108 protein-coding genes, 1 tRNA gene, 5 pseudogenes and 1 riboswitch (2 of these 115 only partly in view) are annotated in these 115,343 nt (G+C 37.0%); of the genes and pseudogenes, 36 read left to right on the top strand and 78 right to left on the bottom strand.

Annotation, left to right across the window (positions count from 1 at the left end; all coding sequences use genetic code 11):
- The 11 genes from eno to B5P40_RS04235 all read right to left on the bottom strand — a co-directional run.
- Nucleotides 1-937, bottom strand: partial view of a phosphopyruvate hydratase gene (gene eno, locus B5P40_RS04285; RefSeq protein WP_002034740.1) — the 5' portion only. The gene continues 359 nt to the left of window position 1, outside the view; the window shows 937 of its 1,296 coding nt (coding positions 1-937); the start codon lies at nt 935-937; the stop codon falls past the left edge of the window.
- A gap of 30 nt (nt 938-967) precedes the next feature.
- On the bottom strand, nt 968-2,497 hold the full coding sequence (gene gpmI, locus B5P40_RS04280; RefSeq protein ID WP_002129880.1) for a 2,3-bisphosphoglycerate-independent phosphoglycerate mutase: 1,530 nt from the start codon (nt 2,495-2,497) through the stop codon (nt 968-970).
- Nucleotides 2,494-3,249 (bottom strand): triose-phosphate isomerase, encoded by a 756-nt coding sequence (gene tpiA, locus B5P40_RS04275; RefSeq protein WP_002016069.1) that lies wholly within the window; start codon nt 3,247-3,249, stop codon nt 2,494-2,496. Before tpiA ends, gpmI begins: the two co-directional genes overlap by 4 nt.
- A 32-nt stretch (nt 3,250-3,281) precedes the next feature.
- Nucleotides 3,282-4,466, bottom strand: a complete 1,185-nt coding sequence (locus B5P40_RS04270; RefSeq protein WP_002016070.1) for a phosphoglycerate kinase — start codon at nt 4,464-4,466, stop codon at nt 3,282-3,284.
- A gap of 139 nt (nt 4,467-4,605) precedes the next feature.
- Nucleotides 4,606-5,610, bottom strand: a complete 1,005-nt coding sequence (gap, locus tag B5P40_RS04265) for a type I glyceraldehyde-3-phosphate dehydrogenase (protein ID WP_002016071.1) — start codon at nt 5,608-5,610, stop codon at nt 4,606-4,608.
- Nucleotides 5,611-5,636: 26 nt separating this feature from the next.
- Nucleotides 5,637-6,665, bottom strand: coding sequence for a gapA transcriptional regulator CggR (gene cggR, locus B5P40_RS04260; RefSeq protein ID WP_002089545.1), 1,029 nt, complete (start codon nt 6,663-6,665; stop codon nt 5,637-5,639).
- 135 nt (nt 6,666-6,800) lie between these two features.
- The gene (locus B5P40_RS04255; protein WP_113708896.1) at nt 6,801-7,046 is read right to left on the bottom strand and encodes a glutaredoxin family protein; all 246 of its coding nucleotides are present in this window, start codon (nt 7,044-7,046) and stop codon (nt 6,801-6,803) included.
- 9 nt (nt 7,047-7,055) lie between these two features.
- Nucleotides 7,056-8,363: an RNA polymerase factor sigma-54 gene (gene rpoN, locus B5P40_RS04250; protein ID WP_002129881.1), complete on the bottom strand. Its 1,308-nt coding sequence runs from the start codon at nt 8,361-8,363 to the stop codon at nt 7,056-7,058.
- Nucleotides 8,364-8,873: 510 nt separating this feature from the next.
- Nucleotides 8,874-9,140, bottom strand: a complete 267-nt coding sequence (locus B5P40_RS04245; protein WP_002191144.1) for a hypothetical protein — start codon at nt 9,138-9,140, stop codon at nt 8,874-8,876.
- Nucleotides 9,141-9,540: 400 nt separating this feature from the next.
- Nucleotides 9,541-9,616 (bottom strand) — tRNA-Arg (locus B5P40_RS04240).
- Between the two features lie 285 nt (nt 9,617-9,901).
- Nucleotides 9,902-10,102: a hypothetical protein gene (locus tag B5P40_RS04235; RefSeq protein ID WP_002129884.1), complete on the bottom strand. Its 201-nt coding sequence runs from the start codon at nt 10,100-10,102 to the stop codon at nt 9,902-9,904.
- Between the two features lie 911 nt (nt 10,103-11,013).
- On the opposite strand from B5P40_RS04235, the gene B5P40_RS04230 reads away from it, so the two are divergent.
- The 8 genes from B5P40_RS04230 to clpP all read left to right on the top strand — a co-directional run bounded on the left by B5P40_RS04230 (nt 11,014) and on the right by clpP (nt 15,614).
- Entirely contained in the window at nt 11,014-11,220 is a 207-nt protein-coding gene (locus B5P40_RS04230; protein WP_000216167.1) for a DUF1657 domain-containing protein, read from the top strand.
- A 106-nt stretch (nt 11,221-11,326) separates the two neighbouring features.
- The gene (locus B5P40_RS04225) at nt 11,327-11,815 is read left to right on the top strand and encodes a YhcN/YlaJ family sporulation lipoprotein (RefSeq protein WP_002143725.1); all 489 of its coding nucleotides are present in this window, start codon (nt 11,327-11,329) and stop codon (nt 11,813-11,815) included.
- Nucleotides 11,816-11,843: 28 nt separating this feature from the next.
- The gene (spoVAC, locus tag B5P40_RS04220; protein WP_002034730.1) at nt 11,844-12,320 is read left to right on the top strand and encodes a stage V sporulation protein AC; all 477 of its coding nucleotides are present in this window, start codon (nt 11,844-11,846) and stop codon (nt 12,318-12,320) included.
- Nucleotides 12,321-13,337 carry a stage V sporulation protein AD gene (spoVAD, locus tag B5P40_RS04215; RefSeq protein ID WP_113708895.1) on the top strand — a complete coding sequence of 339 codons (1,017 nt, stop codon included), beginning with the start codon at nt 12,321-12,323 and terminating at the stop codon, nt 13,335-13,337.
- Nucleotides 13,334-13,684 (top strand): stage V sporulation protein AE, encoded by a 351-nt coding sequence (gene spoVAE, locus B5P40_RS04210; RefSeq protein ID WP_000575919.1) that lies wholly within the window; start codon nt 13,334-13,336, stop codon nt 13,682-13,684. The genes spoVAD and spoVAE overlap by 4 nt, the downstream gene beginning before the upstream one ends.
- Before the next feature lie 11 nt (nt 13,685-13,695).
- Entirely contained in the window at nt 13,696-13,902 is a 207-nt protein-coding gene (locus B5P40_RS04205) for a DUF1657 domain-containing protein (RefSeq protein ID WP_000215909.1), read from the top strand.
- A 20-nt stretch (nt 13,903-13,922) separates the two neighbouring features.
- Nucleotides 13,923-14,792, top strand: coding sequence for a DUF421 domain-containing protein (locus tag B5P40_RS04200; RefSeq protein ID WP_105589896.1), 870 nt, complete (start codon nt 13,923-13,925; stop codon nt 14,790-14,792).
- A 240-nt stretch (nt 14,793-15,032) separates the two neighbouring features.
- On the top strand, nt 15,033-15,614 hold the full coding sequence (gene clpP, locus B5P40_RS04195; RefSeq protein ID WP_001049163.1) for an ATP-dependent Clp endopeptidase proteolytic subunit ClpP: 582 nt from the start codon (nt 15,033-15,035) through the stop codon (nt 15,612-15,614).
- A gap of 138 nt (nt 15,615-15,752) precedes the next feature.
- On the opposite strand, the gene B5P40_RS04190 is transcribed toward clpP, so the two are convergent.
- From B5P40_RS04190 to B5P40_RS04070, 25 genes and pseudogenes are all read right to left on the bottom strand, one after another.
- On the bottom strand, nt 15,753-16,001 hold the full coding sequence (locus tag B5P40_RS04190; protein WP_002068337.1) for an HPr family phosphocarrier protein: 249 nt from the start codon (nt 15,999-16,001) through the stop codon (nt 15,753-15,755).
- Nucleotides 16,002-16,024: 23 nt separating this feature from the next.
- The gene (gene whiA, locus B5P40_RS04185; protein ID WP_002016082.1) at nt 16,025-16,975 is read right to left on the bottom strand and encodes a DNA-binding protein WhiA; all 951 of its coding nucleotides are present in this window, start codon (nt 16,973-16,975) and stop codon (nt 16,025-16,027) included.
- A gap of 88 nt (nt 16,976-17,063) precedes the next feature.
- Nucleotides 17,064-18,017: a gluconeogenesis factor YvcK family protein gene (locus B5P40_RS04180; RefSeq protein WP_113708894.1), complete on the bottom strand. Its 954-nt coding sequence runs from the start codon at nt 18,015-18,017 to the stop codon at nt 17,064-17,066.
- 3 nt (nt 18,018-18,020) lie between these two features.
- Nucleotides 18,021-18,902 (bottom strand): RNase adapter RapZ, encoded by an 882-nt coding sequence (rapZ, locus tag B5P40_RS04175; protein WP_002016084.1) that lies wholly within the window; start codon nt 18,900-18,902, stop codon nt 18,021-18,023.
- A gap of 20 nt (nt 18,903-18,922) precedes the next feature.
- The gene (locus tag B5P40_RS04170; RefSeq protein ID WP_001190080.1) at nt 18,923-19,381 is read right to left on the bottom strand and encodes an NUDIX hydrolase; all 459 of its coding nucleotides are present in this window, start codon (nt 19,379-19,381) and stop codon (nt 18,923-18,925) included.
- A 215-nt stretch (nt 19,382-19,596) separates the two neighbouring features.
- Nucleotides 19,597-20,403, bottom strand: coding sequence for a DUF368 domain-containing protein (locus tag B5P40_RS04165; RefSeq protein WP_113708893.1), 807 nt, complete (start codon nt 20,401-20,403; stop codon nt 19,597-19,599).
- A 160-nt stretch (nt 20,404-20,563) separates the two neighbouring features.
- A complete protein-coding gene (gene trxB / locus B5P40_RS04160) occupies nt 20,564-21,520 on the bottom strand; it encodes a thioredoxin-disulfide reductase (RefSeq protein WP_002089563.1) in 957 nt (318 codons plus the stop codon).
- 84 nt (nt 21,521-21,604) lie between these two features.
- Nucleotides 21,605-23,116, bottom strand: a complete 1,512-nt coding sequence (locus B5P40_RS04155; RefSeq protein ID WP_002143728.1) for a tetratricopeptide repeat protein — start codon at nt 23,114-23,116, stop codon at nt 21,605-21,607.
- Between the two features lie 145 nt (nt 23,117-23,261).
- Complete coding sequence (locus tag B5P40_RS04150) at nt 23,262-23,768, bottom strand: acyltransferase (RefSeq protein ID WP_002139159.1); 507 nt, start codon at nt 23,766-23,768, stop codon at nt 23,262-23,264.
- Between the two features lie 53 nt (nt 23,769-23,821).
- Nucleotides 23,822-24,469 carry a pyrophosphatase PpaX gene (gene ppaX, locus B5P40_RS04145; protein ID WP_002089567.1) on the bottom strand — a complete coding sequence of 216 codons (648 nt, stop codon included), beginning with the start codon at nt 24,467-24,469 and terminating at the stop codon, nt 23,822-23,824.
- 66 nt (nt 24,470-24,535) lie between these two features.
- Entirely contained in the window at nt 24,536-25,348 is an 813-nt protein-coding gene (lgt, locus tag B5P40_RS04140) for a prolipoprotein diacylglyceryl transferase (protein ID WP_002034719.1), read from the bottom strand.
- 24 nt (nt 25,349-25,372) lie between these two features.
- Complete coding sequence (gene hprK, locus B5P40_RS04135) at nt 25,373-26,302, bottom strand: HPr(Ser) kinase/phosphatase (protein ID WP_002016091.1); 930 nt, start codon at nt 26,300-26,302, stop codon at nt 25,373-25,375.
- Nucleotides 26,303-26,458: 156 nt separating this feature from the next.
- A complete protein-coding gene (locus B5P40_RS04130; protein WP_002089574.1) occupies nt 26,459-26,839 on the bottom strand; it encodes a phage holin family protein in 381 nt (126 codons plus the stop codon).
- A gap of 114 nt (nt 26,840-26,953) precedes the next feature.
- Nucleotides 26,954-27,402: pseudogene (locus B5P40_RS04125) on the bottom strand (DUF4275 family protein).
- Between the two features lie 58 nt (nt 27,403-27,460).
- Nucleotides 27,461-30,331 (bottom strand): excinuclease ABC subunit UvrA, encoded by a 2,871-nt coding sequence (uvrA, locus tag B5P40_RS04120; protein WP_113708892.1) that lies wholly within the window; start codon nt 30,329-30,331, stop codon nt 27,461-27,463.
- Between the two features lie 5 nt (nt 30,332-30,336).
- The gene (uvrB, locus tag B5P40_RS04115) at nt 30,337-32,313 is read right to left on the bottom strand and encodes an excinuclease ABC subunit B (protein WP_002016097.1); all 1,977 of its coding nucleotides are present in this window, start codon (nt 32,311-32,313) and stop codon (nt 30,337-30,339) included.
- A gap of 151 nt (nt 32,314-32,464) precedes the next feature.
- Nucleotides 32,465-32,896 carry a DUF4362 domain-containing protein gene (locus B5P40_RS04110; protein WP_113708891.1) on the bottom strand — a complete coding sequence of 144 codons (432 nt, stop codon included), beginning with the start codon at nt 32,894-32,896 and terminating at the stop codon, nt 32,465-32,467.
- 47 nt (nt 32,897-32,943) lie between these two features.
- Nucleotides 32,944-33,564, bottom strand: a complete 621-nt coding sequence (locus B5P40_RS04105; RefSeq protein ID WP_113708890.1) for a hypothetical protein — start codon at nt 33,562-33,564, stop codon at nt 32,944-32,946.
- Entirely contained in the window at nt 33,561-34,322 is a 762-nt protein-coding gene (locus tag B5P40_RS04100; RefSeq protein WP_002034711.1) for a MerR family transcriptional regulator, read from the bottom strand. The genes B5P40_RS04105 and B5P40_RS04100 overlap by 4 nt, the downstream gene beginning before the upstream one ends.
- 100 nt (nt 34,323-34,422) lie before the next feature.
- The gene (locus B5P40_RS04095; protein ID WP_002034710.1) at nt 34,423-34,650 is read right to left on the bottom strand and encodes a hypothetical protein; all 228 of its coding nucleotides are present in this window, start codon (nt 34,648-34,650) and stop codon (nt 34,423-34,425) included.
- A gap of 16 nt (nt 34,651-34,666) precedes the next feature.
- Nucleotides 34,667-35,060: pseudogene (locus B5P40_RS04090) on the bottom strand (ATPase).
- Nucleotides 35,057-35,278 carry a hypothetical protein gene (locus B5P40_RS04085; RefSeq protein WP_002089582.1) on the bottom strand — a complete coding sequence of 74 codons (222 nt, stop codon included), beginning with the start codon at nt 35,276-35,278 and terminating at the stop codon, nt 35,057-35,059. The pseudogene B5P40_RS04090 and the gene B5P40_RS04085 overlap by 4 nt, the downstream one beginning before the upstream one ends.
- A 17-nt stretch (nt 35,279-35,295) precedes the next feature.
- Nucleotides 35,296-35,685 carry a hypothetical protein gene (locus tag B5P40_RS04080; protein WP_113708889.1) on the bottom strand — a complete coding sequence of 130 codons (390 nt, stop codon included), beginning with the start codon at nt 35,683-35,685 and terminating at the stop codon, nt 35,296-35,298.
- A gap of 11 nt (nt 35,686-35,696) precedes the next feature.
- Complete coding sequence (locus B5P40_RS04075; RefSeq protein WP_000538358.1) at nt 35,697-35,894, bottom strand: helix-turn-helix transcriptional regulator; 198 nt, start codon at nt 35,892-35,894, stop codon at nt 35,697-35,699.
- A gap of 123 nt (nt 35,895-36,017) precedes the next feature.
- Nucleotides 36,018-37,040 (bottom strand): YeiH family protein, encoded by a 1,023-nt coding sequence (locus tag B5P40_RS04070; RefSeq protein WP_113708888.1) that lies wholly within the window; start codon nt 37,038-37,040, stop codon nt 36,018-36,020.
- Between the two features lie 152 nt (nt 37,041-37,192).
- Between B5P40_RS04070 and B5P40_RS04065 the strand changes: the two genes are divergently transcribed.
- From B5P40_RS04065 to abc-f, 4 genes are all read left to right on the top strand, one after another.
- The gene (locus B5P40_RS04065; protein WP_113708887.1) at nt 37,193-38,086 is read left to right on the top strand and encodes a LysR family transcriptional regulator; all 894 of its coding nucleotides are present in this window, start codon (nt 37,193-37,195) and stop codon (nt 38,084-38,086) included.
- A gap of 51 nt (nt 38,087-38,137) precedes the next feature.
- Nucleotides 38,138-38,506, top strand: coding sequence for a MerR family transcriptional regulator (locus tag B5P40_RS04060; protein ID WP_002016114.1), 369 nt, complete (start codon nt 38,138-38,140; stop codon nt 38,504-38,506).
- A 4-nt stretch (nt 38,507-38,510) separates the two neighbouring features.
- Complete coding sequence (locus B5P40_RS04055; protein WP_113708886.1) at nt 38,511-39,056, top strand: flavodoxin family protein; 546 nt, start codon at nt 38,511-38,513, stop codon at nt 39,054-39,056.
- A gap of 264 nt (nt 39,057-39,320) precedes the next feature.
- On the top strand, nt 39,321-40,955 hold the full coding sequence (gene abc-f / locus B5P40_RS04050; protein ID WP_113708885.1) for a ribosomal protection-like ABC-F family protein: 1,635 nt from the start codon (nt 39,321-39,323) through the stop codon (nt 40,953-40,955).
- 133 nt (nt 40,956-41,088) lie between these two features.
- Here the strand turns inward: abc-f and B5P40_RS04045 are convergent, their stop codons facing one another.
- The 22 genes and pseudogenes from B5P40_RS04045 to B5P40_RS03930 form a co-directional block, all read right to left on the bottom strand.
- The gene (locus B5P40_RS04045; protein ID WP_002068307.1) at nt 41,089-41,400 is read right to left on the bottom strand and encodes a heavy metal-binding domain-containing protein; all 312 of its coding nucleotides are present in this window, start codon (nt 41,398-41,400) and stop codon (nt 41,089-41,091) included.
- A 65-nt stretch (nt 41,401-41,465) separates the two neighbouring features.
- A complete protein-coding gene (locus B5P40_RS04040; RefSeq protein WP_113708884.1) occupies nt 41,466-43,181 on the bottom strand; it encodes an ABC transporter ATP-binding protein in 1,716 nt (571 codons plus the stop codon).
- Between the two features lie 128 nt (nt 43,182-43,309).
- Entirely contained in the window at nt 43,310-44,494 is a 1,185-nt protein-coding gene (locus B5P40_RS04035) for a PDZ domain-containing protein (protein WP_016121049.1), read from the bottom strand.
- 95 nt (nt 44,495-44,589) lie between these two features.
- On the bottom strand, nt 44,590-46,026 hold the full coding sequence (locus B5P40_RS04030) for a S41 family peptidase (protein ID WP_445594735.1): 1,437 nt from the start codon (nt 46,024-46,026) through the stop codon (nt 44,590-44,592).
- 118 nt (nt 46,027-46,144) lie between these two features.
- The gene (ftsX, locus tag B5P40_RS04025; protein WP_002089596.1) at nt 46,145-47,038 is read right to left on the bottom strand and encodes a permease-like cell division protein FtsX; all 894 of its coding nucleotides are present in this window, start codon (nt 47,036-47,038) and stop codon (nt 46,145-46,147) included.
- Nucleotides 47,028-47,714: a cell division ATP-binding protein FtsE gene (gene ftsE / locus B5P40_RS04020; RefSeq protein WP_002016128.1), complete on the bottom strand. Its 687-nt coding sequence runs from the start codon at nt 47,712-47,714 to the stop codon at nt 47,028-47,030. Before ftsE ends, ftsX begins: the two co-directional genes overlap by 11 nt.
- 323 nt (nt 47,715-48,037) lie before the next feature.
- On the bottom strand, nt 48,038-48,361 hold the full coding sequence (cccB, locus tag B5P40_RS04015) for a cytochrome c551 (RefSeq protein ID WP_002016129.1): 324 nt from the start codon (nt 48,359-48,361) through the stop codon (nt 48,038-48,040).
- Between the two features lie 457 nt (nt 48,362-48,818).
- Nucleotides 48,819-49,917, bottom strand: a protein-coding gene (gene prfB, locus B5P40_RS04005) for a peptide chain release factor 2 (protein WP_100248371.1) whose coding sequence is annotated in 2 segments (ribosomal slippage) — nt 48,819-49,844 and nt 49,846-49,917 — 1,098 coding nt in all. Because the reading frame shifts where the segments join, the coding sequence is not laid out codon by codon here.
- A gap of 143 nt (nt 49,918-50,060) precedes the next feature.
- The gene (secA, locus tag B5P40_RS04000; RefSeq protein WP_002034761.1) at nt 50,061-52,568 is read right to left on the bottom strand and encodes a preprotein translocase subunit SecA; all 2,508 of its coding nucleotides are present in this window, start codon (nt 52,566-52,568) and stop codon (nt 50,061-50,063) included.
- A 765-nt stretch (nt 52,569-53,333) separates the two neighbouring features.
- Nucleotides 53,334-53,861, bottom strand: a complete 528-nt coding sequence (locus B5P40_RS03990) for a hypothetical protein (RefSeq protein WP_113708905.1) — start codon at nt 53,859-53,861, stop codon at nt 53,334-53,336.
- A gap of 41 nt (nt 53,862-53,902) precedes the next feature.
- A pseudogene (locus tag B5P40_RS03985) lies at nt 53,903-54,441 on the bottom strand (ATP-binding cassette domain-containing protein).
- Nucleotides 54,442-54,444: 3 nt separating this feature from the next.
- Entirely contained in the window at nt 54,445-55,209 is a 765-nt protein-coding gene (locus B5P40_RS03980; protein WP_113708904.1) for a hypothetical protein, read from the bottom strand.
- A 71-nt stretch (nt 55,210-55,280) separates the two neighbouring features.
- Nucleotides 55,281-55,975: pseudogene (locus tag B5P40_RS03975) on the bottom strand (hypothetical protein).
- A pseudogene (locus B5P40_RS03970) lies at nt 55,962-56,746 on the bottom strand (hypothetical protein). The pseudogenes B5P40_RS03975 and B5P40_RS03970 overlap by 14 nt, the downstream one beginning before the upstream one ends.
- A 31-nt stretch (nt 56,747-56,777) precedes the next feature.
- Nucleotides 56,778-57,350, bottom strand: coding sequence for a hypothetical protein (locus B5P40_RS03965; protein ID WP_113708881.1), 573 nt, complete (start codon nt 57,348-57,350; stop codon nt 56,778-56,780).
- Nucleotides 57,351-57,735: 385 nt separating this feature from the next.
- Nucleotides 57,736-58,278: a ribosome hibernation-promoting factor, HPF/YfiA family gene (hpf, locus tag B5P40_RS03960; protein ID WP_002016135.1), complete on the bottom strand. Its 543-nt coding sequence runs from the start codon at nt 58,276-58,278 to the stop codon at nt 57,736-57,738.
- A 321-nt stretch (nt 58,279-58,599) separates the two neighbouring features.
- Entirely contained in the window at nt 58,600-58,797 is a 198-nt protein-coding gene (gene cspC / locus B5P40_RS03955; RefSeq protein WP_001990088.1) for a cold shock protein CspC, read from the bottom strand.
- A gap of 126 nt (nt 58,798-58,923) precedes the next feature.
- Entirely contained in the window at nt 58,924-59,628 is a 705-nt protein-coding gene (locus B5P40_RS03950) for a ComFC family protein (protein WP_113708880.1), read from the bottom strand.
- Nucleotides 59,628-60,977 carry an ATP-dependent helicase ComFA gene (gene comFA, locus B5P40_RS03945; RefSeq protein ID WP_142936354.1) on the bottom strand — a complete coding sequence of 450 codons (1,350 nt, stop codon included), beginning with the start codon at nt 60,975-60,977 and terminating at the stop codon, nt 59,628-59,630. The genes B5P40_RS03950 and comFA overlap by 1 nt, the downstream gene beginning before the upstream one ends.
- 130 nt (nt 60,978-61,107) lie before the next feature.
- Complete coding sequence (locus B5P40_RS03940; protein ID WP_113708878.1) at nt 61,108-62,454, bottom strand: C40 family peptidase; 1,347 nt, start codon at nt 62,452-62,454, stop codon at nt 61,108-61,110.
- A gap of 233 nt (nt 62,455-62,687) precedes the next feature.
- On the bottom strand, nt 62,688-63,002 hold the full coding sequence (locus B5P40_RS03935) for a winged helix-turn-helix transcriptional regulator (protein WP_002089608.1): 315 nt from the start codon (nt 63,000-63,002) through the stop codon (nt 62,688-62,690).
- A 162-nt stretch (nt 63,003-63,164) separates the two neighbouring features.
- Nucleotides 63,165-64,007, bottom strand: coding sequence for a DegV family protein (locus tag B5P40_RS03930; RefSeq protein ID WP_002016143.1), 843 nt, complete (start codon nt 64,005-64,007; stop codon nt 63,165-63,167).
- A gap of 238 nt (nt 64,008-64,245) precedes the next feature.
- Here B5P40_RS03930 and B5P40_RS03925 point away from each other — a divergent pair, with 238 nt between their 5' ends.
- Together B5P40_RS03925 and B5P40_RS03920 are read left to right on the top strand one after the other, a co-directional pair.
- Nucleotides 64,246-64,881, top strand: a complete 636-nt coding sequence (locus B5P40_RS03925; RefSeq protein WP_061689030.1) for a YigZ family protein — start codon at nt 64,246-64,248, stop codon at nt 64,879-64,881.
- A gap of 74 nt (nt 64,882-64,955) precedes the next feature.
- Complete coding sequence (locus tag B5P40_RS03920) at nt 64,956-66,083, top strand: LCP family protein (protein WP_060749247.1); 1,128 nt, start codon at nt 64,956-64,958, stop codon at nt 66,081-66,083.
- 53 nt (nt 66,084-66,136) lie between these two features.
- On the opposite strand, the gene wecB is transcribed toward B5P40_RS03920, so the two are convergent.
- Nucleotides 66,137-67,252, bottom strand: a complete 1,116-nt coding sequence (gene wecB, locus B5P40_RS03915) for a non-hydrolyzing UDP-N-acetylglucosamine 2-epimerase (RefSeq protein WP_002034751.1) — start codon at nt 67,250-67,252, stop codon at nt 66,137-66,139.
- A gap of 75 nt (nt 67,253-67,327) precedes the next feature.
- Nucleotides 67,328-68,698 carry a UDP-glucose dehydrogenase family protein gene (locus B5P40_RS03910; protein WP_113708877.1) on the bottom strand — a complete coding sequence of 457 codons (1,371 nt, stop codon included), beginning with the start codon at nt 68,696-68,698 and terminating at the stop codon, nt 67,328-67,330.
- A 450-nt stretch (nt 68,699-69,148) separates the two neighbouring features.
- Here B5P40_RS03910 and B5P40_RS03905 point away from each other — a divergent pair, with 450 nt between their 5' ends.
- The 3 genes from B5P40_RS03905 to B5P40_RS03895 all read left to right on the top strand — a co-directional run bounded on the left by B5P40_RS03905 (nt 69,149) and on the right by B5P40_RS03895 (nt 74,105).
- Complete coding sequence (locus tag B5P40_RS03905) at nt 69,149-70,222, top strand: glycosyltransferase family 4 protein (RefSeq protein WP_113708876.1); 1,074 nt, start codon at nt 69,149-69,151, stop codon at nt 70,220-70,222.
- A 208-nt stretch (nt 70,223-70,430) separates the two neighbouring features.
- Nucleotides 70,431-71,168: a polysaccharide deacetylase family protein gene (locus B5P40_RS03900; RefSeq protein ID WP_002129943.1), complete on the top strand. Its 738-nt coding sequence runs from the start codon at nt 70,431-70,433 to the stop codon at nt 71,166-71,168.
- Between the two features lie 258 nt (nt 71,169-71,426).
- Nucleotides 71,427-74,105: a sigma-54-dependent transcriptional regulator gene (locus B5P40_RS03895; RefSeq protein WP_002034748.1), complete on the top strand. Its 2,679-nt coding sequence runs from the start codon at nt 71,427-71,429 to the stop codon at nt 74,103-74,105.
- A 73-nt stretch (nt 74,106-74,178) separates the two neighbouring features.
- On the opposite strand, the gene exsM is transcribed toward B5P40_RS03895, so the two are convergent.
- A complete protein-coding gene (exsM, locus tag B5P40_RS03890; RefSeq protein WP_002166452.1) occupies nt 74,179-74,592 on the bottom strand; it encodes an exosporium regulatory protein ExsM in 414 nt (137 codons plus the stop codon).
- Between the two features lie 189 nt (nt 74,593-74,781).
- Between exsM and B5P40_RS03885 the strand changes: the two genes are divergently transcribed.
- Nucleotides 74,782-75,963, top strand: a complete 1,182-nt coding sequence (locus B5P40_RS03885) for a chromate transporter (protein ID WP_113708875.1) — start codon at nt 74,782-74,784, stop codon at nt 75,961-75,963.
- A 40-nt stretch (nt 75,964-76,003) separates the two neighbouring features.
- On the opposite strand, the gene chbG is transcribed toward B5P40_RS03885, so the two are convergent.
- The 5 genes from chbG to B5P40_RS03860 all read right to left on the bottom strand — a co-directional run bounded on the left by chbG (nt 76,004) and on the right by B5P40_RS03860 (nt 80,222).
- Nucleotides 76,004-76,708, bottom strand: a complete 705-nt coding sequence (gene chbG, locus B5P40_RS03880) for a chitin disaccharide deacetylase (RefSeq protein WP_113708874.1) — start codon at nt 76,706-76,708, stop codon at nt 76,004-76,006.
- Nucleotides 76,709-76,759: 51 nt separating this feature from the next.
- The gene (gene celF / locus B5P40_RS03875) at nt 76,760-78,085 is read right to left on the bottom strand and encodes a 6-phospho-beta-glucosidase (RefSeq protein WP_002034744.1); all 1,326 of its coding nucleotides are present in this window, start codon (nt 78,083-78,085) and stop codon (nt 76,760-76,762) included.
- 3 nt (nt 78,086-78,088) lie between these two features.
- The gene (locus B5P40_RS03870) at nt 78,089-78,409 is read right to left on the bottom strand and encodes a PTS lactose/cellobiose transporter subunit IIA (protein WP_113708873.1); all 321 of its coding nucleotides are present in this window, start codon (nt 78,407-78,409) and stop codon (nt 78,089-78,091) included.
- Between the two features lie 186 nt (nt 78,410-78,595).
- Entirely contained in the window at nt 78,596-79,903 is a 1,308-nt protein-coding gene (gene celB / locus B5P40_RS03865; protein WP_078175846.1) for a PTS cellobiose transporter subunit IIC, read from the bottom strand.
- A 16-nt stretch (nt 79,904-79,919) separates the two neighbouring features.
- On the bottom strand, nt 79,920-80,222 hold the full coding sequence (locus tag B5P40_RS03860) for a PTS sugar transporter subunit IIB (protein WP_001023565.1): 303 nt from the start codon (nt 80,220-80,222) through the stop codon (nt 79,920-79,922).
- A gap of 425 nt (nt 80,223-80,647) precedes the next feature.
- Here B5P40_RS03860 and B5P40_RS03855 point away from each other — a divergent pair, with 425 nt between their 5' ends.
- Both B5P40_RS03855 and speD read left to right on the top strand, forming a co-directional pair.
- Entirely contained in the window at nt 80,648-81,775 is a 1,128-nt protein-coding gene (locus B5P40_RS03855) for a polyamine aminopropyltransferase (RefSeq protein WP_113708872.1), read from the top strand.
- Between the two features lie 27 nt (nt 81,776-81,802).
- Nucleotides 81,803-82,174, top strand: a complete 372-nt coding sequence (gene speD, locus B5P40_RS03850; RefSeq protein WP_113708871.1) for an adenosylmethionine decarboxylase — start codon at nt 81,803-81,805, stop codon at nt 82,172-82,174.
- Nucleotides 82,175-82,284: 110 nt separating this feature from the next.
- Here speD and B5P40_RS03845 read toward each other — a convergent pair whose 3' ends face one another.
- Genes B5P40_RS03845 through B5P40_RS03835 form a run of 3 tightly spaced genes read right to left on the bottom strand, consistent with a single transcriptional unit; the run spans nt 82,285 to nt 84,230 of the window.
- A complete protein-coding gene (locus tag B5P40_RS03845) occupies nt 82,285-82,602 on the bottom strand; it encodes a PTS sugar transporter subunit IIA (protein ID WP_078175844.1) in 318 nt (105 codons plus the stop codon).
- 9 nt (nt 82,603-82,611) lie between these two features.
- A complete protein-coding gene (gene celB / locus B5P40_RS03840; RefSeq protein WP_078175843.1) occupies nt 82,612-83,913 on the bottom strand; it encodes a PTS cellobiose transporter subunit IIC in 1,302 nt (433 codons plus the stop codon).
- Between the two features lie 14 nt (nt 83,914-83,927).
- A complete protein-coding gene (locus B5P40_RS03835) occupies nt 83,928-84,230 on the bottom strand; it encodes a PTS sugar transporter subunit IIB (protein WP_002089630.1) in 303 nt (100 codons plus the stop codon).
- Between the two features lie 224 nt (nt 84,231-84,454).
- On the opposite strand from B5P40_RS03835, the gene B5P40_RS03830 reads away from it, so the two are divergent.
- The 3 genes from B5P40_RS03830 (at nt 84,455) to B5P40_RS03815 (ending at nt 87,572) form a co-directional block, all read left to right on the top strand.
- Nucleotides 84,455-85,672 (top strand): dicarboxylate/amino acid:cation symporter, encoded by a 1,218-nt coding sequence (locus tag B5P40_RS03830; protein WP_113708870.1) that lies wholly within the window; start codon nt 84,455-84,457, stop codon nt 85,670-85,672.
- A gap of 167 nt (nt 85,673-85,839) precedes the next feature.
- Entirely contained in the window at nt 85,840-86,997 is a 1,158-nt protein-coding gene (locus B5P40_RS03820) for an acyltransferase (RefSeq protein WP_113708869.1), read from the top strand.
- Nucleotides 86,998-87,191: 194 nt separating this feature from the next.
- Nucleotides 87,192-87,572, top strand: a complete 381-nt coding sequence (locus tag B5P40_RS03815) for a VOC family protein (protein ID WP_000609851.1) — start codon at nt 87,192-87,194, stop codon at nt 87,570-87,572.
- A 53-nt stretch (nt 87,573-87,625) separates the two neighbouring features.
- Here B5P40_RS03815 and B5P40_RS03810 read toward each other — a convergent pair whose 3' ends face one another.
- On the bottom strand, nt 87,626-89,626 hold the full coding sequence (locus B5P40_RS03810) for a YhgE/Pip domain-containing protein (RefSeq protein WP_113708868.1): 2,001 nt from the start codon (nt 89,624-89,626) through the stop codon (nt 87,626-87,628).
- Nucleotides 89,627-89,761: 135 nt separating this feature from the next.
- On the opposite strand from B5P40_RS03810, the gene B5P40_RS03805 reads away from it, so the two are divergent.
- A complete protein-coding gene (locus B5P40_RS03805; RefSeq protein WP_002129960.1) occupies nt 89,762-90,646 on the top strand; it encodes a LysR family transcriptional regulator in 885 nt (294 codons plus the stop codon).
- Between the two features lie 67 nt (nt 90,647-90,713).
- Here the strand turns inward: B5P40_RS03805 and B5P40_RS03800 are convergent, their stop codons facing one another.
- Both B5P40_RS03800 and B5P40_RS32640 read right to left on the bottom strand, forming a co-directional pair.
- Complete coding sequence (locus B5P40_RS03800) at nt 90,714-91,799, bottom strand: hypothetical protein (protein ID WP_002191183.1); 1,086 nt, start codon at nt 91,797-91,799, stop codon at nt 90,714-90,716.
- 89 nt (nt 91,800-91,888) lie between these two features.
- The gene (locus B5P40_RS32640; protein ID WP_002016173.1) at nt 91,889-92,038 is read right to left on the bottom strand and encodes a hypothetical protein; all 150 of its coding nucleotides are present in this window, start codon (nt 92,036-92,038) and stop codon (nt 91,889-91,891) included.
- Between the two features lie 251 nt (nt 92,039-92,289).
- Here B5P40_RS32640 and cydA point away from each other — a divergent pair, with 251 nt between their 5' ends.
- The 3 genes from cydA (at nt 92,290) to B5P40_RS03785 (ending at nt 96,241) form a co-directional block, all read left to right on the top strand.
- Entirely contained in the window at nt 92,290-93,645 is a 1,356-nt protein-coding gene (gene cydA / locus B5P40_RS03795; protein ID WP_002034780.1) for a cytochrome ubiquinol oxidase subunit I, read from the top strand.
- Entirely contained in the window at nt 93,638-94,663 is a 1,026-nt protein-coding gene (locus B5P40_RS03790; protein WP_002089640.1) for a cytochrome d ubiquinol oxidase subunit II, read from the top strand. The genes cydA and B5P40_RS03790 overlap by 8 nt, the downstream gene beginning before the upstream one ends.
- A 219-nt stretch (nt 94,664-94,882) precedes the next feature.
- A complete protein-coding gene (locus tag B5P40_RS03785; RefSeq protein WP_113708867.1) occupies nt 94,883-96,241 on the top strand; it encodes an arsenic transporter in 1,359 nt (452 codons plus the stop codon).
- A 251-nt stretch (nt 96,242-96,492) separates the two neighbouring features.
- Here the strand turns inward: B5P40_RS03785 and thiC are convergent, their stop codons facing one another.
- Nucleotides 96,493-98,253, bottom strand: coding sequence for a phosphomethylpyrimidine synthase ThiC (gene thiC, locus B5P40_RS03780; RefSeq protein ID WP_002016178.1), 1,761 nt, complete (start codon nt 98,251-98,253; stop codon nt 96,493-96,495).
- 112 nt (nt 98,254-98,365) lie between these two features.
- Nucleotides 98,366-98,481: riboswitch (TPP riboswitch) on the bottom strand.
- A gap of 71 nt (nt 98,482-98,552) precedes the next feature.
- A complete protein-coding gene (gene lldP / locus B5P40_RS03775; protein WP_113708866.1) occupies nt 98,553-100,214 on the bottom strand; it encodes an L-lactate permease in 1,662 nt (553 codons plus the stop codon).
- 287 nt (nt 100,215-100,501) lie between these two features.
- Here lldP and B5P40_RS03770 point away from each other — a divergent pair, with 287 nt between their 5' ends.
- A complete protein-coding gene (locus B5P40_RS03770; protein WP_113708865.1) occupies nt 100,502-100,819 on the top strand; it encodes a magnetosome magnetite crystal formation protein family in 318 nt (105 codons plus the stop codon).
- A gap of 176 nt (nt 100,820-100,995) precedes the next feature.
- On the opposite strand, the gene B5P40_RS03765 is transcribed toward B5P40_RS03770, so the two are convergent.
- Nucleotides 100,996-101,487, bottom strand: coding sequence for a metal-binding protein (locus B5P40_RS03765; RefSeq protein WP_002089644.1), 492 nt, complete (start codon nt 101,485-101,487; stop codon nt 100,996-100,998).
- A gap of 50 nt (nt 101,488-101,537) precedes the next feature.
- The gene (locus tag B5P40_RS03760; protein WP_002016186.1) at nt 101,538-101,903 is read right to left on the bottom strand and encodes a YkvA family protein; all 366 of its coding nucleotides are present in this window, start codon (nt 101,901-101,903) and stop codon (nt 101,538-101,540) included.
- 553 nt (nt 101,904-102,456) lie between these two features.
- Here B5P40_RS03760 and B5P40_RS03750 point away from each other — a divergent pair.
- The 6 genes from B5P40_RS03750 (at nt 102,457) to B5P40_RS03725 (ending at nt 111,538) form a co-directional block, all read left to right on the top strand.
- Nucleotides 102,457-104,385 (top strand): LTA synthase family protein, encoded by a 1,929-nt coding sequence (locus tag B5P40_RS03750; protein WP_113708864.1) that lies wholly within the window; start codon nt 102,457-102,459, stop codon nt 104,383-104,385.
- A 464-nt stretch (nt 104,386-104,849) separates the two neighbouring features.
- Nucleotides 104,850-105,734, top strand: coding sequence for a D-amino-acid transaminase (locus B5P40_RS03745; RefSeq protein WP_003192435.1), 885 nt, complete (start codon nt 104,850-104,852; stop codon nt 105,732-105,734).
- A 210-nt stretch (nt 105,735-105,944) separates the two neighbouring features.
- Nucleotides 105,945-107,645, top strand: a complete 1,701-nt coding sequence (locus B5P40_RS03740; protein ID WP_113708863.1) for a C40 family peptidase — start codon at nt 105,945-105,947, stop codon at nt 107,643-107,645.
- A 365-nt stretch (nt 107,646-108,010) separates the two neighbouring features.
- The gene (locus B5P40_RS03735; RefSeq protein ID WP_002184643.1) at nt 108,011-109,222 is read left to right on the top strand and encodes a NupC/NupG family nucleoside CNT transporter; all 1,212 of its coding nucleotides are present in this window, start codon (nt 108,011-108,013) and stop codon (nt 109,220-109,222) included.
- Between the two features lie 262 nt (nt 109,223-109,484).
- The gene (locus B5P40_RS03730) at nt 109,485-110,240 is read left to right on the top strand and encodes a nucleotidyl cyclase domain-containing protein (RefSeq protein WP_113708862.1); all 756 of its coding nucleotides are present in this window, start codon (nt 109,485-109,487) and stop codon (nt 110,238-110,240) included.
- Nucleotides 110,237-111,538 carry a glycosyltransferase family 2 protein gene (locus B5P40_RS03725; protein WP_078203610.1) on the top strand — a complete coding sequence of 434 codons (1,302 nt, stop codon included), beginning with the start codon at nt 110,237-110,239 and terminating at the stop codon, nt 111,536-111,538. The genes B5P40_RS03730 and B5P40_RS03725 overlap by 4 nt, the downstream gene beginning before the upstream one ends.
- Before the next feature lie 153 nt (nt 111,539-111,691).
- Here the strand turns inward: B5P40_RS03725 and B5P40_RS33310 are convergent, their stop codons facing one another.
- A complete protein-coding gene (locus B5P40_RS33310; RefSeq protein WP_002068447.1) occupies nt 111,692-111,826 on the bottom strand; it encodes a hypothetical protein in 135 nt (44 codons plus the stop codon).
- Nucleotides 111,827-112,132: 306 nt separating this feature from the next.
- Nucleotides 112,133-113,647, bottom strand: a complete 1,515-nt coding sequence (gene opuD / locus B5P40_RS03720) for a glycine betaine transporter OpuD (protein WP_113708861.1) — start codon at nt 113,645-113,647, stop codon at nt 112,133-112,135.
- A gap of 677 nt (nt 113,648-114,324) precedes the next feature.
- Here opuD and B5P40_RS03710 point away from each other — a divergent pair.
- Both B5P40_RS03710 and B5P40_RS03705 read left to right on the top strand, forming a co-directional pair.
- Nucleotides 114,325-115,203: a cell wall-binding protein EntA gene (locus B5P40_RS03710; RefSeq protein WP_002167369.1), complete on the top strand. Its 879-nt coding sequence runs from the start codon at nt 114,325-114,327 to the stop codon at nt 115,201-115,203.
- Nucleotides 115,204-115,288: 85 nt separating this feature from the next.
- A protein-coding gene (locus B5P40_RS03705; protein WP_002184639.1) for a DUF3910 family protein crosses the window boundary here: on the top strand, nt 115,289-115,343 show its 5' portion. It continues 248 nt past the right edge of the window; 55 of the gene's 303 nt are visible here — the first part of the coding sequence; it begins with the start codon at nt 115,289-115,291; the stop codon falls past the right edge of the window.

The raw sequence follows: 115,343 nt of genomic DNA, 5'->3' as shown, positions 1-115,343 counted from the left end.
CTAATTGTACTTTATCACCGATACGCTCAGTTAATAATTTGTGACCATCCCAGTCGTTTTCGTCTAAACCATCTTCAATAGAGATGATTGGGAAGTCTTTGCAAAGCTCTTCGTAGAAATCAACCATTTCTGCAGAAGTTAAGCCAGTACGGCCTTCGCCTGCAAGGTCATATTTACCAGTTTCTTTGTTGTAGAACTCAGAAGAAGCAACGTCCATTCCTAAGAATACGTTCTCGCCAGCTTTGTAACCAGCTTTTTCGATAGCTTCGATGATTACTTCTAATGCTTCACGGTTAGAACCAAGGTTTGGAGCGAATCCACCTTCGTCACCTACTGCAGTGTTAAGACCTTTGTCATGTAATACAGCTTTAAGTGCATGGAATACTTCCGCACCCATACGGATTGATTCTTTGAATGTTGGAGCACCAACTGGTAAGATCATGAACTCTTGGAAGTCAACGTTGTTATCAGCGTGAGAACCACCGTTGATGATGTTCATCATTGGAGTTGGTAATTGTTTTGCATTGAATCCACCAAGGTAACGGTATAATGGAAGACCTACGAAGTCAGCTGCTGCGTGAGCTACTGCCATAGATACACCAAGGATAGCGTTAGCACCTAGTTTACCTTTGTTTGGAGTGCCATCTAATTCGATCATAGCACGGTCGATACCAGCTTGGTCAGTTACGTCGAAACCAACGATTTCTGGAGCGATTGCTTCGTTAACGTTGTTTACTGCGTTAAGAACACCTTTACCAAGGTAACGAGATTTGTCACCGTCACGTAATTCTACTGCTTCGTGCTCACCAGTAGATGCACCACTTGGTACGATAGCGCGTCCGAATGCGCCGCTTTCTGTGTAAACTTCTACTTCTACAGTTGGGTTACCACGAGAGTCAAGGACTTCGCGAGCATAAACATCAATAATTGTTGACATAATAAATTCTCTCCTTTTTATATAAGCAAATTATTTAATAATTGTTTTACCTGTCATTTCTTTCGGTTGTTCCACATTTAAAAGTGTAAGCATTGTTGGGGCGATATCTCCTAAAATACCACCTTCACGAAGCTCTACATCATTTTTTGTAACGATGAAAGGAACCGGGTTAGTTGTATGAGCTGTCATTGGTCCACCTTCAGCAGTTAACTCCTGATCGGCATTACCATGGTCAGCAGTAATAAGTGCTACACCATCTTTTGCAAGAATCGCTTCTACAACTTTTCCTAAACATTCGTCAGTTGCTTCTACTGCTTTAATTGTTGGTTCCATCATCCCAGAATGGCCAACCATATCACAGTTTGCAAAGTTAAGAATGATAACATCATGTTTATCATTTTCGATGTCATTTACTAAAGCGTCCGTTACTTCATAAATGCTCATTTCAGGTTTCAAGTCATATGTTGCAACCTTCGGTGAGTTAATTAAAATACGCTCTTCTCCTGGGAATTCAGCCTCACGACCACCGCTAAAGAAGAATGTAACGTGCGGATACTTTTCAGTTTCCGCGATGCGAAGTTGCTTTAATCCCGCTTGCGCAACAACTTCACCTAATGTGTTATCAAGGTTCATTGGCTTGAATGCCACGTAACCATCTACAGTTTCACTGAAATGTGTCATACAAACGAACTCAGGAATGTGAGGTACTTTTTCACCACGATCGAACTCACGGAAGTCTTCGTTTGTAAATACACGAGCAATTTGAATTGCACGGTCTGGACGGAAGTTATAGAAGATAACTGCATCATCATTATTGATTGTTGCAACTGGCGTGTCATCTTCGTTAACAATTACAGACGGCAATACGAATTCATCATGAATACCATTTGCATAAGAGTCTTCTACACACTCTTCTGCTGATTTATAAGTAGGGCCTTCACCATTCACCATAGCACGGTAACATTTTTCTACGCGATCCCAGCGCTTGTCACGGTCCATGGAGTAATAACGACCAGAGATAGTCGCGAATTGTCCTACTCCTGTTTCTTTAATTACTTCATTTGTTGCATCGATATAACCTTTTGCTGTTTGTGGTCCAACATCGCGGCCATCTAAGAATGCATGGATATATACTTTCTCCACGCCTTCTTTTGCTGCTAAGCGAAGAAGAGCAAACATATGGTTCATGTGACTGTGCACACCACCATCAGAAAGTAAACCGAATAAATGAAGAGCAGTACCTTTTTCTTTCACGCTTTTAATTGCATTTTGGAAAGTTTCGTTCTGATCGAACTCACCTTCACGAATTGCAACGTTTACGCGTGTTAAGCTTTGATATACGATGCGGCCAGCACCGATATTTAAGTGACCAACCTCTGAGTTACCCATTTGACCTGCTGGAAGACCTACTTCCTCACCAGAAGCTGTAAGCGTTGTGTGAGGGAATTTGTTCCAGTAACCATCAAAATTAGGTTTCTTAGCTTGTGCTACAGCATTCCCGTAAGTTTCTTCACGTAGTCCGAAACCATCAAGAATGATTAAAGCTGTTGGCTTTCTCATTTTACCGCCCCCAGAAGACCTAAGAACGAAGCAGGCTCTAAGCTAGCACCGCCAACTAAAGCGCCGTCGATGTCAGATTGTGCCATATACTCTTTAATGTTTTCTGGTTTTACGCTACCGCCGTATTGAATACGAACAGCTTCTGCAGCTTCTGGAGAAACAGCTTCTGCAACAACTTTACGGATGTGCGCACATACTTCATTTGCATCTGCAGAAGAAGAAGATTTACCTGTACCGATAGCCCAGATTGGCTCATAAGCGATAACAGTTACTTTAACTTGCTCTTCTGTTAAACCTGCAAGTGCTTTTGTTACTTGACCTGCTACTAGATCAAATGTTTTTCCGCTTTCGCGCTCTTCTAAAGTCTCACCACAACAAACGATTGGTGTTAAACCATGTTCAAATGCTGCAAGAGTCTTTTTATTTACTGACTCGTCTGTTTCAGCAAACATTTCACGACGCTCAGAGTGGCCAAGTACTACGTAGCCTACTTTTAAGTCGCTAAGTGCTACTGGGCTAATTTCGCCAGTGAATGCACCATTTTTTTCGAAGTGCATGTTTTGTGCACCTACTTGTAAGTCAGTTCCTTCAGCCTTTGCTACTAAGCGCTCTAAGAATAGAGCTGGCGAACAAACTACTGCATCAACAGCTGAAGCTGCTGGGATTTGACCTTTAACTTCCTCTACGAAGCTAACTGCTTCAGATAGAGTTTTATTCATTTTCCAGTTACCTGCGATAATTGGTTTACGCATGCTTTGCACCGTCCTTTTTCTTTGGCTGCTACTTATTTGTCGTTAAGACAAACTACACCTGGAAGTTCTTTACCTTCCATGAATTCTAATGACGCACCGCCGCCAGTAGAAATGTGGCTCATTTTATCAGCCATACCGAATTTTTCAACAGCTGCTGCAGAGTCACCACCGCCGATAACAGAGTATGTATCTTCTGCATCTGCTAATGCTTGCCCTACTGCTTTTGTACCTTCTGCGAATGGAGTCATTTCGAATACACCCATTGGTCCATTCCATACAACAAGCTTAGAGTTTTTAATTACATCTGCATAAATTTCACGTGTTTTAGGACCGATGTCCACGCCTTCCCATGTAGAAGGGATAGAGTCGATACCAACGATTTGAGTTGTTGCAGTTTCAGAGAATTCCTCTGTGATTACAACATCAACTGGCATATAGAAGTTTACGCCTTTTTCTTTTGCAAGTTGCATAAATTCTTTAGCTAGTTCAATTTTGTCGTTTTCACATAGAGATAGACCAATTTCATGACCTAATGCTTTAACGAATGTGTAAGCAAGTCCGCCACCGATGATTAAGTTATCTACTTTGTCTAATAGATGACGAATTACACCGATTTTATCTTTTACTTTCGCACCACCGATGATAGCTGTGAATGGACGTTCTGGGTTAGAAAGTGCTTTACCTAATACATCTAACTCTTTTTCCATTAATAAACCAGATACTGCTGGTAGGTAGTCTGCGATTCCTGCTGTAGAAGCGTGAGCACGGTGAGCTGCACCGAATGCATCGTTTACGAAGATATCAGCAAGAGCTGCAAATTCTTTCGCAAGTTCTGCATCGTTCTTTTCTTCGCCCGCATAGAAACGTACGTTTTCAAGAACTAATACGTCGCCTTCGTTCATTGCTGCAACCATTTCTTGTGCAACTGGTCCGAATGCTTCGTCCGCTTTTTTAACATCTTTACCAAGAAGCTCGCCTAAACGTGCTGCTACTGGAGTAAGACGTAATTCTTCTACTGCTTGACCTTTTGGACGGCCTAAATGACTTGCTAAAATTACTTTCGCACCTTGCTCTATTAAATATTGAATTGTAGGAAGAGCTGCACGGATACGAGTTTCATCTGTAATTTTGCCTTCTTTCATAGGTACGTTGAAATCAACGCGGCAAAATACACGCTTACCTTTTAAATCTACGTCACGAATTGATTTTTTGTTCATTGGATTTCCCTCCGACTACTAGTTAGGATTGACAAAACCCATTCAAAAGCTTAACACATTTGCTTCTAAAACGAAAGAAGAGAGAGAGGGAACAAACCCTCTCCCTCGTTTTGTCATTGATTGCTTATATACTTAAGAATTAAAGACCTTTAGAAGTCATGTATGCAGCTAGGTCTACTACGCGGTTAGAGTAACCAGTTTCGTTATCGTACCAAGAAAGTACTTTAACCATGTTACCTTCCATTACCATTGTAGATAATGCATCGATTGTAGAAGAAGCTGTACATCCGTTATAGTCGATAGATACTAATGGCTCTTCGCTGTATCCAAGGATACCTTTTAATTCGCCTTCAGAAGCTGCTTTGAATGCTGCGTTTACATCTTCAACTGTTACTTCTTTGTCAAGTTCAACAACTAAGTCAACAAGAGAAACGTTAGCAGTTGGAACACGTACAGCGCCGCCGTTTAATTTACCTTTAAGTTCTGGTAATACTAATGCTACAGCTTTAGCAGCACCAGTAGATGTTGGGATCATGTTTTCAGCTGCTGCACGAGCACGACGTAAATCTTTGTGTGGTAAGTCTAAGATTTGTTGGTCGTTAGTGTAAGAGTGAATTGTTGTCATCATTCCGCGTTTTACGCCGAATTTTTCGTTTAATACTTTAGCGAATGGAGCTAGACAGTTTGTAGTACAAGAAGCATTAGATACTACGTTGTGGTTAGCTGCATCGTATTGTTCATGGTTAACACCCATAACTACAGTGATATCTTCGTCAGAAGCTGGAGCTGAGATGATAACTTTCTTAACTGATCCACCTAAGTGTTTCTCAGCGTCTGATTTTTTAGTGAAACGGCCAGTAGATTCTACTACTACTTCTACTCCGTAGTCGCTCCATGGTAATTGAGCTGGGTCACGCTCAGCGATAACTTTAATTTCTTTACCGTTAACAACGATGCTGTTTTCGTTAGCAGATACTTCTGCATTTAAAGTTCCGTGAACTGTATCATATTTTAAAAGGTGAGCTAATGTTTTAGCATCTGTTAAGTCGTTGATTGCTACTACTTCTACCTCAGAGTTGTTAAGAGCTGCGCGGAATACGTTACGTCCGATACGTCCAAATCCATTAATACCAATTTTAGTCATTTAAATTTCCTCCTTGGGGGATTATATTAAAGGGTAATACCCTTTGTTAATTGTTTTGCTGCACCTTCATCTGTAATTAGAATTGAAGTGTGCCCTTGCTTTATTACAGCCTGTATTGCTTTTGCTTTTGAAGAACCTCCAGCGACTGCGACAACGTGAGATACATGTTGTAAATCTTCAAGTTGCATACCAACTGTTCTTACTTTATGAACAACATTTCCTTGTTCATTAAAGTAGTAACCGAAAGCTTCGCCAACTGCTTCGCTTGCCTGAATCTTTAACCAATCTGCTTCTGAAGTATTTCTGCGACGTGCCATTGTTAACGCATCACCAATTCCATGAATGACGATATTGGAAGATCGAATCAACTCAAGAACTTCTTTCACGGAGGGCTCGGTTACAATAGACGCATATGCTTCGCTACTAACGTGATCTGGAACATACAATAAGCGATAATTACTCATCGTATTTTGTGCCATTTTGGCGCAAATGGTATTGGCTTCTAACTCGACACCTTCTCCAATTCCACCACGTGCTGGGACAAATAGCATATGTAAATCTTTGCAATCAAGTTGCATCATGTCCGCAGCAGCAGCTAGCGTAGTTCCTCCAGCCACAGCAACGATATTATTCACTGTCAGACGGTCTTTTATACAAGTCACACAAGCACGGCCCATCTCCAGTTTGACCCAAGGTGATTCATCACTATCACCAGGGACAACGAAAACTTCATCCAAGTCTAATGTTTCCTTAAGTTGTTTTTCTAAAACCTTTAACCCGGAAATTTCTTTCATAAAGTCTTCCAAAGCAAGAACTAAAGCTGTTCCTTCTTCTGTCAAAGTCATTCCAGAAGAAGCGACGTGAACTAAGTTTTGTTCTTTCAAAACTTGAACTTCACTTCGCAATACTCGTTCTGTCATACCGAGACTTGCAGATAAGTTTCTTCTTCCAATCGGCTGCATAAGCCTAATGTACTGAAGCACTTGCATTCTCGTTTGCATAACAGGTAGCAGATCAGGTAATAATTTTTTTGTGTTCTGAATCCATGAGCGCATATCTTTTCTCCTCACTACATCGGTTCATTTCCCTTCGTGGTCACTTTATGTCCCGTAGTGACATTTTGCGTCCCACTTAGGTTAAAAAAATAATCCCTGCTACGTGTATTATTGTAACAGGAGACAGAAACTTATTCAACTCTTAACTGCATTGTTTATATAGTTTATTATGACACCTTTGTGAATGTTACCATATTCTACTTGTCTTCCGCCTATTTCTAAAACAGGAATCATTAGATGGTATTTCTCTAAAAGGTCATTATCTTCATATATATCTATTTCCTCAATTTGAAAAGAATATTCATATTGTACTTCTTTTAAAACTTGTTTCGCCTTCACGCAAAGACCACAATCTTTTTTTGTATATAGTACAACCTTCATCTTCTTCACCTATCCAATTGTTTTTCTTAGAGACGAAGCAGGAATATGCATTTGTTCTCTATACTTCGCAACCGTTCTTCGAGAAATAACGATTTCATGCTCTTCTTCTAATAATTTTGAAATCTTTTGATCCGAAAGTGGCTTTTTCTTATTTTCTGCTCCAACAAGCGTTTGAATGAATTGTTTCACACGCTTTGTAGAAACCGCCTCATCTTCCGTCGTAGAAATAGAATTACTAAAGAACGATTTCATCTCAAATAAACCGTACGGCGTTTGCACATATTTATTACGCGTTGCACGACTAATTGTAGACTCATGCACACCTAACTCTTCCGCCACCTCTTTTAAAGCAAGTGGTTTTAAATACTCTGGACCTCCCCAGAAGAAATCATGCTGTTTTTCCATAATAATATTCATCACTTGTAAGAGTGTTTGTTTTCTCTGTTTCAAACTGCGCATAATCCATTGCACATGCTGATACTTCTCCGATACGTAAGAAGCCACTTCACTTTCACTATTATTTAGTAACGCACTATACTCAGAGTGAATTTCAATTCTTGGCATATTTCTCTCATTCATCTGTAAAACGAGATGATCGCCATCTTTTTTTACCGCCATATCAGGCACAATATAAAGTGGTTTATCAGAAGAAAATGCAAGACCTGGTTTCGGCTGCAATGATGTAATACAGTTCACCGCATCCTGTAATTCCTCGTTGGTACACTTCAACACTTGAACGAGCTTTCGCCAATCTTTCTTAACGAAATAATTAAAATGATCATCTATAATTTCTTCCGCTAACCCATTTCTTCTTTGTAAGCGCTTCAATTGGATTGATAGACATTCCTGAATATTACGCGCACCTACCCCTGCTGGCTCTAACGATTGAACAAGCTCCACGGAACAGTCCACTACATCAATTGGCGCAGAAAGAAGCTCTGATAACTCTTCATTTGTTTCTTGTAAATAACCATTTCCATCCATGTTCATAATAATGAAAGAAGCTGCTTTTCGCTCTTCTTCATCTATTTTATAATACTGTAGTTGATTTAATAAATGTTGCTGAATCGTTGTAGAATCCACACTGTAGATTTCCATTTGATTCTCGACTTGTTTGCGGGTACTTTTACTTGTGTTAGAGCTCTTTTTCTTCTCCCTCTCAAAACCACCTAACTCAATAAGGGGATTCTCTAACGATTGCTCATACAAAAACTCCGATAATTCTTGTACATTATACTGGAGCATTGTAATCGCTTGCCTTAACTCTTGTGTCATTGCCAAACGTAAGCTTTGTTCTTGTAAAAGACTTGCCTTCAAACTAATCTCCCCCTTGTTTCTATTGTACAATAAGTTTGGTAAAAGGAGAATCCTATCGCAGACACCCATTCCAAAATATTATTAATTTATATGTATTAATGAGATTTACATCTTACAACCTAAATTTGAATAATATTGAAAGAAAATAATAACGCACAAAAATTATTACCACATACTAATAGTAAATCTTATTATCAGATATAACAAGTGATAATAAAAAAAGGTCTGAACTTATACTTGTAAGTTCAGACCTTTTTTACAATGGCGAGTACATATCGAATATTACACGTTTCTTTACCATTGTCGCATTTTCATTTGATAGATTAATTCCGTTCGTATCCTCTACGAGTACCACACGCACCAAATTCACAGCGTTGCGATTTGCTATAAAGATACTTTCTTGTTTATCTGCTTTGTGTAATTTTCGAATTGTGACTTGGATTACCTCTGAGTTATTTTTCCAGGGTCTATTCTTACAAGTGAACAACATTTATGACATGTACTTTTTACTTAACTGCAATAAATACCTAGCGATGCCGTTATCTTATAAACTTCATTGAAATTTTCATCTTCCATGAAGACCTCCATGATTTCAGGTATTCCTTTTGCATACGCAACTAACATTTCGAATGCATCATCTTTCGTTATCTTGTGACGAGTCACACTACTGTTGTGATGTTCCATCGCTACATAATAGACCTTTTCTCCGCACTCCTCTTCTTCAATACATGTAAGAAACGATTTTATTTCAAATAGCTTGCGAGAACCTTTTTTCATTCTTCTTCTCCTTCATAACGGTCAAGAAAGTCCGATAATGCCAACGAAAGATGATCACTTTTATTAAACTTCAGCTTACTGGCAAAGACGGCTAGCCTGTCCCTATTGCTTTGTGAATCACTACTATCTTACGTGTCATATCTTCGTTCAGCAACTTAACAATACGCTTGTGCAATATATCTCGTTACAATTTCTTTTAGTGCTAAAATCTGTTCTGATTTGAATTGCATTTCACTCTTTAATTCTTTTCATAACGAAAAACCCCCTATACACGATTATTTCTAATCACATACAAGGGGTTTCTTTAGATTTACTATTAATTTTCAACACGTTCTTCACGCTATTATGTGCTATTTACTCAATACTTTTAAATAGAACACATCACAACAACAATACATAACGCGCCCAGAGGGATTCGAACCCCCGGCAGACGTGGTACCGGAAACCACCGCTCTATCCGACTGAGCTATGGGCGCATGATTATTACGATAATATCAACGGTTTGCCTCCGTCTTCTTCCGACTTGTTCTTACCGAAAGTTAAACGTAGGATACGAACACCAACACGTAGACGTTCGCTTCTTTACATATGGATATTATATCCTGACGCTAACCTAATACGCAAGCATAAAAACCTCTTCTACACTAGCTTTAGCGCGCAGTTTTCCTTCTTTCGTTCCCCCTTAATCTACTTAAATCGAAATAGAACGCATATAGTCTATAAAAAAAAGACAGGCGAAGTGATGCCCGCCCATCTCCGCACTATTTTATATATTTTGATCGCAGGCTAAATATATCTTCCCCTTCACGAATGCCTGCCGATCCCTTCCTCACATTTTTTACGACAGTCCAATTCGGGTTAGTTTCATCACCGATGTTCTGTACTGTAAAGTTGCCGTCACCATATTCTCGGTGACCTTCTGCCAATTTCTCCGTTAAATCATTCTCTTTTGATCTCACCATCTTTGCGCCATCTCCCTTTTTATACAACCCTCTTAAACTGTCCAACCGATTACACGTCCAGTCAATTGGAGATCCTCGTTTTCCGCTTCGATTAATTTTAACACACTGTCGGGGGTAAGTTCCGATAACGGCTGCCCAATCGCATTAGAAACGTTATTTTCTTTGATAGTAGAAACTCGGCGAGGATTGGGTAAAAGACAATTCGCTGGGCTACGTCAGGACTTCGCGAGAGATCAACCCCCTGATTTAAAAATCACAAATACTATCTCTAAGGGACTCCTGCGACGGCTCAGCGGGGTGGCTTGGAGGGTTCGGAAAATTTTCGTTTGGGTTGGCTTGTGGTGAATAGCGTATTCATTTTGATGAATGACGAATACAACATAAATGACTTTTGTTACTTTCGACTTTCTCTTCTAAACGTTGATTTAAAAGAATTCGCAAGACTTTCGATGAACAAAACAATTCGTAAATGTTTTATGCATTAAAAGAAACGTTGATTTAATAACGTTCTTCTTTCGTGAATGACTTCGATTGAATGAATAAGATAATGAAGATATTATTTTTTTAAAACTGGACACATCCTTTTTTTACTATACAAGAAAATTTTATTTTAAATTGAAAATAACTACAAGAATAGAAATATATATATTTTATTGATGTGTTTTTTGTGAATAATTAGAAATTTAACCTCATGTAATTTTCAGTTACTTTTTAATCTTCAACAGGTAACATACCTACATCATGAATTACATATCATCCTCTTCCATCTTATAAAGCGCCACTATAACAAAGAATTCATTGACGCTTGAATCAAAGCTTCAACTTCAAAAACCTAAATTTTCCAATCATAAATTCACCCAAACCCACAAATTATAATCTTTGAATTGATATTCCAAAGGGGGCTTCATTCAATGACTGTAATTACAAAACTAAAGCAAACTGTTTCTGGATTAAAAAGTGCACAAGCTAGCTTAGAGGGATTCGCTCTTGATACGGATAACCAACAAGCAAAGCAACTTTTCCAAACAGCTGCGCAGCAAACACAAACAATTATTGATTCTTTAAACCCACGTGTTGAAGAAGTCCAGCAAGAAGAACCACAATACACACAGCAATAACCAAAGGTGCCATTGTATCTAATGGTACACAATTTGAGAAAAAGGGTGATATGCAATCATCCTTTTTTCTCAAATTACATAATGCAATAGAAATGGAATGATTATAATGCGAAAACTCGGAATCATAACCGCGTTATTTATGCTCCTATTCGGTTCACTTACCGGATGTGATAATAGCCCGTTAGATAAAAAAGTAAAGAAAGAAGAAGCTAAGCGAACAGATGAGAAAAAGGGCCCTAAATTAACAAAAATGAGTACAGAATCCTTTAATCAATCTATATCGCAAGAAGCTAAGAAAAAAGCTCTCACTATAGAGGGAATTACAGAAGCCACCGCAGTTAATACAAATTTAGATCTTTACATAGCCGTTAAACCTGAACATCACGAAAGATTTGGTTTAAAGCCTTTAAGAAGTAAATTAAAAAAGAAGCTAAGTGATGAAAACCCTACTTTCGATATTCGTGTAAGTACAGACAAAAAGATCTTTATGCTCATAGAAGAACTTGAAAACAAAATTAAGAAAAAGAAAGTGAGTAAGGATGGCATTAAAGAACAGTTAAAACTCATTCAATCAGAAATGGGATCTAATATTTAAGCTTTCTAAAAGAGAAGGAAGGATTCAAATGTCTAGTAAAGATAAAAATTTAACACCTGTACAACAAGAATATAAAAAATTCGAACAACAGCGCGAACCGAAGCGCCCCGTTTTAAAAAATTGTATAAAAGCTTTTTTCGTCGGGGGATTAATTTGTCTAATAGGCCAACTGATTTCCACCTTTTATATTACGTACTTTGATTTCACTGAAAGATCTGCCGGGAACCCTACCGTTGCAACTCTTATTTTTATCTCCATGCTACTGACGGGATTTGGCGTCTACGATCGCCTCGGACAATTTGCTGGTGCTGGTACCGCAGTTCCCGTTACTGGATTTGGTAACTCTGTTATTGCCGCGTGTATTGAACACCGTACAGAAGGGTTCGTTCTCGGCGTTGGTGGTAACATGTTTAAACTAGCAGGATCGGTCATCTTATTTGGCGTATTTTCAGCTTTTGTCATCGCTCTTATTAAAACGATTCTCTTTCAATGGGGAGGGCTGTAAATGTTACAAGGACACCGAACATGGGTATTCGAAAACAAACCAGTTATCATCTCAACAGGTGTAGTCGGTGGCCCATTTGAGGCAAATGGAAAAATTCCTGAAGACTTCGATACCCTGCATGAAGATTTATGGCTCGGACAAGATTCTTACGAAAAGGCGCATAAAATTTTATTTGAAGAAGCTTGTAGCCGCGCTACCGAAAAGGCAAAGCTCCGTAAAGACGATATTCAATTCGTACTCGCAGGGGATTTAATTAACCAAATAACTCCAACGAGCTTTGCATGCCGCACACTCGGAACACCTTATCTCGGTTTATTCGGCGCCTGTTCTACCTCTATGGAAGGCCTAGCACTCGGCGCAAGTATCGTAAATGCAAAAGGTGCAAAGTATTTATTAACTGGGGCATCAAGTCATAACGCTGCGGTAGAAAAACAATTCCGCTATCCAACTGAATATGGTGGTCAAAAACCTCCTACGGCTCAGTGGACAGTGACCGGTGCAGGCGCGGCTATTTTAAGCGACACTGGATATGGTCCACAAGTAACATCGGCTACCATTGGACGAGTTATTGATATGGGACTAACAGATCCTTTTAATATGGGTGGTGCGATGGCCCCAGCTGCTGTCGATACGATTGAAGCTCATTTACGCGAACGACAAATTGACGCCTCTTATTACGACTTAATCGTAACAGGTGACCTTGGACATGTCGGTCGCGAAATCGCTTACGACCTACTACATAAACATGGAACAAAGGTAAAGAGCGAGCAATTTCAAGATTGCGGAATCATCATTTATAGAGAAGGTCAACCTGTAATAGCCGGCGGAAGTGGCCCAGGCTGTTCAGCAACAGTCGTGTACGGACATTTATTAAATAGAATGAAAAAAGGAGAATTCAAAAAGATACTAGTTGTTGCGACAGGCGCTTTACTATCTCCCCTTACATTCCAACAAGAAGAAACAATTCCATGTATCGCTCATGCTGTATCGATCGAATTTGGAGGTGCAACACAATGATTTTTTTCTGGGCTTTCGTCATTGGCGGACTCATATGCGTAATCGGACAACTTATGTTTGATGTCGGTAAACTTACTCCTGCCCATACGATGGCAACACTCGTTGTTGCTGGAGCAATATTAGATGGATTCAATTTGTATGAACCACTAATTGATTTCGCCGGAGCTGGGGCAACAGTACCTATTACAAGTTTCGGTAATGCCCTCGTTCATGGCGCGATGGAGGAAGCAGCCAAACATGGCATCGTCGGCGTTATTACCGGCATGTTTAAAGTAACGAGTGCTGGTGTATCAGCTGCCATTATTTTCGGCTTCATTGGAGCATTGCTATTCAAACCGAAAGGATAAGAGGTGTTTTCATGACTGTTATCGCTAGCGTAAAAACTTGCCTTGCCAGTGTAAGAGGGGCTCAAGCAAGTTTAAGCTCCCTTTCATTAAATTCACAAGACGAAGAATCAAAACGCGTATTTCATGAATGTATGTTAGAAATGGACAGCGTCATCGCTGATTTAAAGGATAGAATTTCAGTATTAGAACGTGAAGAACCTCAATATAAAGGGTTTTAAGTAGACTGGAGGAAATGACTATGTCTCACCTGCCCGAATGGACACTCGTTATTCTTCGCTCTGTATTCATATTAATCATTTTATTCGCTATTACGAAATGGTTAGGGAAAAGACAAATCTCTCAGCTCTCCTTTTTTGAATACATAGCCGGAATGACCATCGGTGACATCGCTGCCCAAGTATCTACAGGGCTCGATTCAAAATTTTTCCACGGCGTCTTTGCGATACTCATTTTCGCTGTGGTACCTTTTTTCACAGGAATCATCTCCTTAAAGAACAAAACAGCTCGGGACTTCTTTGAAGGAAAATCTACCGTATTAATAAAAGACGGAAAAATACTCGAAGATAACTTAAAGAAAGAAAAGTATACAAGTGATGAATTGCTTGAGCTTCTCAGAGGAAAAAATGCGTTCAGCGTAGCTGATGTTGAATTTGCAGTACTAGAACCGAGCGGAGAATTAAATGTATTATTGAAGAAAGATCGTCAACCACTTACAGCAAAAGACATCAGCTTAAAAGTACCAAACGAAAAAGAACCGCAAACCGTTATTATGGATGGAAATATACTAGATGAACCTCTTTCTGCCAGCGGACATAATCGCGCTTGGTTACATTCTGAGCTAGAAAAACTCGGTGTTGTCATTGAAAATGTCTTTCTTGGTCAAGTTGATTCATACGGACAACTTACTATCGACATCTATAATGATAAACTCCAAATGCCTTCTCCTCAAAACAAGCCTTTATTATTAGCATCCTTAAAGAAATGCAATGCTGATCTTGAATTATTCTCTTTAGAAACGAAATCAAAATCAGCGAGTGATATGTATAGTAAAAACGCAAAACAAATCGAGAAAATCTTAAATAAAGTAACCTATCTGTTAAAAGAATAAAAAATGAAAGAACGCTTCTATACAAAAGGCGTTCTTTTGCCTTTTCCACACCATTAATCACGTTTAAATTTATGTAATTCGGTTATGATGTTGAAGATACATAAGCAGGGAATTTTAAAAACATAGCGAATAAATCATGATACAACTACATATTTTTTGATTTAAAGTGGTTTCGTTTGACCTTCATTGACCATAATTGTATTATAAGACTAAGAAAGCTTTTAAAGGAGGAAATAACAGATGAATTTAATTCCTACAGTAATTGAACAAACAAATCGTGGAGAACGCGCTTACGATATTTACTCTCGACTATTAAAGGATCGCATCATTATGCTTGGTAGCGCAATTGATGACAATGTAGCAAACTCAATCGTTTCCCAGCTTTTATTCTTGGAATCTCAAGATCCAGAAAAAGATATTCACATTTACATCAACAGCCCTGGTGGTTCTATCACAGCTGGTATGGCAATTTACGATACAATGCAGTTTATTAAACCACAAGTATCAACAATCTGTATCGGTATGGCTGCATCTATGGGTGCATTCTTACTTGCAGCAGGTGAAAAAGGAAAACGTTACGCACTTCCAAACAGTGAAGTTATGATTCACCAACCACTTGGCGGTGCACAAGGTCAAGCGACTGAAATCGAAATCGCTGCAAAACGTATCCTATTCTTACGTGAAAAATTAAACCAAATTCTTGCTGACCGCACAGGTCAACCACTTGAAGTTCTACAACGCGACACAGACCGCGACAACTTCATGACAGCAGAAAGAGCTCTAGAATACGGCTTAATCGATAAGATCTTTACAAATCGTTAATAACTAAAAGCGGAAGCGCCCGTCAACAGGGCGCTTTTTTTATTATGTACAAGGGTATCACATACCCCCACCACTCAAACTCAACTCACCCCACAAACAGAAAAATAAAAAAAGCTATCGCACATTCGCGATAACCCTTTATTGTACATATGCAGCTAATGCTTCCAAAGCCTCTTCTGCATCTGAACCTTCTGTTGTGATTGTAATCATGCTACCAGTTCCGATTGCTAAGCTCATAATCCCCATTATGCTCTTTGCATTCACTGTCTTTCCATCTTTCTCGATGAAGATATCCGCATGAAAGCGATTTGCCTCTTGTACAAACAACGCAGCCGGACGTGCTTGTAAGCCGTTTTTTAATGCCACTTTAACCAGTTTTTGAACCACAGCTCCATTTCCCCTTTAACCTTTTATTTTTTTGCTACTGTTTCCCCCGCGCGTAATTTCTCTGCAATTTCATCGATTTTACGCAAACGATGATTAATACCCGATTTACTAATTTTCCCCCCGGATACCATCTCACCTAACTCTTTCAATGTTACATCTTGATAATCTCTTCGTAACTGTGCAATTTCTCTTAATTTATCTGGCAAAATATCAAGCCCAACCGTCTCATCAATATAGCGGATGTTCTCAATTTGCCTTAGCGCTGCACCAATTGTTTTATTTAAATTAGCTGTTTCGCAGTTAACTAAACGATTTACTGAATTACGCATATCGCGAACAATTCGAATATCTTCAAATCTTAAAAGTGCATTATGAGCACCTATAATATTTAAAAACTCTGTAATTTTTTCAGCTTCTTTCAAATACGTAATGTACCCTTTTCTTCTTTCCAACGTCTTACTATTTAAATCAAATCCGTTCATCAGTTCACATATAGAATCATTATGTTCCTTATATAACGAAAAGATCTCTAAATGATAAGATGATGTTTCTGGGTTATTTACTGAACCACCTGCTAAAAATGCACCGCGTAAATACGATCGTTTACAACATTTCTTCTCGATTAATTCCTGCGATATATTTCGAATAAACGAAAAGTCATCTCGAACAATGTGAAGATCTGCTAATATTTCGCGAGACTTCTCAACAAGCCGCACGATATATACATTATTTTTCTTCAATCGCATTTTTTTACGAACAAGTAATTCTACCGTCACATCATATCCTTTTTTCAAAAGCGTATAAATCCTTCTTGCAATTGCTGCATTTTCCGTTTGAATATCGATAGATAGGCGACGGTTTGAAAAAGAAAGCGATCCGTTCATTCGAAGCAACGCCGATAATTCTGATTTCTCGCAGCATTCCTTCATTTCAAGGTTGGTCAACTCTTTCTTTGTTTCTGATGCAAATGACACAGTCAACACCTCCTTATACTATTACTTTGGAACAAAAATCTTGTCCTATATGAATGAGGAGCGTTACCTCAAATGAGGCAACGCACATTTATAACAATGAATATAAAATAGAAGCTAACTTTAATGTATCATGTCTTACAACACGATCATCATATTTCGCTAATCGATCTTGAATGATTTCGATATTATGTTCAGCAAAACGATCTGTATCCAGTGCAACTGGTTCCGACATTTCTTCCTCATATAACTTACGTAATTCACGAGGAATATCACGATTATTTACAATCGCAGTGTCGATAAATGGTTTACCTAAATGATCATGTAACGCCTGCACATGATCAAACGCCGTATAACCCTTCGTTTCGCCCACTTGCGTCATAACATTACATACATATACCTTCTTCGCCTTTGCAGCAAGAACAGCGTCTCCAATTTTGTTAACAACTAAATTCGGTAATATACTTGTGTACAGACTTCCTGGACCGAAAACAAGCAAATCAGCTCGTTTAATTTCCGTCAACGTTTCACATAACGGTTCTACATCTTCTGGAGTTAAAAAGACACGATTAATCTTCTTCCCGAAATAAGGAATCTTTGATTCACCTGTTACAATTTCTCCATCTTCTAATTCTGCATGAAGTACCGCACTTTGATTCGCTGCTGGTAATACACGTCCTCTGACATTTAATACTTTACTCGTTTCCGTAATCGCGTGGTAAAAGTCTCCTGTAATCGAAGTCATACCTGCCAATAGTAAATTTCCTAACGCATGCCCTTTCAGTCCGTCTCCAGTTGTAAAACGGTGCTGAAATAAAGCTTCCACTAATGGTTCTACATCCGATAACGCAACAAGTACGTTACGAATATCACCTGGAGGTGGAATTTCTAGCTCATCACGTAGTCTACCTGAACTGCCTCCATCGTCGGCTACTGTTACAACTGCTGTAATATCAACAGGATATTGTTTTAATCCTCTTAATAAAACAGAAAGTCCAGTTCCACCTCCCATGATAACAATTTTAGGTTTTCTCTCTTTTTTCATCCCTTAATGGCCCTTTCTCTTCTCCACATCACGATGAGATACATGAACGCTATACTCTGGTTTCAAATGTTTCCCAAGGTACTCTGTAAGCGTAACAGAACGATGTTGCCCACCTGTACATCCAATCGCAATTACAAGTTGACTCTTGCCTTCTCTTTTATAATGAGGCAGCATGAAAGTGATAAGATCCGTCAATTTCTCTAAAAACTTATGTGTTTCATTAAATTTCAACACATACGACGAAACTTCTTCATCCAGTCCTGTTAATGGCTTCATATGTGGAATATAATATGGATTTGGTAAAAAACGAACATCAAATACTAAATCAGCATCAATTGGAATTCCGTACTTAAATCCAAATGACATAACATTTACACGAAATGCTTGCTCAGTTTCTGTTGAGAATAAGTGAACAATTTTTTCTCGTAATTCTTTCGGTTTCAAATCAGATGTATCAAGCACAATATTCGCTCGTGCCTTCATATCAGTTAAGAGACCACGCTCAGCTTCAATTCCCTTTAACGGCAAGCCAGTTGGCGCAAGTGGATGCGAACGTCTCGTTTCTTTATAACGAGTTACAAGTGTGCTATCTTTCGCATCTAAAAATAAAATATGAGGAATAATCCATGTACGTTCTGATAAATCATCAAGCGCTCCCCATAAATATTCAAAAAACTCTCGGCCACGTAAATCAATACCGAGTGCCACTTTATTCATTTTACCTTTTGAATCTGCCATAAGTTCAATAAACTTCGGCAATAACATCGGTGGTAAATTATCTACACAAAAATATCCTAAATCTTCGAAACTTTGTAACGCTACCGTCTTTCCAGCTCCAGACATCCCTGTAATAATTACCATTTTTATATCATTATTCTCTGTCATCGTATCCTCTCCTTGCAGGTTTAACTCGGATCTAATCGATATGAAAGCAACTCAAAATCTGGGGTATATACAAATGTACCGTAGATTATACCATTCCCTTTAATTAAATAATCAATAATGTGATAATCTCCTGGTGCCATTGCTAAATCATCAATTTTATCAAATGTATGCCAACCAATGATGCCTTCTTCGCTCTCTAATTTGTTTTCTCCTGCAAAATCTGTTGCTAAAAAGGAGAACATCATCCATTCAGAAACAACTTTATCACCTTCTTGGATGACAAAAGTGAAGACCCCTTTTAATGCTGGATTCTTTAAATAAATACCTGTTTCTTCACGATACTCGCGAACAACGGAATCTCTTACTGTCTCACCACGCTCCATTTTCCCGCCCGGTGCAACCCACCAATTCCGGCGAGGTTTTTGGAGTAAGAGTACTTCATTATCTCTAATTAACACACAGTTTGTCACTCTTTGCATGTTTCTTCACCTCAGCTACTTGCAGCAAAATTTCTCACTGCATACTCATTTCATTATACTATCAAAAACAGTTTGCTACAACGAAGGTGCCAGTCCCCTTTCGCTAAGCAATTGTAAAAATTCTTTCTATAACAAGCAATCAAAATACCTTACTTCCCATGAATAGCACATAAAAATCCCCTTAACGATTTTTATCGTTAAGGGGATTAAAACACTTATTTCTTACCGAAATAAGTAACAACCGCAAATCCTAAAATAAAAGTAATAATTGAACTTACAATTGAAATTCCACCAGTCGGAATGCCAGGGAACACAATGACAATCGACCCGATAACGAGCCCAATAATTGCCGCAAATGTCATACTTTTATAACGATCTAACAAATAACTAATTCCTTTACTACTTACAACAAATCCAGCCATCACGCCGGCACCGATAACCACGATTAACGGTAAATTGAGTGTAGTTAAAGCGTTAATTGCTGTCGGATACACACCAATAATTAATAAAATAAACGATCCACTAATTCCAGGAAGAAGCATAGCCATACTAGCCATCCATCCTGCGAAAAATAAACCAATTGCATTTAAAATTGTTAACGTCGTAATCGGATCAACTGCCTTATCTGGTTTAAAGAATGCTGTTATTGCAACAAGAATTGCTGCAATTATTAATAAGACAATATGACTACCTTTAAACGTTGCCTTTGCATCAGCTTCTCTCATTAACATCGGTAATATACTAATAATTAAACCGAGAAAGAAAAATTGAGTCGGTTCATAATGATTTGCTAATAAATATTTAATAACGTGACTTAACGTTAGAAAAGCTGCCGCTACACCAGCTGCAAGTGGGATTAAAAACGCTAAATGTTTTTTCCATTCACGACTAAAAAATCCGCTAATTGCTGCGAGCAATTGTTCATAAATTCCCAACACAACAGCGATTGTTCCGCCGCTCACACCAGGAATTAAATCACTAACGCCCATACAAAATCCACGATATATATTACGCCATTCCATACTGAATAAATTCCTCATTTCTTATAATGATTTTTCCCGTAAATTCTAGTATAACAATAAGAATCATTATATTCTTAATTGTTTTTGACAATAGTTTGACATTTGGATAAAAAAAGAAAGCCACCTATCGGCAGCTTTCTTCTCAAAAGGAAAAATAACCTTATTTTTCTGTTACAGTCTTTAGTTCCTCTACTAACTCTTCTATATAATGCTGTGCACTCTGCGCTGCAATACTACCATCGCCTGTTGCCGTTACAATTTGACGAAGCATTTTTTCACGAACATCACCAGCTGCGAAAATACCAGGAACTTTCGTTTCCATACGCTCGTTCGTTTCAACATAACCATTTTCATTTGTAATACCTAGCTCAACAAACGGTTTTGATAATGGTAACATACCGATGTATATGAAAACGCCGTCAGTTTTAACTTCTTGTTCTTCTCCGCTGTTTACATCTACAAGTGTTACGCTTCCTACTTTACCATTTGCATCGTTAATTTCTTTTATAGTGTGATTCCAAATGAAATCTACTTTCTCATTTTGGAAAGCACGATCTTGTAAAATTTTCTGTGCACGAAGAGTGTCACGACGGTGAACGATCGTTACTTTTGATGCGAAGCGTGTTAAGAACACACCCTCTTCAACAGCAGAATCTCCGCCGCCAATAACAACAAGTTCTTTCCCTTTAAAGAATGCACCATCACATACTGCACAATATGATACACCGCGGCCGCCAAGTTCTGTTTCACCTGGCACACCAATTTTTTTATACTCTGCACCGCTTGCAACGATAATTGCACGTGCTTTATATTCTTTTTTACCAGCAATAATTGTTTTGTACTCTTTACCATCGATGATTGCTTTCACATCACCGTATGCATATTCAGCACCAAATTTCTTCGCATGCTCAAACATTTTATTTGATAAGTCTGGTCCTAAAATAGACTCATAACCTGGATAGTTCTCTACATCTTCTGTATTTGCCATTTGTCCACCTGGAATACCACGCTCAAGCATCAGTGTGCTTAAATTCGCACGAGATGTATATACCGCAGCTGTCATACCAGCTGGTCCTGCACCAATAATAATGACATCATAAATTTTTTCTTCTGACACACTATTCACTCCCATTCATTCATACACATTAAGTTACCCTCATTATACTGTTAGCATCATTTTTTTCCCAATGATTTGCCTACCCTACGTGTGCGTGCGCTTAACAGCCTGCACATACTTTCGTACAGTCGCTACAGATACATTATATACATCACCAAGCTCTGCCTGTGTCATCTTATTTCTTTGTTCGCCGCGCACAATGTATTCAATTGCCGCTGACCAACCGTACACATTTGTAAAAGTCGCTCCAGATGTATATAAACGTATGAACGTGCAAAACCAAAAATTCAAACACTCTTCGATTAATTCATCGTCTTTTTTCGTATAATTGTATAATGCATCCGCGATTCGTACGCACTTTTCAAATTGCTGTAAATCAGCTGGGATGCTTTTATGACTATTAAGTAAAAAGAAATATTTTGCAAGTTGCGATACGATTGGAACACCATTTTTCGCTTGCGTTACATCAAAGAAGAATCCAACCTTCTCTGGTGTTGACAATTCATTCATTAAATATAAAGCTAGCATTTTCTCTTCTAGCGTCGTACTTTGCTGAAATGATTTTCGTAACTCTTCAAATAAAAGATTTTGTCCTTCATCTGCTAAATTCAGTGCATTCCACGGTTCTTTTCCTTTTTTATCAGGATGCAATTCTACAACATGTTGCCACATTTTTTCAGCTACTTGCTGTTCCTTCACCATATACGCAGAGTATGCAAACCAGTAATAAAAACTGACGTCTCCTTCGTACCCTTGACGCTTTAATACTTTGAACCATTTATATGCAGGTTCAAAATGACCAATTGTTGCAAGCGTTGTTCCAAGTTTCAAACGATGCTCAAATGAAATTGGATATACCGAAACTAACTGCCCCGCTAATGACTCTACTTGCTTATGCTCTCCAATTGAATATAGAAAAATAAGCGTATTACAAAGCGCATGCATATTACCAGGATTTTTCTCTAAAATCATTTCTGTTAACTTAAGCGCTTGATCTACATTACCTGATTGAAAATGTGCAATCGCTAAATTATTATGTCCTGACCAAAATTCTGGATATTCTTTCGTAACAACTTCTAGTGTAGCAATCGCCTCTTCTAATTGTCCGTTACGAATGTAGCGGTTCGCTTCTTCTTGCATAACAATTAGCTCATCTTCATCCTCAATCTCTTCCGCACCCATTGCATCTTCTTCCATAATCTCAAGCAATTCTAATGTATCTTCTACAAATTCCTTCTCTTCCGCAACTTCTAAATATCGCTCTGCATACTTCTTCGCCTGTTGAAACAAGCCCATATATGCATAATTATTTGAAATAAAATAATAGCATTGCTCAAGTTCAGGATTGGATCTAACAAGCTTTAGAAATATCTGATTCGACTCTTGATATTCACCAGATTCAGATAATGCTATTGCTAGTTGGCATAAAATAAACGGCTCCTTCTCGCTTTGCGCTGCTCTTCGAAAATATTTAATTGCATCTTGCAATTTTTGCCCTTTATAAGCCCTCATCCCTTTTTTATAAAAGAAGTCCGCTAACTGATTAAAAGAGATAACTTGTCCGTTCTCCTTATATATTCTTTGATTTTTCCCCATATATCCTCCAGTTTTTTGTTTTCTTCGTTCACACATTCTTCTATCTATAAGTATAAACGATTCCGTAAAAAACAAAACAGTATATTATAATCAATTATTTCCTTTTTATTCATAAAAAGAGAAGGGAAATGTTACATTTTTAACATCAACCTTCTCTAGTGGCCATTTCCTCTTTCGTATAAATAATACGCATCGGGTTTCCGCCTACGAAAGCGCCGCCTGGTACATCTTTATGGACAAGTGTGCCTGCAGAAACGATAGCTCCATCTCCAATTGTCACACCTGGTAAAATTGTCGTATTCGCTCCAATCATAACTTCATTCCCTATGACGATTTCTCCGAGTCGATACTCACGAATTAAATATTCATGCGCTAAAAGCGTTGTATTATAGCCGATAATTGAATTGTCTCCCACAGTAATCTTTTCTGGAAACATAATATCTGGCATTACCATAAGTGCAAACGACGTTTTCTTTCCTACTTCCATCCGTAAAAACGTGCGATATAACCAATTCTTTACGGATAAAAATGGCGTGTAACGTGCGATTTGGATGATAATAAAATTTTTCATTACCTTCCAAAAAGAAACTGTTTTATACACATTCCACAATGAATTTTCTCCTGAAACAGGATAGCGCGTTGTCCGTCGCACTGAACTCTCTCCTCTACTTATATAAAGTGACACTTTAACCGGCAGGAATCTTACTACCCGTTAATGCGGGACAAAATCGGTAGTAAATCACTCATTTTATCTAGTACATAATCTGGTTTATACGCTTCTAAATACGCTCTACCTTTCAATGTCCATGAAACCGCTACTGTTTTCGTACCTGCATTTTGTCCACCGACGATATCATGATGATTATCACCAACCATCAATGTTTCTTCTGGCTTTGCATCTAATAATTTCAATGCTTTTTGAAGTGGTTCTGGATGTGGTTTCACATGTTCCACATCATCAATCGTCACGACAACATCAAAAAACTGATCAAGTTTCGAAAGCTTTAATCCCATTTCAACCGTCTGTCTCGCTTTCGTTGTAACGATGCCGATCTTATAACCTTGCTTCTTCAATTCTTGAACCGTTTCATATACAGTTTCATACTCTTCCACTAATTCATCATGATGCTCATGATTAAATTGACGATAACATGTAATCATCTCTTCAACCTTACTTGCATCAATCTTACTAAAAGTATCATGCAAAGATGGACCGATAAATGGCAATACATCTTCACGCTTATACTGATTAGAATAATAGTGATTTAACGTATGTAAAAAAGAAGAGATAATAAGTTCATTTGTATTAATTAACGTTCCATCTAAATCAAATAACACTGTATTTATTTTCATCGTCCTTAATCCTTTCATTACCTGAATATGAAAGAAGCAGCATCTTATATAAGATGCTACTTTTCTCTAATTTTCTAAATATCTTTTATCAGCTTGCCCCATTTTTCGTCTCACAATAATGAAAATGATAGAAATAACAACAATTCCAATAGACATTACTTGTGCAATACGAAGTGGTCCTAACATTAAACTATCTGTACGCAAACCTTCTACGAAGAAGCGTCCCACTGAATACCAAATTAAATATGTGAAGAATAATTCACCACGGCGTAAATTCACTTTTCGTAACGCGAGTAGTAAAATAACACCTGCAAAGTTCCATAATGATTCATATAAAAACGTTGGGTGATAATACACACCATCAATGTACATTTGATTAATAATGAAATCTGGTAAATGAAGACCTTCTAAAAACTGTCTCGTTACTTCATCACCATGCGCCTCTTGGTTCATAAAGTTTCCCCATCGGCCAATTGCTTGTCCTAGTAAAATACTCGGCGCAGCAATATCCGCTAATTTCCAGAATGAAAGCCCGCGTCGTTTCGCAAAAAGGATTCCTGTAATAACAGCCCCGATTAAACCACCATGAATCGCCAAACCACCTTGACGAATATTAATAATTTGACTCGGATTTTGCGAATAATATTCCCATTCAAAAATGACATAATACATTCTCGCAAAAAGAATGGCAATTGGTACTGCGATTAATACAAGGTCGATAAATGTATCTTTGTGAATACCAAGCCTTTCTCCCTCGCGAGTTGCTAGCCAAAGACCTAATAGCACACCTGTACCGATAATAACCCCATACCAATAAACAGGGAACGGCCCAAGTTGGACTGCTATACGGTCAAGCTGTGGTACAGAACCTAACAGCATATATATGACCTCCCTCTCCAGAGTCTACTCTTGATTTCCTAACTCAATCGCACTCATTAATCGTTCAGAGAACTGTTGTGCCGCATTGACTCCCATACGTTTTAATCTGAAGTTCATCGCTGCTACTTCAATAATAACAGCCAAGTTTCGACCAGGACGAACTGGAAGTGTAATCTTCGTAAGTTCTGTATCAATAATCTTCATCTTCTCTTCATCAAGACCTAAGCGATCATAATTTTTCTTTTGATCCCAAATTTCAAGATTAATAACAAGTGTAATACGTTTATAATTTCGTACTGCCCCTGCACCGAATAACGTCATTACGTTAATGATACCTAGACCACGAATTTCTAATAAGTGCTCAATTAAATCAGGTGAGCTCCCTACTAATGTATCTTCATCTTCTTGACGAATTTCTACGCTATCATCCGCAACAAGGCGGTGACCACGCTTTACAAGTTCAAGCGCTGTCTCACTTTTCCCGACACCACTTTGACCTGTAATTAAAACACCAACACCATAAATATCTACTAACACACCATGAACAGCTGTTGTTGGCGCTAACTTACCTTCTAAATAGTTTGTTAAACGACTTGATAATCTCGTTGTCGTTTGAGCAGAACGTAATAAAGGCACGCCTGATTCACGTGATGCTTGTAATAACTCATCCGGTACATCTTGATTACGAGTTACAATAATACAAGGCGTCTCCTCAGTACAAAGCGCTTTCATTCTCTCTTGCTTTTGCTCTGTCGTTAACGTATCAAAGAACGTAAGCTCCGTTTTTCCAAGAAGCTGCACGCGATCAGCTGGATAATATGTAAAAAACCCTGCCATTTCAATTCCAGGTCGCGATAAATCACTCGTATCAATCGGACGATGAATCCCTTCTTCACCACTTACTAACTCCAATTGAAATTGTTCAATTAAATCTTTTGTCCTTACTTTCGGCATATGTATAAACCTCCACTCCGCTGCGGGTTCAGTCTCATTTGATGTAAAATTCCATTCTATCGGATATTGTACCATTTTTTTCTGGAAACAAGAAACTCGGTTTCTAATAAATAGAAAAAAACATTTCATATGAATCATGAAATGTTTTTCTTTTTGTCATTTTCTCTTTTTTTCATGTAATGGTTCAACAATTACTTTTTCAATTATCATATTAAAAATAGAAATACAAATTGCCGCAACAATCGCTACACCAAATCCAGATATATTAAAGGCGTCCCCTAATAACGAATCCGTCATCTTTAACGTAATCGCATTAATAACAATTAAGAAGAAACCGAAAGTTACAAGAGTAATCGGTAGCGTAATTAAAATTAAAAGCGGCTTTACAAATACGTTTAAAATCGCCAATATAATACTCGCAATAATTGCAGTTTGTATATTTGCTATGTAAAATGCGTCTGGTGCAACCCCTTTTAAAAGTCCGGATACAGCGATTAACACAACGCTATTTACAAGAAGTGATACAATCCATCTCATTTCCTTACACATCCTTTTAACATATATATTTCATCATACGCTAATAGACAATAAACGCAAGTATGATACGAACACTTATATCAACTTATTCTATCCTTCATGCTTGTATACCTATTAACATTTCCTTGTAAAATAAGGTCCACACCATCTATGTTCATGAGTTTTCACAAAGGTCCAAGTGAAATTTTCATCTACAATATAGATATCGCCTTTATACGCATCGTCTGTCTCACGTAATATATCATCCATACGTAATAAACTCGCATCCTTTATTAGCAGTACTTCATCACAATGTTGAAAGAAGATGTAACACTCCTTTTTCATTTCATTATGAAACATATTCTCCGCTTCTTTACCTTCTAAACACTTTTTCTTTTCATAACTAAATATGTGCCACAAGTAACCACAGCTATATTTATCCCCATATAAATGAATCTCTTCTTTCTCTTCATAACTCAAATGATTCGCAAAGTTATCCTCCCAGCGTTTTCTAAAGTATACGCCCACTTTTGAAATTCTCTTACCTTCATATTTTTCTTTCTCAAAACATCTAAAAACTCCATTTTCTCCCCCTATAAAATAAAAACCAAGTGCAATTCTCACTCGGTTTTTATTAACAACTTATTGTGATAACTCTACTTCTTTTATTTTCTCTTTCATTCTTGCTTTATCACGATCTAAAATCTCTTTTAAATACTTACCTGTATAAGAGCGCTCTTCTTTCACTACTTGCTCTGGCGTTCCGGAAGCAACGATTTGTCCGCCTTTGTCTCCGCCTTCTGGTCCAAGGTCAATAATATAATCAGCTGTTTTAATAACATCTAAATTATGCTCAATTACAAGTACCGTCTCACCACTCTCAACAAGACGTTGCAACACTTCTAGAAGGCGTGCAATATCATGTGCATGTAAGCCAGTCGTTGGCTCATCTAAAATGTATAACGTACGCCCTGTAGAACGACGATGTAATTCAGAAGCTAATTTCACACGCTGCGCCTCACCACCTGATAACGTCGTAGCTGGTTGTCCTAATTTCATATAACCAAGCCCTACATCTACAAGAGTTTGAAGTTTACGCTTAATTTTCGGGATATTAGCAAAGAACTCTACCCCATCTTCAATTGTCATCCCTAACACTTCAGAAATATTCTTATCTTTATATTTCACTTCTAACGTTTCACGGTTGTAACGTTTACCGTGACAAACTTCACACGGAACATACACGTCTGGTAAGAAATGCATTTCGATTTTAATAATTCCATCACCACGGCACGCTTCACAACGGCCGCCTTTTACGTTAAAGCTGAAACGTCCTTTTTGATACCCACGTACTTTCGCTTCATTCGTGTGCGCAAATACATCACGAATATCATCAAATACGCCAGTGTATGTCGCCGGATTTGAACGTGGTGTACGCCCGATTGGTGATTGATCAATATCAATCACTTTATCTAACTGCTCAAGACCTTTAATTTCTTTATGAGCCCCTGGCTTCGCTTTCGCTTTATATAGCTTTTGAGCTAATGATTTGTATAGTACTTCATTAATTATCGTACTTTTTCCAGAGCCAGATACGCCTGTTACTGCTACAAATGTTCCTAGAGGGAATGACATTTTCGCATTCTTTAAGTTATTTTCTTTCGCACCGACAATCTCCACTTTACGTCCGTCACCTTTACGTCTTTCAAGTGGTACCGGAATAAACTCTTTACCGCTTAAATATTTCCCAGTTAATGAATTCTCGTCTTGCATAACTTCAGCTGGTGTACCTGCTGATACAACTTGACCACCATGAATACCTGCACCAGGTCCGATATCAAGTAAATAATCAGCAGCCATCATCGTATCTTCATCATGCTCAACAACAATTAACGTATTTCCTAAATCACGCATTTCCTGCAATGTACGAATAAGACGATCGTTATCACGCTGATGCAAACCAATAGAAGGCTCATCAAGAATGTAAAGTACGCCAGTAAGGCGAGAACCAATTTGTGTCGCTAAACGAATACGCTGCGCCTCACCACCTGATAAAGTTCCTGCGGCACGACTTAACGTTAAATAATCTAAACCGACGTTCACTAAGAACCCAACACGTTCCTGAATTTCTCTTAAAATTAAATGAGCAATTTTTTGTTGTTTCTCCGTTAACTCAACAGTTGAGAAGAACTCCTGTACTTCTTGAACAGAATATTTCGTTACATCGGCAATCGTTTTATCACCAACGAAAACAGCCAAACTCTCAGGCTTTAAGCGTCCACCTTTACACTTCGGACAAGCTTGCTCTGCCATATATTTCTCCATTTGCTCACGAATATAATCAGAACTCGTCTCACGATAACGACGCTCAATATTCGGAATAACACCTTCAAATAAAATCTCATTTTCCTTTACTTGACCAAATTCATTCACATAGCGGAAATAAAGCTTCTCTTCCCCGCTTCCGTACAGCACTTTATCAAATAAATCCTTCGGTATATCTTTCACCGGCATATCCATATCGATGCCGTAATGATTACACACAGATTTTAATAATTGCGGGTAATATTGTGAACTTGTCGGTTCCCAAGGAGCAATCGCATGTTCATTTAATGATACATCCCAGTTCGGAATAACAAGTTCTAAATCTACCTCTAACTTCGATCCAAGTCCATCACAAGAAGGACACGCGCCGAACGGACTATTAAACGAGAACATACGCGGCTCTAATTCTCCGATTGAAAAACCACAATGTGGACAAGCATGATGTTCACTAAATAGAAGTTCTTCCTCTCCCATTACATCGATTAAAACTCGGCCCCCGCCAAGCTTTAAAGCACTTTCTAGTGAATCTGCAAGTCGGCTTGCAATTCCTTCTTTCACAACAATACGGTCAATAACAACTTCAATTGAATGCTTCTTATTTTTTTCTAAAGTAATCTCTTCCGATACATCCAGCATCTCTCCATCAACGCGCACACGAACATAACCTTGCTTCTTAATATCTTCTAATACTTTCGCATGCGCACCTTTACGCCCTGACACGATAGGCGCTAGCACTTGCAACTTCGTACGTTCAGGATATTCAAGAACACGGTCTACCATCTGTTCCACTGTTTGTGATGTAATTTCAATTCCATGATTCGGACAAATCGGCTTACCAATTCGTGCAAATAATAAACGTAAATAATCATAAATCTCCGTTACCGTTCCAACCGTTGAACGAGGATTACGACTCGTCGTTTTTTGATCAATTGAAATCGCTGGAGATAAACCTTCAATCATATCAACATCCGGCTTATCCATTTGCCCTAAAAACTGGCGCGCATACGCAGATAAAGATTCCACGTATCTACGCTGCCCTTCTGCATAAATCGTATCGAATGCTAACGATGATTTCCCCGAACCAGACAATCCCGTCACAACAACAAGCTGATTTCTCGGAATGGTTACGTCAATATTTTTTAAATTATGCGCTCTAGCACCTTTTACAACAATAAAATCTTTACTCACTCTTTTCACCCTTCCGCTTTTAATTCTAATAGTAAATCTCTTAATTCAGCTGCACGCTCGAAATCTAATGCCTTTGCTGCTTCTTTCATCTCTGCTTCCATCTTCGCAATTGTATTTTCACGTTCTTTTTTCGTCATCTTCTTAGCTGGTGTTGCTTCATATATTTCCGTATCCTCAGCTGCTGTTGTCGCACGAATAACGTCACGTACTCCTTTTTGAATCGTTTTCGGCGTAATACCATGCTTTTCATTGTAAGCTTCTTGTATACTACGACGACGCTGTGTTTCTTCAATTGCAATTCCCATTGATCTCGTTATGCGATCTGCGTACATAATAACGCGGCCGTTTGCATTACGCGCCGCACGACCAATTGTTTGAATTAATGAACGCTCTGAACGTAAGAAACCTTCCTTATCAGCATCTAAAATAGCTACAAGTGATACTTCTGGAATATCTAATCCTTCTCGTAATAAGTTAATACCGACAAGTACATCAAACTTACCAAGGCGAAGATCACGGATAATTTCAATACGCTCTAATGTTTTAATTTCAGAGTGAAGATAATTCACTTTAATTCCTACATCTTTTAAATAGTCCGTTAAATCCTCTGACATTTTCTTCGTTAAAGTCGTAATTAATACACGTTCATTTTTCGCAATCCGGTCATGGATTTCTCCTAATAAATCATCTATTTGTCCTTCAATTGGTCGTATATCAATTGGTGGATCTAAAAGCCCTGTTGGACGAATAATTTGTTCTATTGCTTTCGGTGACTGCTCTAACTCGTACGGTCCTGGCGTTGCCGAAACGTAAATAACTTGATTCGTTTTCTCTTCAAACTCATCAAACGTGAGCGGTCTATTATCTAAAGCTGATGGCAGACGGAATCCATGATCAACAAGCACTTGCTTACGTGCTTGGTCCCCGTTATACATCGCTCTTACTTGCGGAACCGATACATGCGACTCATCCATAACGATTAAGAAATCCTCTGGAAAATAATCTAAAAGCGTATACGGCGTTGAACCTGCTGGACGAAGTGTTAAATGACGGGAATAGTTTTCAATCCCTGAACAAAAGCCCATCTCGCGCATCATTTCTAAATCATAACGCGTTCGCTGTTCTATGCGCTGCGCCTCTAACAACTTACCGTTATCATTTAATTCTTTTAAACGCTCTTCTAATTCTTTTTCGATATTTTCAATAGCGACCTTCAGCTTTTCTTCACGTGTAACGAAGTGAGATGCCGGGAAGATTGCTACATGATCACGTTCTGCTAATACTTCACCCGTTAATGCATTTACTTCTCGAATACGATCTATTTCATCCCCAAAAAATTCAATTCGAATACAATGCTCATCAAGTGATGCGGGGAAGATTTCAACTACATCTCCGCGCACACGGAATGTACCACGCTTAAAATCAATATCATTACGTCCATACTGTACATCAACAAGTTCACGAAGCAATTGATTGCGGTCCTTTTCCATACCAACTCGAAGCGAAACAACTAACTCGCGGTATTCTTCCGGAGAACCTAAACCGTATATGCACGAAACACTCGCAACGATAATAACATCATCTCGTTCAAATAAGGAAGACGTTGCCGAGTGGCGTAATTTATCAATTTCATCGTTAATTTGCGCATCTTTTTCAATAAACGTATCCGTATGTGGTACGTACGCTTCCGGCTGATAATAATCGTAATAACTAACAAAATACTCCACAGAATTGTTAGGAAAGAAATCTTTCAGCTCACTATATAACTGTCCTGCTAACGTTTTATTATGAGCCATTACAAGTGTTGGCTTCTGCACTTCTTTAATGACATTTGAAATCGTAAATGTCTTACCCGTTCCTGTCGCTCCAAGCAACACTTGCTTTTTCTTTCCACTATTAATTCCCTCTACAAGCTTCTCTATCGCTCCCGGCTGATCACCTTGCGGGGAATACTCTGAGATAATTTCAAATGGATGTTCCAACTAAAAACCGACCTCCTCATAAAAATCTGTATTATTATTTTACCACGAATGCCCATAAAAAACCTAAGAAAACGAACAGATATTCGGTAAAGTTTTCGACAAGTTATATATAGAAAAAGGAAGGAATAAATACTTCCTTCCTCTACTAACTCTATTTTTTAAGTACATATAATAAGTCATATCCATTGCGCCCATTTTCATTCGTACAATCTATTAACCTATATGCCGTTTCTGATTCACGTTGCTCTTTAACAATCCTTTTACAACTATCTTTATGTAACCCTTTATGGTCACCAGCAAATTGATCTTGTCTATTATCTAACACATAAAGTATATCTTTCTCACTATGCTCTAACGTTTGAAAAATCGGGTCACCTTCATGTGTATACTGTACAATTCTTATTTTATCAACTTCCCCTTGTTCCACATTCCAAACGAACTTCTCGAATTTATCTAGATTAGAAATTTCCGCCCCCTTTGCAACGACATCATTCTTCTTATCAATTGCACTGTTAGGTTGTGAACATGCTACTAAACTAAAGAGAAATAAGTATATAAAACCTGTTCTTTTTTCTATTGTTATCCTCTCCTATATAAACTATTGGTATACTAGAAAAAAGCTACTTTCCTCTATGAAAGTAGCTTTTTGTTTCCTTTCTCCTTCTTCGGAAAAATAACATATGAAAATGAAATCGCAGTATCCGCTAAAAGAATAATAGCCCATACTTGGCTTACACGGCTTGCTGCTTTATTTAAAACGATTCCTGACTCTAACCAATTTCCCCAGTGTTCTACTGGAATAAGCCCATACATGAAGAAAAAGAATATATGAACAGCAATAAACAAAATAAGATGTAAAACCCAATTTTTTATTTCCTGCTTCGCATGCGCCATCCCTGTTACTTCAAGTGGTTCTTCGATAATAGGCGCCGGTTCATTCCGCCACTTCGCAACTAATTTTTGTACATATATATCTAATTTCTTCAAATCCTTTTTCCCATAAAAAACTGCATATAATAAAATGATTACCGTAATGATTTGAAAATTAGAGAACTTCCCTGTTTGATAGTAGTCCACTACTCCTAAAGTTAAAATAAACACTTCATTTACAAGTAGCACAATCCCCATAATAAAACTTGCCTTTTTCAAGCGAAATCCATACCTTAGTAAAAAGAATCCGATAGCCGATAACCAAAATACAATCTCTGCCCCAATTAAAAAATACCAACGATATTCTGCAAGTATACTCATTTATCCCTCTCCCTTTCGTCATATATACGAAAAGCCTCATCCATATATAATAGAAGCTCTTCTTCAATTGGATACATACTCATTTTCTGTGAATCTTCTTTTGACTTTCTTACTTCCCACAATTTATCTAAAAATGCTTCATCACCATTTGCCATCTCTAAACACTTCTGCATTAATTTCTTTGTTGCGCCTTGTACCTCATCACATGATGCTTCCTTACCGTCTTTCATAAAGTTACGTAGTTGCTTTAATAAATTTACCCATTCTAAAACATTCGGGTCTTCTTCACTCATGTTCGGCAAATTATGAAGCAACTTTTGTTCTCCCTTAGAAAAAACTTCATTTTGAAACATCTCACGTATTCGCGGAGACTGTTTCGAAAGCTGAATGAGTTCAAACATAACTTTCCAATCCAGTTCTCCCTCCACATCTACTGAATAAACAACTGCCTGTAAAATACGTTCCATTCGATTAAATTTTTTCTGTTCTTCCTGTACAAATCTAAGTTGCTTTTCAAGCGATACTTTTAAATTGAGCTCATCCGTTATTAACATATTCGTAATCTCTTTTAATGAAAAACCCATTTCTTTTAAAAATAAAATTTGCTGCAAACGAACAACATCTCTCTCGCTATATAACCGATGCCCTCCATCAGTTTTCCCACTCGGCTTTAATAAATCAATTTGATCATAATAACGTAACGTCCTTACTGTAACCCCTGTTTCCCTCGTTAGTTCTTGAATTGAAATCAACTCCATCACCTCTTCTCCTTCATTATAAAAGGTGACGTAACGTAACTTTCAAGTAGTTTGTAAAAAAAATACAAAAAGCTGTTTATACCTTTTGTATAAACAGCTTTTATGGAAATAACCCCTTTTGTATAGCACGCCCACAAAATAAAATAATTGCCCCTACAACAACACTTGTTGCTGTTTTATGATAATGCGCTAAAATTAATAAATAGTATGATAAACCTACAGCACCAATCATAATACATACACTTGGCACTGGATTACGAGAGAAGTTTTGTATTCCCCAAAACAAAGCAAAAATAGCCGTAGCGACACATAATACCGGTAATCCCATCCCAGTTCCCCTTTTTCTATCTATTCCTTGTTGCTAACACACTCGTCGATGCCATACTTATTAATAAACCAAAAATAGCAATATATAATAACTCATTTACATGTACTACTTGCCTATCTAAATACTTATTTACACAAAGATACATAATGAACAAAAAAAACGCAGCTTGTAATACAAATCGTAAAATATGACTTCATATTGTTCACAACTCGCTCATCAATTGACGGTACTCTCTCTTCTTTCAAACGCTTCTGTTCTCTATATTCCGAAATACCATATAAAATGACTAGTGCTACATTCGATATGAAGATCGTTCCCCAAGAAATACTTAAAATCATTAAACTCACATTTAAAACAAGACCCGCTAAAAACAAACTTCCTATGAACCGTATAACCTCTTGCTTACTCATACATGATCAGCCTCTTTTTGATTTCTATATTTCCATTTCGGCCAATAGTTCACAAAGAAATAAACAAACTGTCCTAATACAAATAAAACAAACGGCATGCCCGCATTTCCATAAACAATTAAATTATACAAACTCCATACCGCTAAACTCATTGTTAAAAACAACCCTAAATATTTAAACGCTTTATCCGACTGAAATCTCTCAAACTCATCTTGCATTTTCATTCCTCCTATCGTTATGCTCGTTTTCCCGCCATTACTCCTATGACGAGACTACCAGCAAATAAGAAACTACATACAATGAATATTTCTGGAATCGGTATAGTAATTCGCCCTATCGCTTTGCTTGCAACAATATAAACAATAAGCAAAAGAAATGCGAATATAAATGAGACATTTACATACTTTTTTATATTTTCATTTACCCGCTCATCTATATCTGGAAGTTCTTCTTTTTTGTACTTCCGCTTTTTGTAATTCGTATACAATATCAGAAATACAATTGCTAAAATGTTACTAACTATAAGCGATAACATCGGTATGGATGGGTCCATAATACGAACTAAAACGTCCCCTCCACATAATCCTAAGACAGTAGCGATATACAACTTTTTAGTGTCGTTCATTTTCTCTCCCCTTACTCCAGCGTAAATATTTCCTCTACCTTCATCCCAAAATATTTGGCGATTTTTAGGGATAGCTCTAGACTCGGATTATAATGATGGTTCTCAATCGCCACAATCGTCTGCCGCGTCACCTGCATCGCCTTTGCCATTTCCACTTGCGTTATATGATGTTGTTTTCGTAATTCCTTAATTTTATTTTTCACACCCATAGGCTCCACCTTCGAAAGTAAAGATATCTTTACTTTAATTATAAATATTTTCCAAATCCAAGTAAAGATATCTTTACAAAAAAAGGTAAAAAAAAGAGACATCTATACGATGCCTCTTTGCTACTACATAAATCCTAAAGCATACACAAGAACATACCCAAGAACAGATAGGCAAACCGAGCCAATCAACCCTGCCACGAATGCCCTACTTCCTAATTTGCGGAACGTTTTAAACTCTACATTTAAACCTAGCCCTGCCATTGCCATTGCAATAAGCATGTACGCAATGACTACAATATATCCGGCAACAACTTCTGGGATAATCCCAATCGAATGCACTGCACTCATCGCTAAAAATCCGAAGATGAACCATGGAATTGGAAGGTCGCGCCACGATTTTTTTTCCTCACTACCTTCACTCTTACCAAACCATAATCCAATTAAAATCGCTACTGGCACAAGCATTGCAACGCGCGTTAATTTCACGATAACTGCGATGTCTACAGCCGTACTTCCTCCTGGTGCCGCAGCTGCGATGACATGGGCGATTTCATGCAGCGTCGCACCTGAGAATACACCGTAACCGTACGGTGAGAAGCCAAGCACTGGGTATAATAGCGTATAAATAAGTGTAAATATTGTACCTAAAATTGCAATAATCGCTGCCCCAACTGCCGTTTCTTCATCCTTCGCTTTCACTTGCGGTGCAATTGCCACGACCGCAGCCGCGCCGCAAATTGCTGTTCCGCACGCTGTTAAAATTCCGAGTTTCTTTTCTACCTTAAATACTTTCGTTAGCCCATATACAACGAAAATCGTAAATGTAATAACAACCGCTGCGATGACCAATACTTTCGGCCCCGCTTTCGCAATATCTACAAGATTTAACCTCATTCCGAGTAAGATGATCCCAAAGCGTAGCAACTTCTTACTCGCAAAGTTCGTTCCCGCTATCGCTTCTTGAGGAATCCCGATTGCCGCGCGCCAAACCATCCCGATTAGAATAGCGATTACTAATTGTCCCATAATATTTAAAAATGGAAGCTCTGCTAAATATTTCGCGGCGATTGCGATTAATAACGTAATCCCAATACCTTGCGAAAATCCAAAGCCCTTCTTCTTTTGTATAACAAGTGTTTGTTCCACTTTGTACCACCCCAATAATCGTATTGGAACATGCATGTTCTTTCTAGTTACATTATAAGAGAGTTTTAATAATAAGTTTAATATCAATATTGAATCCCTATCATCAGAAATACTTATGATAAAATAAAAGCAAAAATAAAGGGGCCTAACAAATGAACGTCGACATTTTAAAGATCTTTGTTACTGTCGTTGAACAAAAACATTTTTCGCGTGCTGCGGAACTATTAAACCTTTCACAACCTGGCGTTAGTATGCACATTCGCAACCTGGAAAATGAATTTGGGACTACACTTATTCAGCGCTCCCCAAAGCACGTCCAAGTTACGGAAGCTGGAAACATATTATACATACAAGCAAAGCAGATGCTCTCACTTTATGAAGATGCAAAACAGGAAATTAATGCGCTGCATAACGTCGTAACAGGGACACTTCGCATCGGCGCTAGCTTTACAATTGGCGAATACTTACTTCCAAAAATACTTGCGCGCTTTGCCAATGAAAATCCACACGTCGAAGTTCATACTTTTATCTCCAATACGGAAGAAGTTTTGCAAAGCCTCCGCTCTAATCAAATTGATATCGGCTTAGTGGAAGGCCAAGTCGTATACGCTGACGTAGATGTTGAAACTTTTATGCAAGATGAAATGAAACTCGTCGTCCCGCCAAACCACCCATTGCTCCATATCAAGGGGATTAACGAAAATGCATTGCAAGACCAAGTCTGGGTATTAAGGGAGAGCGGCTCTGGCACACGTGCCTATAGCGATCGATTTATACAACAACATCATTTGAAAATGAAACGCTTCTTTACATTTAGCAGTATTCAAAGCGTGAAGGAAGCCGTTGCAGCCGGTCTTGGCATCGCTATCCTTTCAGATTGGACTGTTCGAAAAGAACTATTAGCAAAAGAACTATTCCACATCCCTGTTCCGAACGAAGAGCTAATCCGTCCATTCTCCATCGTGCGCGGCAAATATTTTATCCCGTCTAAAGCTATTCAAGTCTTTTTAAAACACGTAGATTCTTTTGTGAAAAAACAGAGTTGACCTTCACATTAGTGTGAAGGTTTACAATACATGTAAAAGGAGTGAAACGCATTGCGAATTGGAGAGTTATCAAAAGAAACTGGGGTTAGCGAAAGGGCACTAAGACATTATGAAGAAAAGGGATTACTCCCTTCGAAACGCCTAGCAAATGGCTACCGTGATTTTGATGAAAGTGCAATCGAAAAAGTAGAGCTGATTCAAATGTACTTGCAAATCGGCTTAAATTTAGAAGAAACAGAACGAATGCTACGTTGCCTTGAAATCGAGCCACATCTCTACGAAAATCCGTGTAGTAGTATCCTTGCACTTTACGAAGACAAACTTGATGAGGTAACGAAGCAAATCACATTACTTTCCAACATTCAAACGAATTTACAAAAACACGTTTCACTCCTAAAACAAGCAAAAGAAAAGGGATGATTACATGTTTGTTATACATGGCAGTTCAAGACAAAACGGAAATACGGAAGCTTTAACACATATGGCGATTGATGGGATTGAAACAGAACAAATTTACTTGCGTGATCATATCGTCCACCCAATCATAGATCAGCGCCATGATGTAGAAGGATTTCAAGCTGTAAATGATGACTACGAGCAGTTAACCAAACGCATGCTAGAGCACGACACGATTATCTTCGCTACACCGCTATACTGGTACGGAATGAGCGGCCACATGAAGAACTTCGTTGATCGCTGGTCACAAAGCTTGCGTAATAAATCTCTTCATTTCAAAGAAAAAATGAAAGGCAAAAAAATGTACGTTGTCATCGTTGGCGGAGACAGTCCAAAACTGAAAGCATTGCCGCTTATCGCCCAGTTTCAATATATCTTTGATTTTGTTGGTTCATCATTTGAAGGATATATTATTGGGGATGCGAATGGACTAGATGAAATCAAGAACGATGCTGAGGCGCTGGCAAAAGCACAATTGTATAATAATAAATTCAAAAATAGCACACAGAAATAAGTTTGACAAATCCATTTGTATGCGCATACAATAAAAATAATATTATGAAAGGAAGGTACTTTGACCAATGAAGTTCTAATTCTCTTATTTATTTCATCCATCACAAATAGTGAACAAAAATGATGAAAACTAGCAGAGGATTAGTCTGTCCATTTGTCGATACTTTCTTTCGATACGATCATGTAAAAAATCGTTTATTTATGTACGATTTTTACATTGAAGGGCGACATTTATCCTCTCTAGTGAAACTAGGGAGGTTTTTTTATGACTATTTTAATCGCACGTAATATCGAAAAGAGCTTTGGTGATCGCACCATATTTACGTTACCATCACTAGAAATTCAAGCAAACGATCGTATAGGGATTGTCGGAGTCAACGGAGCTGGAAAATCTACGTTATTACAAATATTAAGTAAAGAAATAGAAGCTGACAAAGGCACAGTAACTCATCATAGTTCTATCGCCATCATTCCACAGCTTAGCGAGGGGATACCGGAAACCGCTTCTTCCCTCGCTAAGGGCAAATGGAATATTTCAAACGTCGCAAATTCAATGAGCGGCGGTGAACGAATGCGCCTAAAGATCGCCCATGCCCTCGAACAAGATGCAGGCATTCTATTTGCTGATGAGCCAACAAGTCACTTAGATATGTTCGGTACAGAGCAATTAGAAAAGGCACTTTTATCTTATAAAGGTGCACTTGTTTTAATATCGCATGATCGTGATCTTTTAGATGCCATATGTACAAAAATCATCGAAGTTGAAGACGGTACTATTCAAGAATATAAAGGTAATTATTCAAACTATCGAAAGCAAAAAGAACGTGAGCGAATACAAAAGCAGGCAGAATATGATCAATATATACAAGAAAAAAATAGGTTAGAACAGTCAATTTCACAAAGAAAGCAACGTGCTTCTAGCATGACAAAAATCCCAACACGGTTCAGTTCATCTGAATCTAAACTTTATAAGTGCAGCGGGGCTCATGGGCAAGAAAATGTTAGCAAAGTAGCGAAAGCACTAGAAACACGCCTTGAAAAGTTGGAACAGAAAGAAAAACCGAAGGACTTTTCTCAAGCTCAGTTTGACGTACAATACCACACACCAATTCATAGTAAAGCAGTTGTTCAGTTTAATAAAACAACGAAGAAAATAGGGAGTCGCACACTATTTAAAAATATGAATGGAACAATTGTCCCTGGGGCAAAGCTTGCTATTTTAGGGGAAAACGGAAGCGGAAAAACAACTTTGTTCAAAATGCTTCTCGCGAACGAGCGTGGCATTCAGCTTTCGAAAAGTTGTAAAATTGGATACTTTGAACAAACATTATCTATTTTAAAAACAGATAAAACAATTTTAGAAAACGTTCTAGAAGAAACAAACTATACAGAATCGTTCGTTCGAACAATACTTGCAAGGCTCCTATTCCGCCGTGAAGATGTTCATAAACCTGTGCACATCTTAAGTGGTGGAGAACGCATGAAGGTTGCACTCGCAAAAGTATTTTTAGGAAACTATAATATGCTTCTGCTCGACGAACCGACAAACTATTTAGACTTGGCAACGCAAGAAGAATTAGAAAGCATGTTACAGGAGTATCCTGGTACAATACTTTTCATTAGCCATGACCGTGCCTTTATTCGTTCTGTTGCAAACCATATTCTACAAGTAGATGAGGGCGAACCAAGAATATTCCACGGCAATTACGAGCAATACACAAAAAGAACCACCCAAGCTTCTGTAAACGTTACTGAACAAGAATTATTACGATTACAAACAAAATTAACAGAAATCATCAGCCGGATTTCTATCCCAAATCAGCATGATGACATCACATTTCTCGAACAAGAATACGAAAAATTATTAGTTCGAATTCGGCAGTGTAAAGAAGCACTCTAATGTCTTCCCCATATATCGACGGGACCTTCCACATTTCCCAAGAAATATCGAGGCTTCGACATAGAATATCACCCTACCTATCATGTTAGACACAATAACAACAAAAAGCCGTGCACCAGCACGGCTTTTCACTTTATATACGGACAGCAGTCCCACTCACCGCAACCATTAGCATTCCTTCGCGAACTACTTCGTAGTCCACGTCGATACCAACAATGGCGTTCGCATTTTTTTGTCTTGCGAGAGTTTTCATCTCTTCCATTGCAATGTCGCGCGCTTCTTTTAATTTACTTTCGTAGGCGCCTGCGCGACCACCGACAACGTCACGGACAGAAGCGAAAAGGTCACGCACGATATTCGCACCCATGATTGCTTCGCCATTAACGATATCGATATACTCAATAATTTCTTTCCCTTGAATTGTAGAAGTTGTTGTTACAATCATGCTTTATAGCCTCCCATATAAGATTTCCACTTACTTATGGTGCACTAATTCAGCAGAAATTATATTTACGAACTAAACTGCGCCTCATACAATCGGCTGTAACCCTCACCTCGTTTGATTAGTTCCTCATGTGAACCTTGTTCTGCAATACCATCTTTATTTACAACAACGATACGATCTGCATTTTTAATCGTTGCAAGCCTGTGAGCAATAACTAATGTTGTACGGCCGACAGATAGTTCTGCAAGTGATTTTTGGATAGCAAGTTCTGTCTCTGTATCTAGCGCAGAAGTTGCTTCATCTAAAATTAAAATTGGCGGGTTCTTCAAGAACATACGGGCAATTGCTAAGCGCTGCTTTTGTCCTCCTGAAAGTTTCACACCACGCTCACCGATAACTGTATCTAAACCGCCTGGTTGCGAGTAAATTAAGTCCTCTAGCTGAGCACGTTTTACCGCCTGCCAAATTTCAGATTCTGAAGCTTTTAAGTTTCCGTAAGCGATATTTTCACGAATTGTTCCTGAGAATAAGAAAACATCTTGCTGTACAATTCCGATTTGCTTACGAAGTGACGATAACGTCATCTCTTTGGTGTCAATGCCATCAATTTGAATTGATCCAGATGAGTGTTCATAAAAACGAGGTAGTAAACTACATAGTGTTGTTTTCCCTGCCCCTGATGGTCCAACGAAAGCAACTGTTTCACCTGCATGTATTTTCAAACTAATATCGTTTAAAATCGGCTCTTTATTTTCATATCCGAACGTGATGTTATTGTATTGAATATCGCCGTGTACATGTTTAACTTCTATTGCATCTTTAGAATCTACAATATCCGGCTCTGTTTCCAGAAGTTCTACATATCTTTTAAAACCAGCGATTCCTTTCGGATAACTTTCAATAACCGCATTAATTTTTTCAATTGGGCGGAAGAAAATATTCGTTAATAAAACGAATCCAATAAATCCACCGTACGTTAATTCACCTTGCAGAACAAACCATGTACCACATATTAATACAAAGAGTCTTACAAGACGCATCAGCATATAACTAATCGATGAATTTAACGCCATAATTTTATACGCCATTAATTTTGTTGTACGGAAACGAGCATTATTTACAGCAAATTGCTCTTTCTCAAACTTTTCATTTCCGAATGCTTGTACAACACGGATACCACCTACATTGTTCTCGATACATGCATTGAAATCAGCAACGTCTGAGAATAAACGTCTAAACGTACCTGTCATTTTTTTATTGAAGTAAAGTGCCAACCATAATAAGAACGGGATTACGAAGAATGTTAGAAGTGCTAACTTCCAGTTAATCATCATCATAAATGAAAATGCTCCAACTAAAGTCATAATGGCAATGAATAAATCTTCTGGTCCATGGTGAGCAATTTCCCCAATTTCCATTAAATCGTTTGTAAGACGTGAAATTAAATGACCTGTTTTATTATTATCAAAAAATCTGAATGATAGCTTTTGAATGTGATCAAACAATTTCTGCCTCATATCTGTTTCAATGTTAACCCCAAGCATATGTCCCCAATATGTAACGACATATTGCAAACCTGCATTTAACACATAAACTACGAACAAACCGAAACAAGCCCATAAAATAAGCGTCCAGTTTTGTCCTGGTAATAACTTATCAATAAATTGATTTACGATAAGCGGGAAACCAAGTTCGAGTAAACCTGCGATAACTGCACAGGAAAAATCGAGTACGAATAAACCTTTGTACGGTTTATAGTAAGAAAAAAATTTACGTAGCATATCTTTCCTCCCTTTTCTAAATTAACAGACTCTCTAAATGATAACCATTATCAAATAATTATTCAAGTTATCCGTCTATGAAACTAAAAAAACCTTCATCTATATTTGATGAAGGTTTCCATTTTATTTTATATAGCTTCCGAATCCCACTCGTGCTCTTGCTGAACAAATACAACACCTAATTCATGATGTCCCCCGGCGTATAATGCCGTTTGAGCAAGACGAAGCTCACCATTTGTATCTACTACTTCTAATTTACAAAACGCTCCTGTCGTCTTCGTTTGAAGCGCGTCATAAAACTCTTCGGTACTTCTTGGAATGATTCCATTTACTTTCGTAATAACTTCTCCAGGTTTTAAATTCATCTCTGCCCCAATTGTATTAGGAATTGTATCTAACACAACAAGTCCATCATTACGTGCGGCAAAGTATGCTGGTCTTTTCTCGTCTGCAATTTTCTCTTGCATCGAGATTGTAAAGCGTCCAAGCATTGCGACTCCCATCGCGATAATTGCGAATACGTGCCACCAGTAACTTGCGATACCTAAAACGAGTACGAGCCCCGCTAAACCATAGACACGTCTTCCTGTAAATAATAAAGCTTCCGTCGGCTCATAACTTCTAACCTTTCTCATAAATCCAATTAAAAATGGAACGAGGAATAAAGAGTATGTAGTCGAACCTATTGAAACGACAGGCCACCAAGAAATAAATCCTGTCACCGCGTCTCCTGGTATAAGAATAAATACTGGTACAAGCCATAAACGATTGGATTCATGTAGTCCAATTCGTAGCCCACGCTTACCTTTGTTAATTTTCGGCGTAGAATAACGAACTGCATTTTTAGAGATTAATAAACCCTCTACAACGAGCATAACGCCTAGTAAAATAGCAAGGGATACAATCGTACCCTCTTCACCTTCTCCAAGCTGTAAGAAGGAAACTGGCATCTTAGACGATAACAACACGAGTGCAATCGCGATTCCGAAAGTATAAGCTACAGATAAATATCGATACATAGCAGTTAATCCGAATAATAACGTCCAAAGTAAAATTGCCCATAAACTCGCTTTTGAAACAACAAGCCCAAGCCCAATCGTAATAATAGATACGATTAATCCGTACCCAATACCTGCAAATAGAGTTGTTCGTAGTTCAAACCAAATATCATATACTTTAAAAGAAAAATCTTTTCGTTCTCGTAATATACGTAAGTATCCAACGAAGATACTACTAATTAAAAATACATAGACAGCAGGGTGTAAGAAAAAACGTCCAACTGCTCGTAGTATTTCAAAAAGCCATGCCTCCACGAATTCATTCACCACCATTTATATCATTCTTTCTTTTTATCTTATCATATTTAACACATAAAAAAATACAGGCATCAAAGTGCCTGTATTCTTTCTTATTTCGCTATTAATTTCAATGCCGTCTGTAATTGTAAATCATTTTCTCCAGAACGGATTTTTTCAATGATTTTAGTTTGAATCGCTTCAGCTGTCTTTTTATCAAGTTGTCCTGTTGCTTCCATCTCATTCGCATTTTGGAATGCTTTTAGTGCTGATTCTGTCTCTTTGCTAAAGTATCCATCTTCACGTCCTGGTACATATCCTAAGCTCTTAAGCATTTCTTGTGCGTGTTTTACTTGTACATCATTTGAATTGTATGAAAGTGTCTTTTCAATTTGAATTGGTGTCGCATGATAATAATCTGGTTGCTTCACTTCTACAGTTGGCGCGATTCCTTTTTTATGAATCCAATTGCCATCTGGTGTTAACCATTTAAACATTGTTAATTTAATGTTGCTGCCATCTTTAAATGGAACAGCCTGCTGAACAGTACCTTTACCAAACGTTTTTTCACCAATTAAATCGTATCCTTCTCCTTCTTTTAGCGCACCAGCTAAAATCTCTGAAGCAGAAGCACTTCCGTTATCAATTAATACTGAAATTGGATATGACTTTCTCTCTTTCAGTTCCGTAGAGAATTTCTTCTTCTCACCATTTCGCTGTTCTACTTGTAGCATTGGCTTTTTATCCGTCATGATGTCTCCTAGTATATCTTCTACACTATTTAAATAACCGCCAGGATTACCACGCACGTCAATAACTAAGCCTTTTATGTTTTTCTTCTCTAGCTCTTTTAACTGATCCTTAAATTCTTTCGCAGTATTTTCAGCGAAAGAAGTAATTTGCATATAACCGATATCTTTTCCGCTATCTTGCTTTACGGAACTAAATACAGTGAAAATCGGAATCTTTTCACGCTTAATTTTAAATTCTATCGGATCAGCCACTCCTACGCGCTTAATTTCAATTGCAACAGTCGTTCCTTTTTTACCACGAATTTTTAATACTGCTTCTTCACGTGATAAATCTTTCACACTATTTCCATCTACAGATAAAATTTGGTCATTCGGTTTAATTCCTATCTTTTCTGCTGGTGAACCTTTAATTGGCGATACGATAATAAGCTTACCGTCCGTCTTGTTCACTTCAGCTCCAATCCCTTCAAGTTCAGGATCCAGTGACTGACTAAACTGTTTTGCCGTTTCTTTATCCATATACGTGGAATAAGGGTCCTTCAGCGTAGACAACATTCCCTGTATCGCACCTTCGACTAATTTGTCGTCTTTCACGTCTTCCACATAACGTGAATCAATTAGTGCATACGCCTCATTAATCTTTACCAAATTCCCTTGCGCTGTGCCAGCATTACCATTCGATACTGTTTGCGTTACATACGCTGGGTTTATCCCAAACCAGTACATACCACCAAACATCCCGCCAGCACCAATTAAAAATGCAACAACCATTCCAATAATTGCAACTCTACGTTTCAATGCGGAATTCCCCTTTCCAGAACACACAGGTGGTGTAGCAAAAGGCATCACACGATGTGTGATGCCTTTACCTATTTCTACTATATGATAAGCTTGTACGAATTATGTTTGCAACTTTTTATACTTTTAAGAAGCGACGAATTGACATTACACTTCCCCACATACCGATTAATGCACCGATTAACATTAATAAACCAGCTAATTGGAATACGAATGGGTTGTATGGTAGAAGCTCGAAAATTGTTCCGCCAAGTTTTTCATTAAACACACCTTGCAACGAATTATACATAACTAAAATTAGGCCAATTGGAATAATCGATCCTAATACTCCTAGGAATAATCCCTCTAACAAGAACGGCCAACGAATAAACCAGTTTGTTGCACCAACAAGTTTCATAATTTCAATCTCAGTACTACGAGCATAAATTGTAATTTTAATTGTGTTAGAGATTAAGAACATCGCTGTGAATAGAAGACCCGCAATTAACGCAATCCCGATGTTACGACCAGTTTTTACAGTATCAAATAATTTTTCAACTTGACCTTTACCGTATTGAACATTACTTACAAACTGCATTTTCTCAATCTTTTTCGCAATTGTTGCCGTATCTGTTGGTTCTTTCGCCTTTACAACAAATACGTTTTTCAGTGGGTTATCTTGCTCAAATAACTCGAACGTTTTTCCACTATCGCCTAAGCTTTTAATTAAACGTTTCAACTCTTCTTCTTTAGAAGAATATTTAATAGAATCTACTTTCGCAATTTTACTCATATCTTCTTCTAATTTCTTTTGATCAGCTTCTTTTGCTGCTGGATCAACATGCACACGAATTTCTACATCTTGCTCTACTTTCGTCGCAAAATGGTTCATATTCATAATCGCTGTCAAAAAGACACCTACAAGTAATAATGTAACTGTTACTGCACTTACAGAAGCAAATGTCATCCATCCGTTACGGGATAGATTTTTCACACCTTCTCGCAAATGTCGACTAAGGGTTTTAGCCTTCATATCCGTATCCTCCCTCAATCTCGTCTCGAACAATTCTTCCACCTTCAATTGCAATTACACGATGACGAATTGTATTTACGATATCTGCGTTATGTGTCGCCATAACAATCGTTGTACCACGCTCATTAATACGTTTAAAAATCTTCATAATATCAAGAGCTGTTTCAATATCTAAGTTACCTGTTGGCTCATCGGCAATTACAACCTTTGGCTTATTTACAATCGCTCTTGCAATCGCCACACGTTGTTGCTCTCCGCCCGAAAGCTCATTTGGAAGTGCATCGGCACGCTCTTCAAGACCAACAAGACCTAACACTTCTGTAACGCGCTCACGAATCGCTTCCTTCTCTTCTTCAATTACTTCTAAAGCAAACGCAACATTCTCATATACCGTTAATTTAGGTAGCAATTTAAAATCTTGGAAAATCACGCCTAATTGACGACGGAAATATGGAACATCTCTTTCTGCTAATGTTTCAATTACAAGTCCATTTACATTAATTGATCCTGTAGATGGCTTCTCTTCACGATACATCATTTTAATAAATGTAGATTTTCCGGCTCCACTCGGTCCAACTACGTATACGAATTCACCTTGTTTAATGTTAACTGTGAGACCAGCAATGGCTTTCATACCATTTGGGTACTCCTTATAAACATTCGTCATTTTTATCATTATTTATCACCCAATACTTAATGATTTTTTTAGAAATACTTTTCTGTACATTTGAAAATAAAAGAAAAACCTTTATTTTCGTTCGACCATTCTTGTTGAAGGTAGCTTCCATACATGCTTTTTATTAGCAACGCTACTCTATGTAATATATTTCATCAAAATTCTACAAACCCCATTGTAACATCAATCGGTTTCCAATTCGGATACATTTTTGTTACAGTTATGTTACATCCTAATAAAAGGTAAACGAGCTCATGTAATTACTTAACTCGAAGCACTTTTCGGTCAAGTTATACAATCAGCTCGTTTATTAATTACGTTTCTTATTTATGCTCCGCTAACCATTCAGCTACTTTTTTCGCATCTTCACCTTGAATAATTCCTGGTGACATTGAACCCCGGCCTTTTTCAATAATCTTTTCAATCTCTGCTGCGTCATATTTCTGTCCTACTTTTCGTAAATCTGGTCCAGTTGCTCCTGATAAATCTTTTGCGTGACAACCTATACAACTTTTTTGGTAAATTTGCTCTGCGCTATCTGTGCTTGCAGATTGTTTTGATGGTTTACTCTCTTCTTTATTTCCACATGCTCCTAAAGCAAAAACGACTGATGTCCCCAGCGTAATAGCCAACAATTTCTTTTTCACTTCTATCGCTCCCCATTGTTGATATTCTTTTCATTCATAACTAGGCAATAGTTTTCATAACACATTCAATATTCATTATAAGCATTATCTTTATATAGAAAAACTAAGGTGTACTTCATATTTTTCACAAATATAGTGAGAAGCCTAATAAAATAAGCTTTCATAAATTGTTTCAATTCTGTGAACACCTTAAAAAATTCTATAAAGAGCCTTTTTCTCCAAAGAAAAACTGAGAATCCCTATATAAAGCCCTACTCTATTACCGCTCTGTTTTACTATTCTCTACTTTTTACAAAACAATATACGGCATTGTATTCTACATATAATCTCATCAAAAAGAGAAGTTGTCGCCTCCAACTTCTCTTCCTCTTTATTTCATCAATATAAATAAGATAAGCCTCTTTATATCCTCTTGGACCTCAACACGTGCCAACAATTCTGTTGGCTTTTTCTCTTATTAAATACGAGAACGTAAATACGCATCAATAAACGGATTAATTTCTCCATCCATAACTGCTTGTACGTTACCAACTTCTGTATTTGTACGATGGTCTTTCACAAGAGAATACGGGTGGAATACGTAAGAACGGATTTGGCTTCCCCATCCAATTTCTTTTTGCTCTCCGCGAATCTCATCTAATTGTGCTTGTTGTTCTTCTAATTTCTTTTGATATAATTTCGCTTTTAGCATTTTCATCGCATGCTCACGGTTTTTAATTTGAGAACGCTCTGACTGACATGTTACAACCGTGTTTGTTGGTAGATGAGTTATACGAACTGCTGAATCTGTCGTATTAACGTGCTGTCCACCTGCACCACTTGCACGATACGTATCTATTTTCAAATCTTCTGTACGCACTTCAATTTCAACTTCATCATTGAATTCAGGTACAACTTCACAAGATACGAACGATGTATGACGACGACCTGAAGAATCGAACGGTGAAATACGTACAAGACGATGTACACCTTTCTCCGCTTTCAAGTAACCATAAGCGTTATGACCTTTAATTAATAATGTAACACTCTTAATACCAGCTTCATCGCCCGGTAAGTAGTCAACCGTTTCTACTTTAAACCTACGTTTTTCAGCCCAGCGCGTGTACATACGTAATAACATAGAACCCCAGTCTTGTGACTCTGTTCCACCTGCACCTGGGTGTAATTCTAAAATAGCGTTATTTTTATCATAAGGATCGCTTAATAGTAACTGCAGCTCGTACTCATTCATTTCTTGAATTAAAGTTTTCACTTCTGATTCTAGTTCCTCATGTAAATCTTCATCATACTCTTCTTTAAGTAAGTCATGCGTCATTTCTAAGTTTTCGAACGTCTCATCTAACTGACGGAACCTTCCAACCATATCTTTCAGCGCATTCGCTTCATTAATTACAGCTTGTGCGCCTTGTTGGTCATCCCAAAATCCTGCGCCCATCATCGTTTCTTCTAATTCTGCAATTTGTTTTTCCTTAGTAGGAAGGTCAAAGAGACCCCCTAAAAGCCGCTAATCTCTTAGCCATTTTTTCTAATTCTTGCCTAATTTCTACTAATTCCATTTCCTTCACCTCTATGTAATTGCTGTTACTTTCATATGAAAACAAGGGAAACTCTCTCCGCTTATTACGGAGAGAGTTTAATCCTTTTCATTATACATTTTTGATGTAAAAATTTGCAAAGCAGCCTGAACTACAGTTTCTTATTACTGCCCAATGCCACAACAGTTTTTATATTTCTTGCCACTACCACATTTACATAAATCGTTGCGTCCCATTTGGTCACCTTTTACAACCGGTTTTTTCTTCGCGTCTTCGCCATCGCTTGATGGATGAACAGCTTCACCTTGAACAACTTCTTGACGCTCTAAGTTTTGCTCAATTTCAGCTTTCATAATGTAACGAGAGATTTCCTCTTCAATAGAAGCGATCATCGACTCGAACATTGCGAATCCTTCCATTTGGTATTCACGAAGTGGATCGATTTGTCCGTAAGCACGTAAATGAATACCTTCACGAAGATGATCCATTGCATCGATATGATCTGTCCATTTCGTATCTACAACACGGAATACAACAACCTTTTCGAATTCACGCGTCTGCTCTTCAGGTAGAAGCTTCTCTCTTTCGTTATAACGCTCTAACAATTTCGCGATAATTGATTCGCTCATTTCTTCTGGAGCAAGGCGACGTAACTCTTCTTCTTTTACATCTCCTTCTTCAAGAAGGTTTGTATTTAAGTAATCGACAAGACCTTTAATGCTCCAATCTTCTTCGATTTCTTCTTGCGTATGAAGTGCAACAGCACGTTCTATCGTAGATTTCATCATACCTTCAATAATACTGCGTAAGTTCTCTGAATCCATTACTTCTTGACGCTGTTTATAAATTACTTCACGTTGTTGACGAAGTACATCGTCGTATTGCAATAGCTGCTTACGTGCATCATAGTTATTTCCTTCCACACGTTTTTGCGCAGATTCTACCGCACGAGAAACCATTTTACTTTCGATTGGCTGTGAATCATCCATACCAAGGCGATCCATCATCGCTTTCATATTGTCAGAACCGAAGCGGCGCATTAGTTCATCTTCCATTGATAAGTAGAACTGTGTTACACCAGGGTCCCCTTGACGACCAGAACGACCACGTAACTGATTATCAATACGACGACTTTCGTGACGCTCTGTACCGATAACTGCTAGGCCAACGTTTCTAATATCGTCGCCTAACTTAATATCCGTACCACGACCAGCCATATTCGTCGCAATTGTTACAGCGCCTTTCATACCAGCTTCTGCAATGATATCTGCTTCACGCGCATGGTTTTTTGCATTTAAGATATTATGACGTACACCTTTACGTGTTAACATTTTTGAAATAAGCTCTGACGTTTCAATTGCAACTGTACCAACAAGAATAGGTTGCCCTTGCTTATGACGATTTACAATATCCTCAACAACTGCATTGAATTTACCTTCCATTGATTTGAAGATTAAATCAGCACGATCATCACGAATAATATCTTTATTCGTTGGAATTACGATAACATTCATATTGTAAATACTACGGAATTCTTCTTCTTCCGTTTTCGCTGTACCAGTCATACCAGATAATTTTTCGTACATACGGAAGTAGTTTTGGAACGTAATTGTTGCAAGCGTCATACTTTCATTTTGAATTTCTACGCCTTCTTTTGCTTCAATAGCTTGATGTAAACCTTCGCTATAACGACGACCTTTCATAAGACGACCAGTGAATTGGTCTACGATTACGATTTCGCCTTCTTGTACAACATAATCTGTATCAAGGTGCATAACAACGTGTGCACGAAGCGCCTGATTAATATGGTGAAGAAGTGCTACATGTTTTAAATCGAATAAGTTATCGATATGGAAAGCTTTCTCAGCTTTCGTAATACCATCTTCTGTTAACATTACATTTTTCGTTTTCACATCAAATGAATATTCTTTTTCATTTTCTAATGTACGAACGAATGCATTTGCAAACATGTATAGCTCTGCTGATTTTTGAGCTTGTCCCGAAATAATAAGCGGCGTACGTGCTTCATCGACTAAAATAGAATCGACTTCATCGATGATAGCAAAATTAAGTGGACGCTGAACGCACTGCTCTCTATATAACACCATGTTGTCACGTAAGTAATCGAACCCAAGCTCGTTATTTGTGCTATACGTAATATCAGCAGCATAAGCAGCTTGTTTCTCTTCACGTGACATACTATTTAAGTTAATCCCTACAGTTAGGCCAAGGAACTCATGAAGTTGTCCCATTTCGCTCGCATCACGTTGCGCTAAGTATTCATTGACTGTAACAACGTGAACACCTTTTCCTGTTAATGCGTTTAAATATACAGGTAAAGTAGATGTTAACGTTTTACCTTCACCTGTTTTCATCTCAGAGATATTTCCTTCATGTAAGGCGATACCACCCATTAGCTGTACGCCATATGGACGCATTCCAAGAACACGATTCGCTGCTTCACGAACAACCGCAAAAGCTTCAGGAAGTAGATCATCTACTGTCTCACCTTTTGTTAGACGTTCTTTAAATTCAATCGTCTTTCCTTTTAATTGTTCATCAGTTAGCGGCTTAATAGATGATTCTAATGCATCAATTTGCTCCACTGTCTTCTGCATACGTTTAATTTGGCGTTGGTTGACATCAAATACCTTTTTTAAAATACCGATCATAGGAAATACGCTCCTCTTTTATTAAAATAAAACTTCCGATTGCTTTCTTTTTCTCTTTACAATCAGTCGTTATAAAAATCAAATTTACCCCGCATTAACGGGCTGTAAGATCCCTACCTCAAAATTAAGCAAAAACAAAAATTAGGTATGGGATCAACTGCCCGTAAATGCCCGATTGGTGAAGGCTAATAATCAGTAGGTGGGAAGAACCCACCACTGATTAAAGTTTCACTTTATGTTATGCCAATTTTTCTCCTAATTAAAAAAACTAAAATGTATAAACCTAATGATAATTGTAACACTTGTCTTATAACTATGACAACAATCGTCCAAATGTCGAGCCGTAGATTCAGAAAAAGTTTTTATTTTATTCGTTTCAACAAATTAATAATTCTTTTCCCTACCTCTCTATTTCAAATTCATATTCCAAATTTCATATTAATTCTAAATAATATTCTTTCCCGTTCCCTTTAAAGAGAGTAGCTGGAATGAACATATTAGTAAGATTTAAATCGACAATTACAAAAGCCAAAGATTTTGCCGGTGCAGCATCCATAGATACTCACACAATGCGCAAAACCTTCAGCTTTTGATTTCTATAAACAATATCTATCATTATATTGCAAGATACACTCAACCACAGCAACTCAAAAATAACCTTAAATTATATCGGTATCAAAAAAGAAAAAAGACAATATACTTAATATATTTTATATAGATCCTTTTTATAATTACACTTCAAATTAATTATACTAATGAATTGTATTAATTTATTGGTATTTCTAATTCATGATATTTCCCTTCCTTATCCTTCAAAAAAGAAATGAATTTCACCTTAGTTGATTCGTTAGAAAAATTTTTATAATGCTTACCAGGGTCATCTCCTACAAAATAATTTGTCCCTATATATCCTCGTACTGTTTTACCAGCAGGTATTACAGGATCAAACTGATATTTTTCAGGTAATTCCATTGAATAAGGAACTAAATTATAAAACTCCCCTATTTTAGAATAAAACATTGTATTAGAAATAGACTTATTACTAAATAAGTTAATATCCCGATTTGTTGTATTTGTAATATTTAAAGGTAACACATACGTCACTACTTCACGGTCTTCATAAGGATCATAAACTTTTGTAGGATCAAGAGGCTCAAGTGCATGAAACTTCACTCCTTGTCCATCTTCAAAAGTTCTATTAGATAAAAACTCATCTTTTACCACTTTATAAGATTCATTATTTTGATTTAATGTTTTAAATCTAAACAAACTAGCAAATGTACATAGCAACACACACAATCCAATGATTATTAAGACATGTTTTCTTGTCACTATTAATCTACCAACTTTCCATTATTAACATGTACAATACGATCTACTATTCCATTATCTAGAACATGCACATCATGACTAGCTACAATAATAGTCGTTCCATTAAAGCTTGCGCTATCCCTAAACGTTGTTTCATACCTAAAGAATATCTTTTATACTTTCTCTTATCTGCTTTATCAAGCCCAACCCTTTGAATAATATTATAAATTTCCTCATCAGAAATTTTATTGTTAATCGATGCTAAAAATTTCAAGTTCTGAAAACCAGTATACCCTGGAATAAAACTTGGATATTCAATCAATATTCCCATAGAATCAGGAAATTGCTTTTGTTTTCCAATCATTTCATTATCTATATAAACAAATCCAGAATTCAAACGCATTAACCCTGATATAGCTCGTAAAATCATCGTTTTACCAGAGCCATTATGCCCCTTCAAAACTAAAAACTCGCCTTTTTTTATCGATAAACTAATATTATCTAACACAATATTTCCTTTTAATTTTTTCATCATACATTCACATTTAATATAATTGTCCATAAATTATTCACCTATCACATCTAGTTTTTTAAAACAAAAACTACCTAATAAAATCATTACAACAACAATTACTACTCCTATTAAAAGTAAATCATTACATTGAATAGATTGATTATTACCTAAAGTCAATTGAATTGAACTGTGATCAACAAAATACCAGCGATTTGGCATAACAAAAGAGCCTAAAAAATAAATACTATGAAAGAAAATAGACATAAATAGGTACATCAACATCAGTACAAAAACAATAGTTATTGGTATATAAAACGTTAAAAACTCAAAAATTAAAGCTAATAAAAAGCTTATGATTATTTGAATTAGCATAGTACCTAATATTTTATAAGAAAATTGACTATATAAATTTAAAAAAGAATACTCGCCAAAAGAAAGCAAATAGTAAACAGTAAACCAAAGAAAATACATAACAATCCAAATACTAATTATATAAAAGAACAAAGATAGTATTTTCGTTAACCAAAGAAAATGCTTCTTCTTAACACGAGGAAATAAATAAACACCATTCTGTTGAATATCTGAAAAAGCAAAATTCCCTACAAGCAACAAAGGAGTGATTTGAAAAAAAATCCAATAAAAAGGGATAGAAAATCGCCCCTCCTTATAAAAGTGAGATAAATCAACAAAGTCTACTCCATGAAAAAATCGATAAAAGGTAACATCTACTAATCCAGGTTCTTTACCATTAATAAGAGACTGATTGTATAAAAAAACAAATACAATCATAGCGTAAATTAAGAATAAAAAAGCCATTATCTTGATGGAATCTCTAAACCTTACATGTAAATCTCTTTTTAACAAATGATATAAAATCATAATGTAAACTAGATCACCTCTGTTTCATCATTCATAGAAATATAACTTTTTTTAGATAAAATCCATACACTTATAAAAAAGATAGAAAAACATCCAAATAAACGTATAAATAAACCCGTAGCATCTTCAAACACATTTATATAAAAAACATTTGTAAATAAAAATCCATGTAATATAAATCTATCTAGTAAAACAGCAGTGATCATACATATTATTGCAAGTAAACTAGGTAAAAATAATTGCAACAAAGCACTTATCATACATATGAAAATATTCGCAAATAATTGAATGCAAAATAATAATGGATAATTCACAGAAATACTATTTACAGCCATCATATTTGACATCAAAAACAACTGTAAAATCATACTCCCCGCAAAAAAACAAACGAAAACTAATAATTTTAAATAATATATAGAAACTAATTTCAATGCATTATTCACTCTATAAACAACATAAATACTAAAAAATTCGAAATAGAATATACAGAAAAAACGATTGTTAAAGGAATAAATATAGTTGATGAATTATAAAACGACATAACCTTATACAAAGTTTCCAATTCATTCATTTTCTCTTTTACAATTTCAGGTTCAAAATAATTGAACAAACAACCAATGATACTGACATTAAGTAAAAAGAGAATACTTAACCAAACATATTTCATCCTTATAGTTTCTTTCATTACATTATAAAAGAACATGCTTCCTACTCCCCCGTAAATAAAGAACTACAGAGCAAAACCAAATACATAACAGTACACTAAGAAAAATTTGTAATTCAAAAAAGCCGAAATCTTTAATTAAATAATCCTTAGGATTGAGAATCCCTTTCCCAATACCAAGCCAAAAAATATGTAAAATAAGTGGAACTAAATAAAATAAACTCGTTTTATAAAAAACGAAATCGATAAAGCCAAACTTGAAAAAACCGCACCGTATAAACCATTTAAAAATACATACATTAGAAAATATAAAGTAGGGTACTCATAATAAACCGTATTAAATTGAGCTGTTGGCGAAACAGTAGCAGCCATATAATTTAATATTGGATGCGGAGCAACTGTTGGATAAGTCATTGCATATAAATAAAAATTAAATAGTAAAGGGAAACTTATAATAAAAAAAGATACAATAAAATTAATAAAATAAAGTAGCTTAAAATAATAAACTGTTCCCATTTTAGAAATAACAGGATAAATAAACCCATAATTTTTATCAGTTCTATAAATTCCGGCTACAGCCATCGCGGAAAGCATAGGAAATATAAGTAGATAAAACTCACAATAAAACGATAATCTATTAAAATGTAAAATATTAGACAAATATGGGGATACCTTTATAATCCCATCATCGTTAAATCCTTTAGTTGTTACACACATAGCAATATATTGAGCAATAACAATTATTAACATAATAAATAAAGACAACCAAAACATCCTACCTTTTAAAATCCTTCCTAAAAAGTAACTCATCTATAGCTCCTCCATAAACCATTAATTAAATTTAAATCTTTTTTAATATGAATAATTGATCCGCAACACCATAACATTTATTTTCTTTATTTAACCAAATGTAACGAAAAGAAACATTTGCTCTCTCTCCTTCAAATTTAGGAAACTCAACTTCATACTGATAAACATCATACTGATAAACACCATTTGCATCTTTTCTTTGTACACTCCTAACTTCTTGTTTCCACTGAATTACTTTTCCATCAATTTGTTCAATCCGTCCCAAAAGATACGTTGGTTTTTTCTTATTCATAACACCCGTTAAAAAAACATAATAATTTTCTGGTATAACTCCTGACTTTAAATTTTTATCTAAAAGCTTATCTTCTATTGCAATATCATTTCTATCTATTTGACCTTGAAAGAAATCATTACCAAAAAATACTTGTTCATAAATAGTATTTTTCTTAATTTCTTGCAACTGAATACTTTTTAAATTTCCTTTTTCCGTTAAAGTATCTTCAATATTTACAATAGGTTCATCTACTTTCTTTTGACAAGAAACTAAGAAACTAATACTCAATATAAAAAAACAAACTAAAATATATTTTGAAATAAGTTTCATTACAGCTCCTCCTATTTTTGAAAATTAAATAGCAGAAAAAGTCGTATAGTTCCTAATCTAGATTAGGAACTATACGACTTTTTTTCTTAATACTCACTAAAAACACCTCCGATAATTTGTAGCATTATATTGATTTTATTTTTTCACTGAAGGAATAAAATAAATCCTTATAATACAATATTAGGATATCAAAGCCGAAATGCACTATCAATTAATTTCAGAAAACTTAACATTTTATTTACAATTATAAAATTTTGTTAAATTAAACAAAGTTAGTATGCTCATGGCAAGGAAATACTTGTAGAGATAATCACACTCAAAATCTCAATACAACCACTAAAACATATAAAAAAAGCGCAGCCATTTCGGCTGCGCCTTCGAATTATTATTTAGTTTCGATTAAACCATATTTCCCATCTTTACGGCCATATACAACATTAGTTTCATTTGTATCAGCATTTGTGAAGACGAAGAAACTATGTCCTAGCATATCCATTTGCAAGATCGCTTCTTCAACGTCCATCGGTTTTAAATCGAATCGTTTTGTACGTACAAGTTCTAATTCATCCTCTTCTACCGCATCCAGAACAGCTACTGCTTCTGGAAGGATAAAGTTAGTTTTAATAGAACCCTTTTCACGTAATTTACGGTTTACTTTTGTTTTATGTTTACGAATTTGTCGCTCAATTTTATCAACTACTAAATCAATCGCAGCGTACATATCGCTATTTGTTTCTTCTGCACGAAGTAATAAATCTGTAAATGGAATTGTTACCTCGATACGTTGCTTGTCAGAGTATACTTTTAAGTTAACCTTAATCTCTGGGAATGTATCAAAATAACGCTCTAATTTACTTAGTTTTTTCTCTACATATTCCTTTAATGCTGGAGTTACTTCAATATTTTCACCACGAATGTTGAATTTCATAGATGAATTCCTCCTTTCAAGCCTATGTACTATAATTTCGACATCGGCTTAAAAACTCCTTCTAATTTTTTTAAAAAAATTAGTGGAATTGCGATTTTTTTATCGTTTTTTGTTGAAATGAAAAGATGCATCGTTTCTATCTTTATTTTATCCTATTACCATCGTGAATAACGACTGTAACTGTGGACAATTGGTTACAGAAAAGAAACAACTTTTTGACAACTCCTCCAAAACAAAAAAGCCCTTGTTACGAGCAAGAGCTTTCGCCATCTATATAATGCTGCTAAAAATACAGCTCTATCTTTTCCAAAAACTTAATTTTTACAGTTTCACAACATTAGCCGCTTGTGGCCCACGTGCTCCATCAACAATATCAAACTCCACTTGTTGACCTTCTTCTAACGACTTATACCCATCTTGTTGAATAGCAGAAAAATGAACAAACACATCGTCACCATCTTCACGCTCAATAAATCCAAATCCCTTTTCTGCATTAAACCATTTTACTCGTCCTTGCATGTTCATTCCATTCCCTTCACTCTTAAAATCAGGGCATTCGCCCCATATTCTGACTATAACGAATGACAAGACTGTAAGTCAAAGAAGACCTGTCGTCTTTTTATTACTCCTTTCGACATTCACATATTAACCTCTACAAAGCGTCAAACAAGAAACCTCTCTCGCTCCTCGATCATACAAAAGGCTTCCAATTTGCCTAACAGTAATTCCTGTCGTATACACATCATCCACGATTAAAACATGTTGCTCATGAAACATCTCTTCTCCCTGAAAATAAAAAGGATTAACTCCCGATATCCTTTCTTTACGCTTCTTCTTACTTTGTTTTTCTGTTTCTATTCTTCTTAATGATGCACAAAGCATTTTGATAGGCAAACAAGAAGCTAGTAACTCTGCTTGATTAAAACCACGCTCGTATTCTCGCTCTTCACTAAGAGGGACCGGAATGGCAACTGAAACATTCGCAAAATATTTTTGAAAAAGACTTCGAAAAGGCTGATGAAAAATATGCACTAATTCAGCATCTCCCCGAAATTTAAACTGTGCTAATATTTCTTTCATCCCTTCATCATACACATGCAACGAACGATTTATGAGAGACGGAAACCCCTGCTCGTTCGTCCACCTTATGCAGTCCATACAAATATCCCCGTTTTTATATTCAGCTGGTATAAGTTCTAAAGGCCGACCACACTCCTTGCAAATATCTCCTATAATATAGGAAAGTTTTTGTTCACATCTATCACATATATACTTTTTATGAAGCTTAACAAAAAAAGTGTACCAACTAATCGCATATGAAATATACTCATCACAAAGTAGACAATGCATCAATCTATCAATCCTTGTTCTTTAGCATTCTTATTCATACTTTGAATATGTTTTTTCGCACGCACCATCGCCTCTGTCTTTCCATAATGAAAATAGATAACATCTCCATACGGTTCATCAGAGCTTCTGCCAGCACGCCCTGCAATTTGAACGAGAGCACTTTCTGAAAATATTTCTTCCTCAGCTCCTAAAACTGCAACTTGTAAATTTTTAATAGTTACTCCTCGTTCCAAAATCGTCGTTGTAACTAATAAAGGGATTTCTCCTTTTCTGAAAGCTGCTACCTTCTCTTTTCTTGCCGGATCTTCTGCATGCACACCGTCAATTTGATTGTTTAATGATTTTAATAACTGGCTAATTTCTTCTACATATCGCACATGAGGAACAAATAGAAAAATGGGGTATCGTTTCGATAGGTACAGATTTAACCATTGTAATAAAGTGCGAGGAATTTTTTTACGTATAAGACCCTTTTTCCAATTTCCGCACCACCGAAATATCGGAACTGGCAATGGATGACGATGGTATCGCCCTGAAATAATAACCCCTTTTTGCTTACCACTTCGCAACTTACGCTTCCACTTTTCATCTGGAGTTGCAGTTAAATAAATACGTGCTGCCTTCTCTTTCATCGCTTCGTTTACTGCATACTGCAACATCTTATCTGCATGATACGGAAAAGCATCTATCTCATCTACAATCATGACATGGAACGCCCTATAATAACGTAACAATTGATGTGTAGTTGCAACGATTAACGCCGCATCTTTTTCTCGGTCTAAACCCCCTCCGTATAAAGCAGCTACATTTATATTTGGAAACACTTCTTGTAATCTTGGTGCTAATTCAAGTACAACGTCCGTTCTCGGCGTTGCAATACAAACTCTTTCTCCCTTTTGTAGTGCCTCTGCAATTCCGCGAAACAACATTTCTGTTTTTCCAGCCCCGCACACCGCCCAAATAAAAAATGATTCTTTCTGCTTAACAGCGTCAACGACACTTTGCGCAGCTAACTCCTGACCGTCAGACAAAACGCCTTCCCACTGTAACGGATTCAAATAACTTTCTCCGCTTATTTCAGCAATCCCGCGAACAAGTACAGTACATTCACTTACCCTGCCCATCGTTATACATTTCCGGCAATACGTACATACTTCATTGCACCTTTTACATAGCAATGATACAAATAGTCGCTGCTCTATATTTCCGCAGCGCTGACACATATATTTTGAAGACTTCTTAATTACCCCTTGTACACAAACGACGTCTCGATTCCTTTTCAGATGATCCAATTTATTCTGCAAATCTGAAGAGAGTTCTTCTAACAGTAACTGTCTACCAGCTAACATCATCAATAGCCACCTCCAGCACTACTATAAATCCTTCTCTTTATCTCGTAAAAACTCAAAAAAGCCGATAACCTACTTATAAAATAGTAAGCTATCGACTTTATACACGTTTTTTATTCAGTTATAAATCCTAGAATCTACCGTATCCTAAGAAATGTTTTTGGTTGTAGCTACTGCTTAAGCTAGCGTAAGCAATCCCTTTATCACCAGCATGAATCATTTGGTCGTTACCAACGTAAATACCGATGTGAGATGGACCGTCTTTATAAGTATTTTGGAAGAATACTAAATCTCCCGGCTGCGGGCTACTTACTTTCGAAACTGAATTCCAATATCCATTAACATCTTGACGTCCTACACCAAATACGTAAGAAATGAATCCACTACAGTCAAAACCACCGTTTGATGGAGATGCACTTGCCCAAACATATGGCATACCTAAGTATTGTCGTGCTTTACCAATCACGCCAGTATCCGGAGTTGGCCTTGGTGCTGGCTCTGGTTTTTTGTTTTCTTGTTTAGGTGTCTCTTTTTTAGGCTCTTCTTTTTTAGGTTCTTCTTTTTGAGCTTGTCCAGCATTGTTTGCCGGTGCAGCTTGTTCTGCAGGCGCTTGCGCTGGTGCAGCTTGTTGAGCTTGTGCTTCTTTAGCAGCTTGTTCTGCTTGTTTTTGAGCAGCAGCTTCTTGTGCCGCTTTTGCTTGCGCTTCTTCTTCCGCAATACGTTGTAATTGCAGTGCTTGTTTCTCAAGATCTTGCAATTGACTTTCCGTACTTGTCATTGTAGTTACAACTGTATCCATTTTACCACTTAAATCGTTTACTGCTGTTGCTTTTTTCTCTTTTTCAACGTCAAGTTCTTTCTTAGCAGTTTCAATTTGAGCTTGTGCTTCTTTTAATTCTTTTTGTTTTTCTTTTACTGTCTCAACATCTTTTTTCACGTTCGTTTGATCTTCTTGTTGTGTTTTCATGATATCTTCGTCAGATTCCATAATTTTAGACACAGAAGCTAAACGATCAACTAAATCTGCAACGTTTTTAGAGTTTACAAGAACTTCTGTTACAATGTTCGTATTTGGCTGTTCTTGTAGTGCAACTAAACGTTTTCTTAATAACTCTTCACGTTTTGCAATCTTTGTTTGTAGTTCTGCAATATCTTTATTTTTATTTTCGATTAATTGCTCAGTATCAGAAACTTTTTTTGTTGTTTCATCAAGTTTTGAAGCGTTCTCTTGAACAGACTTATCCAAACCTTGGATTGTTTTGTTTAAGTCATTCATTTGTTTTTGTAATTCATCACGTTCTTGTTGTTGTTTATGTAAAGTATCATTTTGTGTGTTAATTTGTGATTTCACGTCAGAAATTTTATCTTCTGCAAATACATTTGGTGTTAGCCCTGAAAACATTAACCCTGCAACTAATGCGCAAGATGCCATTTTTAGCTTTTTCATTTTATTTTTTACACCGCTTTCTTTTTTCATTTTCCGTATATAACCTATTAAAATTTATACCATAATTCGGGAGTTTTTTTGCTAATGTTACGGTTTTGTAAAATAAATGTAATATTACATTTATCTCTATAGCAAAATATATCTAAATTTGTATATATATGTAGAATTTTAAGAGCCTTACACCGTTTTTTATAGGATTGAAAAAAAACGTAAGGGAACCCCTTACGTTTTGAAAATACTCCAATATGAATGAAATAGAAACGTTACTTCATCCATTTCTCAGCCCAATTTTGGACCTCATCCATAACACTTTCCAACGCTTTCCCTTTATCAGTTACACCGTACTCGATTCTAACTGGTACTTCTGGATAAACATTACGAACTACAATACCTTCGCCTTCTAATTCCTTTAAACGTTCTGACAACATACGATCGCTCATATTCGGTATAATATCTGCGATTTCTCTGAAACGTTTCGGCTCTTCGAGCAAAGATTTAATAATTAAGCCAGTCCATTTCTTACTAAGCATTGTAAAAGCTGACTCAAACTTTGGACATAAACAAGAATTATGCTCCATATGTTTCACCTCTCTTCTATTATAATATAGTTTCTTGTAAAAAGTAAGTAATAAAACTTTCCTCATTATTTAATTTTACATACATTTTACCATTTCCAAATATTAACTTGTCAAACCCCCGTAAAAAAAACCTCTTCAAGTAAGAGAGCTTTTATATCTTTATCACTTCGTATACCAACCTAAACCAAGCGCACCTTCACCTAAATGCGTCCCAATTACAGCTCCGAAATAACTCGTACGAATTGTAACATGAGGGTATATCTCTTCTAATTCTTGTTTCCATTCATTAGCTTCCTCTTCACGATTCGCATGAATAATAACAGCTTCCATAGGCACACCTTTATTTGCCTGCTCATCAAAGATTTCAACGATACGCTTTAACGCTTTTTTACGCGTACGAATTTTTTCGAATGGAATAATTACTTTATCTCTAAAGTATAATACTGGTTTTACTTGTAACAAACTACCGATGAAAGCTTGTGCACTATTTAATCTTCCACCACGTTGTAAATGATGTAAATCGTCCACTACAAAATAAGCATCCATCGTTTGCTTCATTTCATCAAAGCGAGCGATAATCTCTTCTGGGGCTTTCCCTTCACTTACTAATTTCGCCCCTTCACGCACGTAAAACCCTTGTACTTCACAACTAATTTCAGAGTCGTACGTATATACATCAATACCATCTACCATCTGTCCAGCTGCCGTTGCTGTTTGATATGTACCACTAATTCCACTGGAAAGGTGAATGCTAATAACTGCATCATATTCTTTAGATAACTCTTCATATAACTCTAAAAACTTTCCAATTGCTGGTTGCGAAGTTTTCGGAAGTTCCTCTTGTTCACGTACCTTTATATAAAAATCATTTGCTGAAACTTCAGCCTCTTCTTGATAAGATTCCGTTCCAAACACAACGTTTAATGGAATCATATATATATTGAGTTCGTCACGAATATGCTTCGGTATATATGCTGTACTATCGGTAACAATAGCTGTTTTCATTTTCGTACCTGCCTTATAAAAAATTTTTATCCCCTAATTTTACACGAAAACTAGAAAAGGTGCATCCATACATAAAAATGCCGGCTAGAAACTACAATCACTCGTTCGACAAATTACAACAAAAAGATAAAATACTCACCAAAAATTTCAACATATTTGTAAAAAATGTTTGAATATAAAAACGCTCGCTTTTAAAATGTAAAGTACTAGTTATTTTGAAAGATAGGGGCGTATACCATTGTTATTACAATATTTAACAATAAAAGGCTATGGAGAGCACGAAATTGTGATTCAAAAATCAAGATTCATTTGCTATGTGAATCGCGCCACAACGGAAGAGGAAGCTCAAACATTTATACAAAAAATAAAAAAACAGCATTGGAATGCAACACATAATTGTTCCGCATATTTAATCGGTGAACAAGATCAAATTCAAAAGGCAAACGATGACGGCGAACCGAGCGGCACAGCTGGTGTACCTATGTTAGAAGTATTAAAAAAGCGAGGTCTAAAGGATACTGTCGTTGTCGTCACGCGCTATTTTGGTGGCATTAAACTTGGTGCTGGTGGATTAATTCGTGCATATGGAAAATGTACAAGTGAAGGACTTAATCACGTAGGCGTTGTTGAGCGAAAACTAATGCGCGTTATGGAAACAGAAATTGATTACACATTGCTTGGCAAAGTTGAAAATGAATTACGTAATTCAGAATATAACATTAAAGATATACATTATCTAGAAAACGTCACATTCGATACGTATGTAGAAGAAAATCGAAAACAAACATTTACGGATTGGATGATTGAATTAACAAACGGGAAGTGTACAATTAAAGAAGGAGATATGTTGTACTTAGAACAAGGTGTTATCTAAGAATAGCTAACGTCTCGCCTTTAAAGATTAATGTAGTGAATTAATTCCCTACAAATGAACTAAGGAGATTATATATGGAAGAACGTTATTATCATCTCCAAAATAGCAGAATAAAAAAGAAGCGTAGAAGAAAGTTTTTCTTCTTTCTTATTTTCGCATTTTTATTTGGTAGCGTAGGACTTTATATGTTAAATTCCTACACTTCTCTCATGGGGATGTACAGTGGATTTGCTCGTGAAAAATCGGATTTAAGAACCGAAGATGTAAAAATTACAAAGGAACCATTTACAATCCTCATTATGGGAATAGAGGATTATGCAACAGACGGTCAAAATGGTCGTACAGACTCATTAATGTTTGCGACAGTCAATCCGAAAACTCAAAAGGTTTCGCTTATGAGTATTCCTCGCGACACTAAAGTTCCAATTGTTGGAAAAAATAAAGAAGATAAAATCAACGCTGCACATGCTTATGGCGGAGAGAAAATGGCAATCAAAACAGTCGAAGGGTTTCTAAAAGTTCCAGTCGATCACTATATTAAAATTGATTTCCAAGGCTTTAAAGGTATCGTTGATGCAGTTGGCGGTGTTACAGTCGATGTCCCCTTCGATTTTTGGGAACGTTCTGACGTGGATTACTACAAAAAAATCCAATTTAAACAAGGGAAACAAGATTTAAACGGCGAAGAAGCACTTGCTTACGTCCGTATGCGAAAGCAGGATCCAAACGGCGATTATGGTCGGGCCGCTAGACAAAGACAATTACTAGCCGCTGTTGCTCAAAAACTAAATTCCGCCTCTACTGTATTTAAAATTAAAGATTTAACGACTGTAGTTGGAAAATATATAAAAACCGACATTCCTATTTCAGACGGACTCGCTCTTTACAATAAACTCTCTGGATTTGATCCTTCTACAATACAAACGTTAAAACTTGAAGGAGAAGACAGAAAAATAGGCGGTATTTATTACTTCCTTCCAGATCCAATCAGTGTAGAGACTGTACGTAACGAAATTGAAAAGGAAATAGGAGAAAAAGCAAAAGTTCCAACAGAGACTACGAAAAGTGAGAATACAAATTCCGATTCAAATTCTAACTCCAGCGCAAAAGCAAAGAAGGAGCCGAGTGAGAACAAAACACCACCGCCTCCTCCCCCTTCTACAAATGCTCATGCAGAGTGGATTATGAGGAATCATGAATAAAAAAAGAGCCAAATCGTATACGATTTGGCTCTTTTTATTTCACGCAATTGTTGTTACTTCTTAAAGTGTTGTAAAATCGCTTCTACAATACGCTCTGATGCACGACCATCGCCGTAAGGGTTAGATGCTTTCGTCATCTTATCATGAGCTTCTTTATCAGATAACAACTCATCAGCAAGACCAAAGATTGTCTCTTCATCTGTTCCTGCTAATTTCAGCGTACCTGCTTCGATACCTTCTGGGCGTTCCGTCGTATCACGAAGGACAAGGACTGGCACACCTAGTGATGGTGCTTCCTCTTGTACACCACCAGAATCAGTTAACATTAAGTATGAACGAGCTGCAACGTTATGGAAATCAATTACATCTAACGGCTCAATTAAATGAATACGGCTATGCTCGCCTAAAATATCATTCGCTATTTCGCGAACAACAGGATTCATATGAACAGGGTATACAACTTGTACATCTTCGTGCTTATCAACAAGACGCTTAATTGCACGGAACATATTGCGCATTGGTTCTCCTAAATTTTCACGACGGTGTGCTGTCATAAGTACAAGACGATCATTTCCAAGTTTCTCTAACACCGAATGGCTATAAGTTTCTTTTACAGTTGTCTTCAGTGCATCGATCGCTGTATTTCCTGTTACGAAAATGCGTGACTCATCTTTATTTTCTTTTTGTAAGTTCGTTGCTGATTTTGTTGTAGGTGAGAAATGAAGATCCGCCATTACACCTGTTAGTTGGCGATTCATCTCTTCTGGATATGGAGAATACTTATCCCATGTACGAAGTCCTGCTTCAACATGTCCTACTGGAATTTGATTATAGAAAGCAGCTAAGCTTGCAATAAATGTCGTCGTTGTATCACCATGCACAAGTACGATATCAGGCTTCGCTTCTTTCATTACTTTATCTAAACCTTCTAAACCACGTGTTGTAATATCGATTAACGTTTGACGATCTTTCATGATATTCAAATCGAAATCTGGCGTAATTCCAAAGATATTTAATACTTGATCTAACATTTGACGGTGTTGTGCTGTTACAGTCACAATTGATTCAATCTTTTCTGGGTGCTTTTGCAACTCTAATACAAGAGGGGCCATTTTAATTGCTTCTGGTCGTGTCCCGAAAATTGTCATTACTTTTAAACGTTCAGTCATTTCATTACCTCTTTTCTTTCACTAGTTAAAACTTCTATTATCGCATATAAAAATATGCATGTGAAAATACAGTTTTTAACGCGCCTGAGAAACATTACTATTACAGACGTCTTTTCGCCCAACTGAGTAATAATCTAATCCATGCTTCTCGGCATCCTCATTAGTATAACAATTTCTCCCATCAAATAGAATAGGTTCCCTCATAAGCTGTGCATACTTTTCTAGCGGATAATTTCGAATTGATTCCCATTCTGTTACGATAAAAACTGCATGCGCCTCTCTAATCGATTCATCTATACACTCAGCGTATCGTATCGTATTTCCAAATAAACTTCTTACATTTTGAATAGCTTGCGGGTCATATAAAACCACATCCGCACCTATATTAATTAATCCTTCTATTATAATAAATGATGGCGCTTCCCTAATATCGTCAGTATTCGGTTTGAATGCTGCACCAAGAACCGCAATTCGCTTCTTCTTCATATCTATAATTTTCTTCGCTTTTTCAACTAACAACAACTGTTGTTTATTATTCACTTCAATGACTGCTTTCAACAAGCGAAAATCATGAGAAACATTCCCTGCAATTTGCACAAGTGCTTTCGTATCTTTTGGAAAACAAGATCCTCCATATCCGATGCCTGCATTTAAAAAAGATGCACCAATTCTCTTATCCATCCCCATCCCTGTAGCTACATCTACTATATCTGCACCCACTTGCTCACATATATTAGAAATTTCATTAATAAAACTAATCTTCGTAGCTAAAAAAGCATTAGATGCATATTTAATCATCTCAGCACTTCGAATATCTGTAATATACGTTTGTAAGCTTAATTTACTGTACAAATTCTCTACTTTCCTTGCTGCTTCTTCACTACATGCTCCAATTACGATACGATCACCCTGAAAAAAATCATAAATACCAGAACCTTCTCTTAAAAACTCTGGATTCGATACAATATATAATTCATGTCTACCTTGTAGTTTATCCTCAATCCATTCTCTCATTACATCATTTGTCCCTACAGGAACCGTACTTTTCGTAACAACAATAATATCGTTATTCACATATGTTCCAATATCATCACAAGCGCTACGAATATACGTTAAATCTGCTGTTCCATCTAATAAAGATGGCGTTCCAACTACAATAAATATAAACTCTACATCATTAAATGCCGCTGATTTACTTGCTGTAAAAGTTAAATGATTATTCTCGTATGCTTCATTTATTAATTCATTTAATCCACATTCATAAATAGGTAACTCGCCTTGTTTAATCCGTTCAATTTTCCCACTATTTATATCGAAACATGTGACTGAATGTCCCAATCTCGCCAATCCTACTCCTGTAATCAATCCAACATATCCGGTACCTATTATCGTAATTTTCATTTTCTTTTTGCACAGGAATGTACATAAGAAAATATACGAATACATAGAACTCCCCCTGTGCTTCCCCCTCTCACACTAAGAATGAGAAAACTCTTTCATTTCTTTATTATATGAATCGTTTTTTTATTATTTTTTAAGATTTTGTAAAGTTAAATGATGCAATATATACAAAATGTAAATTCCCACAATTTAACACGGAACTTACTCATTTTACGTGCAACACTTATAATACTGAAACAAAAGTCATCGCTATATGAGAGGGAAGTACAATGTCATATTACAAGCCACAATATGAGATCAACCTTCTCAAAGGACACAACATTCCATATCCAATTGTCATATATTCTATTCACTCCCCTTTACAGCCAAAAGAAAAAAAGATTGAATTCTAATCTTTTTGTGATACCATATGTTATGAGCCTGTAAATAAACATCATAATTTTCAGATAAATAAGATTGAAAAAATTACGTTAAACTATAAAGGGTGGGGTATTAATGGACTCACAAGTGATTTATGCCATTTTGGCATCTTTCATCACTGTACTCGTCGTTACTCCTTTAGTTATTAAATTAGCTTTCAAAATAGGAGCAACAGACAAGCCAAATGCGCGTAAAGTACACCAAAAAATTATGCCTCGTCTTGGCGGGTTAGCAATTTTCATCGGTGTAGCCGTAGGATTTGTTGTCGGTGGATTGTACGAACAAAGAATGTTATCGATAACTTTAGGTGCTATCATCATTGTTATCATCGGGATTTTAGATGATATGTACGAACTATCTGCGAGGGTAAAATTCGGTGGACAACTATTAGTTGCCATCATGATTGTAAAAAGTGGATTATTAGTGCAAGTATTATATATTCCAATTCTTGGAGATACTGAACTCGGATGGCTTGCTTATCCAATTACTGTATTTTGGATTGTCGGTATTACAAATGCCATCAACTTAATTGATGGATTAGATGGATTATCCGCAGGGATTTCATCTATCGTACTTGCAACGCTAGCATATATGGCCTTCACTAGCCCATGGGGTACTGGAGCAGCTATTATATTACCTCTAGCACTGATTACATTAGCAAGTACAATTGGATTTTTATTCTACAACTTCCATCCAGCAAAAATTTTCATGGGAGATACAGGAGCACTATTTTTAGGATACTGTATTTCTGTTATATCGTTACTTGGATTATACAAAAGCGTAACGTTATTCAGTTTTATCGTTCCAATCATTATTTTAGGTGTACCTATATTTGATACGACATTTGCAATTATCCGCCGTATCGTAAATAAAAAGCCTATTTCAGCACCTGATAAATCGCATTTACATCACCGTTTGCTTGCAATGGGATTCTCTCATCGTAAAACGGTACTAATTATTTACGCATTGGGTATTTTCTTTAGTGTAAATGCAATTATTTTCAGTAGTGCAACATTATGGTTATCCATTATTCTTCTTTTCATTTTAATCTTCTTTACAGAAATCATTGCTGAAGTAATCGGTCTTGTACACGAACGTTACAAACCAATTATTTCCTTCTATAAAAAAGTGAAAAAACACGAAGACTAATTGTAGTATAGCCTTTACTATTATGAAATATTCAAATAGCATCCTCTTTTCATAAGAGGATGCTATTTTTTATTTTTTAATCCTTATTCCCCATTTCCAAAATATAGATTGTTTGAGAGTGCCTCTATTGGAGAAAGATATACGTATAACGAAAAAAGTATCAAATTTTCATTTTTACATCTTGATTGTCAAACTGAGGGTGAATGTTATGATCAAGCGATTACTTCAATGTATAATTTTATTTTTAACTATTACTATGTACGCATCATCGAATACAAAAGCAACTACAGACATTCAAGTAAAAGATTACCAAAGTATTCAAACTACCTCTCCTACAACAAAAATTGCGTACTTAACATTTGATGACGGACCAAATAAATACACACCACAAATTTTAAATATTTTAAAAGAGAAGAACGGAAAAGCAACTTTCTTCGTTATTGGCGGAAAGGTGCCACATTATAAAAAAACGATGGAGCGATTGATTAAAGATGGACATTATATCGGTCTCCATAGTATGTCGCATGATGTAAAACGTCTTTATACTGGCGATCCATCTGTTTTAATTGCAGAAATGGAGCAAACCCAAAACATTGTCCAGCAAGTTACACATTTAAATACACATCTCGTTCGGGTCCCATACGGTAGCATGCCTTACTTAAAAAAGAATTACCGTGATGCACTCGTATCTGCCCAGTATAAAATGTGGGATTGGACAATTGATACATATGACTGGAAAAGCTATGATAATCCTTCCGCAATACTAGAAAGGGTACGAAATCAAAGCGATGAACAAGTAGAGGTTATTTTAATGCATGATTCTAGTGTCACAGTGCAAATACTCCCAAAAGTAATTGATTATTTACACTCACAAGGATATAAACTACTTCCCTACAATCCATCTTCCCATCTCGAAGTGAATTTTTGGAAAGACACAAGATTGTAACAGCTTTAGTGCCTATGTACTAAAGCTGTTTTACCCCGCTATTTGCCGGCCAGTAAGACTCCCACCTCAAAATTCAGCTGGAACAAAGAAGTTAGGTGGGAGATCAACTGCCCGTAAACGCCCGATTGGTGAAGGCTAATAATCAGTGGGGATGAACAAAAACCCCACTGATTAAAGTTTCACTTTATTTTTCTCTTCCCACACTTCTCATTTTTGTGTAGAATTTTAAATAGTGATGAAGTTTCGAGGTGAATAGAAATGAAACGAATAGATCTCATTTTTAACGCAATACAAAAAGGGAATTATACAGAAGGTATAACAGCATCAGAACTCGCTACACTTCTACAGTTAGACCGTGCAAATGTTAGTAGCGATTTAAACAAGCTTGTGAAAGATAATCGTTTATTAAAAACGAGTACACGCCCTGTCCGTTTTTATATAGAAACGAACACTTCATTGGAAACGCATTCAACAAAGGGCACTTCATTAGATACATTTGCTATTGAAAATACAAGCCTAAAAATTGCAATTGAAAAAGCAAAAGCTTCTATTCTCTATCCTCCAAACGGTATGCATACTTTACTACTTGGAGAAACAGGTGTCGGAAAATCGATGTTCGCTTCTTTAATGCACGAATACGCAATTGAAGTGGAACAACTTCCAAAAGATGCACCTTTTATCGTCTTTAACTGTGCTGATTATGCAAACAATCCACAACTACTACTTGGACAGTTATTTGGGATAAAAAAAGGAGCTTACACAGGTGCCAGTGATCAAAAAGGGTTAATTGAAAAAGCACATGAAGGAATCCTCTTCTTAGATGAAGTACATCGCCTTCCTCCAGAAGGACAAGAGATGCTCTTCACATTTATTGATCGCGGAGTATACCGCCGCCTTGGAGAAACGGAAAATGAACGTAAGGCACGAGTGTTGATTATTACTGCAACAACCGAAGAACCAAATTCATTCTTATTAAAAACATTTACAAGACGTATTCCGATGACCGTTACGCTTCCACCACTTCGTGAGCGAACACATAAAGAACGGTTTGCTTTACTACAACTATTTTTTACAAATGAAGCAATTCGTCTAAGGAAAGAGATTCATGTTAGTCCAAATACAATGCGTGCTTTCGTCTTTTACAATTGTCCAAATAACATCGGTCAATTGAAAACGGACGTACAAATTGCCTGTGCGAAAGCTTATTCTGATTTCGTAACAAAAAAACGTGATTCTGTCTGTGTTTCAAGTACAGATTTACCTTGGTATATGAAAGAAGGATTATTTATTGAAAGAAAGAGCCGTCATCTATATCAAATACCAAATGAAACATTTGTATTTACAGGTGATGAAGGTTGGAGTAAACATACAATAAAACCCGAAGGAAGTCGCTCTTCTATTTACGATTATATTGATTATAAATATGAAGAACTTCAAGCACGCGGCATTGAAGAGGAAGAATTAGAATTACTAATAGAAAATGATATTCAAAGCTTTTTCGTCCAATACTTTAACCAAATATCTAAAAAGACAAGTCATGAAAATGTTTTTAAAATTGTGGATCGTAATATCGTTTCCGTATGTGAAAAAATCGCGGAACTAGCTGAAAAATATTTATCTAAAACTTTCGATGAAAAAGTATTTCTCGCTTTAAGTTTACATGTACAGACAACTCTACAACGTTTACAGGGCGGGAAACAAATTCACCACCCACAATTAAATCAAATTCGTACGAAATATAAAGAAGCTTTTTCCGTAGCTATGCAATGTATTCAGCTATTAGAAGAAGAATTACAAATAACAATACCTATTGATGAAGCTGGCTTTTTAACAATGTTCTTCGTTGTTGATCCAATTCCTGCCTCACAAACAGAAGTAAAAGTATTAATATTAGCACACGGTAATGGCATCGCAACAGAAATGGCAAACGTTGCAAACGAACTTCTCGGTATTGATGAAGTAACTGGTATCGATATGCCCTTGCATGAATCACCAAAAGACTTCTTAGAGCGTGTTAAAGTGTATATGAAAACACTTCAAAATGTAAACGGGCTTCTCTTACTTGTTGATATGGGATCTCTCGCTTATATTGGTGATATATTAGAAACTGAATTCAAAATCCCTGTACGTGTTCTTTCCATGACGAGTACACCACACGCACTAGAAGCAGCTCGAAAAGCTCAACTTGGCTATTCATTAGATGCACTATACGAAACAGTGAAGAACTTAACACCGTTCTATTTAAACGTACAGGAAGAAAAGAAAAAGCCACTATCGCCAATGAAATCCGTGATTTTAACAGCTTGTTTAACCGGCGAAGGAAGTGCTTTAGCAATTCAAAAAATGTTAGAGAACTATTTACGCTTTGATAAAGACTTAATTGAAATTATTCCGATTAGCATCGTTCATGAAAAAGATTTAACGAAAATGATCGAGAACATAAAAAAAGAGCGTAATATCATTTGTATCGTCACGAATTTCGATATGCAAATACCTTGCTTAACATATCATTTCCAAGACATTGTGAACTACACAGCTATTCAACCAATTCAAGAATTGATTACGTATGAAGAAACATATGCAAAAATGGCTGATATTCTTGAACAACAAATGCAGCGTAACGATGGAGCATTACTTATTAAAACAATTCGTTATGCATTAAATACAATTCAAGAATTGATTTCTTTACAGCTAACTCCCGACAGTTTAATGGGTGTGATTTTGCATATGAGCTGCATGGTTGACCGTCTTCAAAAAGGCGAAAGTCTCCTCCCTCATCCTGATAAAGAGAAACGAAGACAAGATGAGTACTGGATGTATATGAAAGTGAAAAAAGCATTGCAACCTATTGAAAATACATTTGAAATACAAATCCCAGATGACGAAGTATTTTATATAATGGACTTCTTCATTAAAAATCAGCCTGTAAAAAATTAAACTAGGCGATATTGTAGCACTCTATATAATTAGAAAAGGCTGTTCCAAAATGTTTTTTGGACAGCCTTTTCGCTTACTTCTTTACTTCCCTTATTCTCCCCCTTATTTCTCCCTTTTTATTAGATTTCGTATTAACATTTACATATACATTTGCTTGCATTATCTCTTGAAACAAGCTGTCAAATGCTCTCCCCTGTAAAGGCCCTTCAAAATCCTCTACTCTAGCTACACCAGTAACGACTCCTTCATTCACGCTAATTCCTTGCTCTAACGGACCAAACAAACTTAAAATAACTGGACCAATTTGATTCGCTTTTCCTAAATGAATTTGGCATGACGTGATTTTTTTTATATTTTTTAATATGACCCGATATTGCAACTTCTTTAAATCTTCACTAAAAATGAGCTCTGTTACACCGTAAGCTTCTGTATTTACAGGAGGTACTTCCCTCTTCCCTGTTAACCTAGCAAAGAAATGTGTTGTCATACGGGCATTCTCCTCATATAAATTTCCCAGCACTACTTCTACTACTTTATGGTTTAGACATAATCATTTATGACTTTTTCAAATTTTAATTACGAAGAAAAGATTCACACAATCTTTACATTAAAATCGTTTCTTTTGCTTTACTCCCTCTTGTATAATGCACTTAGAAAAACAGTCTAGGAGGAAATTTTGAAAAATAATAACTACTCTTTCCAATCATTAATAGAGATTTTTCTCGTATCATTTAAATTAGGACTTACTTCATTTGGTGGTCCTGTCGCCCATCTTGGTTATTTTCATCATGAATACGTGCAAAAAAGAAAATGGATGGATGAACGAAGTTACGGAGACTTAGTAGCACTATGTCAATTCCTTCCTGGCCCTGCTAGCAGCCAAGTCGGTATGGGAGTTGGCTTATTGCGCGGCGGATTATTAGGAGCCATTATTTCATGGATCGGATTCACTCTCCCATCTGTGCTCGTTTTAGTTTTCTTCGCTTCATTTCTTAACCAATTCGAGCTTGGAAGTACTGGCTGGATTCACGGACTGAAACTTGTAGCGGTCGCAATTGTCGCTCATGCAATATGGGGAATGGCTCAAAAGTTAACACCAGACCGAAACCGTGCAACAATCGCAATTGCAACTGCCGCAATCGCCCTATTATGGCCAAGTAGCTGGACACAAGTAATTCTCATTATAGTATCTGGTTTCATCGGTTGGTTTTTATATCGTGGCCGGCCAGTTAGCCAAGCTCATAAAATAAACGTACCTATTTCAAAAATGGTAGCCATATCTTGTCTCGTCTTATTCTTCGGACTATTAATACTGTTACCGATGTTACGACCATACTCTTATTTCATCTCTTTATTTGACAGCTTCTATCGCTCTGGTGCACTTGTATTTGGCGGAGGGCATGTCGTACTTCCTCTTCTTGAAAGTGAGTTTGTACAAAACGGGATGATGACAAAAGAACAATTTCTTGCTGGATACGGATTAACACAAGCAGTGCCAGGGCCACTATTTACATTCGCTTCTTATATAGGAGCAGCGCTAAATGGAACCGCCGGAGCAGTTGTTGCAACGATCGCTATCTTTCTTCCTGCCTTCCTGCTCGTTGTTGGCGTTTTACCATTTTGGGACAGCGTAAGGAGAGTATCTTACATACAAGGTGCACTACTTGGAGTAAACGCAGCCGTTGTCGGCATTTTACTTGCAGCTTTTTATGATCCAATTTGGACGAGTACAATTATGAATTCTGTAGATTTCGTTTTTGCTTCTCTTCTATTTTGCTTACTCGCTTTTTGGAAAACACCACCTTGGGTTATCGTTATAATCGGGGCCTTCGGTGGATATGTTCTATCCATTTTGTAAGCACAAAAAACGACGGCCCCATTTAGCCGTCGTTTTCCTATTAAAACTTCACAAGCTCCATTCCCTCAGGAAGCTCACTCTCCGTTAAAATACGCAACTCTTTCACGCGATCCATTACGTAAGAAGAACGTTTCACAAGCTCTGGGTCAATATATGCTGGATGCACCATAATTTCTACCGTTTGCTCGTCCTGCACTCTTTCCTTTAACTTCACAAAGTAATCTTCCGTCACACCGTCAGCGTAAAAGTCACTGTAAAACACATCTGAAAATGGGCGCACCGCTCGCTCTTCTTCACAACGACGAATTGGAACATTATATTTACTTGCTAATCTCTCAAGAACGTCGTTTAAAAGCGGTAATCCATGCACGTGATGATGACTATCTAAATGAGTTGGTGTTAATCCGTAAGATAAAAACTTCTCAATTTGAGCAGTCCATTCTTTTTCTACCTCTTCTGGATTTATATTTCCTTCCCATACAACACTTTGTTTATGAAACAATCCATCGCTACTTACAAGTGATGGAACGTCTTTAAGAAGCGGTTCTCCTGCCGTTAATACGAGATGAACTCCTATCCCTAACGTTTTATACTCTTTCGCTAAGCGTACGGCATGCTCTGTCCCTGGCATATTCATCATCATCGTCGTTGAATTTACAATCCCGTTTTTATGTCCATCAATAATCCCGTAATTTGTACCTTCCGTAAGACCGAAATCATCTGCATTTACAATTAGTTTAATCATCGCAATACCTCCTACTAGAATTAAAAAAAGCGGGCTAAACAGCGCCGCTTTTTATTTCTCTATCTTCTTAAAGAATTGTGGAAGATGTTCTTTATGTGCTTCCAACATTTCATCTAAAATTTGTTTTGCAACTTTATCTGATGGTACAAGTGGGTTAATTGTCATAGCAAGCAGCGCCTTATGATAATCCCCTGTAACAGCTGCTTCAATTGTTGTGCGCTCAAATGATTTAATTTGCTGTACTAAACCGCGAACTGGTACTGGAAGATCTCCGACCGCAATTGGTTTTGGACCTTCTTTCGTAATAATACAGTTCACTTCAACAGCCGAATCATGTGGCAAGCTTGCAATTGTTCCGTTGTTTCGTGTATTAACAGGCTGGATATCACCTTTATTATTGTAAATAGACGTAATTAAGCTACATGCTGCGTCACTATAATAAGCTCCGCCGCGCTTTTCTAATTGTGGTGGCTTAATATCTAAATTAGGGTCTTTATATAGCTCGAATAAATCATCTTCTAATTGTTTTACTACTTCTGCACGTGTACCTTTTTCAATCGAAGCTGCTTTCTCTTCTTCCAACATTTCACGTGTTTTATAGTAGTAACGATGATATGGACACGGAATTGCACGAAGACCGCGAATAAAGTCTGGCTCCCAGTTAAGCGCAGCAATGTTTTCCATCGTAATTTGCTTTTCTGGATCTGTTACAAGTTCTAATACACGATCCATTACGCTTACGCCATCCAAGTATACATCTAATCCGTATACCATATGATTTAAACCAGCGAAATCAACGTGTACCCGGCTTGCATCTACTTCAAGTAATCTTGCAAGACCCATACGAATTCCGATTGGAACGTTACATAGACCAACTACTCGTTGAATGTTCGTGTAGCGAAGTACAGCTTCTGTTACCATACCTGCTGGGTTTGCGAAGTTAATAAGCCATGCATTTGGACATAATTCCTCCATGTCCTTACAAATATCTAAAATAACAGGAATCGTTCTCAGCGCTTTGAACAAACCACCAGGACCATTCGTTTCCTGACCAATTACATCATATTTTAATGGAATTGCTTCATCTTTTGCACGTGCTTCTAACAAACCAACGCGAAGCTGCGTTGTTACGAAGTCAGCATCTTTTAATGCCTCACGGCGATCAAGTGTTAAATGAATATCAATTGGTAAACCTGATTTTTTCACCATACGTTTCGCTAAGTCACCAACGATTTCTAACTTCTCTTTTCCTGCCTCGATATCTACTAACCAAATTTCACGAACAGGAAGCTCGTCATAACGTTTAATAAACCCTTCAATTAACTCTGGTGTATAACTAGAGCCACCGCCGATTGTAGCAATTTTAATTCCAGTCATGCTTTATTCCCCTTTCGCTTCTAGCTTTTTATAAAGGTCAATAAATTCTGCTGCTAATTCTTTTACCGTAATAGAATTCATTAAATGATCTTGTGCATGAATTAAAAGAACACTAATCTCTGTTTTTTCCCCTCTTGCTTCTGATTGTATGAGCTCTGTTTGGAAATGATGCGCTTCATTAATCGCTTCTTTCGCCTTTACCATCGCTTCATCAGCTTCTGCCATTTTCCCCTGTTTGGCAAATTGAAGTGCCTCCATTGCAAAGCTTCGTGCATTACCACTATTTAAAATCAATTGGAATGGAATTTGTTCTGCTGTAGTCATCGTAATTACCGCCCTCTCTATTATGGTTCAACCGATTTAAATACCCCTTCAGTTTGAACATTTCTATTAAATTATTATTTTATTAATGATAGTTTGGTGTTCTTGTAGATGGGTCTCATCTTTCTGAACATGATATAAAGGTGATTGTTCTCACAGATAATGTTACCTGTGAGAACAATTACTATGTTACATAGGTACAGAGTTGTTATTTCCTTGTGCTGCTGCTTTTTCAGTACGAACAACAGAACGGTCAGATAATACAACGAATGGATAGTAGATTACCATCGCAATTACAAAGTTGAATAACTGTAGAATTGCACCTGAAAGATGTCCCCCTGTTACAAGATAACCACTAATAATTGGTGGTGTTGCCCATGGAATCATCACAACTGTTTTTGGTACCCAACCAATAGATATCGCTGTATAAGAAGTAATTACTAATACAATTGGTGTTAGGATAAACGGTAAGAATAAAATTGGATTTAAAATAATTGGTGTACCAAAGATTACTGGTTCGTTAATATTGAATGCACCTGGTCCAATTGATAAGCGAGATACACCGCGTAATTGTGCACTTTTTGCTACAAGTAATACGACCACTAAGAACGCTAATGTTGCACCAGAACCACCAAGATATACAAAAGTATCAAAGAATGGTTTTGTAATAATGTTTGGAACATCAAATGCAGATGTACCACCTTGGAATAACTTCATATTTTTCTCTAATGCCGGTAAGTATAATGGCTCAATAATACCACCAACGATATTTGGCCCATGTAAACCGAAGAACCAAAGAAGATGAACAAGGAGTACAATGACAATTGCACTTGGTAATGTCCCTGCTAAACTTTGCAGTGGTGATTGAATCGTATTAAAGATAAATTCATGAACACTTGTACCAGCTAATTTCACTGCTAATTGAATACCTGCAACTACTGTTAAGATAACAAATGCTGGAACTATAGCTGCGAAAGATCTTAAAACTGCTGGTGGTACTCCATCAGGCATTTTAAAAGTAATGTTTCTTTGTACAAAGAAACGGAATACCTCAGTAACAAGGAGTGCCACGATAATTGCTACAAATAGCCCTTGTGCCCCTGTCCAAGCTAAGTTCAATCCGCCTTCTTTCGGTGTTGTTGGCGTAAGAATAATTAACGCACCAAATGAAATAATACCTGCTGACAAACCATCAACGCCGTAAGATTTTGCTAAGTTATAACTTGTTGTAAATGCTATGATTAGTGCTAGAATTGCGAAAGAACCAGTCCACATTCCACTGCCAACTTGTTTCCACGTTTCACCAAACAAACCTTTCATGAACTCTTGGAAAGCTTCAGACGGAAAACCATTAATTAGTGATGCCAATGCACCAACTAAAATAAGTGGCATAACTGCAATAAATCCATCACGGATCGCAGCTAAGTGACGTTGCGATCCGATTTTACCAGCGACAGGAACAATATACTTCTCCATAAATGCAATAAACTTTTGCATTTCGCTTCCCCCCTAATTATTTTTTTAGTGTTAATGCGTGATCTAAAACTGCTTCTCCATTCATCATGCCGTAGTGCATCGGGTTAATAACATCGACTCCAACGTTTTTCTCATCGGCAAGCGTTTTCATTGTAGAAAGCATGTAACGAACTTGCGGTCCTAATAATAGTACGTCTGCTTGATCGATATTGTTTTTTACTGCATCCCCAGATACAGCCCAGATCTTACCTTCTAGACCACGAGCTTTTGCAGCCGCTTCCATTTTTGTAACTAGTAAACTTGTAGACATCCCTGCTGAACAACATAATAAAATATTCATTTATAAATCCCCCTTGTGTGGTATAAAAAATTTATGTTTTTTATTTTTCTTTACGCTATTTATTAATGCAATTACCGTGCCAACTTTTCAAAACGCCTAAAATCAGCGTTTTTTCGAGTGATTTCTTTGTGTGTTACCGCTTTCAATCAGTGTGTCCCCAAAAAAACACACAGTGTGTTATAAAACACCTCACTTTTAACACATAACTGTATGAAAATAGATTAGTGTTTAGTTGTCTAGTTGTGTTTAAAACAAAAAAACACTAATTTTTTTAAAAGTGTGAAAATATAGTACCAAAAAATATAATATTTCAACTCAAATCAAAACAAATACCTATTCAAGACACTCGTCTAGTTATTGTCCAGTCAAACTCTATTAAATTACATAGAATAGAATAAAATAAAGTATTTTGAAAGGGGATTCCAATGCCAAAGCATAGAAAAAAGAATAGAATGAAGATTTATAGAATACAGGTTCAAAATAAATGGTATAAACAAGAAGAGGATTCTGAATTAAATTCCAACACGGATACACTAGATCGACAGGACACTGAAGATAAACAAGACAGACCTGACAGACACGACGAACCAGATAAACACGACGAGGATGAAGACGATAAGCAAGTACAATCGGAAAATGTAATTATAGTACCCACAGATTCACACAGCTTAGATGTGTGGGATGAAATTTCTCTAAAGGAAATACAAGCTGGTGAACATACGAATTTATTTGAAGAAAAGAGTAATTATCAAAATATTAACTTAGTCCAAGTAAACGATGTTCGCTTATACTTGGACAAGCAACTACAATTCAGCTCCGTTGATGAGCAAATTTATCATGAAGCGCTTGTACATCCGATTATGGCAAAAGGAATTGATCCAAAACGTGTTCTCATATTAGGTGGTGGCGATGGTCTTGCCTTACGAGAAGTTTTGAAATATGAAACTGTGCTACACGTAGACCTTGTTGATTTAGACGAGGCAATGATTAATATGGCACGTAATGTTCCAGAAATAGTATCTTTAAACAAAAACGCTTTTTTTGATAATCGCGTGAACGTGCACGTATGCGATGCAAAAGAATTTCTAAATTCACCTTCATCTTTATACGATGTAATCATCATTGATTTCCCTGATCCAGCGACAGAGTTATTAAGTACTTTATATACAAGCGAACTTTTTGCTCGTATAGCTACGTTTTTAACAGAAGATGGTGCGTTCGTCTGCCAATCTAATTCACCTGCTGATGCACCTCTAGTATATTGGAGCATCGGTAACACTATTGAACATGCTGGATTAACTGTGAAAAGTTATCATACAATCGTTCCTTCTTTCGGAACTGACTGGGGATTTCATATTGCTGCTAATTCTGCCTATGTACTCGATCAAATTGAGCAATTATATGTAATACCAACTCCTCGAACATTACCTTCTCTTCTTTCTCCTTTGTTTCAATTTAAAGAAGAACATTTAGAACAACGTAATCTCGCTCTTTTAAACTCAGAATCGAATCTTATCCTACATCAATGTTACAAAAAGGAAATGGAGTTTTGACAATATTATAGTAAGGAGTGCTACCCTATGGAATATTCTACTTTTGGTAAGCATATAATAGTAGATTTATGGGGAGTGGACTTTTCCCTATTAGATGATGTTCACTTTTTAGAATATCATTTAGTTAACGCTGCAGATTGCTCTGGTGCCCATATTTTAAACGTAAGTACAAAAGAATTCGATCCGCATGGCGTTACTGTTTTAGTTTTACTATCCGAAAGCCACCTTTCAATTCACACTTATCCAGAAAAAAACTTTGCAGCCATCGACTGTTATACGTGCGGTACGACCGTTGAACCGCAAATAGCGATTAATTATATCATAAGTATATTAAGACCAAATGAGATGCATATAAAAAAACTAATTCGTGGTACAGGAGAGATTATTACTGCCGATTAATTATCACTCTTACCCATCCGTAAAAAGGAGGATTGTAAATACCATCAGTGGAACAAACACTCCACTGATGGTACGGACACATACATAAAAAAACCTCGCATAAGCAAGGTTCATTCATCCACCGACATCTTTCTATATAATTCTACAAACTCACTCGCCAATTCCTTCACTGTAATTGCGTTCATTAAATGATCTTGTGCATGCACCATCAAAAGGGTAACTTCGGTTTTTTCCCCGCCAGCTTCTTTCTGTATGAGCTCCGTTTGTAAGCGGTGTGCCTCTTGCAATTCATTTAAAGCTTCTTGTAGTTTAGCTTCCGCTTCCTTAAATTCACCGCGCTTCGCACAATCAATTGCTTCCATTGAACAACTTCTCGCATTTCCTCCATGCAAGATTAAATGAAAAGCTTTCGTCTCTATCGTATCCATGTTATTTCTTTACTCCCCCTTTTCTTCCGCTACTTTTTGTTTATCCCATATTTTTAAGAATGGCAAATAAAGAAAGAATGCAATCGCAAAGTTAACGAGTTGCAAAACAACCCCTGAAATTTTCCCGCCTGATCCTAAATATCCACTAAAAAGAATAGGTGTAGTCCAAGGTACAGCAGCTCCGCTCGGACGTCCAACCCATCCCCATTCCATTGCAAAATAAGAAACAACCGTTAACACGACTGGAACCAGTATAAATGGAATAAGTAAAAGCGGATTCATTACAATCGGCATTCCGAAAGTCACCATTTCATTAATATTAAAAATACCAGGTGCAATCGACAATCGTCCTAAACTTTTCAATTGCTGACTTCGCGCAAATAATAACATTCCTACAACTAAAGCAAGTGTTGCGCCAGAACCGCCCATATAAATCCATAAGTCAAAGAACTGCGCAGTAATCGTATTCGGTACGTCTTGGCCAGCCTGAAAAGCAATTCGGTTTTGGTCCATTAACGACAACCAGATCGGGCTCATTACACCACCTACAATTGCAGCGCCATGAATTCCGCAAGCCCAAAGTACATGGACAATAATAACTGCGATTACCGCGCCCCAAAGACTAGCCCCAAGCACGCTAAGAGGCTCCTGTAAAAGCTTCCCTACAACATTATGAATACTACCGAAAGTCGTATGTTCAAAAATCAATCTAATGATCCAAACAACCGTCACGACAATAAAACCTGGAATAAGCGCAGCAAATGAACGTGTTACTGCTGGTGGAACTGTCTCTGGCATTTTTATAATCATCTTTTTTTGCACAATAAATCTATAAATTTCAGTAGATATAATTGCAATAATCATCGCCACAAACAAACCTTGGCTTCCCATTAGCGCAGCTGGTATAACCCCATCTACAAGTACACTTTCCTTTGTATTTGGTATCATATACATAACCTGGAACGGTGTTGCAAGCAAAAATGATACAAGTGATAATGCACCAGATGCTAAAGAATCCACTTTATAATACTCACCAAGTCTGTAAGCGATTCCAAAAGTAGCTATTAAAGACATTATATTAAATGTTGCGCTAACTGGATACCCCAAAGCTTTTTGCCAACTCTCCCCAAACAATCCTGCCATAAAATCATTATACCCGGGTATGGGTAAAGCACTAATAATTAGAAAGAAAGATCCAATAATCAAGAAAGGCATCGTCAAAATAATTCCATCACGAATCGCTTGCAAATGCCTCTGCTCTGCAACCTTCCCTGCCACTGGCATCACATATTTCTCTAAAAACTTTATCATCTATCCCACTCTCCTCATGGTTTCATGGACAAAGCTGCTTGTAAGATAGCCTCTCCATTACAAAGTCCGTAATGGACGGATTGAATGACATCAACAGGTATTCCCTTCTCCTTACATAATTCTTTCATTTTCGGTAATAAATAACGTACTTGCGGTCCAAGTAAAAGTACATCTGCAGTATCAATATGATTTCGCACTTCTGAACCTGATACTGCCCAAATCTTTACCTGTATCCCTCTTGCCTCTGCTGCTTTCTCCATTTTTGTAACAATCAAACTGGAAGACATTCCCGCTGCACAGCAAAGTAAAATATTCATCTCGCTCCCCTCCCCCTTTTTCCAAACCTAAGTTATGGTGTAGCCCTTGGCACCACTAGGTTACAAATATATATGTCTAGATTTCTAACTGTATGCCGAGCTTAAAAACAAAAATTTCTCGGTTTTCACGCTATTCCATCTATCCGTATTTTCCTAGTAAAGAAGTCTCTAACTCGCTATAATGATTCAGTATGATTTTTTATAATCGATAGGAGGATATATTTATGAAGGCATATCGCTTTCCGCTTATTTTATTATCTTCTATCCTAATTGGTGGTTTCATTGGTTATTTCATGGGTGCCGATGCAGTTGCTTTAAAGCCGCTTGGTGACATTTTCTTAAACTTAATGTTTACGATTGTTGTACCGTTAGTGTTCTTTAGCATCGCGTCATCTATTGCTAATATGGATGGATTAAAACGTTTCGGTAAAATTATGTCTAGTATGGCTGGAACTTTCTTATTTACAAGTATTTTAGCTGCTATTTTTATGATTATTATCGTGAAAGTATTCCCGCCAGCACAAGGTGTTGTATTAGAACTAACGCAGCCTGATAAAGCTGAAAAAGCAGTTAGTGTTGCTGATCAAATTGTCGGTATCATAACAGTATCAGACTTTTCAAAGTTACTATCTCGTGAGAACATGTTAGCCCTTATTTTCTTCTCTATCTTAATGGGGGGTGCAACTTCAGCAGTTGGTGAAAAAGGAAAACCATTCGCTACATTCCTACAAGCTGGTGCAGAAATTTCAATGAAATTCGTATCTTTCATTATGTACTATGCTCCAATCGGACTAGCTGCCTACTTCGCAGCATTAGTTGGTGAATTCGGACCACAACTTCTTGGAACTTACTTCCGAGCAGCAATGGTATACTATCCAGCTTCTCTTATTTACTTCTTTGTATTCTTTACATTCTATGCGTACCTTGCAGGTCGCAAACAAGGTGTACAAGTATTTTGGAAGAACATGGTCTCTCCTACAGTTACATCACTTGCAACTTGTAGTAGTGCCGCAAGTATTCCAGCGAACTTAGAAGCAACGAAGAAAATGGGTATTTCTTCTGACGTTCGTGAAACAGTTGTCCTTCTTGGATCTACACTTCATAAAGATGGATCTGTTTTAGGCGGGGTATTAAAAATTGCTTTCTTATTCGGTATTTTCAACATGGAATTCGAAGGACCGAAAACATTAGCAATTGCACTTGTTGTTTCTCTATTAGTAGGAACAGTAATGGGTGCTATTCCGGGCGGGGGTATGATTGGTGAAATGTTAATCGTTTCTCTATACGGATTCCCACCAGAAGCATTGCCAATTATCGCCGCAATTAGTACAATCATCGATCCTCCTGCAACAGTGTTAAACGTAACAGGAGATAACGCTTGTGCCGTAATGACAGCTCGCCTTGTAGAAGGTAAAAACTGGATCAAAAATAAATTTGCTTAATATATAGAAAGAGGATGCTCGGTGGAGCATCCTCTTTTTTGTTGTTATTTGTCGAAACGTCGATATAATCCCATCCCGCCACAATTTTGTTATAATCTTCACAAATATTCCACATCCATTATCCATTCTCCGTACTATAATCATGTATGGAAAAGGAGATGGATACAATGACTCAAAGCGCACCAGAATTCAAAGTTTTGCAAAGCATTGCATTTCTTGCTGTCGTTTTGCAAAGTTCCTTATTATATACAATGAATCAAGGAAATGTCTTACTCGAGCAATCTCTCATTATGGGCATGCTATTTAATCTTGCAAAATTTTCAGCACCTGCATTCATATTTATCGTCGGCTTCCATTTAATTCGGCTATATACGAAGCAACTCGTTTACAGAGAATATATTTATGAAAAAGCCGCACATTTACTCATTCCTTATTTCTTCTGGTCTATTCTTTACCTATTAACAACAAACGATGTCATTACACTACAAGGCGGAATAAAAAGTTTATTACTCGGAACAGCTGCACCTCATCTTTGGTACGTTATTATGATGTTCCAAATTCACTTATTGTTCCCGTTGCTATGCACACTATTTTATTGGTTTCAAAAACGAACAGAAAATAAAAAAGACATATATAAATATATGACCATTTTCGCTTGTCTATATTTCTTCTTAATGTGGTACTCTTCTCACTACATTTTTAATGGAGAGAAACTGACTAGTTCAACCATTTTACATTATACAGATCGTTCCTTCTTCTTCTACTCATTCTATTTCGTCATGGGAGGAATAGCTGCTGTATCATTAAAAACTTGGCGTATATTTGTCATGAAACATATTCCGCTTATCACAATACTATTTTTCATCTTATTTTTATTCATCAATTATGAGTTATTTAGTTTTTACGGCGCCAATTCTATTCATTTAACGGTTTCTACTTATTTAAAACCGTCCATGTTTTTATATATTGTTTGTGAAATTATGATACTGTACGTGTTATCTATTACAATTGTACAGCGACGTGGTTTCTTATATAAAGCTTTACGTTTTATCGGGAATTACACGTATGGCGCTTATTTAGCTCATTTTTTCTTCTTGCAACTATGTACAAAATTTCTTTCCTTATTCGCACTGCAAGAAAACACAATATTATATAGCCTATTACTATTTATATTAACGACCACAATCTCTATTTCAGCAATGGCCATTGGTAGCATACTACCATTTCACACGTGGGTTACAGGGCCTTCCCCTACGACAAATATGAAATGGGCGAAGATTGCCATTCGGAAAAATCATGAAAAAGTATTTAAACCATATATTTGATATAATAAAGTGAAACTTTAATCAGTGGAGGGGTTCTTCATCCCCCACTGATTATTAGTTGAACCAATCGGGCATTTACGGGCAGCCCGATCCCCACCTAACTTCTTTTCTTTTGCTGAATTTTGAGGTAGGGGTCTTACTGCCCGTTAATGCGGGATAGTATTTCATATAAGAAAAGAAAGTAGGACACACCTATGATTAATCAAATTGGGCAAATTATGTTATATGTAAATAACCAAGATGAATCAGTACAATTTTGGACAGAAACAGTAGGATTCCAAATCGTTGCGGAAGAAAATAACGGTCAAGGATTTCGCTGGATTGAAATTGCGCCGGCAAAAGAAGCTGGAACAAGCATCGTCCTTCACGATAAGGCGTTAATTGCGAAGATGCAACCTGAATTAAACTTAAATACCCCTTCACTTATGTTCTTCTCTAATAACTTAGATCAACTGTATAAAGATCTTTCTGAGAAAAATGTTACAGTTGGACAAGTTGTAGATTTACCTACTGGTAGAGCGTTCAACTTTGCTGATAATGAAAATAACTACTTTGCAGTTATGGAAAAGAAATAAGAAAAAGCTATCCGAAAAGGTCATAATAAAACCTTTTCGGATAGCTTCTTTTATTAAGAAACTTGCTCTGCATTCGTTTCCTTATGCTGTATATGACTCGTAACCCATGTGATTCCACCAGCGACAACGAGATAGCATAATAAAATTAAAATTTGCATTCGTAATTGCGACCAATCTCCTAAAGAGATAACATCTTGTAATCCTCTAAGAGAATGAGACATTGGGAGAAACTGTCCAATTTTGCTAAGCACAGCTATATTTAACTCTCCTGGGAAAGTACCTCCGCTCGTCGCTAATTGAAGAACGAGAAGCGTTACCGCTGCGAACTTCCCAACAATGCCGAATACCGTTACTAACATAAGAATAAATGTCATGAACGTAAAGGAAATAACAATACTTGATAAAACAAAGAGTGATACACTTGCAACTTCTAATTTCATAACTCCTAACACTACCACATCTACAAGTAGTGCTTGAATGAGTCCAATTAAATATACTAATCCTAGTTTATTAATAAAATGTACTGTTCCGCTTACCTTCATATTTTGTCTACGGCCAAGAGGTAAAATATTCGATGCCATAATTCCGCCAACATAAAATGCCAGTGATAAAAAGTATGGTGCAATACCTGAACCGTAGTTAGGCACATCAGAAACTGTCGACTTCACTAATTGAACCGGCTCTGAGAACATCGTATTGCGTGCATCATCATTGCGAACATCCGCTATCTTCTCTGCGCCCTCTCCCAATTTCGTAGAAAGTTCTTTCGCACCATCGTCAAGTTTAACAAGTCCGTTCGTTAACTTATCAGCACCATGATTCAGCTCTGTTCCGCCACTCGCAAGGTGATTTACACCTTCTTGTAATGATGTAAATCCATTTCCCCACTTCGTAAATCCATCAGCTAAATTCGAAGTACCATCTGCTATCTTTTTCGTTCCAGCGGTAGCTTCGTTTAACTTAACTCCGAATGTATTCATGCCTTCCTCAATCTTATGCTGACCATCAGTAAGCTTCCGCGCACCTTGTGTCAATTGTTGTTGGCTATTATTTAAAGTGTTTGTTGCTTTAGCTAATCCGTTAGAAGTAGCAATGATCTTTTGAAAAGCAGGATCTTGCTGCACTTCTGGATGACTTTTCACGTACTCTTCTAATTGTTGTTTTACACTATTTGCTGCATTGTCCGCTTTCACTTGCCCTTCAGCAAGTTTCTCACTTCCGTTCACCCATTCATTTGTACCAGCACTTAATTCACTAACTCCTGATTGTAAAGTTTTTTCACCTTGAGCTAATAACTCCATACCACTATGAAGTGAGGTCGCTCCTTGACTCAGCTCATTTGCACCGCCACTTAAGGCAGATTGACTAGAGGCAAGCTTATCACTTCCTTCTTTTAACTTCACTGTTCCATCATTTAAACGATGAATACCATCTGCAAGCTGATTCGCCCCATTTTTTGCATCCGTCGTTCCTTCGTGCAACTTCTCAGCACCATTACTTGCATCACTCAACCCTTGTGCCAAATCTTGAAACTTTGAAAAGACACCTTCTGTATAAGATTTCGTAATACTATTTGAGATTTTTGTTTTCATATTTTCAACAGCTGTCGTTCCAATTTGAGCTGCTACAAAGTTTTTCCCTGGATTTACTTTGTACTGCAGCCTCGCCGGCTCTGGTTTCTCATCCATTAGTGTACTTACCTTTTTAGAGAACTCCTCCGGAATCGTAACCACCATATAATACTTATCTTCTTTTAGCCCTTCATCAGCATCTTTTTCTGATACGAAATGAAACGCCAATTCCTTATTCTCTTTTAAATTTTTAACAAAATCGTCTCCAGCCTGGATTGTTTTTTCATCCATCACAGCACCCTTATCTAAATTAACAACTGCAACAGGTAATTTATCTAATTTTCCGTACGGATCCCAATATCCAGCTAAGAAGAATCCTGAATAAATTAAAGGAACGATTAATAAAAAAATTAAAGCGATACGTCCATGTTTATGGTTCCACATCGCCTTCCAATCTTTAAATATAAGTTGAATTCCCTTCATGAAACATACTCCTTCTCCTAATTTAACACCCTTCGAATGGTTTAACAGATTTACTATACACGTCACTTTCCATACTGTATAATACATCTTTAATTATCAATTCATTCCTTTTGGTCTATAGAAAGGAGATTCGAAGTGGAACTTCTTCAATTAAAATACTTTCAGACAGTCGCACGACTAGAACATATGACAAAAGCAGCTGAAGAATTGCATATCGCGCAGCCTTCACTCAGTAAAACAATCGCTAGACTAGAAAAGGACTTAGGCGTCCCCTTATTTGATCGCCAAGGTCGACAGATTACATTAAACTCTTTCGGCAAAGTATTTTTAAAACGAGTGGAACGCATTTTTCATGAATTAAGTGAAGGGGAACGCGAAATTAAAGATTTAGCTGAATTACAACAAGGCTCTATTACACTTGCAGTTTCTATTCCAAGAATATTACCCGAGTTACTCGGTTCTTTTTTACTAGAACACCCTAACGTTCGATTCCAACAATTTCTCGCATCTACTCCTTCTATGAAACGGCAACTAGATAATATGGAAATTGATTTTTGTATCTCCTCTGTACCAATTGAAGGCGAGGAAATGGTTTGGGAACCACTTATCACAGAAGAAATTTTCTTAGCTGTTCCTTCAGGACATCGGTTATCAAACCGCGAAAGTATCTATTTGCATGAAGTAAAAGACGAATCGTTTATTAGTATGAACACTGGTTACGGATTTCGGCACTTAACAGATGAATTTTGTAAAAAAGCTGGTTTCACTCCACATATCGCTTTTGAAGTAGATGAACCAACCGTGATTAGCGATCTCATTAAGCAAGGTCTTGGCATCGCCTTTGTCCCAAGTTTAACTTTATTAAAAAACTCTACTTTAGCATCAAATAAGTTACGTATTATTGAACCTAATTGCGAACGAACTATCGGCTTAAGTTGGTCGAAGAAGCGCTATTTATCAAACACCGCCCAGCAATTTCGTGAATTCGTGATTGATTACTTCTCCAATATTAGGGCGTAAAATTATATCGCTTTACAAACAAATAACGACACAAATAAAAGGTACCATCCCCATAGGGTGGCACCTTTTATTTGTTACTCTTATCCAATTCCATTTCCGCTAAAAGCGGCAATACGTTATCGAAAATATGTGTATTATTATTCTCACCTGTTACATATCCACCATAATATCTACTAAATACATTATCATTTCGGAATGTATTCATCCGCTCATACAATTCCTTCGCAAACTTTGTATCACCTGTTTGTAGTACGTACAAAATTGTTAATCCGTAAGATGCTGGTGATTCATAGTTCACAGCTTGTTTTCCCGTTTCTAAGTTATAACGACCATATAACTTTTCGTCTTCGCGAAATTTCTTCTTTATAAATTCCAAATAAGCGTCTGATGAAAGACCGCCTAAACTACGATGATAAGCAACGTATGATTGGTCAATAAGATTCACTTCTTTATCGTACGTAAATGTCCCATCATCTTTATACTCTTTCGGGAATGCCCAGCCCTGCCTTGGATAATCCGCTAAAAACTGAACAACTTCCTGATACTGCTGTGCAGAAATTTTTCCATACTTTTTCATATAAGAGAATGCATGCGGATTTATGTAAGATGTTGTTGCAAAGTTATTTTGTTTTCCTGTATCTGCATCGTAATAATCAACGTAATAATTACCTTTTTTATTATAACGAAGTACAGAATCACTCAATTGATCTGCAAGGTTTTTATAGCGATCTTCCTTGTACATTTCATAAGCACGATATAATTGTTCTATAATACGAAGATCATCGATAAGTGCATTAGTAGCTGACTGCATTTCTCCCTTTTCAGAGATTTTCCATATAACGATGCGATCCTTATGTACAAAGTTATTTTGAATAACCTTCACTTGTTCATCAAATAAAGCTTGATCATCTTTATCAAGTGTATATTGTAGCCATAACCCTGCAGATTCTGATAAAGCTTCACGGCCCTTCGCTTCACCCTTACCTGCCTTTGTATCCTCTAAGCGATACGTTGCAAGTGTTCCATTTTCATTCACCATATGTCGTAAAATAAAATGCTCGGTACGATTTCCTTGTAAAGCTGACCAAAATACAACTCCACCTAAAGCGATTAAGAGAATAACCCCAATCCCTATATATAAACGTTTTCGCAAGCTTTTCACCTCCTTTTAAGGCTAACCTTAATTTTACCAGAACATACGCAAATATAAAAAAGACAATCCTTTAGATTGTCTCTCTCACCTTATCCTTCGCAAGCCTCTTTAGAAGGTCTATATAGCGATTCCACAAGTCGATCATATTCACGACGCGTAATTTCTTTATTATACAACTTTAATAATAAATCTCTATGCTCTCTTGAAAATGCCATCTTTTTAATGACTTCAGGATACATAAAACACCCTCTCCATTTCACATAAACTTCTTCATCTCGGAAACAGAACTTACGTTCGCATAAAAGATTATAAAAGATTCAGCCCTAAAAAACAAATAAAATATTACCAAATATCAATTTCTTTTTTTTAGAATATTTAAATATCGCATTACCGTAATCATTTTTTAAATACATATATATTTCTGGTAGTTTTTTGAATAAATTTTCCAATTCAATCAGAAAATAATGGCAAAAAGAAGGGGAGTATACATATGGATACCGTAACATTAGCAAGGGCATTTTTTGGTTCTTCATTAGCATTCCACATTATCTTTGCAACGCTTGGAGTCGGGCTTTCTTTAATGATTTTTATAAGTGAAATACTCTATCACTGGAAGAAAGATTCCGACTATGCCATTATGGCAAAAAGATGGACAAAGGCTTTTGCTATCCTTCTCGGTGTAGCAATTCCAACTGGAACAATTGTTGGTGTACAAATTTCACTTCTTTGGCCTGGTTTCGCCAAAATTGTTGGGCAAGTTATTTCCGTTCCGTTTCAAATTGAGATTTTCGCCTTCTTTTTAGAGGCTTTATTCATGTCTATTTACGTATATGCGGCTGATAAACTGCCTCCAGTTATGAGATTAATCTCGCTATTTTTCGTTATGATTGGCGCCACTGCATCTGCCGTGCTTATTACATCGGCAAACACATGGATGAATACACCTGCGGGCTTTTCAATGAATCCAGATGGCTCAGTTTTTAACGTTGATCCGTGGAAAGCTTTCTTTAATCCGAGCTTTGGCACAAGTGCATTCCACGTCGTTATTACGGCCTATACAACTGGAGCAGCTGTTATTGCTTCTATCGCTGGATTTAAATTATTAAAGAAAAATTTAAGTGCTCGTGAAATTGCTTACCATAAAAAAGGATTACTGTTAGGGCTTGTCGTTACATTTATCACAGGTGCTACGATGTGGCTTTCAGGACACGAATCTGCTATTGCCTTACATAAACATTCACCTGAAAAACTAGCATCTGCTGAAGCTTTGTTTGAAACGACATCACACGCGCCTTTATCGATTGGCGGGGTTGTGGACCCTAACACACTTGAACTAAACTATGCCCTTGAAATTCCGAACATGCTTAGCTTATTAGTGGGACTAGACCCTAACACCGTTGTAAAAGGTCTAAAGGAATTCCCGCAAGAAACATGGCCACCATTTTACACACATACACTGTTCAATTTAATGGTCGGCACCGCTGCCTTTACCTTTGCAGTTGCAGCTATTGCCCTCTTATATTGGTACTTTGTTTACCGAAAAAAAGGAGTAGAGTTACCGAAGTGGCTTCTTTGGGGAGCTGCCGCCTGTGGACCCGTTATGTTGCTCGGTATTGAATTCGGATGGATTTTTAGTTGTAGTGGTCGTCAGCCATGGACAATTTATGGCATGCAACGCACGGTAGATGCTTCTACGCGCGCTGATTTCGTCGGTCCTTTATTTGTTTTATTCATCATTTTATATATCGGACTCGGTATTTTAACAGTCTTTGTACTACGGACATTCTTTAAGAAACATCCGTTAAAGAATGATTTACATCACGAAGGAGGCGATTCTCGTGCATGAGGAAAGCATTGCAATCATCATCTTATGGGCTCTTATTTTCGTATATAGCATACTAGGGTCTATTGATTTTGGAGCTGGTTTTTGGGGCATGGTATACGCTAAACACCCGACGCTTGCTGCCAAGCTTGCTAATCGGTACTTATCACCAACTTGGGAAGTAACAAATACGTTTCTTGTCTTTGTCGTCGTTGCTTTTCTCGGTTTCTTTCCAAAAGCGGCCTTTACCCTTGCAACCGTTATGTTTGTACCAGTTATGTTAATTTTAGTACTCGTTGCGATTCGTAGTACATTTATGGTATTTGCTTACTCCCTGCCAAAATACCAACACCTTCTTCGGATTATTTCAGGTATTACCGGGCTCTTAATCCCAGCTCTATTAATTACCGTTTTGCCAGTTACAGAAGGTGCCTATATTACGATGTCTGAAGGAAAAGAAGTGCTCCTTTACGGAAAACTTCTTTCTAGTCCCGTTATTTATTGTTATATGCTCTTCGGACTAACTTCGGAACTATTTCTATCATCTCTCTTTCTTGCTGACTTTGCTAGGGAACAAGGTTCTGAAGATACGTACCGAATTTATAGAAGAAATGCCATCATACTTGGTCCTGCAACGCTCGTGACTGCTATTATCGCTCTCGTTGTAATGGACCCTGAAACACACTGGCTTATGCAAGGACTAATAAAGCAATTCCCATGGTTTACAGTCTCTATCATTTTATTTGTTATCGGATACTCTTCCCTTTGGTGGACAAATAAGAAATATGGCACACTAGGCTTTCCTCGCATTGCAGTTTTAGCTGTCGTCGCTCAATATGCATTTGCAAGCTACGCTTACGGCGTCGCCCATTTACCTTATATCATTTACCCGGACGTAACTGTATTTACAAGCTTTACGACGGTCGAAACATTCTATGCACTTCTTATTCTTTACGCAATCGGGATTGCAATTTTACTACCAGGATTTATTTTCTTCTGGAATTTATTCTTAAAAGATCGAACATTTTTAAAGGAAAAATAGTAAATTAGGGGCATTCACACATAGAATGCCCCTAATTTATTAGACTCCTCTCCTAATAGTTATTACACTACTCCTTATACTTGCCTTATTGCTCAAAATACACATATTCACTAGATTAAGGTAGATGCCTAGTTCTTCTTATTTTCTTTTGAATATAATGCTATATAAACTTGAGACAAGCTACATTTGTTCAAGGGAAAATAGAAAGGTAGGTTAAATATGAGCATTGAAATATGGATTACTATTATTGTATTCTTCTTAACGATGATTGTTATCTTTTGGCGACCTCGCGGTTTAAATGAGGCGTGGCCGGCAGGAGTCGGCGCTAGCATTATCCTCATTACTGGACTTGTATCAAAACCAGACGTCATGGACATTATAAGTAAAATCGGCGGTGCCTCTATAACGATATTAGCGACCATCGTTATGGCGGTTATATTAGAAAGCTTCGGCTTCTTTCACTGGTCCGCAGCGAAGCTCGCAAATTTAGCGAAAGGTTCCGGACGACGCCTATACTGGTACATTCAATTACTATGTTTTCTTATGACTCTTTTATTTAATAATGACGGTAGTATTTTAATTACAACACCGATTTTGATTTTACTTCTGAAAAACCTTCAATTAAAACCTCATCAACAAATCCCTTATTTATTAAGCGGGGCTTTAATTGCCACTGCATCTAGTGCACCAATCGGTGTAAGTAATATCGTAAACTTAATCGCATTAAATATTGTTAATATGACTCTTTATATGCATACAGCTATGATGTTTGTACCTGCAACATTAGGGCTACTGTTTATGTCATGGCTCATGTATACAGTTTTAAAGAAAAAAATTCCAGAAAGATTGCCTGTTTCTTCATATGATATTGAAGAAATTTTCTTCACGAAAAACTTCCATCCGTTAAAAGGACAAAATTCTGTTAATACGAAACAAAAACGTACGAAATTCATGTTAAAAGTATTAGGCTTCGTCTTCCTTATGCGCTGTCTTCTATTCGTTGCATCCTTCTTATCGATTCCAATCGAAATTGTTGCCGTACTCGGTTCACTCGTTCTTCTCATCTGGAGATGGTACTACTTACGAACAAACCCAGTCGATATTTTGAAAAAGACACCGTGGCACATTTTAATTTTCGCTTTCTCTATGTATGTAATTATTTACGGGCTTCATAACGCAGGGTTAACAGCGGCACTTGTAAGTTGGCTTGAACCAGTTGTAAGTCAGCATCTACTCTATGCCAGCTTTGCAATGGGCGGACTCGTTTCCCTCCTCTCTAACGTCTTCAATAACCACCCTGCACTTATGATTGGTACAATCACATTAACAGAAATGGGACTAGATCCAGTCACATTAAAAACTATCTATCTCGCAAATATCATCGGTAGTGACATCGGTTCACTATTATTACCAATCGGTACACTAGCTTCCCTCATTTGGATGTATATCTTAAGACAAAACAAAATTAAAGTGAAATGGAAAGATTATTTAAGTGTATCTCTCATCGTAATCCCACTCACAACAGTCGTCACATTATTCCTCTTATACTACTGGGTACAATTATTCTTCACCTTATAAAGTGAAACTTTATAAGGTGGGTGGGTGTTCATCCCCCACTGATTATTAGCCCGCACCAATCGGACGTTTACGGGCAGTTTATCTCCCACCTAATTTCTTTGCTCCAGCCGAATTTTGAGGTGGGAGTTTTACTGCCCACAAATAGCGGGATAGACGACAGAAGCCCCCTTTGCTACCGTCTTAGCAAAGGGGGCTTCTTCTATATTTAAGTTAGGTACAGTGTGATCAATCAAGTAAAGAGGTGTAACGTATTATTGATATAAGTGACTACCAGTTTCTTTGAATTCTACCGCTTTCTCTTTCATTCCTTTTTCAATTGCTTCTGTCGTTTCTAAGTCATTTTCTTTCGCATATTCACGAATATCATGTGAAATTCTCATACTACAAAACTTTGGGCCACACATTGAACAGAAATGCGCTGTTTTCGCCCCTTCTGCTGGCAACGTTTCATCATGGTACTCCATCGCGCGTTCAGGATCTAAAGATAAATTAAATTGGTCGCGCCAACGGAATTCAAATCGTGCTTTTGAAAGTGCATCATCACGCTGATGAGCCGTTTTATGCCCTTTCGCAAGATCGGCTGCATGCGCAGCGATTTTGTACGTAATAACCCCTTCGCGAACATCATCTTTGTTCGGTAAACCTAAATGTTCTTTCGGGGTTACATAACAAAGCATCGCCGTTCCAAACCAGCCGATCATCGCAGCACCAATCGCTGAAGTAATATGATCATAACCTGGTGCAATATCTGTCGTTAACGGCCCAAGTGTATAGAACGGCGCACCCTGACAAATATCAAGTTCTTTCTCCATATTTTCTTTAATTAAATGCATCGGTACATGCCCAGGTCCTTCAATCATAACTTGCACATCATGTTTCCAAGCGATTTTTGTTAATTCACCAAGTGTTTCAAGCTCAGAAAACTGCGCTTCGTCATTTGCATCTGCAATAGAACCTGGACGTAATCCATCTCCAAGAGAGAACGAAACATCGTACTGCTTCATAATTTCACAAATCTCTTCAAAATGAGTATATAGGAAGTTTTCTTTATGATGGAATAAACACCATTGCGCCATAATCGAACCACCGCGCGAAACAATACCTGTCATACGCTTTGCAGTAATTGGAATGTAACGAAGTAATACACCAGCGTGAATCGTGAAGTAATCAACGCCTTGCTCCGCCTGCTCAATTAACGTATCACGATATACTTCCCACGTTAAATCTTCTGCAATTCCGTTTACTTTTTCAAGCGCTTGATAAATTGGCACAGTTCCAACTGGTACCGGAGCATTACGAATAATCCACTCACGTGTTGTATGAATGTTTTTACCTGTAGATAAATCCATAATCGTATCTGCACCCCAGCGAGTCGCCCACGTCATCTTCTCTACTTCTTCTGCAATAGAAGACGATACAGCAGAGTTTCCGATATTTGCATTTACCTTCACGTGAAAATTACGTCCAATTATCATCGGTTCCGCTTCAGGATGGTTAATGTTCGCCGGCAAAATCGCACGACCTTCTGCAATCTCCTTACGAACAAATTCAGGCTCTACCCCTTCACGAATCGCAACATATTCCATCTCAGACGTAATAATGCCATTACGCGCATAATGCATTTGCGAAACATTTGCACCTTGCTTCGCTCTAAGCGGCTTACGATCCATTTGCGGGAAAACAGGTGTATGTTTTGAAGCCACTTTCACACCGTCATCCTCAGGTTTAATTTCGCGTCCTTCATAAGCTTCCACATCACCACGCCCCAAGGTCCAAGAGTGGCGCGGCGTTGGAATCCCTTTTTCCAGCTCCACTTTATACTCTGGATCTGTATAAGGTCCACTCGTATCATACACACGGATTGGCGGATTTTGAACACCGTTCGTATCGCTTTGTTCAATCTCGCGCATTGGTACTTTCATACCTTCACGTGTTCCATCCACATACACTTTCTTACTTCCTGGTAAACTCGATTTCAATTCAATTTGCTCAGCTGAAACAGACTGTTTCATAACCTTTGTTGCCCCCCTGTTCGTGACAAGGACGAGATATGGCCAGCGCATGCCAAAATAAAAAGAGCCAGGTCCATAAAAGAATAAGGACCTGGCTCATAAAGACATAATTATGTAAAGCCGTTAACTTCCCTACGCTGGTACGAGCCAGATCAGGTCCAAAGGGTTAAGAAGTTCACACGCTTCTCTCTCAGCCTACGCATACGTTAGGCACCCCTAGTTTATCACTGATTTAATTTTCAATACTTTCCCATCATACACTATAATCTGAAAAATGCAAAGTTTATTTCTTTTGTTGTTTACGGAATCATCCAAGTTAAATAATAAGCCTGCACATACGTCATAATCCCAACAATAGTAACGAAGAATAAACTATGCTTCAATGTAAAGCGGAACAAATCTGACTCTTTCCCAGCAAGTCCAACTGCCGCACAAGCAATCGCAATTGATTGCGGAGAAATCATTTTACCTGTTACACCGCCCGTTGTATTTGCTGCAACAAGAAGCACTTCAGATACACCGACTTGCTGCGCTGTAATTGCTTGTAAATTCGAGAACAGTGCGTTCGCTGACGTATCTGATCCTGTTAAGAATACGCCAATCCATCCTAAGAATGGTGAGAAGAACGGGAATAATCCGCCAGTTCCTGCAAGTGCTAACGCTAATGTAGAAGATAGACCAGAATAGTTTGCGATAAATGCGAATCCTAATACGAATCCAATAGATAGAATTGGCATTTTTAGTTCGTTTAACGTTTCTTTAAATGTTGCTACTGCATCTTTTGCACTCATTTTCAAAATAAAGATAGAAATGATACAAGCAATTAAAATTGCTGTTCCAGTCGCTGATAAAATATCTAATTTCAAGATTGCTTCATAAGGTGTTGGTTTATTTACAATTGGCTCTGCTTTCATTACTAAATTGTGCAAGCCTGGAACTTCAAATTTAAATACGAGACTTTCTAAAGCGCCGCCCGGAGCGAATAACGCTTTAAAGAAACTCTGGCTCCAGATGACTACCATCACAGTCAAAATAATGAACGGAGACCACGCTTTTACTACTTTTCCTACCGTTAGTTTCGGCATAGATGTCGCCGTCGTCGTTGCTGCTACTTCACTATTCGCTTGCTTAGTTTGATAAATTTCTTTCGGTTGCCAAACTTTTAAGAATAGCGATAAACTTACTAAACTTACAAGCGCTGACGTAATATCCGGAAGTTCTGGTCCTAAAAACGTCGCTGTAATAAACTGTGTAATTGCAAATGAACTACCCGCTACAAATAAAGCAGGCCACGTTTGTTTTACTCCTTTAAAGCCATCCATTAAAAATACGATAAAGAACGGAACAAATAAAGATAAGAACGGTAATTGATGCCCAGCCATTTGTCCAATTTTATGCGGATCAATGCCTGTTACTTGTCCAGCAACTGTAATCGGAATCCCCATCGCTCCGAACGCTACAGGTGCAGTATTTGCGATTAAACAAAGACCTGCTGCATATAAAGGATTTAGCCCAAGGCCTGCAAGAAGCGCTGCCGTAATCGCTACTGGTGCACCAAATCCTGCTGCCCCTTCCAAAAATGCTCCAAATGAAAATCCAATTAAAATAACGAGTAAACGATGGTCATTCGTAATGGATAATACAGATGCACGAATGACATCAAATTGACCTGTTTTCACAGAAATTTTATATAAAAATACCGACATAATGATAATCCAAGCAATTGGCCATAATCCGTATAAGAAACCGTATCCGGTCGCTGCCATTGCCATTGTGAATGGCATTTTATACGCAAATAACGCCACCAAAATCGTTAATACAACTGTAATAAATCCTGCCACATACCCCTTCATGCGGAAAACCGCTAAAGCTAAGAAAAAAAAGATGATTGGAATAAGTGCGACTGCTGCCGAAATCCAAATGTTACCAAATGGATCGTAAACTTGTGTCCATGCGTTCATTGTTCTCTCCCCCTAAAGAATCCCCTTTTAAATAAGATATAACCTTATCAATAGACTACCAGGTCATCATACCTTTAAGCCTAAAAAATACAAAATATTTAAGAAAACGTTTTCAATAATTTTATCACAACAATTTTCATTTAAAAAGATTTTTTCGAAAATTTCATCATTTAAAAAGGAAATCTTACAAAAGCGTCACGTTTTTGTAATGTTAATCGATAGGAAGGTTGCCAAATTTATCGCATACTAAAAGTATAACAACGGACATTACTTATGAGGTGATATATATGAACGGAAACAAAATATTAGCAGCTTTATCATACTTTAGTGTATTATTTGCACCTATCTTATTCCCTATTATCGTGTGGATTGTGGGCGATTCTGAAACGAAACCACATGCGAAACGTGCTCTATGGACACATATCGTTCCAAGCATCGCTTCATTTATTGGATTAGTTATTTTAGGAATTATGGGCATCGGATCTGATCAACCAGAAGTAACACTTGGAATTGGAGCAATCATCGTCTTATGCATTTGCGGAATCATTAGCTTATACTACTTCATTTGGAATATCGTGAAAGGTATTAAGATACTGAAAGCTTAGTTTTAAACAAACGTTTGATTAAAAAGGAGCTGTCCAAAAATTAATGTCGCATGATCGTAAATGAAATTTTATCGGCGATTCGACAAGGAATATCGACTTAACTACAAAATACGAAAAGAATAACCTACCTATTAATAAGAAAAGACCGTCCCAAAATACCTTTTGGGACGGTTTTTTTATCTTCTGCGTTTCTTCTTTTTTCTCATCATTTTCTTTCGGCGCGTATTCGCTTTATCCGCTATAATGTGGAGCGTACTTGCCACAACAATCCCCATTACAAACGTTACAATTTCAACCTCGTGTTCCTTCGCAATTTCTATTAAATTTCCACCGAATGCGATTATATTTAATAGGAATAAAAACGGAGAAAACACAATTAACATGTATGCAATACGAATAATATCACCAATTATAATCGTATGTGTGAAGAAGGAACGATGGGGCATTACGCTCCTATATGGATACCAAAAAATGCGGAGGAATCCCCATTTATTATACGCATTACTGTACGTATCTAAATCCGGTGTTAAAAATGAAGTACCTACTAAAAAGCCAATTGCAAAAGTTAATAAAAAATCAAAACTTGTTAATCCATACGAAAAGAGCATAAACAAAACAACCGGAAGGGATATTAAGTTTATTTTCGTATGCGTTCTTCCTGATGGCATAATGCACTTCCTCGCTTACGTTCGCCCTGTCATCCTATGACAGTTCTCACCTATTGATCTAATTTTTGATCGATAAATGATGTGTCTATATCCGAACCAAACCATTCTGCTAACTTCACTCGTGCCTTATCTTTCACATCTTCATTTACGTATATCGATGCTTGTAATAGTGCGGCCATTAACGCACCTAAATCATCCGTATAACCGACTCCAGCAATGAAATCTGGAATGGCATCAATCGGTGCAATGAAATAAGCAAGTGCTCCGATTACAATAATTTTCACTCGTTTTGGAACATCCGGTCTTTGCAACACGTAAAACAACAATAAACTCGCATAGATTACCGACTGCCCTGCCTGCTTCGCAACATGTTTTATTTTCTTCCAAAACGCTTCAACTGAAAATTTTTGTTTCATTCAAAAGCCTCCCTATTTTCAAAAGAAATAAGCTACAATATGTTATGTTATCAGTAAAAGTTCATCAAAATTACACATAATCTATCAATGAAATTTCATTGTAACAAACAAAACCGAAAAGAACAAGTGTTCGTTAATTTTTTCATATTTTCCTTCATATAATAGTTTTCTAGATACCGATTTTAAAGTTTCTATTCCATATTTCTCAACCAAAAAACTTTCAATTTCACTTAACATTCTTTTCTATTTTTGTTATATTTTCTAGTTGACGGGCATATAAACGAATGTTAAAGTTTTCTCTGGTAGTGACAAATCACATACAAAAAAATGTAAAATGTTATAGTGTTTCTCAGAAATGAATTTTGTTGTATAATACAGAAATGACGTTATGCTTATGAGCAGCAAAAGAAACCAAAAAAAGGGTATGCATAGTTAAAGTCGTATATGGGTGAATATAGAAGCTCTAATTATGGCAAAAGAAACTATGTATTTTTTATTTTAACATTTTTCGCTCCAAAATCGACCAAGCCTGATAGAGAAAGGGTGGAAATGAATGAAAGAAACCTTGAAATCACAATTTCAAAATGTGCGTTTCACTTTATTCGTAGCTTTGGCCGTATGGCTAAAAACCTACATCATTACACGCACTAGCTTTGATTTAAAACTTGAATCTTTCATGCAAGAATTCATTTTATTCATTAGTCCATTAGCAGCAGCATTACTGTTTGTGGGACTTGCATTATTTGCAAAAGGAAAAAAACGTAACTATATAGCACTAGGAATTAACTTTATCTTAACGTTCATTCTTGTTGGTAACGTAATGTTCTACGGATTCTACAATGACTTCGTTACTTTACCAGTACTAGGACAAACGTCTAATTTCGGAAGTTTAGGTTCTAGTGTGAAAGAATTATTTAACTACAAAATCATCCTTGCATTTGCGGATATTATTGTATTCTTCATTTTATTGAAGAAGAAGAAAAATTTTGCACCGACAGAGCGTGTAGCACGTCCGATGCGTTCCCTATACTTCGTGTCAACAATTGCTATTTTCTTCGTAAACCTAGGATTTGCAGAAGCTGAGCGTCCAGAACTATTAACACGTTCATTCGACCGCGTTATGCTTGTTAAAAACTTAGGATTATATGTACACCAAGCATACGATCTTGGCTTACAAGCAAAATCAAGTTCGCAAAAAGCATTTGCCGACGGTAGTAAGTTACAAGAAACAGAAAACTATGTAAAAACAACACAAAGTAAACCAGATCCAAATATGTTCGGTACTGCAAAAGGGAAAAACGTAATTGTTGTCTCTCTTGAGTCATTACAAACATTCTTAATTGGTGCAACAGTTAACGGACAAGAAGTTACACCATTCTTAAACCAATTTACGAAAGAAAGTTATTACTTTGATAACTTCTTCCATCAAACTGGGCAAGGAAAAACATCTGATGCTGAATTCTTAGTAGATACTTCAATGTATCCACTAGACCGTGGTGCTGTATTCTTCACACACGGTAACAACGAATACACAGCAACTCCAGAAATTTTACGTCAGCAGGGGTACCACACATCGGTATTCCACGCAAACAACGCAACATTCTGGAACCGTAATATTATGTATCCGGCACTTGGTTATGATCGTTACTACAACGAACTTGACTACAAAATTACGCCAGAAACAAAACTAAACTGGGGACTAAAAGATATCGAATACTTTGATCAGTCTGTCGATATGTTAAAAGAAGTGAAGCAACCGTTCTATACTCGCTTCCTTACTTTAACAAACCATTACCCATTCACTTATGATGACAGTACGAAATTAATCGATGAATACAATTCTGGTGATGGCGTATTTGACCGTTACATGGTAACTGCTCGCTATTTAGACGAAGCAATGAAACACTTTATTGAGCGTCTAAAAGCTGAAGGCATCTACGACAACTCTGTGATCGTATTCTACGGTGATCACTATGGTATTTCTGAAAACCATAACCGTGCAATGGCACAGTTCTTAGGAAAAGAAGAAATCACTACATTTGACCATATGAACTTACAAAAAACACCGATGTTTATTCACGTTCCAGGTCAAAAAGAAGGTAAAACAATTTCAAAACCGACTGGTGAAATTGACATTAAACCAACAATTCTAAACTTACTTGGTGTAGATTCTACGAATCAAATTCAATTCGGTCATGATGTATTCTCACCTGATAATAAAGGATTCGTTGTTCTTCGTGACGGTAGCTTCGTTACAGATAAGTACATGTACACGAACAGTACATTCTACGACCGTAACACTGGCGAAGTTGTACAATTACCGAAAGAAGAATCTCAACCACTTATTGATCGTGCCCAAAATGAATTGAACATGTCTGACAAAATCATTGAAGGTGACTTACTTCGCTTCTCTGAAAGTAACAAGATCAAAACTGGTGAAGTAAAAACAGCTATTAAAGAAGAAAAGAAGAGCGCTGAGTAATCTCAGCCTCTTTTTTTATTTTCTACTATCCTTCCTCTCCTATTCATTAACTTTAAAATTACATAACCTTCACCGAATATTTACACTACATTAATGAAGTATCTTTATAATAAAATATGTAAACGAGGTTTCACATATTTCTTATCTCTCATCTGTGATAAGATCCCTTAGAGAAATATGTGCACCATTTGTTTTCAACTTTCTTATAATTGTCTTACTAAAACTTTTAATAAGACGATGTCCCTACGAAAGATAGCTACCCTCCTTGTGCAGCATTCAATACGAATGTTGCTTTTTTTATTTCAAAAAGCAGGATTCTTATTTCTTATTTTCGAATTTGTATATACAAAATGCTATAAATCACCACTACTTCTCTATAATTTTCAAATACATATACGTCATATGAAGAGAATTGCTCACATAAAAATAACTAGAGTGCTTTTTATTCATGTACTAACGAAAGGATGGGACGAAAATTGGCATACGAAAAATTTGTACTATGGAATGATGCAGTTATTGATACAACGAAACATAGCGCGTACATAGAACTTGAAGAAAGAGGCTTGCAGTTTGGAGATGGTGTCTATGAGGTTATTCGCTTATATAAAGGGAACTTTCACTTATTAGATCCGCATATCACAAGGTTATATCGCTCCATGGAAGAAATAGAATTATCACTTCCTTTCTCAAAAGCAGAGCTTATTATCCTACTTTACAAACTAATTGAAAGTAATAATTTCCACGAAGATGGTACTATTTATTTGCAAGTATCTCGTGGTGTACAAGCTCGTACCCATGCATTCTCATATGACGTCCCTCTGACAATCTATGCCTATATTACAAAGAAGGAAAGGCCAGCTTTATGGATTGAATATGGTGTACGTGCTATATCAGAACCAGATACGCGCTGGCTACGCTGTGATATCAAATCTTTAAATTTATTACCCAATGTATTAGCTGCTACGAAAGCTGAACGCAAAGGTTGTAAAGAAGCTCTTTTCGTACGAAACGGTACTGTAACTGAGGGGAGCTGTTCTAATTTCTTTCTCATAAAAAATGGAACTCTTTACACACATCCAGCCAATCACCTTATTTTAAATGGCATTATTCGTCAATATGTCCTTTCCTTAGCGAAAACCCTTCGTATTCCTGTACAAGAAGAACTGTTCAGCATTCGCGATGTTTATCAAGCAGATGAATGCTTCTTTACGGGAACGACTATTGAAATTTTACCGATGACCCACCTTGATGGAACTGCAATTCAAGATGGTCAAGTTGGCCCTATCACAAAAATGCTACAAAAATCCTTTTTTCAAAGCTTGTTACAATCCAACATGTCATCTTCTTAAACACGAATAATTTCTATTCTCTCTACATCCAACATATGTATTTAAATAAAAATCAAGGTGTAGATTTATACCTTGATTTTTTCTTGTAATCTTTTTGTCATATTCAGATTCCCGCATAAGTCTTGACAGTAATCGACATGCTCTTTAGAATTTTTAACAGTTGGTAAATATTTCTTCACTACATTACAGACAGAAAGGAATCGACAAATTATGAAAAAATACCTTGCCGGTCTTGCGGCAGTGTCTGTAGCAGGAGGAGCAGCACCTACACTTGATAGCGTTCAAGCTGCCCCTGAACAAAACACACAAAAAGCTGCTACACAAACTGTCCAAGCTTCCGCATCAAACAGTTCATCTTATACGGTAAATGCTAGCGTGCTACATGTTCGCGCAGGATCTAGCACTTCTCACGACATTATCTCTCGCGTTTATAACGGTCAATCATTAAACGTAATTGGAGAAGAAAATGGTTGGTTCAAAATTAACCATAATGGGAAAACAGGTTATGTGAGTGGTGAATTTGTATCAAAAAATGGGGGAAAAACAAATAACAATGTAAGCACAGGTGGAAACAATAAAGTTACTGCTGATGTATTACGTGTACGTACCGCTCCTAACACTTCTAGTTCTGTTTCAGGACGTGTATATGAAGGACAAACATTAAACGTAATTGGTCAAGAAAATGGTTGGGTGAAAATCAACCATAATGGAAAAGTTGGCTATGTAAGTGGCGAATTCGTATCTGGTGTTTCTTCTAATGCAGGTTCTTCAAACAACAATACGAATAATACTGTAAAACCAGCAAGCGGAAACTATACAGTAAACGTATCTTCCCTTCGCGTTCGTACAGGTCCTAGCACTTCTCATACAACTATAGGTTCTGTGAAAAAAGGACAAGTAGTACAAGTTGTAGGCGAAGTTCAAGATTGGTTCAAAATAAATTATGCAGGACAAACAGCTTACTTAAGCAAAGACTACATAACAAAAGGCGGTTCTAACGAAAACACCACGCAAGGTAACAACCAGGAACAAAACAATAATGTAACTGTTCAAACTGGTGGCACTTACGTCGTTAACGCAACATCACTACGTGTTCGTACGGGCCCTGCTACTTACCATAGCGTAATTGGTGGCGTATTAAATGGTACGAAATTAAACGTAATTGGATCTGAAGGTAGCTGGTTTAAAGTTAATTATCAGGGAAAAACAGGCTACGTTAGCAGCGAATTCGTAAAATTCGTTAAAGGTGGCACTACTACTCCTGAACAACCTGAGCAACCTAACCAAGGTGCAATTGGCGATTACTACATTAATGCTTCTGCACTAAATGTACGTAGCGGCGAAGGTACAAATTATAGAATCATAGGCGCACTTCCACAAGGACAGAAGGTTCAAGTAATCTCTGAAAACTCTGGATGGAGCAAAATTAACTACAATGGTCAAACTGGTTACATCGGAACACGTTTCCTATCTAAAACACCAGTTGGGGGCGCAGTAGATAATAAGCCTAATGAAAATCAAAACAATAACAATACAAGCAATAATAGCGGTGACAGTTCTTCTATACTTGCATACGCGAAATCTATGCAAGGCGTGCCATACGTTTGGGGCGGTTCTTCTGCTAATGGTGTCGACTGCAGTGGTTACATCTACCACGTATTTAAGAAATTTGGCCATAACATTAGCCGCCAAAGTGTTGCAGGATATTGGAGTAGCTTACCAAAAACTTCAAGTCCACAGCCAGGCGACTTAATTTATTTCCAAAATACTTATAAAGCTGGTCCTTCTCACATGGGTATTTACCTTGGAGGTGGATCGTTTATCCAAGCTGGAGATAAAGGTGTAGCAATCGCTTCATTAAGCAACTCTTATTGGAAAAGCCATTTCTTAGGGTATACGAAAGCACCTTAAGTGATAGTTTCAGAGGCTTCTAGTTTACTAGAAGCCTCTTTTTTTAAGGTTTCAATATATGAATCCCTCTTATTCTCTTTCTCACGAAAAAATTATGCGTTCATTCTCCTATTTCGTACACCATATTCTATAAAAATTGTCCAAAACGTTATCACAATGAATATATTTCAACAAAAAACATAACCTATTTCATGTCGATTCATTTTATATGTGTTTTTTCAAAGAATTTTCTTTTTATTTAAACTTTTCGTTAGACGTTTGACCTCCGATGTCCATTATGATAAGTTACTTAAGATGTTATATTCGCAAAAGTATAGACAACTGGTTTATACACTTTTTTACTATGAGGAAGGAGCATACACTGCATGAATGTTTTATGGGGAATTGGCGGCGTGATTGGAGTATTAGCAATCGCTTTCTTATTATCTTCCAACCGCAAAGCTATTAATTGGCGCACAATTTTAATCGCGCTAGCATTACAAATGTCATTTTCATTTATCGTATTACGATGGGATGCCGGAAAAGCAGGTTTAAAATACGCTGCAGATGGCGTTCAAGGATTAATTAATTTTTCTTACGAGGGAATTAAGTTCGTTGCTGGGGATTTAGTCAACGCAAAAGGACCTTGGGGATTTGTATTCTTTATTCAAGCACTACTTCCAATCGTATTTATTAGTTCATTAGTAGCAATCTTATATCATTTCGGTATTATGCAGAAATTTGTTAGCGTCGTTGGTGGTGCATTAAGTAAACTTCTTGGAACTTCTAAAGCAGAAAGCTTAAACTCAGTAACGACTGTATTTTTAGGACAAACTGAAGCTCCAATCTTAATTAAACCTTACTTAGCACGCTTAACAAATAGTGAATTCTTCACTATTATGGTAAGCGGTATGACAGCTGTTGCCGGATCAGTTCTTGTCGGCTATGCAGCAATGGGTATTCCGTTAGAGCACTTATTAGCAGCAGCAATTATGGCAGCTCCATCAAGTTTATTAATTGCGAAACTAATTATGCCAGAAACAGAAAAAGTAGATAACAACGTTGAACTTTCTACAGAACGTGAAGACGCAAACGTTATCGATGCAGCTGCACGTGGTGCATCTGAAGGTATGCAACTTGTTATTAACGTAGCAGCAATGTTAATGGCTTTCATCGCATTAATCGCTTTATTAAATGGTCTATTAGGATTAGTTGGGTCTTTATTCCATATTAAACTTAGCCTTGATTTAATCTTCGGTTACTTATTATCACCATTTGCAATCTTAATCGGGGTTTCACCGGGTGAAGCTATACAAGCAGCAAGCTTTATCGGTCAAAAACTTGCAATCAACGAATTCGTTGCATACGCAAACTTAGGACCTCACATGGCAGAGTTCTCTGCAAAAACAAATCTGATTTTAACATTCGCAATCTGTGGTTTTGCAAACTTCTCTTCTATCGCAATTCAATTAGGTGTAACAGGAACATTAGCTCCTACTCGCCGTAAACAAATTGCACAATTAGGGATTAAAGCAGTTATCGCTGGTACACTAGCGAACTTCTTAAATGCAGCAGTTGCAGGTATGATGTTCCTATAAATTAATGTACAGTCTCCTCTTTTAAAGAGGAGACTTTTTTGTATACTATAAATATAATTTTCATATATACTAAACACCACATGTCTAGATATCTAGATGATATGTTACGATAATTAGTATGTCTGTTTATTTTTTCTTGCACAAGAGGGATACTATTTGATGTCGCACGCTTTAAAAAAAATTCCAGCTACACGGTCCATTTATTAATAATTGTGCATACTACAAATATCCTGCATGAATTATCTTTAAGGAGGAAAGTTTCGTGAAAGATAAATCCTATAAAGTCCTTTCTATGTGGATTTTACAAATTTTATTTTATTTTACTACTGTACATGTGACGAAATATGAGCACGCGCTCATTTTTACAATTATATATGTCATCATAAATGTACTATTCCTATTTTCAGCTGATAAAACAGCATTTATTTTCTTTATACTGGGAACCATCATTTCAGTATTCTATTTATTTTATGAAGCGTGGCTTCACTTATGGAGTACATCAGAACAATGGGAATATATCATTACCCACTTCCTAATGGCAGCTAACTTCTTCATTGTTTATATTTCAACCCACCTATTAAAAAAGGTCATCCTTAAAAATAAAGAGTTAACTGAACGAGTGAGAGTGTTGGAGCAATACATCGGAGAATCAAAACTATTAACAAGGCAAGAATTCGAAAGACGACAAGCATTATTAAGGACTGCGATGGATCGTCGTAATGAAACAGGCATGATTATTTTCTTTGATTTCACTTCCTTTAGTAAATATACGAAGGAAAGTGTCATGGATCGTGTAGCTTCATTATTAGTTGATACAGTAAGAACTGACTTTGACCTTGCTGCTGAATATGACAGTAACACATTAGTCATTTTATTACAAAACACAAATGAAGCCGGTGCTGACATTGTAATGAACCGTCTACATCCAAGAATGGAGCAATGGCTTGCTGCTGAAGCAATTCAAGATATTAAAATAAAACGAGAACAAATCAATGCAAAGGGACATATCACATTATGATGACACTCGTTATGCTTCTTTTATTTATTTTGTTTTGTGTACTTGTTTTCTGGATCAGCATCACATTTTCAATTAAATATGTATTGATTTTTACCGCCTTTCTATTCTCTGCTTTACTCGTTTATTACTCTTTCTTAACAATTGCGGGCTTAATTCATCGAAATAGTAAACGAAAAGATCGTACGCTAGAACATTATCCAAGTGTAGATATTTTAATACCTGCCCATAATGAAGGCGTCGTTATTAAAGATACATTAGAAGCAATGGCAAAGATTGAATACCCAGGCAAACTAAACGTTTATTTATTAAACGATAACTCTCAAGATGAAACACCTGAAATTGGCGATGATTTCGACAAAGCTTATGCTCATATTCATCACATTCGTGTACCACCTGGCGAACCGAAAGGAAAATCGCGTGTATTAAACTACGGCCTTAGCATTTCGGATGGTGAATATTTCTGTGTTTACGATGCAGATAATCAACCTGAACCACATGCACTGCGAATGCTCGTAGAACATGCTGAAACAACAAAGGATGCCGTTGGAGCAGTTGGACACGTTCGTACAGTAAATGAGAAAAGAAACTGGCTTACACGAATGATTTCATTAGAATTTCAGATTTTCCAGCTCCTTATGCAATCTGGACGCTGGCTATTATTCCAAACAGGTTCACTAACCGGAACAAACATGCTTCTTCGTCGTTCCGCATTAGAAGAACTTGGCGGCTATGATCCTTATGCAATTGCAGAGGATGCTGAATTAACATTAAGAATTACCCAAAAGGGCTATCTCTTACCAATCGTCCCGGAATCGATTACATGGGAACAAGAACCTGAACATTTAAAAATTCTTATAAAACAGCGGACACGTTGGCTTCAAGGAAACTTATACATTTTAGAAAAAATGTTTTCTTCATTAAGCTTTTTTAAAGGGAAACTTCTCGTCCATTCCTTACAACAAGTTTTAGTGTATGTCGTATTTTGGCTATTCCTAATCATTTCAAACGTTTGGTTTATAATTGGACTGCTCGGCATATTCCAAATTCAATATAGCATTCCATTACTATTTATGTGGTATGTCGCATATATTACATATGTTTCTCAATTATTTAGTGCTCAGAGCGTCGAACGAACCTTTACACCGACCAATATTTTCATAAGCGTCATTATGTACTTTACGTACGCACAGCTCTTTACGTATTTGTTTATTCGCAGTCTCATTCTTTACTTACGTGCAAAGAGCAAGAAACAAGTAATTGGTTGGGATAAAACAGTACGATTTAAAAAAGAAAAATAGATTTCATTAAAAAATAAGCACAGAGCGCCGTATGCTCTGTGCTTATTTTTTACCGTAATACTATATATCAGACAATACCCCTTAGCTGAAAGTTATTTCACGTCCATCCCCCAACGAACGATCGACCTTCATTTATATACGAAAAAGTGATTGCTATTTTTGTAGAACCAATTGCTTCTCTTGATGCTCTTTACGAGTTTCAGTCTTTGGTTCCGTGCTTTCTTGGGCATTTCGATGTGCCACACGTTTCAAACAAATATGCTTCCACTTTCTTTCGTAACGTTTCATTATTCTAGTTGTCCCCCTTGAATGCGCTTTAAAACTATTTGAAATCGCTTACAGGAAATAATATAGCACATATACATAAAAGTAACAACACATTTCCGACATATTTTTGTCAAAAATATGAATATAATGTGTAAAATATCGGATATTGTCGAACTATATCGATTTTTCTTTTCAAATTACCGATATCTATAGTATTCCGTAACAAAGTAATGATTTTCCTACAATAGTATAGAACAGTGAAAAAGGACTGCCGACATTCGACAGTCCTAATACTATTTATATATACAGAATTTTTTTCTTCTATTATTAATGCTGTTTCATACGTCCTTCTTTTTGCAACTCTTTAAATAGTGCTGCAATCATAAAGAAAATAACAAATACGAACGGGAAGGCCGCAATAATCGACGCAGTTTGCAGCGCCTCTAATCCTCCGACATACAATAAGATCGAGGCTAACGCCGCTAGAACAATACCCCAAACCATTTTAATACGATTTGGTGGGTTTAAGCTACCATGTGTCGTTAACATCGCTAGAACAAACGTAGCAGAGTCTGCCGATGTAATAAAGAATGTTGAAATAAGTAAAATGGCTAACACACATAAAGCCGGTCCCATACTACCCATTTGGTCTAACATCGCAAACAATCCTACTTCTGTGCCCATTTCTTTAATTTGTCCATATATATTTGCATCATCAAATAGCTCCATGTGAATACCTGTTCCTCCGAAAACAGAGAACCAAAGCGCACCAATTACTGTTGGTACGAGTAACACACCAACAACAAATTCACGAATTGTACGCCCGCGTGACACACGAGCAATAAACGTACCTACGAATGGTGACCATGCAATCCACCATGCCCAGTAGAAAATTGTCCATGACTGAATCCATTGATTTCCGCCTTCATTTAATGGACTTAAACGGAAACTCATACTTGGCAATTCTTGAATGTATGAACCGATTGTTGAAGTGAAATAATTCATAATAAAGTTTGTTGGACCTGCAAATAATACAATTATCATAAGTGCAAACGCTAAAATAATATTCGCATTACTTAAATATTTAATTCCTTTATCGAGTCCCGTTTGCGCAGATAGCATATAAAGAACAGTTACAATTCCGATGATTACTAGCTGTGTCGGTAATGAGTTTGGAATGGATGTTAAATAACTAACACCACCCGCAATTTGCTTTGCCCCAAGTCCTAATGATGTCGCCACACCAAATACTGTTGCAAATACAGCTAGAACATCAAACATATGGGCAATACGGCCATGTTCACCGCCTTTAAATAGCGGACCCACTGTCGCACTAATTGTACTTGCTCTTCCTTTTCTAAATGTAAAATACGCAATACATAATGCTACAAGTGCATATAATCCCCACGGATGTAATCCCCAATGGAAAAATGAGAAACGAAGTGCAAGGCGTGCACTCTCTTCAGTCGCACCCTCTCCAAACGGAGGTGTGTATAAATGGTTCAACGGTTCTGCGACGCCCCAGAAAACCAAACCGATTCCCATACCGGCACTAAATAACATAGCAAACCATGTCATATAACTATAATCAGGTTCATCATCATCTTTACCTAAACGAATCGAACCGTACTTAGAAACAATTAAGAAAATAGCAATTCCTAAGAAAATAGAAACGGAAATAATATAGAACCATCCAAACTTACTAACTAACGCAGCTTGAATTACAGTCGTTACATTTCCTAAGCTACCTTTTCCAATAATAGATTCGGGAATAATCCCCCAAAGTGTAAATGCAATACATAATGTTAATGAGACAATAAATGTTTTCGTCAGTTTCCTCATCAAATCCCCCTTCGTATGTTTCATTTCTTGTAAAAATCATAAATTCCGATATGTTAAATCGGATAGAAAACCATAGTTTTTTGTGGTGATTTTCTTTCGGCTCTCTTAGTTTTGCCTTCACCAATTAGAGTTCTTATGGACAGCCTTACCTTCCGTACAACCTTTCCACTCTGCAAGAGCTACAAGATTGGAATACTACTGTCAAATTGTGTGAGAAAAATGCGGATGGGAAGAGATTTCCCCAAAAAAGGATGTGTTACAGTTTTAAAAAAGGGCAGATTTATTCTTTACAACCCTTTCTTCTTGTAACAATTATGCGGTTTTTTGCTAGTATATAGCGCGTGTTTATAACTTCACAAACGAGATGTTTATGTTTATATAACTATATTACCCATAAAACGGTAAAATACTCAAGGAATGTAACTGTATAGTAATCATTATGTAATACCCCTGTAATATTTTTATTTACACCGAAAAAAATATGTTGTATTAAATATTTTGAATATAACTAGAAACATACTAATTATATGGAATGAAAAACGCTTTCCTCTCATTCTAGCTATATTACAAAGTGTTAACGACTTATTACGAATGGTTTGTAATTGTGTGTTTTCCCAAAATCCGAAAAAATCTGTTGCTATAATGAGGACACGAAAACAAACGCAATGGAGGCTATCATGAAAAAATTAATTGGAATAGCAACAGCAGCAGTTTTTGGTCTTGGGATTTTCACCGCATCTGCTAATGCAGAAACTGTTGTAACAACAGACGTACTAAACGTACGAGAAAACCCTACTACTGAATCAAAAGTTGTCGGTAAATTACAGAATGGTCATAAATTAGATGTTCTAAATACAGAAAACGGATGGTCACAAATCAAATTAGATGGTAAAGACGCATTCGTAAGTGCAGAGTTTACAAAGAACTCTTACTATGTAACAGCTAACGTATTAAATGTACGTGCTGAAGCGAACACAAACTCAGAAATTCTTGGAACGCTTAAGAAAGACGATATGATCGAAACAACGAACCAAGTACAAAATGAGTGGTTACAATTTGAATATAACGGGAAAACGGCTTATGTTCACGTTCCTTTCTTAACAGGTACAGCACCTGTTATCGAGAAACAAGAACAACCTGCTCCTGCTAAAACTGTAGCACCAGCTAAAGCTCAAGCACCTGCAGCACAAGCAAAACCAGCTGCTAAGCCTGCTGTGAAAGCTGCTGAGACTAGCACACCTTCTGGTGGTCGTGAGTTAACAGTTGTAGCTACGGCATATACAGCTCACCCAAGTGAAAACGGTGGCACATACGGCGGCCGTGTATTAACTGCAATGGGTCATGACTTAACAGCGAACCCAAACATGAAAATGATCGCTGTTGACCCGAAAGTAATCCCATTAGGATCTAAAGTATGGGTAGAAGGTTACGGAGAAGCTATCGCTGGAGATACTGGCGGTGCAATTAAAGGTAACCGTATCGACATCCTACTTGGATCAGATAGCGCTGCTCAAAAATGGGGACGCAAAACTGTTAAAGTGAAAATTTTAAAATAACCATTGACTGCTAAATTACAGCCGGTTCTCTTTATTGAGAGCTGGCTTTTATTTTTTATATAATACATATAAGGAGGTGACGTCCATGAATTTAAAAGCTAAGGTAGACTGGGTCGGTACACCAAAACCGTACATATATA

The organism is Bacillus sp. SRB_8 (assembly GCF_003264205.1).
Classification (GTDB): domain Bacteria; phylum Bacillota; class Bacilli; order Bacillales; family Bacillaceae_G; genus Bacillus_A; species Bacillus_A mycoides.
The sequence above is the reverse complement of the archived record's forward strand: the minus strand, read 5'-3'. Positions and strand labels throughout refer to the sequence as shown.

Excerpts from the sequence above, each read along its gene's own strand:
- opuD (WP_113708861.1), bottom strand. The coding sequence starts at position 113,647 with ATGAGGAAACTGACGAAAACATTTATTGTCTCATTAACATTATGTATT.
- B5P40_RS04200 (WP_105589896.1), top strand. The coding sequence starts at position 13,923 with ATGTCTCACCTGCCCGAATGGACACTCGTTATTCTTCGCTCTGTATTC.
- B5P40_RS03845 (WP_078175844.1), bottom strand. The coding sequence starts at position 82,602 with ATGGATACGATAGAGACGAAAGCTTTTCATTTAATCTTGCATGGAGGA.
- B5P40_RS03940 (WP_113708878.1), bottom strand. The coding sequence starts at position 62,454 with ATGAAAAAAGAAAGCGGTGTAAAAAATAAAATGAAAAAGCTAAAAATG.
- B5P40_RS04055 (WP_113708886.1), top strand. The coding sequence starts at position 38,511 with ATGTTTGTTATACATGGCAGTTCAAGACAAAACGGAAATACGGAAGCT.
- B5P40_RS04065 (WP_113708887.1), top strand. The coding sequence starts at position 37,193 with ATGAACGTCGACATTTTAAAGATCTTTGTTACTGTCGTTGAACAAAAA.
- lgt (WP_002034719.1), bottom strand. The coding sequence starts at position 25,348 with ATGCTGTTAGGTTCTGTACCACAGCTTGACCGTATAGCAGTCCAACTT.
- B5P40_RS04245 (WP_002191144.1), bottom strand. The coding sequence starts at position 9,140 with ATGAAAAAAGGTTCTCGCAAGCTATTTGAAATAAAATCGTTTCTTACA.
- B5P40_RS03820 (WP_113708869.1), top strand. The coding sequence starts at position 85,840 with ATGACTCAAAGCGCACCAGAATTCAAAGTTTTGCAAAGCATTGCATTT.
- ftsE (WP_002016128.1), bottom strand. The coding sequence starts at position 47,714 with ATGATAAAAATGACGAATGTTTATAAGGAGTACCCAAATGGTATGAAA.
- B5P40_RS04095 (WP_002034710.1), bottom strand. The coding sequence starts at position 34,650 with ATGGGATTACCGGTATTATGTGTCGCTACGGCTATTTTTGCTTTGTTT.
- B5P40_RS03785 (WP_113708867.1), top strand. The coding sequence starts at position 94,883 with ATGAGCATTGAAATATGGATTACTATTATTGTATTCTTCTTAACGATG.
- B5P40_RS04255 (WP_113708896.1), bottom strand. The coding sequence starts at position 7,046 with ATGAAGGTTGTACTATATACAAAAAAAGATTGTGGTCTTTGCGTGAAG.
- celB (WP_078175843.1), bottom strand. The coding sequence starts at position 83,913 with ATGATAAAGTTTTTAGAGAAATATGTGATGCCAGTGGCAGGGAAGGTT.
- B5P40_RS04235 (WP_002129884.1), bottom strand. The coding sequence starts at position 10,102 with ATGGTGAGATCAAAAGAGAATGATTTAACGGAGAAATTGGCAGAAGGT.
- B5P40_RS04205 (WP_000215909.1), top strand. The coding sequence starts at position 13,696 with ATGACTGTTATCGCTAGCGTAAAAACTTGCCTTGCCAGTGTAAGAGGG.
- B5P40_RS03980 (WP_113708904.1), bottom strand. The coding sequence starts at position 55,209 with ATGGCTTTTTTATTCTTAATTTACGCTATGATTGTATTTGTTTTTTTA.
- B5P40_RS03760 (WP_002016186.1), bottom strand. The coding sequence starts at position 101,903 with ATGAAACAAAAATTTTCAGTTGAAGCGTTTTGGAAGAAAATAAAACAT.
- clpP (WP_001049163.1), top strand. The coding sequence starts at position 15,033 with ATGAATTTAATTCCTACAGTAATTGAACAAACAAATCGTGGAGAACGC.
- B5P40_RS03950 (WP_113708880.1), bottom strand. The coding sequence starts at position 59,628 with ATGCATTGTCTACTTTGTGATGAGTATATTTCATATGCGATTAGTTGG.
- gpmI (WP_002129880.1), bottom strand. The coding sequence starts at position 2,497 with ATGAGAAAGCCAACAGCTTTAATCATTCTTGATGGTTTCGGACTACGT.
- B5P40_RS03930 (WP_002016143.1), bottom strand. The coding sequence starts at position 64,007 with ATGAAAACAGCTATTGTTACCGATAGTACAGCATATATACCGAAGCAT.
- thiC (WP_002016178.1), bottom strand. The coding sequence starts at position 98,253 with ATGAAACAGTCTGTTTCAGCTGAGCAAATTGAATTGAAATCGAGTTTA.
- celB (WP_078175846.1), bottom strand. The coding sequence starts at position 79,903 with ATGCAAAAGTTTATTGCATTTATGGAGAAGTATATTGTTCCTGTCGCT.
- B5P40_RS04100 (WP_002034711.1), bottom strand. The coding sequence starts at position 34,322 with ATGGAGTTGATTTCAATTCAAGAACTAACGAGGGAAACAGGGGTTACA.
- B5P40_RS32640 (WP_002016173.1), bottom strand. The coding sequence starts at position 92,038 with ATGTATCCTGAAGTCATTAAAAAGATGGCATTTTCAAGAGAGCATAGA.
- B5P40_RS04230 (WP_000216167.1), top strand. The coding sequence starts at position 11,014 with ATGACTGTAATTACAAAACTAAAGCAAACTGTTTCTGGATTAAAAAGT.
- comFA (WP_142936354.1), bottom strand. The coding sequence starts at position 60,977 with ATGTTAGCTGGTAGACAGTTACTGTTAGAAGAACTCTCTTCAGATTTG.
- wecB (WP_002034751.1), bottom strand. The coding sequence starts at position 67,252 with ATGACTGAACGTTTAAAAGTAATGACAATTTTCGGGACACGACCAGAA.
- rapZ (WP_002016084.1), bottom strand. The coding sequence starts at position 18,902 with ATGACAGAGAATAATGATATAAAAATGGTAATTATTACAGGGATGTCT.
- speD (WP_113708871.1), top strand. The coding sequence starts at position 81,803 with ATGGAATATTCTACTTTTGGTAAGCATATAATAGTAGATTTATGGGGA.
- B5P40_RS03815 (WP_000609851.1), top strand. The coding sequence starts at position 87,192 with ATGATTAATCAAATTGGGCAAATTATGTTATATGTAAATAACCAAGAT.
- B5P40_RS03830 (WP_113708870.1), top strand. The coding sequence starts at position 84,455 with ATGAAGGCATATCGCTTTCCGCTTATTTTATTATCTTCTATCCTAATT.
- B5P40_RS03965 (WP_113708881.1), bottom strand. The coding sequence starts at position 57,350 with ATGAAACTTATTTCAAAATATATTTTAGTTTGTTTTTTTATATTGAGT.
- B5P40_RS03750 (WP_113708864.1), top strand. The coding sequence starts at position 102,457 with ATGAAAGAAACCTTGAAATCACAATTTCAAAATGTGCGTTTCACTTTA.
- B5P40_RS03725 (WP_078203610.1), top strand. The coding sequence starts at position 110,237 with ATGATGACACTCGTTATGCTTCTTTTATTTATTTTGTTTTGTGTACTT.
- B5P40_RS04075 (WP_000538358.1), bottom strand. The coding sequence starts at position 35,894 with ATGGGTGTGAAAAATAAAATTAAGGAATTACGAAAACAACATCATATA.
- B5P40_RS04105 (WP_113708890.1), bottom strand. The coding sequence starts at position 33,564 with ATGAGTATACTTGCAGAATATCGTTGGTATTTTTTAATTGGGGCAGAG.
- B5P40_RS04155 (WP_002143728.1), bottom strand. The coding sequence starts at position 23,116 with ATGGGGAAAAATCAAAGAATATATAAGGAGAACGGACAAGTTATCTCT.
- B5P40_RS04165 (WP_113708893.1), bottom strand. The coding sequence starts at position 20,403 with ATGGAATGGCGTAATATATATCGTGGATTTTGTATGGGCGTTAGTGAT.
- spoVAD (WP_113708895.1), top strand. The coding sequence starts at position 12,321 with ATGTTACAAGGACACCGAACATGGGTATTCGAAAACAAACCAGTTATC.
- cggR (WP_002089545.1), bottom strand. The coding sequence starts at position 6,665 with ATGCGCTCATGGATTCAGAACACAAAAAAATTATTACCTGATCTGCTA.
- ppaX (WP_002089567.1), bottom strand. The coding sequence starts at position 24,469 with ATGAAAATAAATACAGTGTTATTTGATTTAGATGGAACGTTAATTAAT.
- lldP (WP_113708866.1), bottom strand. The coding sequence starts at position 100,214 with ATGAACGCATGGACACAAGTTTACGATCCATTTGGTAACATTTGGATT.
- exsM (WP_002166452.1), bottom strand. The coding sequence starts at position 74,592 with ATGACAACACATTTCTTTGCTAGGTTAACAGGGAAGAGGGAAGTACCT.
- B5P40_RS03900 (WP_002129943.1), top strand. The coding sequence starts at position 70,431 with ATGATCAAGCGATTACTTCAATGTATAATTTTATTTTTAACTATTACT.
- B5P40_RS03870 (WP_113708873.1), bottom strand. The coding sequence starts at position 78,409 with ATGACTACAGCAGAACAAATTCCATTCCAATTGATTTTAAATAGTGGT.
- B5P40_RS04225 (WP_002143725.1), top strand. The coding sequence starts at position 11,327 with ATGCGAAAACTCGGAATCATAACCGCGTTATTTATGCTCCTATTCGGT.
- hpf (WP_002016135.1), bottom strand. The coding sequence starts at position 58,278 with ATGAAATTCAACATTCGTGGTGAAAATATTGAAGTAACTCCAGCATTA.
- B5P40_RS04170 (WP_001190080.1), bottom strand. The coding sequence starts at position 19,381 with ATGCAAAGAGTGACAAACTGTGTGTTAATTAGAGATAATGAAGTACTC.
- B5P40_RS04130 (WP_002089574.1), bottom strand. The coding sequence starts at position 26,839 with ATGAGATGGATTGTATCACTTCTTGTAAATAGCGTTGTGTTAATCGCT.
- gap (WP_002016071.1), bottom strand. The coding sequence starts at position 5,610 with ATGACTAAAATTGGTATTAATGGATTTGGACGTATCGGACGTAACGTA.
- B5P40_RS03920 (WP_060749247.1), top strand. The coding sequence starts at position 64,956 with ATGGAAGAACGTTATTATCATCTCCAAAATAGCAGAATAAAAAAGAAG.
- B5P40_RS04080 (WP_113708889.1), bottom strand. The coding sequence starts at position 35,685 with ATGAACGACACTAAAAAGTTGTATATCGCTACTGTCTTAGGATTATGT.
- cspC (WP_001990088.1), bottom strand. The coding sequence starts at position 58,797 with ATGCAAGGACGAGTAAAATGGTTTAATGCAGAAAAGGGATTTGGATTT.
- B5P40_RS03855 (WP_113708872.1), top strand. The coding sequence starts at position 80,648 with ATGCCAAAGCATAGAAAAAAGAATAGAATGAAGATTTATAGAATACAG.
- B5P40_RS33310 (WP_002068447.1), bottom strand. The coding sequence starts at position 111,826 with ATGAAACGTTACGAAAGAAAGTGGAAGCATATTTGTTTGAAACGTGTG.
- B5P40_RS04045 (WP_002068307.1), bottom strand. The coding sequence starts at position 41,400 with ATGATTGTAACAACAACTTCTACAATTCAAGGGAAAGAAATTATTGAG.
- celF (WP_002034744.1), bottom strand. The coding sequence starts at position 78,085 with ATGACTGGAATTAAAATTGCTACAATCGGCGGTGGCTCTAGTTATACA.
- B5P40_RS03765 (WP_002089644.1), bottom strand. The coding sequence starts at position 101,487 with ATGCCATCAGGAAGAACGCATACGAAAATAAACTTAATATCCCTTCCG.
- B5P40_RS03835 (WP_002089630.1), bottom strand. The coding sequence starts at position 84,230 with ATGAATATTTTACTTTGCTGTGCAGCGGGAATGTCTTCCAGTTTGATT.
- B5P40_RS04085 (WP_002089582.1), bottom strand. The coding sequence starts at position 35,278 with ATGCAAGATGAGTTTGAGAGATTTCAGTCGGATAAAGCGTTTAAATAT.
- B5P40_RS03910 (WP_113708877.1), bottom strand. The coding sequence starts at position 68,698 with ATGTATTCGTATATTTTCTTATGTACATTCCTGTGCAAAAAGAAAATG.
- cydA (WP_002034780.1), top strand. The coding sequence starts at position 92,290 with ATGGATACCGTAACATTAGCAAGGGCATTTTTTGGTTCTTCATTAGCA.
- B5P40_RS03905 (WP_113708876.1), top strand. The coding sequence starts at position 69,149 with ATGGACTCACAAGTGATTTATGCCATTTTGGCATCTTTCATCACTGTA.
- ftsX (WP_002089596.1), bottom strand. The coding sequence starts at position 47,038 with ATGAAGGCTAAAACCCTTAGTCGACATTTGCGAGAAGGTGTGAAAAAT.
- secA (WP_002034761.1), bottom strand. The coding sequence starts at position 52,568 with ATGATCGGTATTTTAAAAAAGGTATTTGATGTCAACCAACGCCAAATT.
- chbG (WP_113708874.1), bottom strand. The coding sequence starts at position 76,708 with ATGATTAAACTAATTGTAAATGCAGATGATTTCGGTCTTACGGAAGGT.
- B5P40_RS03710 (WP_002167369.1), top strand. The coding sequence starts at position 114,325 with ATGAAAAAATTAATTGGAATAGCAACAGCAGCAGTTTTTGGTCTTGGG.
- B5P40_RS03810 (WP_113708868.1), bottom strand. The coding sequence starts at position 89,626 with ATGAAGGGAATTCAACTTATATTTAAAGATTGGAAGGCGATGTGGAAC.
- B5P40_RS04270 (WP_002016070.1), bottom strand. The coding sequence starts at position 4,466 with ATGAACAAAAAATCAATTCGTGACGTAGATTTAAAAGGTAAGCGTGTA.
- B5P40_RS03745 (WP_003192435.1), top strand. The coding sequence starts at position 104,850 with ATGGGACGAAAATTGGCATACGAAAAATTTGTACTATGGAATGATGCA.
- B5P40_RS04180 (WP_113708894.1), bottom strand. The coding sequence starts at position 18,017 with ATGAAAAAAGAGAGAAAACCTAAAATTGTTATCATGGGAGGTGGAACT.
- B5P40_RS03770 (WP_113708865.1), top strand. The coding sequence starts at position 100,502 with ATGAACGGAAACAAAATATTAGCAGCTTTATCATACTTTAGTGTATTA.
- B5P40_RS03935 (WP_002089608.1), bottom strand. The coding sequence starts at position 63,002 with ATGGAGCATAATTCTTGTTTATGTCCAAAGTTTGAGTCAGCTTTTACA.
- B5P40_RS03740 (WP_113708863.1), top strand. The coding sequence starts at position 105,945 with ATGAAAAAATACCTTGCCGGTCTTGCGGCAGTGTCTGTAGCAGGAGGA.
- abc-f (WP_113708885.1), top strand. The coding sequence starts at position 39,321 with ATGACTATTTTAATCGCACGTAATATCGAAAAGAGCTTTGGTGATCGC.
- spoVAE (WP_000575919.1), top strand. The coding sequence starts at position 13,334 with ATGATTTTTTTCTGGGCTTTCGTCATTGGCGGACTCATATGCGTAATC.
- spoVAC (WP_002034730.1), top strand. The coding sequence starts at position 11,844 with ATGTCTAGTAAAGATAAAAATTTAACACCTGTACAACAAGAATATAAA.
- hprK (WP_002016091.1), bottom strand. The coding sequence starts at position 26,302 with ATGCCGAAAGTAAGGACAAAAGATTTAATTGAACAATTTCAATTGGAG.
- B5P40_RS03735 (WP_002184643.1), top strand. The coding sequence starts at position 108,011 with ATGAATGTTTTATGGGGAATTGGCGGCGTGATTGGAGTATTAGCAATC.
- tpiA (WP_002016069.1), bottom strand. The coding sequence starts at position 3,249 with ATGCGTAAACCAATTATCGCAGGTAACTGGAAAATGAATAAAACTCTA.
- B5P40_RS03895 (WP_002034748.1), top strand. The coding sequence starts at position 71,427 with ATGAAACGAATAGATCTCATTTTTAACGCAATACAAAAAGGGAATTAT.
- B5P40_RS04040 (WP_113708884.1), bottom strand. The coding sequence starts at position 43,181 with ATGCTACGTAAATTTTTTTCTTACTATAAACCGTACAAAGGTTTATTC.
- B5P40_RS03860 (WP_001023565.1), bottom strand. The coding sequence starts at position 80,222 with ATGAATATTTTATTATGTTGTTCAGCAGGGATGTCTACAAGTTTACTA.